Origin of the sequence: Marinilactibacillus kalidii, assembly GCF_017599325.1 — a bacterium.
Lineage (GTDB): Bacteria > Bacillota > Bacilli > Lactobacillales > Carnobacteriaceae_A > Marinilactibacillus > Marinilactibacillus kalidii.
Genome location: NZ_JAGFVM010000043.1, coordinates 1 through 81,786 on the forward strand (window position 1 = coordinate 1; position 81,786 = coordinate 81,786).

The 81,786-nt window shown below is 38.2% G+C and carries 92 protein-coding genes, 1 other RNA gene, 1 riboswitch and 1 other annotated feature; of the genes, 11 read left to right on the forward strand and 82 right to left on the reverse strand.

What is annotated here, in order from left to right; all coding sequences use genetic code 11:
- Window positions 1–864: IS3 family transposase (locus tag J5J05_RS10165; RefSeq protein WP_208559507.1), on the forward strand; the 864-nt coding region annotated here is incomplete at its 5' end.
- A gap of 90 nt (window positions 865–954) precedes the next feature.
- On the opposite strand, the gene J5J05_RS10170 is transcribed toward J5J05_RS10165, so the two are convergent.
- The 10 genes from J5J05_RS10170 to J5J05_RS10215 form a co-directional block, all read right to left on the reverse strand.
- Window positions 955–1,314 (reverse strand): hypothetical protein, encoded by a 360-nt coding sequence (locus J5J05_RS10170; protein ID WP_208560578.1) that lies wholly within the window; start codon window positions 1,312–1,314, stop codon window positions 955–957.
- On the reverse strand, window positions 1,315–1,530 hold the full coding sequence (locus J5J05_RS10175; protein WP_208560579.1) for a Blp family class II bacteriocin: 216 nt from the start codon (window positions 1,528–1,530) through the stop codon (window positions 1,315–1,317).
- A gap of 19 nt (window positions 1,531–1,549) precedes the next feature.
- On the reverse strand, window positions 1,550–1,786 hold the full coding sequence (locus J5J05_RS10180) for a Blp family class II bacteriocin (protein ID WP_208560580.1): 237 nt from the start codon (window positions 1,784–1,786) through the stop codon (window positions 1,550–1,552).
- A 318-nt stretch (window positions 1,787–2,104) separates the two neighbouring features.
- Entirely contained in the window at window positions 2,105–3,499 is a 1,395-nt protein-coding gene (gene sufB / locus J5J05_RS10185) for a Fe-S cluster assembly protein SufB (protein WP_208560581.1), read from the reverse strand.
- 30 nt (window positions 3,500–3,529) lie between these two features.
- Complete coding sequence (gene sufU / locus J5J05_RS10190) at window positions 3,530–4,006, reverse strand: Fe-S cluster assembly sulfur transfer protein SufU (RefSeq protein ID WP_208560582.1); 477 nt, start codon at window positions 4,004–4,006, stop codon at window positions 3,530–3,532.
- Entirely contained in the window at window positions 3,993–5,231 is a 1,239-nt protein-coding gene (locus tag J5J05_RS10195) for a cysteine desulfurase (protein ID WP_208560583.1), read from the reverse strand. Before J5J05_RS10195 ends, sufU begins: the two co-directional genes overlap by 14 nt.
- Window positions 5,228–6,526 carry a Fe-S cluster assembly protein SufD gene (sufD, locus tag J5J05_RS10200; protein ID WP_208560584.1) on the reverse strand — a complete coding sequence of 433 codons (1,299 nt, stop codon included), beginning with the start codon at window positions 6,524–6,526 and terminating at the stop codon, window positions 5,228–5,230. The genes J5J05_RS10195 and sufD overlap by 4 nt, the downstream gene beginning before the upstream one ends.
- Before the next feature lie 19 nt (window positions 6,527–6,545).
- Entirely contained in the window at window positions 6,546–7,322 is a 777-nt protein-coding gene (gene sufC / locus J5J05_RS10205; RefSeq protein WP_208560585.1) for a Fe-S cluster assembly ATPase SufC, read from the reverse strand.
- A 296-nt stretch (window positions 7,323–7,618) separates the two neighbouring features.
- Entirely contained in the window at window positions 7,619–7,900 is a 282-nt protein-coding gene (locus J5J05_RS10210; protein WP_208560586.1) for a hypothetical protein, read from the reverse strand.
- A gap of 27 nt (window positions 7,901–7,927) precedes the next feature.
- Window positions 7,928–8,242 (reverse strand): hypothetical protein, encoded by a 315-nt coding sequence (locus J5J05_RS10215; protein ID WP_208560587.1) that lies wholly within the window; start codon window positions 8,240–8,242, stop codon window positions 7,928–7,930.
- A 121-nt stretch (window positions 8,243–8,363) separates the two neighbouring features.
- Window positions 8,364–8,435, forward strand: a riboswitch (Fluoride riboswitch).
- Between the two features lie 85 nt (window positions 8,436–8,520).
- Between J5J05_RS10215 and J5J05_RS10220 the strand changes: the two genes are divergently transcribed.
- Complete coding sequence (locus J5J05_RS10220) at window positions 8,521–9,708, forward strand: cation:proton antiporter (protein ID WP_208560588.1); 1,188 nt, start codon at window positions 8,521–8,523, stop codon at window positions 9,706–9,708.
- 136 nt (window positions 9,709–9,844) lie between these two features.
- Window positions 9,845–10,585 carry a gamma-glutamyl-gamma-aminobutyrate hydrolase family protein gene (locus J5J05_RS10225; RefSeq protein ID WP_208560589.1) on the forward strand — a complete coding sequence of 247 codons (741 nt, stop codon included), beginning with the start codon at window positions 9,845–9,847 and terminating at the stop codon, window positions 10,583–10,585.
- 46 nt (window positions 10,586–10,631) lie between these two features.
- Here J5J05_RS10225 and J5J05_RS10230 read toward each other — a convergent pair whose 3' ends face one another.
- The 16 genes from J5J05_RS10230 to J5J05_RS10305 all read right to left on the reverse strand — a co-directional run bounded on the left by J5J05_RS10230 (window position 10,632) and on the right by J5J05_RS10305 (window position 24,180).
- On the reverse strand, window positions 10,632–11,414 hold the full coding sequence (locus tag J5J05_RS10230; protein WP_208560590.1) for a GNAT family N-acetyltransferase: 783 nt from the start codon (window positions 11,412–11,414) through the stop codon (window positions 10,632–10,634).
- A gap of 59 nt (window positions 11,415–11,473) precedes the next feature.
- Complete coding sequence (locus tag J5J05_RS10235) at window positions 11,474–12,139, reverse strand: alpha/beta fold hydrolase (RefSeq protein ID WP_208560591.1); 666 nt, start codon at window positions 12,137–12,139, stop codon at window positions 11,474–11,476.
- Between the two features lie 114 nt (window positions 12,140–12,253).
- Complete coding sequence (gene phoU / locus J5J05_RS10240; protein WP_208560592.1) at window positions 12,254–12,931, reverse strand: phosphate signaling complex protein PhoU; 678 nt, start codon at window positions 12,929–12,931, stop codon at window positions 12,254–12,256.
- A 28-nt stretch (window positions 12,932–12,959) separates the two neighbouring features.
- Window positions 12,960–13,724 carry a phosphate ABC transporter ATP-binding protein PstB gene (pstB, locus tag J5J05_RS10245; RefSeq protein ID WP_208560593.1) on the reverse strand — a complete coding sequence of 255 codons (765 nt, stop codon included), beginning with the start codon at window positions 13,722–13,724 and terminating at the stop codon, window positions 12,960–12,962.
- Window positions 13,725–14,543, reverse strand: coding sequence for a phosphate ABC transporter permease PstA (gene pstA, locus J5J05_RS10250; RefSeq protein WP_425270360.1), 819 nt, complete (start codon window positions 14,541–14,543; stop codon window positions 13,725–13,727).
- Window positions 14,543–15,376, reverse strand: a complete 834-nt coding sequence (pstC, locus tag J5J05_RS10255) for a phosphate ABC transporter permease subunit PstC (protein ID WP_244244718.1) — start codon at window positions 15,374–15,376, stop codon at window positions 14,543–14,545. The genes pstA and pstC overlap by 1 nt, the downstream gene beginning before the upstream one ends.
- A 283-nt stretch (window positions 15,377–15,659) precedes the next feature.
- On the reverse strand, window positions 15,660–16,601 hold the full coding sequence (locus J5J05_RS10260) for a substrate-binding domain-containing protein (protein WP_208560595.1): 942 nt from the start codon (window positions 16,599–16,601) through the stop codon (window positions 15,660–15,662).
- A gap of 298 nt (window positions 16,602–16,899) precedes the next feature.
- Complete coding sequence (locus J5J05_RS10265; protein WP_208560596.1) at window positions 16,900–18,321, reverse strand: SLC13 family permease; 1,422 nt, start codon at window positions 18,319–18,321, stop codon at window positions 16,900–16,902.
- A gap of 121 nt (window positions 18,322–18,442) precedes the next feature.
- A complete protein-coding gene (locus J5J05_RS10270; protein ID WP_208560597.1) occupies window positions 18,443–18,622 on the reverse strand; it encodes a 2-hydroxymuconate tautomerase in 180 nt (59 codons plus the stop codon).
- 152 nt (window positions 18,623–18,774) lie between these two features.
- On the reverse strand, window positions 18,775–19,638 hold the full coding sequence (locus J5J05_RS10275; RefSeq protein ID WP_208560598.1) for a MetQ/NlpA family ABC transporter substrate-binding protein: 864 nt from the start codon (window positions 19,636–19,638) through the stop codon (window positions 18,775–18,777).
- A gap of 56 nt (window positions 19,639–19,694) precedes the next feature.
- Entirely contained in the window at window positions 19,695–20,399 is a 705-nt protein-coding gene (locus tag J5J05_RS10280) for a methionine ABC transporter permease (RefSeq protein WP_208560599.1), read from the reverse strand.
- Window positions 20,392–21,423, reverse strand: coding sequence for a methionine ABC transporter ATP-binding protein (locus J5J05_RS10285; RefSeq protein WP_208560600.1), 1,032 nt, complete (start codon window positions 21,421–21,423; stop codon window positions 20,392–20,394). The genes J5J05_RS10280 and J5J05_RS10285 overlap by 8 nt, the downstream gene beginning before the upstream one ends.
- Window positions 21,424–21,532: 109 nt before the next feature.
- Window positions 21,533–21,796, reverse strand: a binding site (T-box leader).
- A gap of 65 nt (window positions 21,797–21,861) precedes the next feature.
- A complete protein-coding gene (locus tag J5J05_RS10290; RefSeq protein ID WP_208560601.1) occupies window positions 21,862–22,221 on the reverse strand; it encodes a glycine cleavage system H family protein in 360 nt (119 codons plus the stop codon).
- Between the two features lie 13 nt (window positions 22,222–22,234).
- On the reverse strand, window positions 22,235–22,588 hold the full coding sequence (locus tag J5J05_RS10295; protein WP_208560602.1) for an arsenate reductase family protein: 354 nt from the start codon (window positions 22,586–22,588) through the stop codon (window positions 22,235–22,237).
- Window positions 22,589–22,701: 113 nt separating this feature from the next.
- Window positions 22,702–23,745, reverse strand: coding sequence for a YihY/virulence factor BrkB family protein (locus J5J05_RS10300; RefSeq protein ID WP_208560603.1), 1,044 nt, complete (start codon window positions 23,743–23,745; stop codon window positions 22,702–22,704).
- Window positions 23,746–23,949: 204 nt separating this feature from the next.
- Window positions 23,950–24,180 carry a DUF2969 family protein gene (locus tag J5J05_RS10305; RefSeq protein WP_208560604.1) on the reverse strand — a complete coding sequence of 77 codons (231 nt, stop codon included), beginning with the start codon at window positions 24,178–24,180 and terminating at the stop codon, window positions 23,950–23,952.
- 181 nt (window positions 24,181–24,361) lie between these two features.
- Between J5J05_RS10305 and J5J05_RS10310 the strand changes: the two genes are divergently transcribed.
- Window positions 24,362–25,255 (forward strand): fumarylacetoacetate hydrolase family protein, encoded by an 894-nt coding sequence (locus J5J05_RS10310; RefSeq protein ID WP_208560605.1) that lies wholly within the window; start codon window positions 24,362–24,364, stop codon window positions 25,253–25,255.
- Between the two features lie 55 nt (window positions 25,256–25,310).
- Here J5J05_RS10310 and J5J05_RS12980 read toward each other — a convergent pair whose 3' ends face one another.
- Window positions 25,311–27,032 (reverse strand): Na/Pi cotransporter family protein, encoded by a 1,722-nt coding sequence (locus tag J5J05_RS12980; protein WP_208560606.1) that lies wholly within the window; start codon window positions 27,030–27,032, stop codon window positions 25,311–25,313.
- A gap of 556 nt (window positions 27,033–27,588) precedes the next feature.
- On the opposite strand from J5J05_RS12980, the gene J5J05_RS10320 reads away from it, so the two are divergent.
- Window positions 27,589–28,851 (forward strand): MFS transporter, encoded by a 1,263-nt coding sequence (locus J5J05_RS10320; RefSeq protein WP_208560666.1) that lies wholly within the window; start codon window positions 27,589–27,591, stop codon window positions 28,849–28,851.
- A gap of 79 nt (window positions 28,852–28,930) precedes the next feature.
- Here J5J05_RS10320 and J5J05_RS10325 read toward each other — a convergent pair whose 3' ends face one another.
- From J5J05_RS10325 to J5J05_RS10360, 8 genes are all read right to left on the reverse strand, one after another.
- Window positions 28,931–30,298, reverse strand: a complete 1,368-nt coding sequence (locus J5J05_RS10325; protein ID WP_208560607.1) for a M20/M25/M40 family metallo-hydrolase — start codon at window positions 30,296–30,298, stop codon at window positions 28,931–28,933.
- Window positions 30,299–30,448: 150 nt separating this feature from the next.
- Window positions 30,449–31,315: an ATP-binding cassette domain-containing protein gene (locus J5J05_RS10330; protein ID WP_425270361.1), complete on the reverse strand. Its 867-nt coding sequence runs from the start codon at window positions 31,313–31,315 to the stop codon at window positions 30,449–30,451.
- A 97-nt stretch (window positions 31,316–31,412) separates the two neighbouring features.
- Window positions 31,413–32,507 (reverse strand): ABC transporter ATP-binding protein, encoded by a 1,095-nt coding sequence (locus J5J05_RS10335; protein WP_208560609.1) that lies wholly within the window; start codon window positions 32,505–32,507, stop codon window positions 31,413–31,415.
- Between the two features lie 91 nt (window positions 32,508–32,598).
- Window positions 32,599–34,275 (reverse strand): ABC transporter substrate-binding protein, encoded by a 1,677-nt coding sequence (locus tag J5J05_RS10340; RefSeq protein WP_208560610.1) that lies wholly within the window; start codon window positions 34,273–34,275, stop codon window positions 32,599–32,601.
- 123 nt (window positions 34,276–34,398) lie between these two features.
- Window positions 34,399–35,355: an oligopeptide ABC transporter permease gene (gene opp4C / locus J5J05_RS10345; protein WP_208560611.1), complete on the reverse strand. Its 957-nt coding sequence runs from the start codon at window positions 35,353–35,355 to the stop codon at window positions 34,399–34,401.
- Between the two features lie 12 nt (window positions 35,356–35,367).
- A complete protein-coding gene (locus J5J05_RS10350) occupies window positions 35,368–36,318 on the reverse strand; it encodes an ABC transporter permease (RefSeq protein WP_208560612.1) in 951 nt (316 codons plus the stop codon).
- 45 nt (window positions 36,319–36,363) lie between these two features.
- On the reverse strand, window positions 36,364–37,548 hold the full coding sequence (locus J5J05_RS10355; protein WP_208560613.1) for a M20 metallopeptidase family protein: 1,185 nt from the start codon (window positions 37,546–37,548) through the stop codon (window positions 36,364–36,366).
- Between the two features lie 36 nt (window positions 37,549–37,584).
- Window positions 37,585–38,808 carry a M20 metallopeptidase family protein gene (locus J5J05_RS10360; protein WP_208560614.1) on the reverse strand — a complete coding sequence of 408 codons (1,224 nt, stop codon included), beginning with the start codon at window positions 38,806–38,808 and terminating at the stop codon, window positions 37,585–37,587.
- 546 nt (window positions 38,809–39,354) lie between these two features.
- Here J5J05_RS10360 and J5J05_RS10365 point away from each other — a divergent pair.
- Window positions 39,355–39,714 carry a hypothetical protein gene (locus tag J5J05_RS10365; protein ID WP_208560615.1) on the forward strand — a complete coding sequence of 120 codons (360 nt, stop codon included), beginning with the start codon at window positions 39,355–39,357 and terminating at the stop codon, window positions 39,712–39,714.
- A gap of 49 nt (window positions 39,715–39,763) precedes the next feature.
- Here the strand turns inward: J5J05_RS10365 and J5J05_RS10370 are convergent, their stop codons facing one another.
- Entirely contained in the window at window positions 39,764–40,501 is a 738-nt protein-coding gene (locus tag J5J05_RS10370) for an NAD-dependent protein deacylase (protein WP_208560616.1), read from the reverse strand.
- Between the two features lie 167 nt (window positions 40,502–40,668).
- On the opposite strand from J5J05_RS10370, the gene ssrA reads away from it, so the two are divergent.
- Window positions 40,669–41,037: a transfer-messenger RNA gene (gene ssrA, locus J5J05_RS10375) on the forward strand.
- Window positions 41,038–41,251: 214 nt separating this feature from the next.
- Window positions 41,252–42,064, forward strand: a complete 813-nt coding sequence (locus J5J05_RS10380) for a hypothetical protein (protein WP_208560617.1) — start codon at window positions 41,252–41,254, stop codon at window positions 42,062–42,064.
- Window positions 42,065–42,137: 73 nt separating this feature from the next.
- Here the strand turns inward: J5J05_RS10380 and J5J05_RS10385 are convergent, their stop codons facing one another.
- The 25 genes from J5J05_RS10385 to J5J05_RS10505 form a co-directional block, all read right to left on the reverse strand.
- Window positions 42,138–42,770 carry a hypothetical protein gene (locus J5J05_RS10385; RefSeq protein WP_208560618.1) on the reverse strand — a complete coding sequence of 211 codons (633 nt, stop codon included), beginning with the start codon at window positions 42,768–42,770 and terminating at the stop codon, window positions 42,138–42,140.
- A 79-nt stretch (window positions 42,771–42,849) separates the two neighbouring features.
- A complete protein-coding gene (locus J5J05_RS10390) occupies window positions 42,850–43,551 on the reverse strand; it encodes a hypothetical protein (protein WP_208560619.1) in 702 nt (233 codons plus the stop codon).
- Complete coding sequence (locus tag J5J05_RS10395; RefSeq protein ID WP_208560620.1) at window positions 43,518–44,123, reverse strand: peptidoglycan recognition protein family protein; 606 nt, start codon at window positions 44,121–44,123, stop codon at window positions 43,518–43,520. The genes J5J05_RS10390 and J5J05_RS10395 overlap by 34 nt, the downstream gene beginning before the upstream one ends.
- A 1-nt stretch (window position 44,124) precedes the next feature.
- Window positions 44,125–44,382: a phage holin family protein gene (locus tag J5J05_RS10400; RefSeq protein WP_208560621.1), complete on the reverse strand. Its 258-nt coding sequence runs from the start codon at window positions 44,380–44,382 to the stop codon at window positions 44,125–44,127.
- Window positions 44,383–44,679, reverse strand: a complete 297-nt coding sequence (locus tag J5J05_RS10405) for a hypothetical protein (protein WP_208560622.1) — start codon at window positions 44,677–44,679, stop codon at window positions 44,383–44,385.
- Entirely contained in the window at window positions 44,676–45,083 is a 408-nt protein-coding gene (locus J5J05_RS10410) for a hypothetical protein (protein WP_208560623.1), read from the reverse strand. Before J5J05_RS10410 ends, J5J05_RS10405 begins: the two co-directional genes overlap by 4 nt.
- 68 nt (window positions 45,084–45,151) lie before the next feature.
- Window positions 45,152–45,385, reverse strand: a complete 234-nt coding sequence (locus J5J05_RS10415) for a hypothetical protein (protein WP_208560624.1) — start codon at window positions 45,383–45,385, stop codon at window positions 45,152–45,154.
- Between the two features lie 363 nt (window positions 45,386–45,748).
- A complete protein-coding gene (locus J5J05_RS10420) occupies window positions 45,749–46,015 on the reverse strand; it encodes a type II toxin-antitoxin system RelE family toxin (RefSeq protein ID WP_208560625.1) in 267 nt (88 codons plus the stop codon).
- 3 nt (window positions 46,016–46,018) lie between these two features.
- On the reverse strand, window positions 46,019–46,240 hold the full coding sequence (relB, locus tag J5J05_RS10425) for a type II toxin-antitoxin system RelB family antitoxin (RefSeq protein WP_208560626.1): 222 nt from the start codon (window positions 46,238–46,240) through the stop codon (window positions 46,019–46,021).
- 432 nt (window positions 46,241–46,672) lie between these two features.
- On the reverse strand, window positions 46,673–46,882 hold the full coding sequence (locus J5J05_RS10430) for a hypothetical protein (protein WP_208560627.1): 210 nt from the start codon (window positions 46,880–46,882) through the stop codon (window positions 46,673–46,675).
- Between the two features lie 149 nt (window positions 46,883–47,031).
- Window positions 47,032–47,223, reverse strand: a complete 192-nt coding sequence (locus J5J05_RS10435; RefSeq protein WP_208560628.1) for a hypothetical protein — start codon at window positions 47,221–47,223, stop codon at window positions 47,032–47,034.
- Between the two features lie 204 nt (window positions 47,224–47,427).
- On the reverse strand, window positions 47,428–47,730 hold the full coding sequence (locus tag J5J05_RS10440) for a hypothetical protein (RefSeq protein ID WP_208560629.1): 303 nt from the start codon (window positions 47,728–47,730) through the stop codon (window positions 47,428–47,430).
- Window positions 47,731–48,138: 408 nt separating this feature from the next.
- Entirely contained in the window at window positions 48,139–49,413 is a 1,275-nt protein-coding gene (locus J5J05_RS10445) for an N-acetylmuramoyl-L-alanine amidase (protein ID WP_208560630.1), read from the reverse strand.
- Window position 49,414: 1 nt separating this feature from the next.
- Window positions 49,415–49,849 (reverse strand): phage holin family protein, encoded by a 435-nt coding sequence (locus J5J05_RS10450; RefSeq protein WP_208560631.1) that lies wholly within the window; start codon window positions 49,847–49,849, stop codon window positions 49,415–49,417.
- Between the two features lie 135 nt (window positions 49,850–49,984).
- Complete coding sequence (locus J5J05_RS10455; protein ID WP_208560632.1) at window positions 49,985–50,239, reverse strand: hypothetical protein; 255 nt, start codon at window positions 50,237–50,239, stop codon at window positions 49,985–49,987.
- Window positions 50,239–50,700, reverse strand: coding sequence for a DUF1617 family protein (locus J5J05_RS10460; protein ID WP_208560633.1), 462 nt, complete (start codon window positions 50,698–50,700; stop codon window positions 50,239–50,241). Before J5J05_RS10460 ends, J5J05_RS10455 begins: the two co-directional genes overlap by 1 nt.
- A complete protein-coding gene (locus J5J05_RS10465; RefSeq protein ID WP_208560634.1) occupies window positions 50,701–54,684 on the reverse strand; it encodes a phage tail spike protein in 3,984 nt (1,327 codons plus the stop codon). It lies immediately after the preceding gene.
- On the reverse strand, window positions 54,681–55,370 hold the full coding sequence (locus J5J05_RS10470; protein WP_208560635.1) for a hypothetical protein: 690 nt from the start codon (window positions 55,368–55,370) through the stop codon (window positions 54,681–54,683). The genes J5J05_RS10465 and J5J05_RS10470 overlap by 4 nt, the downstream gene beginning before the upstream one ends.
- Window positions 55,370–57,775: a phage tail protein gene (locus J5J05_RS10475; protein ID WP_208560636.1), complete on the reverse strand. Its 2,406-nt coding sequence runs from the start codon at window positions 57,773–57,775 to the stop codon at window positions 55,370–55,372. The genes J5J05_RS10470 and J5J05_RS10475 overlap by 1 nt, the downstream gene beginning before the upstream one ends.
- Window positions 57,765–58,028, reverse strand: coding sequence for a hypothetical protein (locus J5J05_RS10480; RefSeq protein ID WP_208560637.1), 264 nt, complete (start codon window positions 58,026–58,028; stop codon window positions 57,765–57,767). Before J5J05_RS10480 ends, J5J05_RS10475 begins: the two co-directional genes overlap by 11 nt.
- A gap of 53 nt (window positions 58,029–58,081) precedes the next feature.
- A complete protein-coding gene (locus J5J05_RS10485) occupies window positions 58,082–58,477 on the reverse strand; it encodes a hypothetical protein (RefSeq protein WP_208560638.1) in 396 nt (131 codons plus the stop codon).
- Window positions 58,478–58,520: 43 nt separating this feature from the next.
- Window positions 58,521–59,126: a hypothetical protein gene (locus tag J5J05_RS10490; RefSeq protein ID WP_208560639.1), complete on the reverse strand. Its 606-nt coding sequence runs from the start codon at window positions 59,124–59,126 to the stop codon at window positions 58,521–58,523.
- Window positions 59,127–59,142: 16 nt separating this feature from the next.
- On the reverse strand, window positions 59,143–59,523 hold the full coding sequence (locus tag J5J05_RS10495; protein WP_208560640.1) for a hypothetical protein: 381 nt from the start codon (window positions 59,521–59,523) through the stop codon (window positions 59,143–59,145).
- Window positions 59,510–59,884, reverse strand: coding sequence for a hypothetical protein (locus J5J05_RS10500; protein ID WP_208560641.1), 375 nt, complete (start codon window positions 59,882–59,884; stop codon window positions 59,510–59,512). Before J5J05_RS10500 ends, J5J05_RS10495 begins: the two co-directional genes overlap by 14 nt.
- A gap of 379 nt (window positions 59,885–60,263) precedes the next feature.
- On the reverse strand, window positions 60,264–60,683 hold the full coding sequence (locus J5J05_RS10505) for a DUF722 domain-containing protein (RefSeq protein WP_208560642.1): 420 nt from the start codon (window positions 60,681–60,683) through the stop codon (window positions 60,264–60,266).
- 289 nt (window positions 60,684–60,972) lie between these two features.
- On the opposite strand from J5J05_RS10505, the gene J5J05_RS10510 reads away from it, so the two are divergent.
- Window positions 60,973–61,590, forward strand: coding sequence for a LexA family protein (locus J5J05_RS10510; protein WP_208560643.1), 618 nt, complete (start codon window positions 60,973–60,975; stop codon window positions 61,588–61,590).
- A gap of 64 nt (window positions 61,591–61,654) precedes the next feature.
- On the opposite strand, the gene J5J05_RS10515 is transcribed toward J5J05_RS10510, so the two are convergent.
- From J5J05_RS10515 to J5J05_RS10550, 8 genes are all read right to left on the reverse strand, one after another.
- Entirely contained in the window at window positions 61,655–62,455 is an 801-nt protein-coding gene (locus tag J5J05_RS10515; RefSeq protein ID WP_208560644.1) for a formate/nitrite transporter family protein, read from the reverse strand.
- Window positions 62,456–62,787: 332 nt separating this feature from the next.
- The gene (locus J5J05_RS10520; protein WP_244244717.1) at window positions 62,788–63,570 is read right to left on the reverse strand and encodes a sunset domain-containing protein; all 783 of its coding nucleotides are present in this window, start codon (window positions 63,568–63,570) and stop codon (window positions 62,788–62,790) included.
- Between the two features lie 117 nt (window positions 63,571–63,687).
- The gene (locus J5J05_RS10525) at window positions 63,688–64,113 is read right to left on the reverse strand and encodes a GNAT family N-acetyltransferase (RefSeq protein WP_208560645.1); all 426 of its coding nucleotides are present in this window, start codon (window positions 64,111–64,113) and stop codon (window positions 63,688–63,690) included.
- A gap of 160 nt (window positions 64,114–64,273) precedes the next feature.
- Window positions 64,274–64,711: a VOC family protein gene (locus J5J05_RS10530; RefSeq protein WP_208560646.1), complete on the reverse strand. Its 438-nt coding sequence runs from the start codon at window positions 64,709–64,711 to the stop codon at window positions 64,274–64,276.
- Between the two features lie 349 nt (window positions 64,712–65,060).
- On the reverse strand, window positions 65,061–66,131 hold the full coding sequence (locus tag J5J05_RS10535) for a WxLIP family cell surface protein (protein WP_208560647.1): 1,071 nt from the start codon (window positions 66,129–66,131) through the stop codon (window positions 65,061–65,063).
- Window positions 66,132–66,215: 84 nt separating this feature from the next.
- Window positions 66,216–67,043: a WxL domain-containing protein gene (locus J5J05_RS10540; protein WP_208560648.1), complete on the reverse strand. Its 828-nt coding sequence runs from the start codon at window positions 67,041–67,043 to the stop codon at window positions 66,216–66,218.
- A 20-nt stretch (window positions 67,044–67,063) separates the two neighbouring features.
- On the reverse strand, window positions 67,064–67,438 hold the full coding sequence (locus J5J05_RS13065) for an EF2685/EF0750 family sortase-dependent surface protein (RefSeq protein ID WP_482809866.1): 375 nt from the start codon (window positions 67,436–67,438) through the stop codon (window positions 67,064–67,066).
- A 349-nt stretch (window positions 67,439–67,787) separates the two neighbouring features.
- A complete protein-coding gene (locus tag J5J05_RS10550) occupies window positions 67,788–67,985 on the reverse strand; it encodes a hypothetical protein (RefSeq protein WP_208560650.1) in 198 nt (65 codons plus the stop codon).
- Between the two features lie 461 nt (window positions 67,986–68,446).
- Here J5J05_RS10550 and J5J05_RS10555 point away from each other — a divergent pair, with 461 nt between their 5' ends.
- Together J5J05_RS10555 and J5J05_RS10560 are read left to right on the forward strand one after the other, a co-directional pair.
- Window positions 68,447–68,854 (forward strand): hypothetical protein, encoded by a 408-nt coding sequence (locus J5J05_RS10555; protein ID WP_208560651.1) that lies wholly within the window; start codon window positions 68,447–68,449, stop codon window positions 68,852–68,854.
- Between the two features lie 112 nt (window positions 68,855–68,966).
- Complete coding sequence (locus J5J05_RS10560) at window positions 68,967–69,485, forward strand: hypothetical protein (protein WP_208560652.1); 519 nt, start codon at window positions 68,967–68,969, stop codon at window positions 69,483–69,485.
- Window positions 69,486–69,545: 60 nt separating this feature from the next.
- Here the strand turns inward: J5J05_RS10560 and J5J05_RS10565 are convergent, their stop codons facing one another.
- From J5J05_RS10565 to J5J05_RS10625, 13 genes are all read right to left on the reverse strand, one after another.
- Complete coding sequence (locus J5J05_RS10565; RefSeq protein ID WP_208560653.1) at window positions 69,546–70,322, reverse strand: Cof-type HAD-IIB family hydrolase; 777 nt, start codon at window positions 70,320–70,322, stop codon at window positions 69,546–69,548.
- 33 nt (window positions 70,323–70,355) lie between these two features.
- Window positions 70,356–71,030, reverse strand: coding sequence for a histidine phosphatase family protein (locus J5J05_RS10570; protein ID WP_208560654.1), 675 nt, complete (start codon window positions 71,028–71,030; stop codon window positions 70,356–70,358).
- Window positions 71,031–71,179: 149 nt separating this feature from the next.
- Window positions 71,180–71,641 carry an SsrA-binding protein SmpB gene (gene smpB / locus J5J05_RS10575; RefSeq protein ID WP_208560655.1) on the reverse strand — a complete coding sequence of 154 codons (462 nt, stop codon included), beginning with the start codon at window positions 71,639–71,641 and terminating at the stop codon, window positions 71,180–71,182.
- Between the two features lie 26 nt (window positions 71,642–71,667).
- Window positions 71,668–74,034 carry a ribonuclease R gene (gene rnr, locus J5J05_RS10580; RefSeq protein ID WP_208560656.1) on the reverse strand — a complete coding sequence of 789 codons (2,367 nt, stop codon included), beginning with the start codon at window positions 74,032–74,034 and terminating at the stop codon, window positions 71,668–71,670.
- Entirely contained in the window at window positions 74,031–74,780 is a 750-nt protein-coding gene (locus J5J05_RS10585; protein WP_208560657.1) for an alpha/beta hydrolase, read from the reverse strand. The genes rnr and J5J05_RS10585 overlap by 4 nt, the downstream gene beginning before the upstream one ends.
- Before the next feature lie 196 nt (window positions 74,781–74,976).
- Window positions 74,977–75,207, reverse strand: coding sequence for a preprotein translocase subunit SecG (secG, locus tag J5J05_RS10590; protein WP_208560658.1), 231 nt, complete (start codon window positions 75,205–75,207; stop codon window positions 74,977–74,979).
- Between the two features lie 115 nt (window positions 75,208–75,322).
- Window positions 75,323–76,144, reverse strand: a complete 822-nt coding sequence (locus J5J05_RS10595; RefSeq protein ID WP_208560668.1) for a ZIP family metal transporter — start codon at window positions 76,142–76,144, stop codon at window positions 75,323–75,325.
- Between the two features lie 109 nt (window positions 76,145–76,253).
- Window positions 76,254–77,735, reverse strand: coding sequence for a TrkH family potassium uptake protein (locus J5J05_RS10600; protein ID WP_208560659.1), 1,482 nt, complete (start codon window positions 77,733–77,735; stop codon window positions 76,254–76,256).
- A gap of 5 nt (window positions 77,736–77,740) precedes the next feature.
- Window positions 77,741–78,403 (reverse strand): potassium channel family protein, encoded by a 663-nt coding sequence (locus J5J05_RS10605; RefSeq protein ID WP_208560660.1) that lies wholly within the window; start codon window positions 78,401–78,403, stop codon window positions 77,741–77,743.
- Complete coding sequence (locus tag J5J05_RS10610) at window positions 78,400–78,858, reverse strand: potassium channel family protein (protein WP_208560661.1); 459 nt, start codon at window positions 78,856–78,858, stop codon at window positions 78,400–78,402. Before J5J05_RS10610 ends, J5J05_RS10605 begins: the two co-directional genes overlap by 4 nt.
- A gap of 18 nt (window positions 78,859–78,876) precedes the next feature.
- A complete protein-coding gene (locus J5J05_RS10615; protein ID WP_208560662.1) occupies window positions 78,877–79,209 on the reverse strand; it encodes a hypothetical protein in 333 nt (110 codons plus the stop codon).
- A gap of 164 nt (window positions 79,210–79,373) precedes the next feature.
- Window positions 79,374–80,072, reverse strand: a complete 699-nt coding sequence (locus J5J05_RS10620) for a response regulator (RefSeq protein ID WP_208560663.1) — start codon at window positions 80,070–80,072, stop codon at window positions 79,374–79,376.
- Window positions 80,056–81,546, reverse strand: a complete 1,491-nt coding sequence (locus J5J05_RS10625) for a DUF4118 domain-containing protein (RefSeq protein ID WP_208560664.1) — start codon at window positions 81,544–81,546, stop codon at window positions 80,056–80,058. The genes J5J05_RS10620 and J5J05_RS10625 overlap by 17 nt, the downstream gene beginning before the upstream one ends.
- Window positions 81,547–81,786 lie beyond the last annotated feature (240 nt).

Genomic DNA, 81,786 nt, shown 5'->3' on the forward strand with positions numbered 1-81,786 from the left:
ATATCAGCGATGTGCCGTGCCCTTGAGATCAGTAGAGGATCTTATTATTACGAAGTAATAAAGAAAGAAAGTGACGCGGAACTTGAACAAGCGATTATTGAAGAGTTTGCCAAAAGCAAAAACAATTATGGCACGCGTAAATTAAAAAAACGATTGAAGAAACGCGCGTTTACTGTGTCCCGTCGGAGAATTGGGCGCATTATGAAGAAGTTTCATCTGGTATCCAAATATGATAAACTGTCATATAAACCGCAACAGAGTGGTGTCAATCAAGCGAAGATTGAAAACACCTTGAACCGTGAGTTCAATCCAGAAGAACCAATGAAAGTGATTGTCACAGACTTGACCTATGTCAAAGTTGCCAACAAGTGGTTTTATGTTTGTTTTATTATAGACCTATTTAACCGTGAGATTATCGGGTATTCCGCAGGACCAAATAAGACAGCTGACTTGGTTCTCCAAGCTCTCGCTACAGTTAAAGGAACTCTATATACGGTCAACGTTTTCCACACTGACCGGGGAAAGGAATTCGACAACCACACCATTGATGAGTTACTGGACTCCTTTGATATTGTGCGTTCGTTAAGTAGAAAAGGGAATCCTTACGACAATGCCGTAGCGGAGTCCACGTATAAATCATTTAAGTTTGAATTTGTCTACGACAACACATTCCATACACTCTATGAACTGCAAGTTCAACTTATGGACTACGTCCATTGGTGGAATCATTTTCGCCCACATGGATCATTGGACTACGAATCTCCTATCGATTATCGAAAAAGTTGGGAACTGGAACAGTCTGAAATTAAAGTCCGCAAGTCCGTTGTCCATCAGCCGGTCAAAACTAGCCTTACATTCAGTTAAAGAGACTCAAGTAAAGTAAAATAAACTCAAACATCATTTACACCTTATAATTTTTGTTCAAAAAAGTGTTGACATACCAGTATTTGAAATTTACTGATTACTTTCTTTCTTCACAGTTCCCATGAACGCACTAATATTGATTGCATTCAGCACGATAAATAGGAATACATTAGGCACCATATAACGATTGATTTCTATCGATGATAACTGGAAATAGAGTCCTGAAATGACGAGTGTACTGAATGTTTCGAGTACAATAGTAGAACTCATCTTTTTTTTATATTTTTCTTTAACTACCATATAAAATAAGAATAAAACACTAAGAAAGTACAATGCAATCCATAAATGACCTGCCATCGTATTTACTTTGGCAGTCATTATCCAAAACGTAGAAAAAAGGATAGACAGTGCAAAAACCATATTATTATATTTTTGACTCTTAATAGCCATTTAATTTAACCATGCTTCCCATGCACCACCTACGACAGCTCCACCAGCTCCACAAATCAATCCAGCTTTAGGCCCTAGTTTGATACATGCCTTTGCGCCAGCTGCAGCCCCTCCTAAAGCACCATTGAAAATATTATTAGCTTTACCTCCACCGACAATATTTTCTAAATCACTATTACAAATAGAATTCACCGTAATTTTTTTATCAAGTGTCATAAAAATCTTCCTCCCTTTATTAATTTGCCAAATCAAAACCAATAGTTGTTAATCCACCAAAAGCACCGTATACTCCACCAACAACAGCACAGCCAGGCCCACAGAAAATCGCTCCTATTCCTGCTCCACCGCCTGCTCCCTTAATACCAGCACCTGCAATTTTTCCCAAAGTTTTTATTTTATCTGCTCGATTTCCGCCAATCACTTTTATTGCTTCGTATTCTTCTAATAATTTATAAGTACTTAATTTTTCCACTATGATCTCTCCACTTATACAATTTTTTTGACTTTCTTATTGCTTGAGTAATGGTAAAACAAGTATCAAACTCCTTTATATTTTTATTAATCATGATTACAACCCTATTTTAAATAATTTCAGCTGCTTTTTCTTAATATTTACTTCAACGTTCTTATATTTTGTGTGAACGTCATGATTCTAATTTTTTTTAGGGCATCTTATTGATAATTTGTAAAATATATTATAGATTGCAAAAGAAAAACACTCGTTAGGCCAGTGAGATTTTCTCATAAGGACTTTTCGAGTGTTTAACTTTTCAACCTACTTTTTTATCGATTACCCAACTGAACCTTCCATCTCATAACTAATCAATCGATTCAACTCGACTGCGTATTCCATTGGCAGTTCTTTGGTGAAGGGTTCTACGAAGCCCATGACGATCATTTCTGTGGCGGTTTCTTCGTTTAAGCCACGGCTCATGAGGTAGTAGAGTTGTTCTTCTGATATTTTAGAAACTTTTGCTTCATGTTCAAGTGCAACATTTGAGTTGTGGATTTCGTTGAATGGAATGGTGTCGGATTTCGACTTATCATCCATAATAATCGTGTCACACTCGATGTGTGAGATCGATCCGCCGGAATCTTTTCCAAAGGTTACTTGTCCACGGTAGTTCACTTCTCCACCGTCTTTAGCGATCGATTTTGAAACGATCGAGCTAGACGTGTTTGGGGCGTTGTGAATCATTTTTGCGCCCGTATCTTGGATTTGACCTTCTCCAGCCATGGCAATTGACATAGTCGTTCCACGTGCGCCACGTCCGTTTAGGTGGATACTTGGGTATTTCATGGTTGTTTTTGCACCAAGGTTACCATCGATCCATTCAACGGTTGCGCCTTCTGCGGCTGTCGCACGTTTAGTCACCAAGTTATACACGTTATCTGACCAGTTTTGGATCGTTGTGTAACGGCAATAAGCATCTTTTTTAACAATAATCTCTACGACCGCTGCGTGTAGTGAGCTTTCTGAGAATGTTGGTGCGGTACAGCCTTCTACATAATGCACACTTGCGCCTTCATCAACGATAATTAACGTACGTTCAAATTGCCCCATCGCTTCGTCATTGATACGGAAGTACATTTGAAGTGGCACGTCACAGCGGACACCTTTTGGTACATAGATAAAGGTTCCACCTGACCAAGTCGCTGAGTTTAAAGCGGCTAGCTTGTTGTCAGTTGGTGGGACGACGGTTCCAAAGTGCTCTTTGAAAAGTTCTGGATACTCTTTTAAGGCTGAATCCGTATCGGTAAAGACGATCCCTAATTTTTCGTACTCTTCTTTCATATTGTGGTAAACCACTTCTGATTCATATTGTGCACCAGAGCCTGCTAAGAATTGACGCTCTGCTTCTGGTACGCCTAGACGTTCAAAGGTTTCTTTGATTTTGTCCGGTACATCATCCCAGCTCCGTTCTGAACGTTCACTGGATTTACGGTAATAGGTGATATTATCAAAATCAACTTCTGATAGATCCGCACCCCATTCAGGCATCGGACGTTTCAAAAAGTGATCATAAGATTTCAAACGGTAATCCAACATCCATTGCGGCTCTTCTTTGCGCGCTGAAATATCTCGAATAATGCCTTCCGTCAAACCTTTACCGGTATCGTAAAGCGACTCGACATCATCGTGGAATCCATATTGGTATTCGCTTTTTTCTGGTACATTGACCATAACTTGGTTCCCCTCTCGTGAGTGTACTGCTTATTCAGTAATGTCTTCGTGTCTCATCTGTCCGTCTACGCCAGTGCCTTGGTTCGTTAAAGCTTTCTCTAGCGCTTTCCATGATAAAGTCGCGCATTTAATTCGAGCTGGAAATTTCGATACGCCTGAGAGCATCATCGCGTCTCCCAAAGCTGTTTGATCAGCTGCTTCATTCCCCTGAACCACTTGTGAGAATGATTCTGACAAGTGAAGGGCTTCTTCGATCGGTTTCCCAATAATCGCATCTGTCATCATACTCGCGCTCGCCATGGAGATGGTGCAGCCACTGCCATCGAATCGGACATCTTTGACGATATCGTCTTCGATATTGAGTTGAACTTGGATCACATCTCCACAGGTTGGGTTTCTTAGTTCGATCTGTGTGGTCGACTCATCCAAGGTCCCACGTCTTCTAGGGGTCTGTGAATGTTCAAGGATCACTGCTCGATACAATTGATCTAATTTAGTTAAAGCCATTCAAGAAAAACTCCTTCGTCGCGAGGATCGCTTCTACAAATTTATCTGCGTCTGCTTTGGTGTTATACAAATAGAAGCTCGCTCGAGCAGTCGCCGCTTGGTTCAGATAAGTCATGAGTGGCTGAGCACAGTGGTGACCGGCTCTGACCGCTACGCCTTCCATATCCATCGCAGTCGCCACATCGTGTGGGTGGACGCCATCGATATTGAAAGAAATCACGCCTGTTCTAAATCGCAGATCTTCTGGACCGAAAAGCGTTAGTCCTTCAATTGCTTCTAATTTCGGCATAACATACTCAACTAATTCACGTTCGTGTTGCACGATAGTTTCCATACCGATAGTGTTCAAGTAGTGCATAGCAGCGGCTAGACCAATTGCGCCAGCTATGTTTGGTGTGCCGGCTTCGAACTTCCATGGTAGTTCCTTCCATGTGCTGTCTTGTTCTTCTACGAAATCGATCATCTCGCCGCCAAATTCTACGGGCTCCATTTGTTCTAGGAGGGCACGTTTGCCATATAAGACACCGATTCCGGTCGGTCCAAGCATTTTATGCCCGCTGAAGGCATAAAAGTCCGCGTTCAGCGCTTGTACATCGACGGGCATATGTGGAACAGCTTGTGCGCCATCCACGACTAGATAGCCATTTTTTTCATGTATCCAGTCTGCAAGTTGCTTGATAGGATTCACAACGCCTAAAACGTTAGAGACATGAGAGATCGAAACGATTTTTGTTTTGTCCGTGATTTTTTGTTTGGCATCGTCCATATCGAGTTGGCCTTGATCGGTCAGTTCAATGTAAACGAGTTTGGCTTGTTTCTTTTTCGCTAGTTGTTGCCAAGGGATGATGTTTGAGTGATGTTCCATGTAGGAAATCAAAATTTCATCGCCCGGTTCGATGACTAATTCGCCAAAGCTTTTCGCGACCCAGTTCAGTGAAGTGGTCGTTCCACGTGTGAATAAGACTTCCGCTGTTTCATTGGCGTTGATGAAATCTTTCACGACTGTTCTTGACCCTTCATACTGACTCGTTGCGCGTTCACCTAAAGTATGCACGCCGCGGTGAACATTGGCATTTGAGGTGTGGTAATAGGTTTCGATTGCTTGTAAGACGGCTAAAGGTTTTTGTGTAGTCGCTGCATTATCCAGATAAACGAGTGGTTCGTCGTTCACGATCTGGTCTAAGATGGGAAAATCTTGTTTCAATTGATCAAAGGAAACGGTCATCTAACAGTCAACTTCCTTTCGATCGTGTCCACTAATTCATCTCTAATGGCTTTCAGCGGAATCGCTGAGATCACTGAGCCTAAAAACCCTCGGATAACCAGTCTCTCTGCTTCACTTTTCGCGATACCACGGCTCATCAGATAGTACATTTCTTCTGGGTCTACCCGACCAACAGAAGCCGCATGTCCAGCGGTCACTTCGTTTTCATCGATCAGTAAGATTGGGTTCGCATCGCCACGCGCTTTGTCTGACAGCATCAAGACACGTGATTCTTGTTGGGCATCTGAGCCTTTTGAGCCTTTGATGATATGACCGATTCCATTGAACGTCAATGTAGCACGGTCTAAAATAACGCCATGTTGGAAGATATTGCCAACAGTATGCAGCCCATAGCTGACCACGTTTGAATCAATGGCTTGCGTTTGTTTACCGCTACTAATGCCTACTGCTTTCAAGTCAGAACTAGAGCCGTCTCCGACAAGATTCGTGTCCAAGTCAGCGATGGTATTGCCGCTATTCATAACGCCGATCGCCCAGTCTATTGACGCGTCTCGGAAAGTGTGACCCGCACGGTTGAAATAGGTCGTTGTATTTTCCCCTAATTGATCGACCGCTGAGAATTTCACTTGCGCGCCTTGTTTAGCAACGACTTCTACTAGGATATTTGCGGCATTCTTCATATCTCCAGCCGTTAGGAATTTTTCCACGTAGTTAAAGCTAGCATTAACGTCCGCATAAATCAGAACGTGCTTGATAAAGCTGTCTGCTACTAAACTATTTTGGATAAACATCGCTTCAAGCGGTTCTTCAACAACGACATTTTTCGGGACGTATAAGAATAGACCTGAATTCATGAACGCTGCATGGAAAGCCGTGATCTTATTTTTATCTGCTTTGACCGCATGTTGCATATAGGCTTCTTTTACGAGTGCTGGATGTTCTTTCAGCGCCGTTTTGATATCCGTAAAAATAACGCCTTTGTCTTTTAGTGACTCGGGTAAGGTTTCAATGACCGTTTCGTTTCCTGCTTGGATAACACGCGCCGCATCTGCTTTGTCTTCCACATACTTCGTGATTTCCACCGCTTTCGCTGCCGGTGCGCCTGTTAGGTTTGGCACTTGAAATAATGGCCAACGGTTATAGCGGACACGTTCGATGATGGGTAAATCTAGTTCCTCGATTTTATTCAGGGATTCTAAACGCAGTTGAAGCATCCATTCCGGTTCACCGAGTCCTGTCGAGAAGGCTGTAAGAGCATCTGCATAGTCTACGTATTGCTTTTGTTTCGTTACCATGTAATTGGCCTCCTCTGTTTTATTCGTGTTCTTCCGGTTTGTATTCGATACCGAGTTCTTCCATCAAGCCTTTGTAGCCTTCTGCTTCTAATTGGTGAGCCAGTTCCGCGCCACCTGTTTTAACGACACGGCCATCCATCATAATATGGACGACATCTGGCGTGATGTAGTTGAGTAGTCTTTGGTAGTGCGTAATGATCAATGAGCCGAAGTTGTCTCCGCGCATTTCGTTGACGCCTTTAGAAACGACTTGTAAGGCATCGATATCCAGTCCTGAATCGATCTCATCTAAAATCGCAAAAGTTGGTTCGATCATCAATAATTGTAAGATTTCATTTCGTTTTTTCTCTCCGCCTGAAAAGCCTTCGTTTAAATAACGTTCAGCCATTTCTTCTGGCATATCCAGTAAAGCCATTTTTTCATCTAGTTTGTTGATGAAGTCCATGACGCCCATTTTATTGTCTTCTTCACGGCGAGAGTTGATGGCAGCACGCATAAACTCTGCGTTGGTGATCCCAGCGATCTCACTCGGGTATTGTACCGCTAAAAAGAGTCCAGCGCGTGCGCGTTCATCTACTTCCATCTCAAGGATATTTTCACCATCTAGTAACACTTCTCCTTCAGTGACTTCATAACTTGGGTGGCCCATAATGGCCGCTGATAAAGTCGATTTACCCGTTCCGTTTGGGCCCATGATGGCATGGATTTCTCCCGTTTGCATTTTTAAATTGACACCTTTTAAAATTTCTTTTTCTTCAATGGATACATGTAGGTTCTTGATTTCTAATACAGCCATTATGTACCTTCCTTTTCTCGGTTATTTTTGTTTGATTTTTTAAGCTACACTTCGTTAAAGAATAAAGCGTATACTCCTCTATTTTAGTCTAATTGAACAGGCATATCAAGGTCGACCAATACCCTAAATCGCGCAAAACTACGCGGATAGTTGTTATACCAAGGTTTCTAGTTTATAAAAATTATTATCTAGTAAAGAATATAAAATCGAACCCTTTTATCTTCTTACTACGCAACATAAAAACGCCTAGTTATCTTGTCGAAACAGGATAACTAGACGCACCAATTACACGAAATTTATTTCACTTTTTTATTACGCGTGCAAAGTACACTGGTCATACCAATGATTAGTAATATGAACGCCAAACCCATGTATCGAATAAGATTGACATTTGTTTCAAGTGCATACGTGTCAAAATCAAATTCACCACCATGCATAACTGGATAAATAATCTTTTGTATCGTAAGGGGGATCAGTACGGCGATAAGGATCAATAGAAAACCTATGTACTGTACAGCCTTATCCAATACCTTTAACTCTTTTCTCACTTTGCTTATGTCTTCTTTGAATTCGCTCATTTATGTCTTCCTCTCTTTTATCTTTTTTTACTTTTTAAATAAACACAGTAAACTGATGACAAAAGAAAATACCGCAAGGGTCAGCCAACGGATAGCATTAATGCCTAATTCAAATTGATCATAGACAGCGTAACCATCAGTTGAGTCTGGTGTAATCAATATTGGTAAAAACAATACGATCAAAATTGCAACGATTAAACAGGCAAAACCCATATTCCAGTTATTTAGACTTCTTCTTGTTTCCTTTTCTTCTGTCTCACTTAAGGCCACTGCTTTTTCTTCATTTGGTTCAGCGCTTTTCTCTTCTTTTTCTATCATTGTTTCCAATTTTTCATCAGCCATTTTTTCACTCCCTTTATTTAGTTAAAATAATACCACTCTTTAACGTAAAGGCTAGCGTTTTTTAAACTATTTTAAATCATCCGTAATCTAGCAATGGCCAAGGACTTATGCTATACTCTAGTTAATAAACGGGAATGAATGTCTCCCGAGGCGTAGCCTGAACTGCTGAAGAGCTGATGACTTCTGTGATGAACTGTTCATCCAGGAGTCTCGGCTTTTTTTATGCGCAGACTACTGATCGACGGTGCATCTTATTCTCTATAAAAAGGACTGGTTTGATGTTAACAAGTATTGCTTTGATTTTTATTACTGGAATTGTTTTAGGAGGAATCTGTAAGCGACTCGGATTACCGAGTCTGATCGGGATGATCCTTGCAGGGATCTTGATTGGACCTTATGCATTTAATCTACTGGATGACTCGCTGCTCAACATTTCCGCTGATATCAGGAGAATGGCGCTCGTCATTATTCTTACACGTGCTGGACTTTCTTTGAATGTTTCGGAGCTGAAAAAAATTGGCTTGCCGGCTATTTTGATGAGTTTTGTTCCAGCTGTTTTGGAAATTACAGCGATCACTTTGCTCGCACCTTTACTCTTTGATTTGACTTATATCGAGTCTGCACTGATGGGGACAGTCGTTGCGGCTGTATCCCCCGCTGTGATCGTGCCATTGATGCTTAAAATCAAAGAAGGTGGTTACGGACAAAAACGAAAGATCCCACAACTCATTCTTGCCGGTGCATCATTGGATGATATTTTTGTGATCGTCTTATTTTATGCTTTCTTATCTCTGGCTTCCGGCGGGGCTTTATCTGCCAGTCATTTCCTAACGATCCCTATTTCCATTGTCTTAGGCATTCTTACAGGTGTCATTGTGGGTCTTGGTATGGGCCAATTATTCAAACGGACGAAGCTTTCAATCATGATGAAAGTCTTGATGTTGTTAAGTGTTTCCTTTCTGTTATTGGGTCTTGAAGATGTGCTTGAAGGAACAGTACCTTTGTCTGGCCTACTCGCCATCATGAGTATGGGTATCGTCTTGAATCAACTGTATCAAGACTTAGCCGCTGCCTTATCTAAAACCTATACGAATTTGTGGAGCGGTGCGGAGATTTTATTATTTGTCTTGGTCGGTACGACCGTTGACTTGAGTTATGTTCAGTCTGCTGGTGTTGCGGCTGTCTTATTGGTCGTCGGTGCCCTTGTTTTCAGAATGTTTGGTGTCTATCTCAGTCTGATTCCTTCTTCCTTGTTGAAAGAAGAAAAATGGTTCACGATGATCGCCTATACACCCAAAGCCACTGTACAAGCCGCAATTGGGAGCATTCCTTTATCTATGGGCTTAGCTAGTGGTCATCTGATCGTAACGGTCGCTGTCTTGTCGATTCTAATTACCGCTCCGATCGGTTCTTTTGCGATTGAACAGACTTATCGTAACTGGCTAGCACATTCAAAACGTGCTTGATCCCTGTCGATTTGTTATAAATTAAGGACGTTTTTTCATAAAAGGGTTTTCGATTTTCCGTGCCCGTTGCTTATGAATAAGTGAATCGGTATACTATACTCACCTATTTAATAAGGTTTTGAGAGGATGAGAATTGATGAAACCTGTTATTGGTATTCTCGGAAATGTTTTAACAAATTTTAGTCCACGATATGAAAGTCTTCCGATTTCGTACACGCCTCATGGTTTTGTGGAAGCCTTACAAGCGGCTGGTGCTTTACCGGTCATATTTCCGATTTCTAGTGAGGAAAATGCTCGTCAATATGTGAAAAGTGTGGATGCGATCCTGCTGGCTGGCGGTCAAGATGTGTCGCCTTTAAGTTACGGGGAAGAACCGCATTTAAAATTACAAGATACCAGTCTTGAGCGTGACCAGTTTGAGATGGCTGTTATCAAGGAAGCGTGGGCCGAAAACAAACCCGTGCTAGCGATCTGCCGCGGTCTACAGATCTTTAATGTAGCGTTCGGTGGTACCTTGTATCAGGATGTGTCCCTTTATCCATCACTTGGTGTGCAGCATGTTCAAGAGTCAACACCTGAAACAGCTGCACATAGTGTGAAGATCAAAGAGGATTCTTGGCTTGGGCAATTGTATGGTACTAGCGCTCATGTGAATTCGTATCATCACCAAGCGATCAAAGAACTTGCGGAAGGTTTACGTCCGGTCGGTTGGTCTAGTGATGGCTTGATTGAAGCTTTCGAGAGCAGCGATGATCAGCATATCACCATCGGCGTGCAGTGGCATCCAGAATTGATGATCCACAACAACAAAGCCGCTCAAGGCTTGTTTGACGCATACGTTAAAACGGTTATTGATTGGAAAAAGAAAACACTCTAGCTGATGCAAAAGGAAACTACGACAACTTTATCGTAGCTTCCTTTTTTTAGTATGCTTTTTTATGGGTGTTCACATAGTAGGTATCATATGGTTCTTTTAAGCTATAGCCTAAAGACTGTGCTAGTTTCGCAGAACCGATATTTTCTGCATCCCAATTAGGATAGCGATTTTGATACAAGCAATCGCGTATTAAAGCGGCTGAGACGATTGCAGCAAGTCCTTGTCTTCTATAACCTTCGTCTGTCCCCACTTCTATTTCGATTCCACCATCATAAATACTAAAACTAGAAGCGCCACTGACCACTTTATCTTCGTGGATAACCACGTAGCCGATGCCTCTATCTAAATAATCTTCCGCTGATTCAAAATTACCAGTGAAATCTGGCGATAAGTGATGCAATGACGGCATCTCGATTACCGCTTTGTCGATTTTTCGAAGGGTGTACGCTGAGGGTAATTGGTCAATGATCGCCTTTAAGTGCTTAGGGTCTAACACTACTTGGCTTTGTTCAAAGCGGTATCTGGAATACTTTTCATAATGACCTGCATGAACGCTTTCCAGCTCCTGCTTCCATTCGTCAGTCTCTACGATGACCAATACATCTTCGGGAACATTTTTAAGTAAGGCTTCCGCAGCTGTTGACCTAGCGTCTCCTGAGAAAAACGTAAAAACGCTCACCGTTATTTGAGCAGCAGTCGGTTGATCGAGATCATCTACCCACGCTTCCCCCATATGTCCTTCCAGATACGTTCGAATCATCGTATCGTCAAATTGTTTAAAGAATGGTTCAACAAGTCGACGCTTTTGTTCCGGTACTTTTTTTATCATGTGACGCCTTCTCTCTTCTTCTAGTCGTTATCCCAGACGAAGAGCTAGTTGATTCTTGATTAGCGAAAGATAAAGTCTTTGACAGTTTGCGCTAGGCCATCATTATCAATGATATAAGAACTATGGTCTTCCCCTTTTAGAATCATCAGTTCTGCGTCTGGAATCTTTTTCTCGATCGTCCGGTACATCGAACGATAAAACAAATCATGTTCTCCAGCTGTCACGAGCGTAGGCACTTGGATATCGGTTAAGCGCGCTGGATCAATATTGGGTTCATTCAACATCATGTAAAAGGCTGGATCTTTTGTTTCTTCGTATTTTTTTTCTAAGTATTTTAAGGGTTTCCGCTTCCAGTCTTTGGGTGAAAGATTTGGGCTCAAGCTGATCAGTTTCATCAAATACTTTTCTTGTCTGATACCCAATAGCAAAGCAATGATACCACCATCGCTGAATCCCAGTATACTGACATTCGTTAAACCCAGTTGTTCAATAAACTGATGAATATCTTCTGTCATATCCTCGTAGGTATAGGCATCCGTCACTTTTGTACTTTTCCCATGGTCTCGACTATCCACCGCATAAACGGTGAATCGATCCGTTAATTTTGTCACGACCTTGTCAAAAATATGGTGGTCTTCTCCATTGCCGTGTAAAAGAATCAGATTCGGTCCCTTTCCAGATACATCATAGTGTACTGTTAGTTGTTTATTAATGGTACATTCCATTGAAAACACCGTCCCTTTCTAAGCTGCCTTTTCTAGTATACCGCAGTTAAAACCAGAAATGCACAAAAAAAGTGCTTTCTCTAAAAATAGAGAAAGCACTTTTTTATATCACTTTTACATTTCATCGTATTTATGATGTGTGTTTAGTTCTTGGATCTCACCCGTTTCAAAGTAGACGATCCACTCTGAAATATTTGTGATGTAATCGCCGATTCTTTCGATATAAGTGCTGGCCATCATGTAATCAGTCGCACCTAAAACGAGTTCTGGATCTTTTTTCATTTCAGAAATACACGCTTCTTTAATATCGTGTGCTAGACTGTCGACAAGATAATCGTATTTCGCGATCTCGACGGCTCTTTCCGTATCGTATTCGATATAAGCAGTCAGTACATCTTCGCCCATTTTCTTGATTTTTTCTCCAGCATCCGAAATCATGCTTTCAATGGCGCTATTTCGTTTCATACCTTTAACTCGAATCGTTGATTTGGAAATACTCACTGCATGGTCACCCATTCGTTCAAGATCGGCAGAAGCTTTCATTACCGTAATAATTTTTCTCAAATCGGTCGTAACGGGTTGTTGTAAGGCAATCAATTCGATACAGGACTGTTCTAGGTCAAGTTCCATCTGGTTGATATGCTTGTCTTCTTCAATCACACCTGTAGCCAACTCTTTATCATGTTTAACGAATGCTTTGATTGATTTGTAGATGGCTTCATTGACCATGCAGCCCATTTGATAGAATTTACGGTGTAATTGTTCTAATTCTTCGTCATACGCTCGTCTCATAATCCATTCCCTCCTAATTTATCCTCGGTTAACCAAATCGTCCAGAAATGTAGTTCTCTGTTTCACTTTGTTCGGGGTTCGTAAAGATTTTACGTGTGTCCCCATGTTCGATGATATGTCCATTCAAGAAGAAGGCCGTTTCGTCTGATACACGAGAAGCTTGTTGCATATTATGTGTGACCATAACGATTGTGTAGTGATTTTTCAATTCTGCAACTAATTCTTCAATTTTCGCTGTTGAAATCGGATCTAATGCACTTGTCGGCTCATCCATCAGTAAGACTTCTGGTCCTACCGCCAAAGCTCTTGCGATACAAATTCTTTGTTGTTGTCCACCGGAAATCGAAAGTGCGTTACGATCCAAGTGATCTTTCACTTCGTCCCAGATCGCCGCTTGCTTCAAACTGCGTTCAACGATTTCATCCAATTCTGATTTATTCTTGATGCCATGTGTCCGTGGTCCATAAGCAATGTTATCATAGATACTTTTTGGAAATGGATTCGGTTGTTGGAAGACCATTCCGACTTGTTTACGTAATTGATTGACATCCGTTTTGTGACTGTAAATATCTCTGCCATCTAACTCGATCGTACCTTCGATTCGACAAGACTCAATTAAATCATTCATTCTATTTAAAGATTTAATAAATGTCGACTTACCACAACCGGAAGGTCCAATAAAAGCCGTAATTTTTTTCTCCGGTATATCTAGATCCAAGCCATGTAATGCTTGAAAGTCTCCATACCATAATTTTAAATCTTTCACTTGAATTTTAGGCGATTCAGTAACCATTTATTTTCCTCCTTTAGATAAGCGTGCACTAACAAACGTAGATAAACCGTTTAATATTAGTACAAAAAGCAATAGAACGACAGCAGTCGCATAGGCTTGATCAACGTGGAAGCCTTCGTTCGATAGCACATACATGTGTAGCGATAACGTTCTTCCTGAATTAAATAGACTTCCTGGAATATTGGTTGCTGATCCTAGCGTATAGAGGAGTGCTGCCGTTTCTCCGATGACACGTCCAGTAGCTAAGATCACACCCGATAAGATTCCCGGCATCGCAACAGGTAAGACTACTGTGAAAATCGTTCTTAATTTCCCAGCACCTAAAGCATAACTAGCTTCTCTAAGCGGACGTCCTGTCGATACTAAAGCTTCCTCCGTTGCACGGATAATTAAAGGTAGAGACATAATAACGGATGTTAATATACCTGCGATCAATGACAATTGGAAACTCAAAAACGTTACAAAAAATAGAAAGCCAAAAAGACCATAAACAATAGAAGGAACAGCTGCTAATGTATCAGTTGCCATACTGACTAATTTCACTATGGGATTTTTACGATTTGCATACTCTACAAGGTAGAACCCTGTAAACACACCAATTGGGGTAGTGATTAGTAACGTTCCTCCAACAACATATAATGTTGTTATGATGGCTGGCATCATCGATACATTGTCAGAATTATAATCCCACGAGAATAGATCGGGTGTTAGAAAACGAACCCCATTGATTAAAATAAAAATAATCACATAGCCCAACATACCAAATGTTATCGCAGCAGATAGATATACGAGCCCTCTTACAAATTTAGTAGCCAACATTATTTCGCCTCCCTATTTTTGAAATAAAGAAAGATTGAATTGATAATTAAGATGAAACCGAATAGAACGACCGCTGTTGCGATCAAGGCTTCTCTGTGTTCTCCAGTTGCATAAGCCATCTCAATCACAATGTTTGTCGTTAACGTTCTAACGCCCGATAAGAGGCTATCCGGTACGATCGCTTGATTCCCTGCGATAAGAACAACAGCCATTGTTTCCCCGATTGCGCGTCCAATACCTAAAATCACACTCGATATGATACCAGACTTCGCTGCTGGTAGTAACACTTTAAAGATACTTCTTTCGTGCGTCGCACCTAGCGCAACACTCCCTGTGTAATACGTTCTAGGAACAGCGCGCAGCGCTGATTCGGAAAGTCCGATCACAGTCGGCAAGATCATGATCCCTAACAACACAGAAGCCGTCATCACACTATAACCGTTACCACCAAACGTATCTCTAATCAGTGGGGTAAAAACACGTAGTGCAAAAAATCCGTATACAATAGAAGGAATCGCCGCCATTAGATTTACCGCCGGTTTCAAGACCTTGTAGAGAATCGGTGGGCAAAATTCAGCCATGAATACCGCTGTCAATACACCAATCGGCACACCTACTACTGCAGCACCTGCCGTTACGTATAATGATCCTATAATCATAGGGAATATGCCGTAGGTAGCGGGCGTATTTGTGGGTGCCCATTCCATACCGAAAATGAATTTGAAAAATCCATATTCAAACATGAACGGCACACCATTAGCGAAAATAAAAATAACGATGAGTAAAAGTGCAATAATAGAGAAGCAAGCTGAAAGAAAAAAGATGCCTTTCATCACTGATTCTTTGGTATTCTTCAAGTTATAACATCCTTTCCAAGGTGACCATAGACCGAGCATTCAATCGGTAATGACTGATTTTTCTAACTTTTTTATTTAAATCATTCGTAAGATAAACACGCAAAAAAGGTATGGAACCGAATTGAACTCAACTCGGTTCCACCCCTTTAACGCTAACTTAAAAGTATTTAGTTGTACTATTTGCTTTTTTAAGATTCATTGTAAGGGGAAACTTACTTTCGGTTTCATTATCTCTTAACCGGTTATCTAGAAGATAACTTTATTCCATTACATCTGCCCAAGTAGTCACTTCACCTGTAAAGATTTGACGAACTTGTTCAAGTGTTAACCCTTCAAGTGCATTGTCATTGTTAACGACTACTGCGATACCATCATTTGCGATTGCTTCAACAGTTAATGATGCAGCTTCTTCTTCTGATAATTCACGTGAAGCCATTCCTAGATCAGCTGTTGCATCTTGTGCAGCAGTGATACCCGCACTTGAACCAGTAGCTGAAATTTCAAACGTTACATCTGGATAGATTTCTTTGAATGCTTCAGAAATCGCTGTTGCAACAGGTTCTACTGAAGTAGATCCAGCAAGACTAATCGTTCCTTCAATGCCTTCTTGTTCTTCGTATGCTTCAGCTTCAGGATCTACAGGAATATAACTTTCTTCTTCAACGATAGCTTGACCTTCTTGACTAAAGATGAAATCCCAGAATTCTTGTGCTTGTGGCGATAAGTCTTCACCGTAAGCCATATTGAATGGACGAGCAATTGGGTAAGTACCGTCAGCTACTGTGTCATGAGTTGGTTCAACGTCATCTACCATTACACCTTTAACTGAATCATTTAAAGAACCTAGTGAGATATAGCCAATGCCATTAACATCGCCAGAAACCGCACTAATGACGCCTTGAGTACCACTTTGGATAATTGCACTTTGAGCAGTATTATCAGTTTCAGTATCGCCATCTTCTACTAATACACCAGTGATTTCATTGAAAGCACCACGGGTACCTGAAGCCGTATCACGAGCTACTACTGTAATTGATGCAGAACTATCAAAGTCACCTGTTGCTGCACCTTCATCAGTTGTACCTGTGCCCGCGTCCGAATCGTCAGAACCTGTATCTGTGTCTGCTGCGTTATCACAAGCTGCTAATAATGCTGTCGCGCTAAGTGCCATAATCCATTTCGATGCGTACTTAAGTTTCATTTTAAATCTCCTTCTGATTGAGTAATGTGATAGACAGTTTATCTTGTCCTCGGTTCCTATACTACAAGTCGAATGTTGATTCATTACGGATATTATGTGTAGTTCATGTAAAGGATTGTAAATTTTGTGTAAATACTAATCAAATCCCAACTAATACATTCTTGTAAATGCCGCTACTAAAGCTTCTTATATTGTCTAACGAATATTAAATGTGGATTTTAAGGTAATAAAAAAGCATGAATCTTTTTACTCACTCGTATGCAAGTAATAGAATTCATACTTCAGGTATAATTTTATTCTAAAAATTCAATAGGATAGGTTGTAGGAAGTAGACTGCTAGTACGATGACTACGATACTGACGACATTCATCCAGAATCCAGCTTTCATCATGTCTTCAATTTTAATCTCGTTCGTACTGAATACTGCTGCATTCGGTGGTGTAGAAATAGGGAGCATGAAGGCACACGAAGAAGCCAAAGCAACAACGGCCATAATTCCGTATGGTGCGACACCAATCCCTGCTGCGAGCCCTACACTGATTGGCATCAACATATTGGAGACTGCCGTGTTCGACATGATTTCAGTCATAAAGAGAATCGTTGTCGTCAAAATAATCAAAATCACAAAGTAATTAAACTGATCTAGATTCGATAGAATATCACCGAACCATGTGGTTAGACCTGAAGATTCAAAAGCAGCTGCGAGTGAAAGGCCACCTCCGAATAATAATAGTAAGCCCCAAGACAAGTGCTTCATATCTATCCAGTCAAGTAAACGTCCACCTTTTGTGCTTGGAATCATAAACAATAAGGTTGCCCCAAAGATCGATATCGTGGTGTCAGACAATTCGAATGGTAAGAAGCCTCCAAATATCCACAGTGATCCAATAGCAATAAAAACAGTCAGTACGAGTTTTTCTTCTACAGACATCGGTCCAAGTTCTTTTAATTGCTGTCTGGCAAAGTCAGAAGAAATCTCCCCACTTTGTTTGACCTTGAATTTGATTTTCGTAATGTAAACATACAGTACGACCATCAATACAATCGTAATCACGATACCAAACAAGAACCAGTCTGAGAAAGTCACTGTTTGTTCGAGCATCGTCGAAGCAATCGCTACGAAAGCTGCATTTGGTACAGATCCGACAATGGTTGCTAAGCCACCAATCGAAGCAGAATAGGCTACCATCAATAGCAGACCTTTTGAAAAATTCTGCATCGAATCATCGTCAAAAAATCCTTTCTCTCGAATCTCTGTAATCAACGCAATGGCGATTGGTAACATCATTAAGGCTGTTGCTGCATTCGAAATCCACATAGATAAAAAAGCTGTCGCGAGTCCTACACCTAAAATAATGCGGTTACTACTTGTTCCTAAGATAGAAATAATCGTCATCGCGATTCTTCTATGTAAATTCCACTTTTCAATCGCGATCGCAATCGTAAAGCCACCCATATACATAAAGACGATCGGGTTTCCATATGCTGTTGTTGCGGTAGCTTGATCTGCCCCACCTGTTAATGGTAGAAGAAAAATCGGTAATAATGATGTTGCCGGTATCGGTAAAGCTTCTGTGATCCACCAAGTAGCTACCCATGCTGTTACACCCAACACAGCTCTCGGTGCGTCTTCTAAACTTGTAATCCCTGGCAAAAAATAAAGTACTGAGAATAGGAATGGTCCAAGAAGCAATCCTACTTTCTTCGCGTTAAATTTCATTTATTTGTCTCCTCTTCTTACACATACTTTAAAAAGTTTATAAAAGAACGAAATAGTGCTCACCCAGTCAAAGTCTCACTGAGCAGCACTATTTTCTAATAATTCGATTTATTTATTGCGATTAACCTTGGTATTGACCTTTAGTAGCAATATTTGATTTCTTGATATCATCAATAATCACAGTAATTGCATCTTTTTGTGCACCGGTATGTGTTTCCACTGCTTTTACAATATCTTCTACTAAGTGTTTTTTCTGTTCATCAGAACGTCCTTCAATCATTTCTACATGTACGATCGGCATAACGATTCACTCCTTATTTCATTATCCTATCTATCATAGCATATTTTTTTGTGAGTGAACGCTTTCGCTTTAGAATATTAAACAAAAAGGTTTACCATCTAATTTAAAATGGCAAACCTTTTGTATGACTTTAGATTATTTTGTTTTATTCTCTATTCAGAAACGGGGATAACCGATCCGCCCCAAGTCTCTAAAATGAAATCTTGTGTTTCTTCGCTGCGCAATTCTTCGACTAAAGCTTTGATCGCTTCATTATCTTTATCTTCTGAACGTACTGCGATGATGTTTGCATATGGTGAATCTTCTATTGTTTGGATCGCGATAGAATCATCTATTGGGCTCAGTCCATTATCCACGGCAAAGTTCGAATTGATGAAGACAACGTCACCTTCGTCATTATCATAAAGTTGAACCATCAATGCTGGGTCATAAGACGTTTCAAATTCAAGGTTACGTTCGTTTTCAACGATATCATCAAATGTTGCTTTTGTGATATCAACATTTTCATCTAATTTGATCAAACCTTCATTTTGAAGAATTTCAAGGATTCGACCATAATCGGGTGCATTTGAGCTGACCAATACTTTTGCACCATCTTCAAGATCCGCTAAGCTATCTACGCGTTGAGAATAAGCGGCGATCGGCTCAATATGAATACCACCAACATTAGCGAAATCATAGCCATTTTGTTCAATTTCTGCGTCGAAATACGGCACAGTTTGGAAGTAGTTTGCATCCAAATCGCCACTATCTAAAGCAGCATTGATCAATGGATAGTCAGTATACGTGACGATATCTAAAGTAATCCCTTCTTCTTCAAGTTTAGGTGCAACAAATTCTAATGTTTCAGCATGTGGTGTATTCGTCGCCCCAATACGAATGGTTGTCTCTTCCGTTTGATTCTCTGAATCAGTAGATCCTTCGTTTGATGCATCGTTCGAATCATTTCCACAAGCACTTAATAGTGCAACGGCTCCAGCTGATAATAATACTTTTTTCCATAATGATTTTGACATTGTCTTTTCCCCCTGAATAAATTGTTTTTTTAAAGTTTGTACACGTTGGAATGGTCTTACCTTTTATCAATTCTCTTCACTGCAAAGTCACCGATAGCTTGAATAATAAAGACGATCAAGACGATCGTGATCGTTGCAACGAGAACTACTGTGTTTCGACCTCTCTGGAAGCCTTCCAGATAAGCCATATTTCCTAGTCCACCCGCACCGATGATGCCGGCGATTGCTGAATACCCAACTAAGGAAATCGCGGTTACTGTAATTCCTGAAACGAGCGATGGTAGACTTTCTGAAATCAATACTTTACCAATAATTTCTAACTTACTGGCCCCCATTGCTTCAGCGGCTTCCACTACACCTTTATCGACATCTCTGAATCCTGATTCAACCAGTCTCGCATAAAAAGGTGCAGCTGATAAGATCAGTGCTGGCAATCCAGCAGTTGGTCCTGTAATCGTCCCTAAGAGTGTTCGAGTAAATGGAATCAATAAGACGATCAAAATGATAAAAGGAATGGAGCGAAATACGTTCACGATCAGTGTTGTAATGTAATATACCGCTTTTGCGAATGTACCCTCTCTTCTACTGGTTTCGTATAAGAGTAACCCTAGCACTAAACCGATAATAAAAACGGCAATCAAGGATACTATTGTCATATAAAGCGTCGCTTGCGTATTCTCCCATAAACTCGCTAAATCTACTTCTTCCCAGTTTGTATATGACTGAAACACTTCTAGCAAACTTTGATTTCGATTACGCATAGTCGATCACCTCGATTTCAATATTGTGTTCCTTGATTTGTTTTATACCCGCTTCGATATCTTCCGTTTTCCCAGTTACTTGTACGTATAAGGAGCCAACTGTATCTTCTTGTGATTCCTGAACATTTCCTTGGATAATATTGATATCCACATTACAAGTACGAGAGATTTTTGAGATAAAGGGGCTTCTAACTGTTTCACCGGCAAAGACAAGTCTAGCGATTTTGCCTTCAGGATATTTTCTAGCTAGTTCATGTAGTATCGTGATCACGTCTTCTGAATCGGCTGTTGTATCCTGACGAATGAATTGTTTTGTGATTTCTTGTTCAGGATTTCTGAATACATTGGAAACTTTTCCTTCTTCTACAACCTCACCTTTGCTCATGACAGCTACCCGATCACAGATTCTTCTGATCACTTGCATCTCATGTGTGATCAAGACGATCGTTAAATTCAGTTTACGGTTGATGTCTAACAGTAACTCTAATACATCTTCAGTCGTTTTAGGATCCAATGCACTTGTTGCTTCATCACATAAGAGAACCGTTGGATCATTAGCCAATGCTCTAGCAATCCCCACTCTTTGTTTTTGTCCACCGGATAATTGTGCTGGGTAGGCTTCTTCCCTGCCTTCTAATCCCACTAAACGAATCAATTCTTTTGCTCTTTCAATGCGTTTTGCTTTCGGAACTTTTGCGATTTCAAGCGGGAATAGGATGTTTTCTAGAACAGTTCTACTCCATAACAAGTTGAAGTGTTGAAAGATCATGCCGATTTTTTGTCTTTCTTTTCTGAGTGTTGCATTTTTCAGGGTGTTCAACGCTTTACCTGCAAGGGAAACTTCACCGGATGTTGGTTTTTCTAGTCCATTCAATAACCGTAGCAACGTACTTTTTCCTGCACCAGAGTAGCCTACGATACCGTATATCTCGCCATCTTGAATGGCTATATTGACGTTATCTAATGCGACGACATCCGTTTGTTTTGTCTTGTAGACTTTATTGATCTGTTTTAATTCAATCACGCTGTTTCCTCCTTAAGCTCATCGTGCTCATCTGCTTGATTCTGTGGTAGGGTCATTCTATTTATACCAATAAAAAAAGCTTTTGTCCTATAGAATCCATTCGTAGATTCCAAAGGACAAAAGCTTTTGCTTTCGTGTTACCACCTTTTTTCGTCTTATACTCGCGTATCAGACCTCATCCAGTACGGAGAATAGTTAGACTATTCCATATACTGTGGCACGTTATCGGGTGCACCCGGATCAGGCTAATGAGAATTCATTCACCTTATCTGCTCAAAGCTCATTTTCCATCCTGCCCGCATTGCTACTTTTCACCAGTTCGCAGCTCTCTTTAAATGTTTCTTGGATGTACTCTACTTATCATCGCATTGATTGTTTTACATAACTTGTTGTATTTAAGTGTTTTTATATTATCAAGCTAGACTCTTCAAGTCAAGCTTAATTTTCATTATTTTGAACTTTATCTGAAAAGCTATTGAATGCTTCGTGGTCTTCACTACTTAGTTCTACGATCCAGTTCTCACTTTTATCTGCGGCATTCAATATTTCTGGCTCATCTTCTACTTCTTCGTGGACGGCCGTCACTGTTCCAGTCATGGGTACTGTCAATTCTGTTACAGCTTTCGCACCTTCTACACCTAGTAGAACGTCACCAGCTTTTAGCATTGCGCCTTCTTCTGGTAATTCGACAAACATGACTTCCCCGATATCATCTTGTCCTTTTTCGGACAAACCAATTCTATACTGGTCTTCCATTTTTTCAATCCATAATCCTGATTCGTGATATTTCACTGACATGTCATTCTCTCCTTTAGTTCGCCCACACTGTTTCATATTCTGCTTCTTTGAAGCCAACGGTGACCTGCTTTTGATCAAAAGCAAGCGGTCGCTTCACAAGCATACCATCTGATGCTAATAATTCCGCTGCTTCTTCAATTGTCATATTAGGTACTTTATCTTTTAATTGCTTTTCTCGATAGACTTGACCGCTTGTATTGAAAAATTGTTTGATTGGACGATCTGACTGTTCGATCAACGCGATCCATTCTTCTTTAGACAACGAGGTTTCTTTTAAATTGATCCAATCATAGGCGACACTTCTCTCATCTAACCACTTCTGTGCTTTTTTGCAAGTTGTACAAGTTGGATGGCAATAAAATTTCATGTAAACAAACTCCTCATTCTCTAAACTTCCTTTTCTATTATAAGGCATTTCACCTAAAAATCAAAAGAGATAAAAAAAGCCAAGCTTTATGCTCGACTTCTTTCTCTCATACTCTAACTATTCATATTCATTTCATCTTTATTTTGCTTGATTTTGTCCAGCTCATCTTCTTTTAATCGGTTTACTTTATAGATGGCTTTTTTCAAAATTACGGTATCTGATTCATCTGGGTAACCAGTCCATTCTGAATCACTGATTTGCTTCTCTCTTCTGAGATCTGATTCGTACTCGGGCACTGATTTGTGATTTTTCCATTCAAAGATGATTGTATTTAATAAGCCCCCTAGCAACATAATGATACTAGATAGATAAAGGAATAACATCAAGGCGATAAATGCACCAAACGTGGCATTTGCGACAGCATCTCCACCGGCAACATTCAAGTAAAGCGAGAAACCTTGTACAAGAATTAACCAGCCAACTGTAGAAAAAATCGCTCCAGGGAATGAATACTTCACTGTAATATTATGATTTGGTACAAATCGGTAAACAATAAAAAATACTACAAATAAAATCGCAATCAAAACAATATATCGAACAATCAAAAAGGTATCAATAAACGGTAATTGTAAGTCAACAAAGTCTTGGATGATCGTTAAGATTTGTTCACCAAACACGAATAAAAATACAACGAGTCCAATCACGATCAAAATCCCTGTCATGACAAACACGGAAATGATACGCGCAATAATAAAGTTGTTCTGCATCGTCGCACCGTATACATCGTTCAATACTTTTCTCAAAATATTGATGACTTTACTCGCTGACCAGATCGCACCCAATAACCCTATTGAGATCACGCCGCCACTACCACTTTCCAAGTAACTGGCGAGTGTCGGTTCCAGTACATTAAAAATATCTTGAGGAATCACTTCTGACATAAAATTCAAAATATCTTCTGTCGCCATCGGTAACAGAGGAATGACATTGGCAATCACCAATAGTATGGGTAGTAAAGATAAGAGCAAGAAATAGGCCATTCCGGCAGCACTTTGATTGATATCTGCACGTTCCCAATTCGACTGAAAAATGTTGATCAATCGAATCAATTTCTTTTTATGAGGAATCTTATCCTCATATTTTTCTACTTTTTCCATTCTCATCACTTCCTAACGCTGTTGAAATACAACAGTTCTTTGTTCCATCATATCACATTCAGCTTCTCTAACCGTATCGAAAGCATTGATTACTTTTTTCGTTCAATCTTAGCGATAGACAAAAAAAGCCTACCCAAGAAACCTGAACTGAAAACTTAGCGCTTCAGCTAGTCATTTCTATAGATAGACTTTTTTCAAATATGTTTATTGATCGTGCAAGTTATACTCAGAGATGATCATTTGAATCCCTTCATCCACTGTCTTCGCTGTCATTTCTTTATCTGATTTGTACCAGATCATCGCTTGTTCGTCCTGCGCTTGACGAACTGTACCGATCACTTTGTTCTTGACCAGCACTTCGATTTCGTTCAACGTGTCTGATTGGTTAGCTGTTTCTCTGATTTCAACTTCAATATTTTTATTGCGGTTAGCCATTTGAATCCTCCGTTTATAAGTCATACGCTTACGTGTTAGTCTCTTAAGAATACTGGAAACTACTCGTTTGAGCAAGAAAATTCAAATCAAAATTCATTATAATTTTATATCTAGGTGCTTTTAGCTATAATTATAAAAATAAAGTTATTCAAATTGATCACTTCCTTAGGAGGAAACAAGTATGAAACTTGTTCACTATTATACCGCTTCACATGGTCAGGCCCAACTAGGGATAGAACTGAGCGACGGTATCTTGAACATTGAAAAAACAAGTCGTTATTTTCAAGATCAAACGACTTACACAATGGAAAAATTAATGAAAGACCCCAAATTATTGAAGCCATTAGCTAAACTAGTTGAACAGTTTAAAGCAACAAAAGGAACGCCCGAAGCACTGCTTGAACAAAGAGATCAGCTTTATTATTTACCAGTTATCCAGCATCCTGAAAAAATCATTTGTGTCGGGATGAATTACTTGGACTATATTAAAGAAGTCGATGGTGAAATCCCTTTAAAACCCGTACTTTACAATAAGTACAATAATGCCCTAGCAGGGCATAATCAAGAAATCCCCCTTCCTTCCGTTGCCAGAAAAGTTGATTATTCGGCAGAGTTGGTCGTAGTGATCGGAAAAGAAGCTTTTAACATTTCAAAAGAACAAGCGCTTGACCATGTTTTTGGCTACACGGTCGGTAATGATCTCTCTGATCGCTCAATTCAAACAAATACATCGCAATGGATGCTTGGAAAAACACTTGATTACTTCGCACCCGTTGGTCCTAGTATCGCCACGAAAGATGAAATTAGTGATCTAAAAAATCTTTCTGTTACTTTAACTGTTAATAACGAAGTGAGACAACAAGGGAACACGAAGGATATGATTTTCGATGTCCCTTACATTATCAGTTTCCTGTCTAGACATCTTACGTTAAAACCAGGTGATTTGATTTTTACTGGTACACCTAAAGGCGTCATCTATAGTCAAGATAAAGTCGATCAACATTGGCTAACACAAAATGATCTACTAGAGGCTTCCATTTCTGGTATAGGCACTCTCATCAATCAAATCAAATAAAAAACATTCTCGCTCTACAGTCATCGACTGAGAACGAGAATGTTTTTTTGTTACTTTAAGGTAATTCGACACCGTCAGTAACTTCTTTCAAGTAACCATGTTTTGGAATTTTGTTTTGTTTTTGGAATGGATAACGCATCCCGAGCGTGTGTTTCGCTATCTTCGTTGAATGATCTGACATTCTTTCAAGATTCGATACAATATCCACAAAAAGGATCCCATCGGAAGGTAACCCGATACCTTTGTTTAAGCGTTCAATAAATTTACTACGAATATCGTCTTCCAATTTATTGACTTCTTTTTCTCGTTTCAAGACTTTACCCGCTAGCGAGTAACTATCTTCTGAGAAGGATTTAACAGCATCTTTGATGTTCTCTTCAACAAGTTCAAATAAATGAACAAGATCCTCATCAAAGAATACCTTATCTCCTTTGTTGTAATTCTTGTTATGTTTTTTATTAGCTTTAACCGCTTCTTGAATATTTTTAATGACATTTTCTGAGTGATCACCGATTCGCTCGAGATACTTCGTTACATCCACTAATTGTGCATGTTCAGCCGAGTTTTGAATAGGTAGATCTTCTACTGAAATCAGCATTAAATATTCTGTTAAGTGAACGTCGATTTTGTTGACGACTTCTTCTAATTGCAGCGTGTTGATCCGACTTTTATCGTCTTGTTTTTTATAATAATTAAACATTGATTTATATTCTTCCGTAACAAATTCACCCATTTGCTGTATTTCTAATTTGGCTTGGTTCAAGGCAATGGATGGTGCTGTTTGAATAATCGAATAATCTAGATTTGAAGAATCGTATTCAATCAATGCATCGTCTCCTGGAACAAGTTTCGTTACGATCGCTGCGATCTGACTAATGAACCACATTTGTATCAGAACGTTGAATACGTTGAACATACCGTGCGCAAAGGCTATTTGCATCGCTGCGTTTAATCCAAATTGCACAGATAAGAAACTGACTAAGCTTGTAAATGGATTTAACAGTAATAACACGATCACTGTTCCTGACAAGTTAAAGATCACGTGTGAAGCAGATGTTCTTCTTGCTGCTACACTTGCGCCGATAGCAGCTAGTATTGCTGTGATCGTTGTACCGATATTGCTTCCGAATAAGATCGGTAATGCCGCTTCAAGTGTCATACTGCCTTGGCTATACAATTCTTGTAATATACCAATCGTTGCAGATGAACTTTGTAGCATGAATGTGAAAAGTGTTCCTGAGATTACTCCTAGGATTGGGTTATGTGATAAAGTAACCATCGCGTCTGTAAAGACTGGCAAGTCTTCTAGCGGTCTCAATCCATCTCCCATTAACTCTAATCCATAGAACAAGGCACCAAAGCCAAATATGACTTGACCCATACTGTTCACGAATGGTCGTTTGAAGAAGAATAAAAGCAAGGCACCAAATGCAAGAATCGGCAGTGCATAAGCACCGATGTCAAAACCAATGATGAATGCTGTGATCGTTGTTCCAATATTGGCACCCATGATGATCCCAATAGCCTGTTTTAATTTCATAAATCCGGCACTTACAAGACCAACTGTTAAAACAGTGGTTCCACTACTACTTTGAATCAATACCGTAACGACGATTCCGGCAAGAACTGCTCGGAAAGGCGTTGATGTAAACTTATTTAAAATATCACGCAAATTATCTCCAGCTGAGCGTTGAAGGCCATCTCCCATATATTTCAAACCAAAAAGGAAAATACCTAGCCCGCCTGCGAACTGAAAAATGATTTGTTGTATATCCACTATTTTTACTCCTCCATATTATGCATTGCGATTTTTGATGATGGATAACTTGATGCTGCGGTATAAACCTGCAACGTTCGAATTCAGAGTTTCCATCTCCATCTTAAATGTTGCTTTACAATAAATGAACAGAAAATTTACAAATTAGAAAATTTTTATTTATTTATTGTTCGAATTCCTACGCAGAGCATAACAGAATTCTTTACGTCTCACGAACGATTCATCTATAAACGAAGACAAACCGACGTCTTTGATTGATCGTTCGGAATAAATTGTTATCTCTCGTTTCGTTTCCGCTTACATTAGATTAATTATCGTTGTTGCGTTCTCTGGTAATTCCCAATAAATTTTACAGGTTGTTCACATAAAGTTAACAATTAACTGGTTTGGTTATTTCTCTATTTGTTTCTCGCTACTTAAGAATCTCACACTTCTAACTATTCATTCGTTATCGTGTAAAATTTAGGAAAAAGATTCGTTAATGCTAACTTTTCTTGCTATCCATTTGCTAAAATGGGTTCATTACATCTTTAAAGGAGTGTTGAGGTAAGTGAAAATGACCTATACGAAAGCAGAACATAGTTGGATGCTTTATGACTGGGGACAATCAGTGTTCTCTATTATTGTCACAACAGCGATTTTTCCAATTTATTATAGTAATGCCGCATCTCAATCTGGTGTTTCAGAGGTCAATGCCACTCCTTATCTCGGCTATACGATCTCAGCCTTTACGCTTATTCTAGCGATTCTAGCTCCCATACTCGGCACGATGGCAGATACCAAAGGATTTAAAAAGAAGTTTTTTATTAGCTTTTTCGTGCTTGGCACACTTGGTACATTCGCTCTAGCTTTTGTACCACTTAACCATTGGCTCTTATTATTGATTGTTTATGCGATCGCTTCTATTGGTATGGCAGGCTCAAATGTATTTTACGATGGTTTTTTAGTCGATATCACGAAACCTGAACGCATGAACCGAATCTCTTCTAGAGGATTCAGCTTAGGCTATATTGGGAGCTGTATTCCATTCGTCATTAGTATTGCGATCATTATGTTAGCGCAAAATGGCTTTCTTCCTTTTTCTGTTACGACTGCGACTCGATTCTCTTTTATACTAGCAGCTACTTGGTGGATCGTCTTTAGTGTCCCCATGTTAAAAAACGTCCATCAATTGTACGGAATCGAGCGAGAACCAAAGTTATTAAAAAGCAGCTTGAAGCGCTTGTTGAATACCTTTAAACAATTAAAACGATATCAAGCAGCTTTTCTATTCCTGATTGCCTATATGTTTTACATTGATGGTGTGGGAACGATCATCGCCATGTCTACAGCTTACGGTACCGACTTAGGCCTGAATCCTACAGACTTATTGATCGTATTGCTGGCTGTTCAAATCGTTGCTGCGCCTTTCGCGATTCTTTACGGGCGACTGGCTGATCGTTTTCCAGGCAAAACGATGATCTATGTTGCGATTATTGTTTATTTATTTGTCTGCATCTACGCTTTTTTTATGGATAACTTAGTTGATTTCTGGATATTGGCTATGCTGATCGCGACTTCTCAAGGAGGAATTCAAGCATTGAGCCGTGCTTATTTCGGAAAAATCATTCCAGCTGATAAAGCCAATGAATTTTTTGGCTTATATGATATCTTTGGCAGATTCGCTTCCATATTTGGACCTAGCTTAGTTGCGATAATTACGCAACTAACAGGGCAATCAAATTACGGGGTTTTCAGTTTGATCATCCTTTTCTTGATTGGTTTTTATGTGCTGACTAAGGTGCCCGAAACAAACACTAGTATGAAGACGACTGCCTAAAACAATGTAAGCTTATCCTAACGATAGACAAAAAGAGGCGACCCTTTTTAAAGGAGTCGCTTCTTTTATTGTGTCCATTTTATTTTCCAAACGCTTGAAGTAAGTACGCCATATGAGCGGATCCTTCAAAAAAGTCTTTCAATCGAACAGATTCATTTGGTGCATGCGCTCTTGAATTTGCCCAGCCACATCCGCTGCTAAGAACAGGCAAGTTCAAATACTTATCGAAATTATACATCGGACCTGTTCCAGCATTATTCGGTGATAAGACGATTTCAGTCTGTTCTCCATAAGCTTTTTGAGCAGAATCAACCACTACATCGACAAAACCATTTGTCAAATCAGAACGGAATGCTTTTTGCCCTTTGATCAAATCAAGTTTTACTTCTTCAAAACCATGTTTATCCAAATGTGCTCGAATCAATTCGTGGATTTTTTCTGGATCTTGTCCTGGAACGATTCGACAATCTAATTTCGCTGAAGCGGCTCTGGGTAATACTGTTTTTGATCCTGGTCCAGTATATCCGGAAATGAATCCACAAATCGTCATTGTCGGATAAAACGCCAGTGCTTCATTCGGTGTCCAGTCTAAATCTTTTGTAATCAATGGATGCTTCAATCCGTATAAGGCTTGTGTTTTTTCAGCATCGAATGGTTTACGTGCGACGACTTCTTTTTCAAAATCAGTCGGTGGTGTAATGTCATCATAGAATCCTTCCACAAGCACTTGGTTATCAGCCGTTCTCATACTCGCTAAGGCTTGTGTCAATCGCCATGCAGCATTGTCCACGACCGCACCGATCGAAGAATGAATATCGACATCTGCACTTTCAACAGATAAGTCGAAATAAGCCATCCCTTTGATGCCTGCCTCGATAACATAGTTTTCTTCTTCATCTTTTCCACCAAACTCCCAGATACAAGCATCACTTTTAAACAAGTCAGCGTATTTTTCTAAATATGCTCCAAGTGACGGACTTCCGTTTTCTTCTTCGCCTTCAATCAGAAATTTCACATTACACGGTAATCCTTCTTCTGAATCTAAGAGCGCTTCGATCGCATTCAGTCGCACCATTAGGTTGGCTTTATTATCTGCCACTCCACGACAATATAAGATACCCTCTCGCACAGTTGGCACAAATGGCTCGCTATCCCACTCATCAATCGGATCTTCCGGTTGAACATCGTAATGATTGTAGAACAAAAGTGTTTTTTCACTATTGCCTTTATCACCTGCCGGGAAATACCCATATACCACTGGATTCCCCCCTAGATCATCCAGTACCTGAACTTCTCCACCAGTCTTTTCAAGCATTTGTTTAACATACTGGACAGTTTCTGGTATTTTTCTGTCTTGAGTAGAAACAGAATCCAGTCTTAAGTAATCGAAAAATTCATCCATTCGTTCATCTATCACATGTTGTAATTTTTCTTCTAGTTTCACCATTTATCTTCTGCCTTCTTTCAACGGATTATCGTACTCTTCGTTTTTCCCAAAATATAAAAGCTGCTTTCAAAAAGGCTACCGGGTTCGCTACTTCACTGAAGTCCGGTAAACACATTTTGAAAACAGCCTCCAATCTTTTAACGTTTTTTATTACGCGTATTTCTGACCTTCTCGTAATAGTCGTTCTCGTTTTTTACGGTAAACTTCAATCTCATTTTCATGACAATAGATATAGTGATCCGGTGCGATTTCATGCAAACTGACTTTATGCATATCTTCGTATTGATGATATTTTGGATCATATTCCGTTCTCACACGATTTCGTTCATTTTCCGGATCGGGCGTCGGAATCGCTGACAAAAGCGACTCGGTATAAGGATGCAAAGGTGCTAGATACAACTCATCTGCATGCGCTACTTCCAACATACGACCACTGTTCATAACCCCAATGCGATCACTGATATATTTCACCATAGACAAATCATGCGCGATAAACAAGTAAGTTAGATTATTTTCTTCTTTTAATTCTTTCAGTAAATTGACTACTTGAGCTTGTATGGAAACATCTAGCGCTGAAATCGCTTCGTCAGCAATTATGAAGTCTGGTTCTACTGCTAATGCTCTAGCAATCCCCACACGCTGGCACTGACCACCTGAAAATTCCTTTGGATAACGATTGGCAAATTCTTTACTCAAACCTACCGCTTCCAACAATTCATAAACACGTTCTGTTCGTTCTTTATTATTTTTATAAAGACCATGAACTTTCAGTGCTCCACCAACGATATCCTTAACGGTGATCCTTGGATTCAATGAAGCGTATGGATCTTGAAAAATCATCTGCATAGATTTTCTAAAATCTAACAGTTTTTTTCGTCCATGAATTTTAGCAATATCTTGTCCTTTATAAAGGATTTGACCATCTGTGAAATCGCCTAGCTTGATCAACGCTCTTCCGGTTGTTGATTTGCCACTACCCGATTCTCCTACTAGCCCGAATGTTTCGCCCTCATAGATAGTGAAGCTGACGTCGTTGACTGCTCTGACTTCTGTTTTCTTTCCTTCATTGAAATATTGCTTGAAACCTGTGATTTCAACGATTGGTTTTTTCTCTTTAACCTCTGCTACCAACTACTTCACCTCCAACGTGGCGCTCATTCTTTTTTTCAGCATACAAGCGTTCATATTTCTGTTTCCGTCTAACAACTTCTGCCGGTGGTGTTACACTTGGTGCTTCTGGATGCAGTAGCCATGTCTTGGCATAATGCGTATCCGTCACTTTGAACATTTCTGGCTCTTTTTCAAAATCGATTGCTAGCGCAAATTCATTTCTTGGTGCAAATGCATCTCCTTCAGGTGGATGTAACAAATTTGGTGGTGAGCCTGGAATATTGTAAAGATCCGTTTGGTGAATATCCAGCGTCGGCATGGAAGCCAACAGCCCCCAAGTATAAGGATGCATCGGATTATAGAAAATCTCATCCGCTGTACCGATCTCAACAATTTGACCTGCATACATAACCGCTACTCGGTCTGCCATTTGTGCAACAACACCTAAGTCGTGCGTAATAAAAATGATCGATGTATCTAAATCTTTTTTCAAATCATTCATTAAATTTAAAATTTGCGCTTGAATCGTTACATCTAGTGCGGTCGTCGGTTCATCTGCAATCAAAATCTTTGGTTCACAAGCAAGGGAAATGGCGATCATACCCCGTTGTCTCATCCCACCTGAAAATTGATGTGGATAATGCTTATGCGTTTGCTGAGGATTTTTGATTCCCACAAGTTTCATTAATTCGATTGCTTTTTGAGTGGATTCTTCTTTTGTTAATCCCTGATGTTTCATCATGGGTTCTGCAATTTGTCTGCCGACTTGCATGGTTGGATTCAAAGAGGTCATTGGATCTTGGAAGATCATGGCAATATCATTTCCACGAATCTTCTGCATTTCTTTATCTGAAATCGTCAGTAGATCCTTGTCTTCGAATAAGATCTGGCCACTTTCGATGATAGAATTCTTTTCAGGGAGTAATCGATTGACAGCTTTCGTAGAAACAGACTTTCCTGATCCAGATTCGCCAACGATTGCGAGTGTTTCCCCTTTTTTTAGTTCAAAATTCACACCTCGAACAGCTTGGACTTTACCTTCAAACGTTTTAAAGGAAATGGCTAAATCCTTTACTTCCAGCACATTCGTGTTATCCATCTTTTACACCTCTATCTTCCTTTTCATACTATCGCTTATGCGCCCGTTTAAACGAGCGCTCAGCGACTTCAACTACTGATCTTTCATTTGATTATTCTGGATTCAATGACCATTCGTGTACATTGTATAGTGATCCTGCCCAGTACTCATTGATCCCACCATCCAAGTAATCGACTTGAACTGAGAATTGAGAGTCAGAGTACAATGGTGCAATGACCGCTTGATCTTGCATATATTGTTGTAGCTCTGTATAAATCGGTAATCTTTCTTCGAAACTTGTTCCTTCATTTCCTTTTTCTAGCAATTCATCGATTTTCGGATCAGCAAGTCCTGAATTATTTGAACTAGCACCTGTTTGTACGTAAGTGGAAACGTTAGGATCTACTGTATGACCATATCCCATCATACCGATATCGTAATCAAGATCTTGCGCTACTTGTAGCCATGTCGGGAAATCATATTGTTGAATCTCTACTTCTACACCAATTTCGCCCAACCATTGTTGGATCAAGTTAGCGTTTTGCTCTCTGACCGCATTACCTGTAGGAACACCTAATCTCAACGTTTGCGTAAAGTCAAAGTCAGCATCTTCTAACATTTCTTTTGCTAATTCCGGATCATATTCAAGTGGTTGAATCTCGTCAGTATTATATGGACTTGCTGACGTATACATACCACCGATTACTTCTCCACGACCTTCAAGTAGATTATCAACAGTCAGTTGACGATCTAGTGCATGGATGAAAGCTTTACGAACTTCTGGATCTGGGAATACCTCGTTATTGATGATCATGTACTGACCATTGAAACTTGGGTTTTCAACTACTTCCAGTCCTTCGATATCTTCAAGCAGTGACACATCTTGAATCGGTACCATACCGATACCTCCACCTGCAGCCATATGAAGATTACCTGCTTGGAATTCTGTTACAAGGGCAGTACCATTCATGATACGACCATAAATGGTTTCAATTTTTGGTGCGCCTCTATAGTAGTCTGGATTTGCTTCTAATTGAACATAGTTATCATTGTCATACTTAACAAATTTATATGGTCCGCTGAATACTGAAGGTTGTGTTGCTGCTTCAGAGTTTGAGATTTCAGAAGGTTCTAGTTCTCCAAAGACATGTTCTGGCGCAATCAGCACATCAAACCCTACAAATTCTTGGATCAATGCCAAATCGACAGGTGATTTCGTTTTCAGTGTTAGAGATTTATCTCCCGTTACTTCAACACCCGATAGTTCTGTCGCGCCTTCTTCAAGGACACCTGAATCATCTGTTCCTTCAATCATGGCAATTCTTGTACCGAGTGATGTTTCAACTTCTGGATTCGCAATCGCGTTCAGTGTAAAAGCAACGTCATTAGCTGTTACAGGTTCGCCATCTGTCCAGTTCGCATCTTCATTGATTTCAATTTCGAATGTCTGATTATCAGAAGTATCAAATTTAGAAGCTAACGCATTGTCCCAAGCATCAGCTTCTGGCATAACCAGCAAACTGTCATACATGAATCGTTGAATCCACTTGCCACTGACACCTGGCGCGTAAAACGGATTAAAACTATCTGGTGCGTTTGTCATACCAATCATTAACGTACTTGTATCGCCCGCTTCAGCTTGTGGTACATCTCCTTCACTTTCACTATCAGCGCCACCTTGTGCCGCATCATCTGGACCAGGTACATCACTATTACCGCAAGCTGCTAGGACTATCGTCGAAGCAAAAATCGTTGCCCCATATTTTAATCTCGTTTTCCAATTTGACATGAAAATCTCCCCTTAACTCTATATGATTTAACTTAAAGCCAACGCGTTACCCCTAACGTTTGTCGTCTGCTTCTATCGAATCTTTTTCATGAAATCCTTTAAGTCCGTAAATAATGCTTTGTGTTAACCTTTATTTTCCCCTTCAATCGCTTCTCTCAAACCTTCACCAATGAAGTTGATCGATAATACGGCAATGAAAATCAAGATGCCGGCTGGAACCCATCTCCACGGCTCAGCTGTTAGTACACGAATCGACTGGGCTTGTGACAAGATATTTCCCCAACTCGGTCTTGGTGGATTTACACCAACACCCAAGAAACTTAGCGACGCTTCCGTCAGGATTGCAGTTGCGATCCCAAAGGTTGCATTAACAAGAATAGGTGACAATACATTCGGTAGAATATGGATAAACAAAATACCTGGTGTAGAATAACCGGTTGCTTCTGCTGCTAAAACGAAATCCTGTTCCTTCAATGTAAGGACTTGTCCTCTGACCAACCGACATAATGGCGGCCAGCTGAGTAAGCCAAGTACGATCGTTACGACCCAGATACCTGATCCAAGTAGCGAAACAAGTGTCAAGATAACCAAGAAAAATGGAAATGACATGAATGCTTCTGTAATTCTCATGATCACTGCATCAATAAAGCCACCAAAGTATCCAGAAACTAAACCAAGTACGGTTCCGATCACGACATAAATGGCCACCGAACAAATCCCAACGGTCATCGACACTTGCGTCCCATGAATCAATCGTGATAAAACATCACGACCGGTATCATCTGTCCCTAAAAAGAAATTATCATAAGGGGCTGCTCGAAAGAGTCCCACTGAACTATCTCTTGGGTAAGGTGCGATTTGCGTAGCGAATATTGCGACAAGAATCATCGTGACAAACACCGCTAGACTAACGACCGCTACTTTATTTTTAAAAAATCGTTTTGCAATTGTTTTGGCGTAGCTATCGCCATCAGTAATCACTTGCTCCGCCGCTACACCGGGGAAATTGGCACGTTCATTGGCATCCACTAAATGAAATAATGAATCTACCTGTTTATTTCTTCCTACATTTTGAGCCATGTCTTTCCCCTCCTAGTTATATTTGATACGTGGATCAACCACTGCGTACGTTATATCAACCAGTAGATTCGCCACGAGCACAACGACTGCTGAAAGCATCGTTACCGCCATCAGAATCGGGTAATCTCTCTGTTGAATCGCTGTAATGGTTAGTCGTCCTAAGCCAGGCCACTGGAAAATCTGTTCCGTAACAATCGCCCCACCAACTAATCTTGGTAAATCCGTCCCAATAATCGTAATAACTGGGATCATCGCATTTCTAAGGCCATGTTTCGTAAGAATCGTCTTAGTAGCAAGACCTTTAGCCGTTGCGGTTCTCATATAATTTTCCCCATACACTTGAATCATTGTTGAACGCATATAACGTGCCATATTGGCAATATAAAACGCAGATAAGACAACAACCGGTAAAACCAGATGCCTTAAGACTTCAAAAAATCCACCATCTCCGCCAAGTTCAGTCATACCTCCAGTAGGGAACCAGCCTAAACGAACAGCAAAGATATAAATCAATCCTAGTCCTAGGAAAAAGTTTGGAATCGAAACACCAATAAATGATCCACTTGTTAACAAATTGTCTACCCAACTACCTTGTTTTCTTGCACTAATAATACCTAATGGAATAGCGACAATATAAGAGAATAATAGCGTTGAGCCCATCAATACGACCGTTGGTACCAATCTAGAAACGAGTATAGGCAGCACTGGATAACGTGTCGAAAATGAATTTCCGAAATCTAATGTTAATGCTCTCCCCAACCACCGAACATATTGAATCGGTACTGGTTGATCCAGTCCTAAAGCTCGCTCTGTTGCTGCGATCTGTTCTGGTGTCGCGTCAGGTGTGACAAATAATTCTGCCGGATTCCCAGGTGTTAGATTGACCATCATGTATGCCGCGATCGAAATCATCAGTAATACTGGTATGGCCGTCAGCAGTCGCTTCAAGATAAATTTTTGCATATTTTTCTCCCCTTTACTTCTAACAGATACCGTTGCGCTGTTTTTCTATCCTAAGTATTCTTCAATAATGGATAAGAAAACTTCCCCCGAACGTAACAGCGAATCTTCGTGAATCTTAAATTTTGGATGATGGTGTGGATAAGGTGCATCATCTTCTGGTACCTTCGCGCCAACTCTGAAAAATGCTCCCGGCTTTTCTTTCAAGAAATAAGCAAAATCTTCTCCACCCATTGATCCACCGATCTCTTCTACTTGATCCTCGCCAAAGGTTTGTGTGAATCGTTGTTTAAGTTTTTCTACCTCTACCGGATCATTTTGAATTGACGGATAACCTCGATCATAATTCAAGTCCAGTGTTGCCTCGAACGCTTCTGCAATATGTGTACTCACTGAATGAAGTTTTTGTTCGATCAAGTCTTGAACATCGTGCTGCATCGTTCGAACGGACCCTTTGATGGTCGCTGTATCCGCGATAATGTTATAGGCTTCTCCACCTGCTTCAAAGCCTGCAATCGTCAGTACCGCTGGTTTCACCGGATCTGTTATTCGACTGACTACTTGCTGTAAGCTTGTGACGATCTGCGTACCAATGGTTAACGCATCATGCGTGTCGTGCGGCGCTGCCCCATGTCCACCTTTTCCTTGAATCGTCAATTTGAACATATCCGAATTGGCTGAACCAAAGCTGTAGTTGTAAAATACTTTCCCGACTTCTTGCAATGAATCTAAATGAATGCCAAATACATAATCAACGTCTTCTAACACACCCGCTTCTACCATCGATTTTGCACCACCCGGTAGTACTTCCTCTGCATTTTGGTGAATCAATACAACGTTCCCATGTAGCTCATCCTTATGTTTGACGATCACTTTCGCTACGCTAAGTAACGAAGCTGTATGTCCATCATGACCGCAAGCATGCATGAAACCGTCATTTTTTGATTTGAACGATACCGCTGCTTCTTCATGAATTCTCAATGCATCAAAGTCAGCACGTAAAGCAATCGTCGGCCCCGGATGTGCCCCAGTAATTTTCGCTACCAATCCGTAGCCATTACCAATATCCGTTTGAATATCTTCAATACCAAAAGAAGTTAATTTTTCTAAAATATAGTGTGCTGTTTCTTTTTCTTCAAAAGACGGTTCTGGATGTTCATGTAAATATCTTCTCCAGCTGACCGTCTCATCAAAATGTTGCTTTAATTCTTCTGCCCATGCCGTGTAAGCCATAATCCAACTCCTTCTTTTGATCGTTAATAGTCGTACCTATTGATTAGACACCGTTTCTTTTATCGTCTTCTTTTGTTTATCGACCAGATAATGATCTACGATAGACAAGAAACACTTCCCGCCCAAGAGCAAGGCCCTTTCGTCAAAATCAAATTTAGGATGATGATGCGGGTAGATGATCCCCTTCTCTTTGTTTCCTGAGTTTACGAAGAAGAAAGAACCCGGTTTTTCCTGTAAATAATAAGCAAAGTCTTCTCCGCCCATTCTTAGCGGTGTTGGTTCAACAGATGCTTCTCCAAATGTTTCAGTGAATAGCTCCGCCAGTAGTTTGGTTTCTTCTTCATGGTTATAAACTGCTGGATAGCCACGTGTATACGTCACTTCACAAGTTGCGCCGTGCGCTTCGCAAATACTTTTCGTCATAGAACTAATTTTTTCTTCTATTAAGTCTCTTAATTCAGGTGCAAAGGTTCGAACGGTTCCTTTTAAGAAAGCCGTGTCTGCAATGACGTTGTAAGCACCGTCTCCCGCTTTTAATGTAGAAAACGTGACGACCCCAGATTTCATCGGATCTTTTTGTCGACTAATGATTGACTGAAGTTGATTGACCACATAGGAGGCCACGAGTACAGAATCAACTGTTGCATCTGGGTGTGCGGCATGTCCGCCTTTCCCTTGAATCTTGATTTCAAAGAAATCGGGTGCTGCCATTGCATATCCTGAACAGTAGGTGACTTTTCCAAATTCCAGTGGTGATCTTAAATGAAGTCCGTAGACATAATCGACATCGTCCAAGACACCAGCTTCGACCATCGACTTTCCACCACCAGGTAACACTTCTTCAGCATGTTGGAAGATGAATTTAACCGTTCCCGATAAAGATTCCTGAAAATCAGCTAATACTTTTGCGACACTAAGCAAGGTTGCAGTATGACCATCATGACCACAAGCGTGCATTACGCCAGGATTCTTAGAAGCAAAAGCTAACCCTGTTGCTTCTTGGATTCTTAATGCGTCAAAGTCTGCTCTGAATCCAATTGTCGGTCCCGCTTTCTTTCCGCGAAGATAAGCGACGATTCCGCCTCCACCAACATTTTCCTGAATTTCACTATAGCCAAAAGACTTTAGCGTCTTAGCGATAAAAGCTCTTGTCTCCCATTCCTCGAAAGAAGGTTCTGGATGCTCGTGTAAATATCTTCTCCACGAAACCGTTGTTTCGTAATTGGCTGTTAACGCCGCTTCCCATTTGCTGTAAGCCATTCACTTATCTCTCCTTCTGTCTAACGAATGTTTTTAAAATGAGTGTTTACACATCTTTATAATGTTTTTCAAATTTTATCTTTAAATAATGAATAAGTCAATATGAATTGTCAGTAAATATAAAATAATTCTCTTATTTAATATAATTTATAATATTCATAGTTGATACATTAGCAATTGAAATCGATTACAATTATCTGTGTCTGTTTTGTGACTAAAATATTCATTACAAACAGCTTATTCATAAGCTTATTTTTTAATGCAATCCTTTTTAAAAAATTTCAGAATTTTTATTCTCCTATTTTTCTTAAATTAGTTTATGCATTTTATTGAATAAAACAGTCTTTTTTATTTCGGTTTTTCATTAAATAATATTGCAAAGATGTCATTGATTTTACTTTTCCTAATAGTTCTCTCATCTTTTATTCTAATTTGTTTACATTCCATGAGCCATAGCATAAACTTGTAAAGTGATTCTTATCGTTTTTAAAGACCATTCATAGTTTTTTAATTATAGAAGCTGTAGAAAATAGAGGATGTAGCACATTGAAAGACAATGAAACGTTTAAAGAGATAATCGCTTATGCGAAAACACTTGGTATGTCCACAGACGAGTACCTCATTTACCTTCACCAGAAGAACCAAGCTGTTAAAACGATTTTACTGAATGATAGTGAAGGCTTCAGACAATTTTTAAAAGAGTTTCACGATGTAATGGATGACTTAACGCTTTATGATAAAGATAGTGTAGAAGAAGTCGTTGCTATCAGAAAAGAGAAGTCGCTTCAAGCCTCCATCGATTTGTTGACCAATGTTAGTTCAGACCCAATGTTATTAGCACAAATGTATGAACATTATCAGTATGATTCAGATGAAGATACAAATACGATTATGAATAAAAAATAAAAGCGCTCTTGCCAGTAGATGATTCTCTCTACCGCAAGGCGCTTTTCGTTTAAATGGTTTCCAGTTTTGCGAGTGTCTCTCCTACTTTTCCTTCTATATAAAGGTCAACATCTAGATTTCCTGTGTCGATTTTTTCATCATTGATTACGACGACCCGTTTTCCTTGGAATTGCTGAATATAATGACGCGCCGGATTCACACTTAAAGATGTTCCCGCTATAATCATCAAATCCGATGCCCTAATCGTTTCTTTGCTTTTTTGCACTACCTCTTTATTAGGATTTTCTCCAAATAAAACCACAGAGGGTCTAACTATTCCTTGATCGATTGGACACCTCGGTATTTGATCCTGATCTTTTTTCACTTCTTCAGGTAAATACTCTCTGCCACATGCCATACAATACCAAGTACGATGATGTCCATGCAGTTCAAGCACAAACCGATGACCCGCTTTTTGATGTAAACCATCAACATTTTGCGTGATTACGCGAACGTCTTTACCCGATTGCTCCATTTCAGCAAGCATGCGGTGCGCATCATTTGGTATAGGTTCTTTTTGGTTTCTTCTAGGCCGATTGAAAAAGGCTTTTGGATGTTCTGTCAGATACTTTCTGCTCATGACTTTTTTAGGATCAAGATCTTGTTCTTCCATTTGAGTGTATCGCCCATCTTTTGAACGGTAGTCTGGCAGCCCACTTTCGGTAGATACGCCTGCGCCTCCGAAGAAAGCGATGATCCTTGCTTCTTCTATATACATCTTTAACTGTTCTATTTCATAATGCTTCATCTATTACACCTCTCTAAATTCACCTTTCATTATATCAAGTTAACGACAAAAAGGCATACAACCGGCTCTTATAAGCAAAGCAACTTTTCAATTGCGCTATTTTGTGCTATACTATGGTTAGAAATGAGGTCATTCGTACTTCATTTTGTTTAGACTTTTTCTATATCGGGGTTGTTACGGATTCGACAGGCATAGATTGAGCTCGAGTTGCGTTCTGCAGGTGACGAGACTGCATACCAACGTCACAGTTAAATATAACTGCAAACAATAATAATAACACATACGCTTTAGCTGCGTAATAGTAGCTTAGCGTGATCCGAACTGGTATCACCCACGTATCACGTTTGGGTCCTATAATTAAGTGGGATACGCTCAAGCTTTCCGTCTGGAAGCTTGAGAAGAGATAATCAGACTAGCGACACATGATGCCTGTTATGCGGCTAATGTAGAGCGAAACCTTAATAGTGTAACTATGATCGTAGATGCTTGAGTGCCAATGTGTCTGGACAGGGGTTCGACTCCCCTCAGCTCCATCAAAACATCCGTATAGGAAGAATAAAGAAGAGGAATGCCGGTAAAATGGCATTCCTCTTCTTTTTGTTTATGTTATGAGAAGGTATAAATCAATGCAAGGGGGTGTCAAAAGGGGAGTCGTTTTTTTAAATAAGTGACTCTTGATCAGATACGGAATGTAGAATTGTTTGATATAATTAAATGAAATAATAATATCAAATAGAAAAGGGAGAGTATATGGAAACAGAAATAAGTATAATTAAGGAAATTTTCTTTTTTCTTATAAGTGAAAGAATGTTTAATTTGTATGGAGCGTTTATAGGATCCTCATTAGCTTTTGCTGGGGCTTATTATATCTTCCAGAAACAGAGAAAAGAAGATAAAGAAATAGAGAATAAGAGGAATCAACCAATCCTTGTAGTCAGTCATAGCGAATTTGAAACTTCTAACTTTAAATTAGGTTATGATCTTGTAGATGCTGACATTCCTCTAAAAAACAATTCAAAATTCAGCTGCATTAAATTACCTTTCATAAATGCCGGAAAAACTCCAGTTTATGATATAAGATACTACTATGAAATAGAAAATTTAAAAGAATTAAATGATGTTTTAAATTCTAAAGCGCCTGCTAAGGCGACGTTTTTATCTAATAGTCATGAAAATGATACTTTCTCTTTTTTTTATGCTGACAAGCAAAATCTTGTTAGACCTCGTTTTTCTATTAAAAAATATTATAAGATGATATCTGTATTAATGCCTAGTGAAGTTAACGAAATTGTTATTCCAACATTTGTAGCGGCTATGTGGAATTATGAACTGTTTATATTTTCAAAACACCCTAGATACAATGATCATGAATCTTTCTCTCCAGTCATATCTCTTACAGTTATATATAGAGATTACAAAAATATAGAAAGAGAGTTAAAATATGATCTAACGATTCAAAACAAACATGCTGCTAACTCAGTGTACGGTTACTTTGTCGATTTCGAAATTGTGACAACAAAAATACATGATATTGAATTAAAAAAAAAGCCCTCATCCAACTAAGGACGAGGGCTTTTTAATGTTTCAAGCGATATCTTCGGTTGCTCATTCAAAATGTACTTTGGAAAAATACACTTTATTGAATCTTGAAATAATGGTATAAAAACGACATCAAGTCTCTTTTTTCTTTTAAATATTTAACTTGCAGGTTCCCATGTAAGTAATCGCCTGTAAAATCATATTCGATAATTTTTCCCTTAACCCTGAATCTTGCTCTAATAAACGGCATAGTTTCTGATGGATATACTTGTACTGCAAAATATTCTCCAGGTAAGATATCCTGAAATTTTTTTTTGATTCTTGTTTTTTTAAACCTAACTTTGGATATACGAGATAAAATAGATACTACCTTTGAAGGTTCACCTCTATATTTTTCAGGAATTACTTTTTCATAAATTCTGATTGCTAATGGTTCCTTATATTCTAAATTATACATTTTAAACTTTAAAAATGGGGCGTCAACTGCTCCCAATAACACTATATAGTTATCATTACTACATTTATAGTAATCTTTAACTGGATGGTCATAATATGATTCTACTTCGATATCAGATCTTTGAATTTCAACTACTTCAATATTACTATATTGAGATTTGTCGTATATAAAGACAATTATCTTTGCAATGGATATAAAAATAGATATGAGACCAATAATAACTAATATATTTTCTAAAGATTGAAAAAAATTTAATTTTGTATTTATTATCATCTTAAAACCTCTTTATATAATTCATTTAATTCCTATTAGTATTCTAACATATGTAAAGTGCCATAAAAGGCACTTATTTCTATTTCAATAATTGATTAATTCTTTTTTGCACTTCATCAGGATTATAACCGGCTGCACGTAATTTCTGAGCACGTCCAGGATTAACACCCCAGCTATGCTTCTCGAAAGCAATTTCACGCGCTACCGCATCTACTGATCTGTTTTTCGTAGTCGGTACAGAACCGTTACCTAAATCAGTTAATCGAGCGAACCCGATATAGACTCCGTTGTTATTGATCAAACGAACTGAGTTTCTCCAGTTATTGTTGATTGATTCAACTTTGGCGGTTAACTGTGCGTTCTTGACTGGACTTACTGCGTTACCTTGCGCATACAACTTACCTCCCGGAATCGTAACAGTCTGCCCTTTACTTACAGTACCGCTTGGTTTAACCACTTCCGTACTGGGTGCTTTCGCGCCGTCTCGGATAATGCCAAGGAGTTGTAAGTTCTGTGCTGCTGTACCCTTATAACCTTTGATACCATACTTAGCAGCTAACTTCGCACGGTTGTCATAGGTACCGTCTTCTCCAATTGATTCCAAATATTTCTGGATAGAGTTACCATGATAAGCAACGTCTTTCTTCTCTTCTGGAGTCGCTTTATTGCCTTTTGAAGGTAGCGTGATGATTTGGCCAATCTTCAACTCTTTAGGATTGACTCCTGGATTCGCATGTTCTAAATCGACTACCTCAAAGTCTTTACCCTTCGCAATGCCCAAAACGTATCGCCCTCTTGAATCGTGTATTTACCACCTTCAATTGGTTTAACTGGAGTTGGGTTCGCAATCGCTGCTTCAAGAATTTGTTTGTAGTTGAATACACAACAAGCTTTCCATGAATAACCTGGGAACTCATGGTGTGACTTAACCGTCTTCACTTGTTTTTGATCTTTTTTGATGCGATCCACTAACAATCTTAGTGATACTTTCTGAGCTTCGGTCACTTTATCTGTTCTAAAGTCACCAGATAGCACGATACCAATCGCTTGATTGTTTGAATTACCTACGTGATAAGTTCTCCAGTTGATTGGGTTACAGAATTTAATCGTTCCGTCTGGTTCGATAACGTACGAATAACCAATACCTGGCCAACCTAGTGTATTTACATGGTAACGAGAATACCCGAGCGCATTTGAGCCAGATTGACCGATTTTGGTCAATGAATGATGAATTGCAATCATTGTCTTTCCCGACATTGGTAATACTGGAAACCGCTTCGTTGGATGTTTCGCTACTTGGTTTCGATAGTCAACAAATTTCGGTAGATCTGTATAGAGTCCGTATACTGTCATTTTATTTTCCACCTTTCGAATATTGCTTTGCTAATTGATCGCCTAGTACGGCTGCTCCCGTAACGAGAATACCCTGTATAATATTAGCTGCTGTAAATCCTCCGATTAATAGTGGTGTCAAAATCAAACTGATAAATAACAAGATAAAAGGAATCGTCCAATCCGGTAATTGTTTAGAATCCTTCATAAACATCCCCAACACATATAATGTGGGCACCATGATAAACCCTTCTTCAAAAATATATTTCATAATCTCCATCTATTCTTCCTCCATACTCTTTTTTAATTGATCTAATTCATTTCTTGTATCCGCAAGTTGTCTTTCTGCTTCGTCTAATTGATTGCGTAAATCTCGTTTGTCTCCTTCAAGTTCTTCAATACTCGTTCTTAGCGTCCTAACTATGGCATCCAATCGCTCGATTTCTTTATATAGCCTATCTAGCATCTTGATTTCGTTCTCTTCCTTGGAAGTCCTACGAGTAAAATAGACTGATATAATCGTTCCGACTATACCGCTTGAAAAGGCTACTAATAATATTTGATAGATTTGATTCACTCCCTGTAGTCCCCTTTAAACGATACGACTAAACAAATGACCAATGCCAACGCATTAAAACCATACGTTGCATGTGGATAGCCTGTCCCGAATGAGAATGTTAGAGCCAATACAAAAAGGCCACTCCACATTCCTGTGAGGGCCCATATACCTATTTTTCTGGCTAGCGTGTTATTGAAGAGGATACCTATCATTTTCAATGTACTAAAAGCAACTAAACTATAAGCTAGTATGTCGACTGAGACGATTCTCTGTAGATACGGTTCGATTCGACTCAACAAGTAGGTGCCGTTTAAGATATTAAATATACCGTACCCGATGCTAAAAATTGAGATGATGTATCCCCACACGTTGGTAGGCTTGCGACAGCGTAATTCTTCAATGTCTTCTTTGAGTTTATTCATTCGATTCTTCTTTCTGATTTTCTGTAAAGAAAAAGAGCAGCCGCTGTTGGCTACTCTTGAATGTTGTATTATACTTGATCCATTAATTCTGCTGTATATACAATTAAGAGGGTCAGTCCAATATCGTGAATCAATCCTTCATACCCATCATTGTCGTAAAAATTCCATATATATTTGAGTGAACTGTTAATTTCTTTACGCCCCTCTTGGTCTATGTGACTTAACATCATTCGGCTGTATTTTCCACATTGTTCTTCTTCTAACCAATCAATGACGTCTCCATGTTCGATATGCTGTTCCACTTCATCAATCGAGTAGAATATCCTGATCTATCATGATGGATACTTGTTGTATAAAACTAATAAAGGGTGCTGGCCGTACAATCGTTAATCCCTCCTAATTATTTTAATAAAAAGTTATCACATTCTAATAATTAAAGGAAGTATAACACTATTTATATTCCACTTTTTTAAATAAACTAACCTTACTGACTACTCTTTTTAAATATATTTTTCAATTCTTTTATTCCTACTATCAACTCTTTTCGAGCCTCTATATGAAATACACGAACACAGTACCCTGAAGGAATATCTTCAGCTCCGTCAAAACATCCGTATAGGAAGAATAAAGAAGAGGAATGCCAGTATAAAGGCATTCCTCTTCTTTTATCTATAGATATCTTTTCTGTGACCAATTTTTAAAATCAAGATAGTTATTTCTTCATTAGATATGTCCGTTAATATTCGGTAATCACCAACTCTATATCTCCAAATCCCACTCTTATCAGCTGTTAATCCTTTACCATGTTGGAAAGGATTTTCGCAGTCAACTAGATTTTTTTCTATCCAATTGATAATTATTTTCGCTTGAAATTTATCCATTTTTTTTAAAGCTTTTTGAGCTTCTTTTTCATATCTTACCTTAAATGTCATAAATCAAAAACCAAGCTCTTTCAACATTTGCTCGTGGGATATGCTTTCGTCTTTCTTATTATGCTCTTCCATGAGTTTATGATAAGTATTATAATCTATACGATCCTCAGCAGCATTTAGTGCTTGTTGACGAACAAAATCGGATAAGGAAACATTTTCAAATTGAGCAATCTTTTCTAAATAGTTTTTCTCTTCTTCTGAAACTCGAAAAGTAATCGTAGACACGCTTAACCCCTCCTTGATACATTTATTCTATCTCATAAATATTGTAATACATTTGTAAGACGCCTGCAAGTGTAAATAGCTATTGTATTTTCTAATTTAGTCAGCTCTACAGTACTTAAAATTGGATAGGTTACACTCTCTATATATTTGATTTTTTTAGTAAAAATTGATTAAAGTCAAATATAAGTTAGTTCTATAGACAATAAAAAAGACCCCCACCGACGTGAGGGCCAAACATATATCCTGATTATTTTCCAAATCGGAATACATGCAGTTTATTATATTAAGAACAAATATTCAGTTTTTTTATTTAAACTGGTCGATTTCGACCAGTTTGGATTAGGCTTTTCTATTAACGATACTCTTAACTTGATCATATTGCGAACCAGTTAGTCCAAAGTGCAGTTGTCTATTGCTGTGACCGGTAGGAACTTAATTACCTTTTGAATCGATTCCTCTAAGGATTTGATCAGCGATAGCATTCGTATTTAATGAACTAGTCTTCGAAACCACACCTAAATCAGATAGTCTAGCGAATCCTACATAAGGACCGTTGCTGTTGATCAATCTAACCGATAGTAAGTGACCTATGAAGAACTTAAGATAGAAAATAAAAATTGGCTGGTCTAAGTCCAGTAGCATACCGACCTCAGACCAACCAAAGGGCTGTATAATAGTAATCTTTAATTTTAAGGAACCATTAGATTTTTAGAGCTAAACTAAATGTGATCTCTTTTTGATCTCATTAGTTCAGCGATGATAGCGACTGTTATTAAATATCCTTTAGAGGGTTATAGGAATCTAATACTCATATCATTACTTTGATTCTGGTCTAATAAATGTATGGGTATCTCAACCTCTATATTGTGCATCATATTGGCTTGAAAATAAGCTTTCAATCCTTTAGTGTTTCCACCTATCAGTTCAAGTAATCCTTCTCTAGACATATATAACTTGACTATGATTTCGTTGGTCTCTCTCATATTAGTCCACTCCTATAAATATAATTAAATAAAAGTATACCATTCTTTGTGATGGAAAACACAATGACGTTATGATTTTTCAAAAAGAAGTCAACGTTTTGTCACTCGTTTTTAATTCTTTTAATTTTAAAAAAATGGTTACCCCTTAGTGTATTAATCCTCAGAAGTTAAAATAGATTATCAAGCTTTGTTGAGGTATGCACACTACTGGCTACTCTTTTTAAAAATACTTTTCAATTCTTCTACTCCAACATTTAATTCTTTCTCAACCTCTATGTGGAACACCTTAATACAGTAACCTGCCGGTATTTCCTCAAAATCTTCAACTCGGACCATACGATGTTTCAAATCCTTAAATCTTTCTTGTGGAGATTCTAACATAAATTGATCTCCTCGTTTAATTTCATATTGCTTGCTGTCATACTCTCCTATAACAGAGACCTTTATACTCGAAACATTGTCAGCGCCATCCTTAATGATTCTAGCGTTAGTTACTGTTTGAACCACTTTAAAGCCTCCCTTACCTAACTTAATCTATTGAGTTATATTAACCATACTACAAAAGGATACATATAGAGGTATGTAACACTTATAAAAGATTTGACGATTAGTTACTCTTTTTTACTTCCATCTTCATTCGACAAATTCAAGAAAATCTACAGATTCTTTAATAGCTACCTAACATAACTCACTCTGAGAATATAAATGACTCTTCCACGCAAATCGAATCACAGAAGAATGTTTCTGTGAATCATAACCATCTATCAGATCAAAATCTAGTGTATAGGATACTATTTTTATGTAAAACAACTCCTAATAAAGTAGCAGAATTATTTGATTTCTAGTATCTACTTTATTAGGAACTATCTGATTGCTGAAGTGTTAAATGTAACTTTGATATTGATTGTCTTAAGTTTACTTCAGTAATTGATTGATATTTTTTTGTACTTCATTCGGGTCGTATCCTGCCTTTCGTAATTTTTCAGCTCGTTCAGGATTATTTCCCCAGTTATGTTTTCCAAATGCAATTTCACGCGCCACTGCTAACGTTGATTGATTGGTCGTTGCTGATATCGATCCGTATTCTAAGTCAGTCAATTGAACAAATCCTACATATACACCGTTCTCATTAATCAACCTTACTGAGTTTCTCCAATTAGTATTAATTGAATCAACCTTAGCCGTTAACTGTTCATTCTTAACTGGCTTCGTCGCGTTACCTTGTGCGTACAACTTACCAGCTGGGACAATGATTGCCTGACCCTTGTTGATCGTATTATTTTCCTTGATAACAACTGTACTCGGCGCTTTCGCTCCATCTCGAATAATGCTGAGTAGCTGTAAGTTCTGTTCTGCGTTACCCTTATAATCTTTGATACCATACTTGTCAGCAAGTCGTACACGATTATCATAAGAGCCCTCTTCTCCAATTGATTCCAAATATTTCTGGATAGAGTTACCATGATAAGAAACACTTTGTTTTTCTTCCGAAGTAGCTTTATTCACATCAGATGGCAACGTAATGATTTGACCGATTTTCAGTCCTTTTGGATCAACACCTGGATTCGCATGTTCTAAATCGACAACTTCAAAATCTTTACCTTTTGCAATTCCCCAGAATGTATCCCCTTCTTGAATGATATACTTTCCACCATTCGTTGCTTTAATGGGTTCTGGATTCGCAATCGCCGCTTCAAGTATTTGTTTATAGTTGAAAACACAACAAGCTTTCCAAGAATATCCCGGAAATTCGTGATGTGATTTTACAGTCTGCACTTGTTTCTGGTCTTTCTTGATGCGATCTACTAGTAACCTTAATGATGATTTTTGTGCTTCAGTCACTTTATCTGTTCTAAAGTCACCTGTTAGTACAATACCAATTGCCTGATTGTTAGCATTTCCAACATGGTAAGTTCTCCAGTTGATTGGGTTGCAGAATTTGATGACTCCGTCTGGCTCTATAACGTATGAATAACCAATACCTGGCCATCCTAAAGTATTCACATGATAGCTCGAATACCCCCGAGCATTAGATCCCGATAAACCAATTCTAGTTAATGAATGGTGGATGGCAATCACTGTCTTGCTTGAGACAGAAAGAATCGGAAAACTTTTAATAGGGTGCTTCACTACTTTGTCTCTGTAGTCGACAAATTTTGGTAAATCTAAATACAGTCCGTATACTGTCATGTTATTTCTCCTCCTTTTTTTGTTCTTTCTCTTCGATTTTTAAAACATCTGCATCTATATGAATACTTTTCTCTGTAGTCTTTTTCAATTTTATTAATGAGCTACTCACTACCTCCGGAAGTGGTAAACCAAGTTGTCCCCAGTTCTCCGTTAAACTAATCAAATAAGTAATGATCATCCAGAGTGTAAATCCTTGGGCATATATAGCAAACCCAAACAGGGGTAAATAAACATTCAGCACGAATATCAATAGTACGACTAAAGCGTGTTTTGCGATCCCGAATAGACTGACTGTTGAGCTGGTCTCTCCTTTTTTAAATGATTTTAAAATTCCGGTGAGGATATCAAAAAACACACACCAGAATAGCGCATGTATGAGTCCACTTTTATAAATTTGTATGATTTGTCCTGTAATTTCTGAATATTCTATTATCATTTCTTCCTCTTTTCTGTAGTTTTTTATAGAAAAAGAGCAGTCCAGTTGGACTACTCTCTTCAATAAAATAGATAATTATTCTTCTTAAACAGTTATTCTGTCTACTGCTTTGAGAATTGGATTATTACGTCTAGTTTATTCTACTTCACTTTTAGAGAATGAAGCGTTATCAGGAACGACTTCTTCTGTATCCGTGAACCATCTGGTCATTTCACTTTTACCAGCCTGTACAATTTCTTTTCTAGTCATATCATCAAGATCATTATCTTTTAAGATAACGCGAGTGTTTAGGTTACCCACTTCCATCTCACGACCTTGGAAACCGACCTCAATTGAAGTAGTCACACCATTTTCAATTTTATACTCAATACTCGTTACTGTAATGTCCATTATGCAGTCTCCTCTTCATTATTGTTTTCAAATACTTCTTCTAATTGATCCATCAACGTGTCGAAAGCAATATCACTGAACTGTTTCCCTTTTTCTGTCGTGAACTCGTCCTCGTTTAGCTTATCGTAAAAAGCTTTTAGTTTAGTGTCGTAAGTTAATACATCTAGCTTTAACTCTTCGTCTAGTAATTCCTGAATCTTATCTGTTCCTTCCTTTTCATTTTTTCCTTCTTTGGCTAACCATCCGCCTTTCTCATCTTTCACAATACTGCCTTGTTCATCCACTTCAAAGTACTCTTCGCGGATCTCTTTCAAATTATCTTGGTATTCTTTATCTGCTTCAATCAAAGATTTTTGAAGCTTCCCTTTCCCACGTCTAGCTTTGCCTTGTTCAATAATTGTCGCATCTAGCGTGTTAAAGATACTTTGAATTTGATTATTCTGAAATGTTAATGTTTTCATCTATACTACTCCTTTGAGTTCCTTGATTTGTTGTTCTAAGTCCGTTACTTTGGCTTCTAATTGGTAAATTTTCGAATCGTAATTGAATATTTTGTTTTCTATATTCTTTTCAAATTCTTCTTGGAGATTACTTAGTTCTTGGATAGCTTTCGTGTTGTAACTTAGCAACCGATAAGTGTCGATACTTTCTCCATCCTTAGAAGCAACAATCAAACTATCCTCTGCTATCAATCCAATTTGACGGTTATCCACACCAATTTCCAGATCACTTTTTAAATTATATTCAACAATTGTTAAAGTATTTAAAATATCTAACGCATTTTGAGATGTTTCTTCAATTTGCGTCTTCAATTTCCGACTAGAAGAATTCAAAAAAGTTGATGCTCTAATGTTATAAAAATTTTTCATGTTTTGATCTGATATGGATACAATACCTGTCCCATTTGGCTTCAAGTAGATGTTTCTAGCGCGGCCATCTCCAGGTACTTCTATTCTATCTGCTACCATCTTTAACCAATTACCCGAAGAATGATGGGATTCATAACTATAAGCTTTCATGTCTGCAAAAGCTTCACCATATGCCCGCACTTCAAAGCGACCTCCAGGGTGAACTTGTACAGACATCTTATCACCTACTGCTTCTAACCGTTGTTGACGTCCGCTTGTTCCTCCTTCAGAAAATTGTAAATACTGATAAGAACCAACACCACCGCCTTCTAATCGAAGCATAGAGTTATTGTTAGTACCAGAATTAGATGTGTACGGTTTGCTAATCAATCCCTCTTCGTGATACAACAGATTCCGACCTTGGGTTCCATTGTTAAAAGAAATACGACCTTGAACTAGTGTTAATTTATTCTGAGTTAAAGGGTCTCGAAGTTCAATACTACTGTTGTTCAAATTGATGCCCATATTTCCACCACGTAATGTACCCGATGTAATACTTTCTGCATCCATATTGATAACGGAAATTTTTCCAGCATCAAGGCGTCCTGTATTTATTTTATCCGCTGAAATATTTGAAATTGCTGCATCTGGGATAAAGGCTTTACCTGTTATATTAACTGTATTAGCATCTAAAATAAGTTGATTACTTTCAATCAATGTTTTTTTTGCTTCTATATTTATTTGAGAAATCATATCCCCTTTAGTAACTCGAAGATTTATCTGATCTTTCAGAACCGAGATTTGGGAACCCACGTACTCTCTATCAGCGATTTGTACCCAAGCCAACCAAGTTGAACCACTTGAATTTCCTTTACGTTGAAAAGTCCCATCCGATGAATGAAAAGTTTGAACGATTACTCCACCTGAATAACCGTCCCATGGAACGACTGTCGTTAATTGCCCAAAGGTTGATGAACCTGGGACCCCAATAACTGATCGAAGCTTAAACTCTTCAACAGTTTGTTTAGGTTTATTCGCAAAGTACCACTTCGGAAGTTGATTATCGTTGCGAGTATCTGCAATCGTTTTATCATCCAAGATAGCTTTAGTCACATCACTGGAAGAAACTTTTAAACTAATAGCATTATTTAATTGAGTAAACTGAGAAGTTAACCCACTTGGACCTGAAACTGTATTTTGTAAACCTTCTACCGTTTGTTCAGTTTTGGTTAACCTACCAGTTTTCTCATCAATTAGGGATTTGGTAAATCTATCTAAAGTTTGTTCTTGATTGCTAACTCTTCCGTTAAGGTCTGAAACAGTAGACTTTATATTTTCTGCTGTTTGTTTGATCTCTGACTCCACAAATGATGCTGTAGCCATATCTTCTGGGGCAGCTGACCAGTCAAAAGAGGTTTTAGTTCCTTTTACTACTTTTACCCACTCAACTTCCATTGTTGCGCTGTTATTAGGAAATTGAAAAAGCTGTAGCATCGTCGTAGACTGGCTTGTTCGTAATACACCACGCCAAACATCCGTTTTGGTATCATAAACTAAAGAACCTAATGTAAATGTACCGCCGTTTGCGTAAGCACCTATATGACTCTTCGTAGTAGAAGCTGAAGCTTTCATAATCATATAGTAATCTACACCAGCTTCCCAAGGCGTTGACATGATATATTGAGCGAAATTATACTGATTAGTCTTTTTCTTTTCTCCAGACTTTAATACTAAGTTTCTTTCACCAATTTCCAAGTTGCCAATGGCACCATTAACTTCAGCCATACTAACCTTAGACTTTACCATATCTGCCTGTATAATCAGTTCAGAATCTAATTTCGTGACTCTTCCTGATAAAGCATTGACAGAAGTCTGATCAGCTTTCAGTTTCAAGCCTTGCGCATTAATCGATATGTCTAGATCATGCTGCTTTACTTTTCCAGTCATCGTGTTCAAATCTGTTTGACTAGCTTTGAGTGCTACTGTTCCTGTTAATTCATCAATATCATATTTAATCGAGCTGATATTACTTTCTATATTTGTTAAAGCTGATAAACTTTGTTTAGCAGCTGTGAAGGCATCTGTAGCTGTTGTTTGAAACTTTTGTACATTTGCTTGTGTCTTTTGCGAGATAGCATTTAAATCACTAATCGTATCATCTAAAGAAGTAAAAGTACTCCCAATCGTTGTATTGAGGTCTACTAATGAAGTGTCAATATCATTTTTGTATTCCTCTAAACCATTTTGAGTTTCTTCTACTTCTTTTTTAACTGAATCTAAATTTTCCGTATCACTAACTAAAGTCCAGTAAGTTTCACCGTTGACTTCCGTATAACGATACATTTGTTTGCGCTCTCCAAATTCTCTAAAGTACAAATCACCTACACTAGCATCTAACGCTAGTTGTTTGGGATCTTCGGAGCCAAAGAAGTTTCGATTACGCCCGTTAGCCGCTAAACTAGCAATGACTGCTGTCCTTTCGGCTTCTTCTACGCGTTGTCTTAAATCGTTGACGTTTGGTTCGCTTGTTGTAAAGTCATATACATGATTACCTAGTGTTGTCTTCGTATATTGATTTTCTTTCAACAAACTAAATTCGAACGCTATCAGTCTACTGGTTATATTGAAGTGATGATCGTGGGCTGAAACAGTAACCGTGTCACCTGCCCTTACTTCTTGTAGATCAGCAAAATGTTGGTACTGCTCAGTGTTGTGCAAAGCTACGAAATCAACTTCAATAACTGTCTCCGGTTCATCAATATGGCGATTTTTGAATTCAGCTTTCGCTGCTTCTCTGAGCATATTGTAAGCTTGCTCGATTGGAACGGCATCTTTATCCTCTTTAAGTTCTCCATCAGCAGCTTTAATATCTTGGTAGGAGACTTCTGCAATAATCGGATGGTCCGGATCTATTCTCGGACTATCGACATATCGTTCTGGCAGCATTAATCCACCAGCACCAACAGGTTGAATCCTTGTGACGATTGTTGAGACATCAATCGTGGCATTGTAGCCTAATAAATCTTTTTTGTGCTCGATTTTGACGCCTCTGTCCACCCCCATCCGTTTAAGCATTTCGATTCTAAAGTTATTTCTAACTAACTCTCCTCCCCAACGGCTAAGAAAAGTATGATCTTTTCCATCGTCTAGAAGTGCTTCAATAGGATTGACACGCGCAAATTCTGTGGAAGCGATTGTATCGATATTAGAGCTTGCAATAAATTTGTGAGTATACTGTGTTTTGCTCAGTAATTGTTGAATGGCTGTATTTCCTGCTTGATTAACAATCTTTGTATCTTCAATCCAATTGTCCAAAAGATCATAAAAGATATGTCGCGCTTCTACATGGATAGAATCCAATGTTTTTTCTATACGATAGATCCGAAACAATTGTCTTTCCGTAAACGGGACTGGCGCTTGTACGATGTTTCTTTCTTTGATATGTTCAGCAAGTTCCGTCAATGCCGGTATTTCAAAAGAAATTTTGAATTGATCATTCAATTCCCAAATACCTTGTTGATTAAAAATGAGATTATCTAACAGACCCAATCCATTTTTTTGAAAGTCAGTTTCGTTTTTATCATGCAGTGTGATCAACGCCAACACCACCTTTTGCTTACTTCAATTTTTGTCGTTTGGCCATCGATTGAAATTTTATTTTCTCCACTTTTCAATACTGGATATCGACCTTGCATATCGTTATCTTTACTGCTCATTAATTTATGCGCTTTTTTGATCATTCCATCTACAACGACATACTCTTTGACATCTTTGAAAATCATTTGATTGTCATTCAAGAGTACTCGACAGGTTCCTTCTCCATATACTTTTATACTCGTCTCTGCGTCTACTTTCGAGGGATTATCAATAATCGCTTCGCTCGTAACTTCTTCGATACCGGCATCTTCATATTCAAATGGATCCGTGATAATTTCCAGTTCAAAGTCGCACCATTCTTTTATATCATTATTTGCTGCATTAACAGTAAGAACGGATTGTGTGATGTTTCTATACATCTCAGTATCCGACAAACGAACCTTTTTCTTCCCAATTAACCAGTTATTCATTTCTCGAAAAGTTGCTCTTACATCATCATCAATAAAGTTAAAGTGTAAGGTTAGTGGAACATTATCATAACCGTCAAATACAGTTAAGTTTCCATTTCTACCAGGAACTTCATAAACGAGATAACGCTCTTTCGCAACTGTCAGTTCAGGACGTTCCGCAAGTGTAATATTAAACTTTTTATTGATACTTTCTTCGTCAAATAATACTTCTAACATTATCTACGCCCCTTTGACTGCATTTTGTCTTTATATTTTTTACCAAATTCTCTATCCAATGGGTCTCGCATCACTTTAGCAATCGTATAGCCATCTACTTGGATATTGATTTCTTGCGATTGATTTTTTAGTTCTTGTATTGTTGCTAAAAGATTACCCATAATCGCTTCTAGCCCATTGCTTTGTGTTTTTCCTGCATCATCTTGGGTGCCCACCATTGAAGGTGTCAAGATTTGATTTCGAGCAATATCTGGTGAGAATCTCAGTCCAGCTGCAGCATAGTCTAATGATTTCTGCATCTCATCTGCATCCTGATCGATCCCAACCGCGATACCTTGAGGAATAAATTTACCGACTTCATCACGGAAGACTCTTGAAGGAGAATGAATGCCAAAGAATCCTAAGACATTGTCTTTAAAACTACCTAATAAAGATTTTGCAGTATTCCAGAGTGCTCCACCAGCGTTTTTAAGTCCTCTACCAATACCGTCTATAATATTCTTTCCTACAGAAAGCCAATCAACGGCTTTGAACACTCTTGTAATCCCGTTCCAAACAGCGGGTAGTAGTGCCAATAAAGCTGGAATGGCTTGGATGATACCTGTTCCTAATCTGCCTAATAGTTCTATCCCTTTTTGAAGGATACTGGGGAGGTTTGCAGCGATTGCTTGAATCAGTGATACAAATACTGTAGCAATCATACCGGGGATCATAGGTAAGAGTGCAATTGCACCATCAATCAAAGCACCCAGTATTCTAGTCCCTCCTTCAATGATTTTCGGAAGATTAGAGAAAATCGCATTTACCAATACTGAAAATAATGTTAATGCTAATGGAATCAATTGCGGTAATGCCTGAACGATTCCATTAATCAAAGATACAAGAATACTGATTCCTTTTTCGATGATTATTGGTAAATTTTCTTGAATCACCTGAGATAGTGTGGTGATTACTTGGGTAATCGTATCAACGATCAAACCCATATTAGAAAAAATACCATTTATCAAACCTTGGAGTAATGAGAGACCGGCTTCAAGTAGCATCGGTAATGCTAGAATAATACCTTGTAGTAACGCCCCCACTATCGGAATCATGGCTTCCATAATTCTTGGTAGACTTGCGGCCACGCCTTCAAGTAGCATACTGATTATGTCCATTCCACCTTGTAAGAGTAACGGTAGGTTGACGGCGATTGCCTCAAGCAAACTGACAAGTAAATTTGTTCCTAAAAGCATAAACTGTGGAAGCATTTCCTCTGCACCAGTAATCAATTGTTGTATGATTTGAGGCCCTTTTTCCGTAACAAGTACTAATAATTGATCTAAAGTTTCACCATACGTCGCTTGGAGTAGACCCAATCCCAAAATAATACCTGCCAAAAGGACTCCTGGGCCTATCAAGCTCAGCGCTACTCCCATGACACTCATCAATCCTTGGATTGTTTGCCCTACTACTCCAGAAACAACTGAGGTTCCTTGAGACAATATTGTCTGTGCGCCCGTTCCGATTTTTTCAAAAGAAGGTAATAGACCTTTTAGTTTTTCAGAAGATTTACCAATCATTCCAAAAAAGCCTTCTCCGTTTATACTTCCTAACTTTGATTGAAAAGTAGTTATACCTGTTGAAATTGATTCAAGTGGTCCACTCATCTTCTCTTTTAAAGAAGTTCCAAATTCTTGAAATCGGCCTTTAGCGTTGTCAAGCACTCCTGTTATTCCTTGAACGGGTCCACTCATTTTTTCTTTTATAGACGTTCCGAATTCTTGAAACCGAGCTTTAGTGCTATCAAGCACTGCTGTGATCCGTTTCTTTGCTGATTCTGGGATTAAGCCGGCGAAGATTTCTCCACTACCTTGCGTTATATTTTTCAATCCCCCAGTGAGCTTTTTAAATTCATTGATCGAACCCGTTGTTAACCCAGCGATACTTTTAGAAGCCTTATCGGAAAAGGTCTTAAAATCATTGGGTATATCAGAAAGTTTGTTGCTTAAGTTCGCTGAACCTTGTACTACTTTTTCAAAAAAGCTAGATATACCTGAAGTTTTTTCAGCCAATGCTCCAATGGTATTGCCGAATTCACTAATTTTACCCATATGTTGTGTCAAGGTATTTATCGTACTGCTTGCTTCGCTTGATTCTGAATTGATTGAAGACACGAAGGCCTCAAATCCTTCTCCAGCTGCCGAGCTGTTGATCAAGGCTTCTGAAAAAGCTAACACTGAATTCACTGTTTCTCCACTAAGTGCGTTGCTAAAATTTGTAGCTGCTTTTCCTATATTACTTAAGCTTTTAGAAATGGTATTGTCTGCTTCAACGAATGCCTTTTTCATTTTTTCGGTAGATTTAGAAGCAGATTGTTCATCTGCTCCTAACTTATCCAGCCATCCTAATATATTAACTGCCAAAATGTTCACCTCCATCTATTTTTTTTAGTTTTTCTAAAGCTCTATTTTTTGCTAATTGAGCTTCACTTTCCAGTTGTTCTTTTGTTTTAGATTTTTCAATTGATTTTGCCATAATTTGTTCCTTGAATTCTTCAAAGTTACCTTCCCTTAGGGGATTACTCATCCAAATTTCCAATAATTCATCATTATTTGTATTTTCAACCAAATCGACTATGAAAGATGGAAGCTCTTTAAATCTTAAAGAATGTAACAAGTAGCCGACATCGTTGTACCTTTTGAACAAGAGATCTCTAAACTTGTTAAGTCCTATGCGATCAATTCCGATAGCGACTTGTATAATTCCTTCAAGTCGGGATGTTTGAAAAAATCTTTTAATAGACCTACATATCTTTTAAGTGGTAATGTCTCAATTTCTTCTACCGTAGTCCCTGTCAGTTCGGCTAAAAATACATTGATATCTTTTTTAGCCTTTGGAATTCTTTTAATAGCGAGTTTTGAAATTTCTAATAGAATTTCAAATCCTACTTCTCTATTTTCAACTTTGTCTTCTCCATTTGACTTCAATGAGTCTAAAATTTCTTGCTTTTTTTGCCCCGATAATAGGCTTTGAACAGGATCGATAAGATCCAATTTATTGACCAATTCGAGTACGACAAAAACGTCGTCCCCTCTTAATTCTCTAAGTGTTAAAGTAGCTTCCATTTACATTCATTCTCCTTTTTAATCGTTAATTGTATTTTTCTATTTAAATTTCGTTGGTTTGAGGTAATAAGATACGAACAGGTAATAATGATTCGCCTACTTTTTCAGGATTAGTTCGAGCAGAAAATGTCATCGTCATCGTATTATCGTTATTATCTTGTGGTTCAAATTCTAGACCTGAAGTACAGATAGCATAATCAAAGATAACAATGATTGGTAATTCAGATTTCCCATACGTACCAATATACGCAAGGTTTTTAATATAAGCACTCTCTTCAATTCTTGCATTAGGTCTGATTACGTCATATCCAACTGGGAATTCTAACCCGTCTGATGCTTCGTAGCTGGCCATTAGTGCAGCTTGAATATTTCCTCTCGTAAATTCAAGAATATTTAATTCAATCGTTCCTTCAGTTGCTTCGATAACGTCACCACCTACAACTGGTGTAGCCGTTACACCATCAATTTCCATATGTCTTAATGTGTTGACCAAAGATAAACTTGATCCACCACTGGATGCGCCGAATTCTTCGTATGTCCATTCGTTTTCAGCGTCCCACTCTAAGTTTCTTACTACTGCACCTGCATTTAAAAGAAAATGGTTATTTGATTTGTCAGTATATCCGTTTTTTGGTAATTTGCTTGTCATTTTTATTAGCTCCCTTTTAGTTGATTCTTCCTTTTATTTTGACTGATTTTTTTCTAAAGTCTGTTTGTGTTCTTTTTTCATGTTCTAAGATAATTGAATCCAGTTGGACTAGTGTCGTTGATTTTTCTAGTTCCAAGGTTCTATCATCTATCAATTTGATTAACTTACTTGTAATCAATTCACTTCTCTCATAACCAAGTTTCTTATCATCAAACACTTCTACATCTATTTCTATATTCTTTTTATAGATTTGATCAGAGTAAATGGCATAAGAGAAAACTAAATACGGATAGATTTCTTCTGTTCTAGTATTCTCAAGATAAAATACTTCTGAAATTGCTTCTTGAAATAATGTGTTCAATGAATGGATCAGGTCCACTGTATTAAGTGTTATCATAAATTGTTCTAACCACCTCAATAATGTTTCTCTCAGGTTGATTTAATCGACTCTCGCTAAATTGTTCGGGATAGGCTGTTTTAAAAGCAGCTATTTCTTTATCCCATTCACTAGCTTTTTCTTCTTTGAAAGTACGTGTGTTTCTCAATTTGTACAGTACGTATTCACTATCTCTTACACCTGCTTGAGAAAGTTTTTTTAATAAGCCATTCTCATTTTGTATTGCTTTTACTCTCTTTGATAATGCATTGTACTTTTCTTTGGGTACTGCATGACTAGGATAGGTCTTCTTGATTTCTTCTAGTATTAAATCAATATTTGATACGTTATAATCAGTTAAGATTTCTTCAATCCATTTCATCCGCTTACTCCTTTTACCTTTAATCGTTCACCTTATAAGGTCGGTTCCTATTTACGATCCCTCTTATACTTAGGGCTAAGTACGGTATCCTTTTATCGTCTTGATCCAGGACTAAACAAATAGTGTTTTGTAACTTGTAAACCAAGTCTAACATTTATTCACTTTTAAAAAGTAAGGTTAAAGTAGTGGGTTCTTATTTTATGATTCCACCGAAACTGTAACTATTCAAACTTCCCCCACATCACTCAAATGTCATCTTAAATACCACAATATAATATTAACATGGTTTTTTCGTTCAAAAGTAAGGTGTTAGTAATGTGTTAATTTAAAACTTAATAGTTGCGCTTCATTTTCATGCTTTACAACGCCTTCTTTCTATTCAAGTACGAATATCTACCATCCACGCTAACCGATTAGCTAATTCTTCTAACAGTTGTTTTCTAATAGCCATACACCATTTTTCGTGATAGCCAATTTCTTCAGAAATTTCTAACCAACTTGCTCTTTCCTTTTTCAAATATCGAAGTTCAATCAATTTATAATGAATCGGTTCTTGTTCTTCTAAAAAAAAGCCAATAGTCGCTTTTTGTCTTTTCATACGAATGAGTTCTCTATCGGTTTCCCACTTGATTACGAGATTCTCGGTTTGACTTTCTCTTTTTTTACTACTTTGTACTTTCTCTGTTCCGTACGCATATTGAGAAGAATATTCTAATGCAAGTTTTCTTTCTTCAATTTGGTGATCTATGCTGGCGTACTCTTGCAGTTTTTGTTCTACCCAACCATATATACCTTTCATTCAACTTTTTCTCCTTTCATCAACCAGCAATTGCTCGGATCAAACTTAACTTGATAGTAATTTGAATAATCATCAATACGTTTTACCGATTAAACCGGTATTCAGTTTAAATTTTTTTCTCTTTTCATTTTTCTATATCAGTTTCAAAACAACCTTACGAGATTAAACACATGATATACCGTTTATTCCGGTTAGTCAAATATATTTACTAATTTTTTTGATTATTTATTTTATTTTTTACGTTTTTTCCGGTATTATATACTTAACCTACACTTAAGGAGTACTTTCTATGGATATCAAAATAATCTTTTCAAAAAATCTAAATATGCTTATCAATAAAAAAAAGGTATCCGTAGCGGATGTGGCTAGGGATACTGGCATTGCTTATCAGACTGTCAGTGATTGGAGAAATGGAAAGTCTATGGCACGTAGCGGTGGTTTGCAGAAGCTTGCTGAATATTTTTCGGTTAATGTCTCAGATCTTACTTCTGATAAACCTAGTAATATCGTACCTGTTACTGAACTTGTCAAAATTCCTATCTTAGGGATCATTGCTTGTGGTGATCCTATTACTGCGATAGAAAATATTGCAGAATACCGTTCAGTGCCCAAAGAAAATCTTCCTTCAGGAGACCTCTTCTTTTTAGAAGCTGCTGGAGATAGTATGGAACCTAAAATCCCCAATGGTGCTTATGTCCTTTGTCGTAAACAAGAAGAAGTTGAAAATGGTGAAATTGCTGCCGTTTTGGTAAATGGCGAAGAAGAAACCACATTGAAGAAAGTGATCAAACAAGGAGAAACTGTCTTACTTCAGGCCATCAACGAGAAGTATGCTCCCTATGTCGTTACAAAAGAAAATCCAGCAAGAATCGTTGGGAAAGCAATCAAAGTAGAAATTGAATTATAACGACTCCAAAAACTAAAAAGCATCAATCCCAATAAGTGGATTGATGCTTTTTGTTGTTTCATCATTAATCTAGGTAAACATGATCGCCTTTGTTCAACCATGAATAGGCAAGGCCGATGACTAGACCGCCACCTACAAAGTTTCCTAATGCTGCAAACAGTAAGTTGATTTCAACAGCTGTTGCTGTCATTCCTTCAATTGCTCCGCCAGATGCAAAGAAAGCTAATGGGAATGATGAAAAGTTCGCGATAACGTGCTCAAAGCCTAAGAAAGCAAAAATAAAGATAATGAATATCATTGCTATCACTTTTCCTGCATCGTCTTTCATACGTATCGTACAGTACACAGCAGTATTAACTATAACATTCGCAAAGATTCCTTCAGTAAAAATTTGTAGTGGTGTTTTAGCAAGCTTCCCTTCAATCGCTGTAAAAAGAAAATGGTCTGAAGGTAAATTTTGAAAAGTAGAAGTCAATGATACTAAGTAGCTTGCAAGAACGCCACCAATCAAATTAAACAATAAGCAGGCAAACAAGATCGTTAATGCTTTTTTAATTGTCAGCATTTTACGATGCACACCTACTGTTGCATACATCATATTCGAGGTTCCTAATTCTGCATTCATGTAAATGATCATCACTAGTGACCAACTGAACATAAATGAATAAAGAAATTTACCAGATCCATGTGCTATTTTTTCTGCGTACTGCCCTGTAATCACAGCAATCGCTGTTCCTAAAGTTAAAAATAGCGTGGCTAACATAGCTCTGACTAAATAACGTGTTGTACTTTTTTCAAATAATTGCTTTTTCTTTTCGATACTTGATTCTATCGAATAAAATAATCCATGATAATTGGCATCCATTGTATCCCATCCCCTTGTTAACTATTTCACTATGCGATTATTCTACCACCAATGAAAGGATTTGAAAATGGCTTTTTCATTCATTTTCAAAAGAATACGTTTCCATTTAATAAATATCATACTTTTGACTTATATTCCTTTTTTGAACTTAAATGCACACCTTTTTTTACTTTTACTCTTTTACTAATGAAGGATCAACATTAAAAAGCGGATCGTTCACACTATCACGAAACATTTTCAAATCACATTCAGATGATTCTTGCAATAAAAAACAGAAGCTAGTAGTTTTACTCTAACTTCTGTGGTCGATCATATGCGGCTTTTACTTTCGATTATTTCGCTGGTCTATATCCAGCTTTTAAGGCTTGAGCTTCTGTTGTAAACATCGCTTTTGGTTTAGTCGTTGATTTGTAATATTGGCTATTTGGTATATGATAGATTTTATTGCTCGAACCTTTGATCAAACCTTTACCTTTACGATCAACATATTTTTTATTTCCATCTCTAAACACATTGTTCACTGTACCCGGCGCTTTACTTCCTTTTTTCACTAGTTTCATTTCAATGCCCTCTAACCTAAAATTCAGGCCTAAAGTGCCAGCAGGTTCACCATTTTTAGCCCAACCTTGCCATCCGAATGTTTCTGAATAAACACGGTAGTATACGTCATACTTTTTCTCCATTTGTCCAGTTAACTTGACCTTGATTGCTTCTAGTCGCTTAGATTCACCTTGTGTTCCGCTTAATTGGCCATTGGACTTCCAACCCATCCATCCTTTAGATTGTACGTAAGTTTGATAGGTAATGCCTCCCGTAACTGCTGGATTCGTTAGGTCAATTTTTATTGCTTCTACTCTTTTGCCCTTACCAAGCATTCCAGAAGTCTTACCATTATTTACTTTTGACTGCCAGCCCTTTGACTGCATTAAAGTTGAATAGTTGATTTTCATCGGTTCTTTTACTTTTGTACTCGTAGCTGTTTGTTTTACTTTAGCTGTAGTAGGTTTTGTTGTTACGGTTGTTGCTGCTTGTACGTCCATCGGGCTACTTATATATCCGTTTAACCCAAAGGATAATAATAAAGCAGTCATGACACTGATCATTCGTTTTTTCATTCGCTATCCTCTTTTCTTCTTTAAGAAGAGCATAGCATATGGAATCGTTTTATCCACTCCAAATTGTGAACGAAAATTGTTTTATCTAATTGATTTCAATCTACTTCAAGGATTTTCTTATGTTAAACGTTTATTGAAATAATATTTTGTGACACCTTTCATCGGCATATCTTCTAAAGTAGCATAGACTTTGAAACCAGCTTTCTTATAGAAATCAACAGCTTGGTAACTTCTAGTCGTCAACGTCAGCTGAATGATAGCCATTTCTCTAGCTATTCGTTCCACCTCTTCTAGTAACTGACTACCAATAGATTGCCCTCTATAAGTGCTTTTAACTGCCAGTAAGGACACATGCATATTTTGGTATTCTATCTTTGCTACAATACCGCCAGTAATTTCATCTCTTTCATCGTATGCACCGATAGCAATTTCCTCGGACGTAAACTCAGGTGATTTTTCAAAATAGTACTGATTTTGTTCTGAAAAGATTGAATCAATCGTTTCTTTTATTTCCGCTAATTCAACTTTTTTTAAACTAACCATCCCTATATCTCCTTTATATACATTATCGTTATACTGCTTATAACACAAAAAAGAGTACCCTAGGCACTCAATCTTGTTTTTATTTGACTGTTCTAAATCAAAGTCATAAGAGTTGGATAAGCGATTAACCGTAATCTTTCAATAGAGACTTCTAGGAATATCATGACTGAATCATTAGCATATCTTGATCATCAAATTCCCAAGAATCAGCATAAGCTACTTCCCAGTAGTAACCGTCTAAATCTTTAAAGTAGCCACTATAACCTCCCCAGAAAACTGTCTCCGGTTTTTTAACGATTTCACCGCCCAATGATTCCGCCAGCAACATCAGCTCATCAACTTCATGCTTTTCTTTTGTATTCATTGCAAAAGTGATACCGTTAAAGACTGATCTATCCGTTTTTAGCGATTCATTTTTATCAATATCTTTTACTAGTTCATCTAGGGGAAATAATTCTAATTTAGTTCCTTCGTTATCGAAAAAAATAATTGGTGGATTCGCTGTGTCGTCATAACACTTAAACCCTAATCCTTTATAAAAAGCTCTAGATTTAACAATATCTGTGACACCTAGTGTGATTAAATTGATTCGATTCATGCTAGTCTCCATTCTGTCGTAGTTTTAATAATGACTGCTGCTTTTCCCTTTACTCCACTTCTTATTATCTATATTTGAAGTATATCAGTCTATCTCATAATCGCTACGATTCACACTTAAGGATAAATACAGCAATTTCCAAATGCACTAAAGTAAAAAAGGTAAGTTATATAATCCTACCTAACTTTCTCTGGAGCTTTTATAAGTATTATTTTTCAGTTTACCTCTATCATCGGCACCCCTCTAGTCAAAACTATTTCAAGAACTGAACTCAACTACTTCTTAGCATAGTTAGTTTCTTCTGAATATATTACTTATTTCTGCTACTAATCATCATATTTTCTATTTTTTATTTAGTTTCTTTTCTGGATTTGTTTTTTTGATAGACCAGATAGATAATAATTGCAATTAAAATAACCATTAGACTAATCGACCCTATCATCCACCAATTGATACTCGTATCGATGGTTACATCTTCTCGGTTAAATGTCTGCGCCTCATCTGCTTTAATCATGAAGTTTCGTTCCCAACTCCATTCGTCTTCTCCAGATATTGCTTTTAACTTCAAAACATAATCACCTGCTTGAAAACGATCTCCTTCTAGTGAGATTGGGAAGTTAAAATGTGAATTTGGAGCCATCTGCATCTGTTCTTCACTAGCTTCATATAAAACTTCCTCTTCTCCAACTCGTTGTACCGTCGCCTCAACTGCTAAACGGTTTACGAATGTGGGTGTAAAGTTTTGAATCGTTGCACTGATTACATTGCGATAGTTTAGTTGATCCGCAAACACGTCTATTAAATCAAGATCTCCTTGAACGTAATCTCGACTATTGCTGACAACAACACCAATCACATAAGCAAATTCGTTATTGATTGAGACACCCTCTTGGCTTTCCGTTTCTTTTTCTTGTTCCTCTTTTACTTCCGCAATTCTTAAGCCACCTGCTAGAATCCCTTCAATGGTTTCACTAGGCATCTTCAATTCCAAGGTAACTGTTTTAGCTTCATCCCCAGCTAACTCAATCACTTCAGATGGTTCAATCAATGTATCCAACGAGTAAGTTAAAGTAGTCTCTGATTCGATCGCATCTTTACCGTACTCAACAACTCCATGAACATTTGTAAAAGCTGTATGTGGTGTTACTTGCAATTTGACGAGCTCGCTACTAGCATTTTGGACTTTCACAGAAAGGGTTTCTGTCTCGCCAGGATTAAGGTTTAAGTCAAAATACCCATTCGAGTTTTCTAGCTGACTTTCAGGCAAATTGGGTGTGACATGAAATTTCAGCATATCTCCTTCTGCTTGGCTACTGCTTGAAAATAGGAGGATGGAAAAAACCGCAATAATTACTGGAAAAAGCAACCATTGCTTAAAAATTCTTATACCATCTAATAAATAGTGCTGTTTTACATTCATCTTATTACTCCTTTAAGTTGAAAAAGGTAACGCTACAGTTTCCTTAGCGCTACCCTTTTTAACTAACATTTATTAATCGTTTTATTAATCTGGTAGTACTTCTCCATTTTCGTCTACAGTTGTGACTAATTCCCAAGAAAGCGTTGAAGTATAGGTTGCAGCATCTTTCGCTGTAGATCCCGGAACAGATACTTGAATTGCTTTATTTTCTACAGTATCGATACTTGCATCTTCAAACTGTCTACCTAAATCTGCTTGATCTCCCCATACGACTGAAGAAACACCGGCACCTTTACCTGTTTCTGCTTCCATAATTTTAACTGATCCAGCACCTGGAATTAATTCTATTGTGCCAATTTTTGTATTAGGCGCATTTTCTTGGTTATTTCCTTCATATTGAATACGTCCGTCATTCAGCGTTACTTGCGCACCATTCAGTACACCATTTTGTGTTCCTGATGTAAAATTAGTTAAACTCACTTTCAAATTCCATCCTGCATTATTTCCTCGTGTATCTGACACTTGTGCAAAACTGACATAAGGGATCTCCGTTGTACCATCTGGTCTAGCTTCCATTAATTCAGCCATTTCCGCAATCATGTTATACGTTTGATCTTCATTGGAGATGACTTGTGAACCGAAATCCATCGTCACTGCTTTTATAATTGATAACGGTCCTGTCGTTCCTGTAACTTCAGGGTTAATCACGATATCTTCTGGTCCAGGTTGTCCAGGCTCACCCGGCTCGCCTGGTTCTGGTGGTGTAACGATTAATTCTTCATCTGTTCCCGGAACAAATTCAATTTGTCCATCCGTTTCTACTTCTCTTACTTCTTGAGCAGATGCGTTTATGCCACTTAGTAGCATTGTTGAAGATAATGCTGTAATAGCTGCTAGTTTGATATAATTCATTATAATAATACTCTCCTTTTCTAAATTCGCCTATTTTTAGTGCCCATTCTGTCTTCTTTGAAGCTTCTATACAATATTACTAATGAAAAAATGACCAAGATCATACCAATCCATATCCAATATTTATAGTCACTGGAACTTGTTTGTGGCAATTTACCACTTGGTATATTCGCGGGGGTAAAAGATGTTGGAGGTAATGGTATAGCGCCTGTTGGTGGCGCTGGATTCGGATCATTCACTGATACATATGGACCACCAGTGAATGTAATGGATCCTTCTGTTTCTGTCGACCTTAATTCTGCTCCTTCTGTTTGGTAAATAGGTATGTATATGAGACCTATGACAGTAAGCAGTTGCAGAAAAACTAAAAAAATTTTTATTCTTTTCCCATATATTACTCCCTCCTTTTTGTTTCATTCCTAGGAAGTGAATAAAGTTGATCGTTTATCAAGAGGCACACTTTAACGCATTATTTATGATTAGCTGAAGATGATCGTAATATCAGTTTGCCTTTCGATAGCGATGATATCACTAAAATATATTTTTCTCTCACATACCTAAGACATACTATATCAAAGGAAAAAAAATTTAAATAATCACTTTTTTCTCTTCTTAATGACAGGACACTCTTAATATCCAAAGATACTGACTAGCAAAAATTAGTCATCCAATAAAAAAAGCGAAAACAGTACTGTGTTTAACAGGACTATTTCCACCTTTTTAAAAGATATTCATTAAATTCAATTATTCTGCGCCTACTTTTTTCGCATACTGTATTAGTTTTTTAGAAATTTTGTCATCAATTTCATTCAATCCTGACAAACCTTGTTTCAAGGTTATCAAAGTATTTTGATCAATTGCAGTATTTGAAGCGATTTCTAAAAGTGAGAGGCCACTTTGTTCTAGTAACCATCTAACCAAAATACCATCCGATTTTCTCAATTACTTGAACTCCTTTATCTCATTCTACCGAAATAACTATAGGATATTTTAATATAAAATGCAATCTTATTTTTTGAATCATTTTTATTTTACTTTCATCCTCTTTGGGCATTGCTTTTTCTTTTACTTATTAAGTATAATGTCAATAAAATAGCTTCTTTGATTGTAGTCTACTTTTTTTGAGAATCATCCACTGGGCGCTACAATCAAGTATGGAGCTATTAAAAAAATGTTTCAAAGAAATAAGACCAACCGAAAGAGGAGAATTAATATGGGGATGACTATATTCGTTTTTTTTGCCAGTGGTATCAGCTATTATCTTGTTAAAAAATACAATAATTCTTAATGATTAGCTAGAGGATAATTCCTCTAGCTTTTTTTTCGATGATTACAACTTGACTTATCGAACGAATGTTCTTATTATATAATCAAGAACATACATTCGGAAAAGGTGATTAAATATGGTTGAAGAAGTACGAATTTTAAATCCAGACAAATTAGGTTATAAAGATCGTGGAAAAATGAAATGGCTAGGAATGATGCTTTCAGATCACACCGAGGCGTTAAAAAAAATTAAAGCAGAGGAACAACAACAAGATATCCAGCCTAAAGCAGAAATGACGATAGAAGAAATCTCTGCAATATTATACGAAGCTTACCTTACTAAATCGCCTGTATCTATACAGGCAAATGTACTAAGAAATGGTCAGTTTTATCCCGATGTCCACTGCTTAGTGTTGGGCTATTTAGGAGAAAAAATCATCTTACAATTAAAAGATGAGCGCATCAAAAGAATAGAAATCACTTTAATTCGACATATCGAGATGTATAACAAACTAAAATGGCATAATAAAAGGATTACCGCTTAACTAGTCAATAAGCGTTCTCAGTCCTTCATGTGCAAGTCTTTGTCTCACCTGGGTTTGGTGTGCGTTACTGATAGGTTAATGCTATAATGAAAGCGAAAAGGAGGTGCGATAAATGAATTTTGATCAAATGCGCATATTGGATAGTTTATTAAAGGAATTCAATACGTTGATTGATGAAGATCCTGAACTAAAAGATAGTGATGTCAAAAAATACAAATTACTTTTCGAAATGGATCGTGAGCTCTATTCAGCTGACTTTATTATCTATGATCGAGAAAGTGACTCATTCAAATTGAGATATATGACACCGACGAGTCTTCGTTTCGTTTCAGCACTACGACCGGATAACGATTTTACTGAAGAATTCTTCAAAAGTTACCGCCTCAGCAAAGAAGATTTTAGAAACTTACTTAAAACACCTGATATGCTATTACTAGCCTTAATTGATGTTGTTAAAAAATTACATCCTTCACTTTTCCGTAAAGATAGGCTACAGAATGGTGAAAACATCGTGTATAATTTGCAAGGATTTCATAACGATTTTGCACTAGATTTTCTATTATGTACGAGTAAAGAATTTTTCCCTGTTTCTCTTGTAGAAGAAGATGAAGAACCCACTCCAATGAACTAAAAAATGCACAGTCCATTTTCGCTGATTGATCTAATCAGCAAAATAGACTGTGCATTTTTATTAAATGAGATTAAAGTGCTTCAATCCGTCAACAATACCGCCATTTGTATTACTTTTAGCGACATAATCGGCTAATGCTTTAACCTCTTTGGTTCCATTTTCCATCGCTACGCTAAAATCAGCTGCTTTAAGCATCTCGATATCATTTGGTCCATCTCCAAATGCATAAGTGGGTACACCTTCAAAGCCCATTTTTTCGACGATTTTCTGGATTCCCATTGCTTTAGAGTTTTCTTTCAGAATCGTATCGATCGAATAGGGAGAATTTCGGTATAAAGAGAGCTCTGGGAATTTCTCAAGAAAGACATCATCTACGCTCGTATTTTGTGTAAACAACAGCACCATTAAGATATCTTTTTCTTCATAATAAGATTCATCTACTTCAGGTGCATCTGTATGAATAAAGCGATAGGCTTCAACCGCATTTTCATCTTTTCTCGTTAACTTAAAGCCTTCTTTGCTGTAGTACGCAACGGTTATGTCTTGCGCTTCTACTTCTGTCTGGATGCGATCAAGAAGGTCTTGGTCAAAGATGCCTTCATAAATTTCTTGGCATTCGAACTGGATGTAATGACCATTTAAAGAAATAAAAGAATCAATCGCCGTCTCTTCTAATACATGCTCGACTTGTAGGTGACTACGACCAGTAGCGATAAATGGTATACCGCCATTATCTTTAAGTTTAGCCAGCGCATCGATCACATCTTGGTCTAATTGTGATTGTTCATTTAATAGTGTTCCATCTAAATCAAAAAACACAAGTGACTTTGGTTTCAAACATTCCGCCTCAAATCTTCAGTTTTGTTGTGATTAGTCTTTAAAATGTGATACATCATTGTAGCGATCCAAATGATATTTACCTTCATGGTAACTGGCTACAGAAACACTTGCATTCAATAAAGACTTCGTGTCTGTCAAATCAGGAATCAGATTCTGTAAGATATAACGAATCGTCCCACCGTGTGCAACTAACAAAATTCTTTCACCAGTGTCACGGTGTTTATCAATTAATTTTAATAGACCTTGTTCAACACGTGTCCAAAACATCATGAAATCTTCAGCATCGTGATAAGGGTCAACCTCTCTAAATGCATTCATTCGCTCAGGAATATCTGTATGCAAGAACATGTCACGAGAAGTTTCATAGCCCATATGTTTAGCAACATTCCCCCAAGCCTCAGAACCAAACATGCCTTCATAAGAACCGAAAAAGACTTCTCTAAATTCTGGCATCTTGACCATGTCTAATTTATCTGCTTGACCATTCTCTTCAAGAATAATCCCCGCAGTATCTTGAGTACGTGTTAAATCGCTCGTATAGACTGCATCAAATTTCACTTCGCTTAATCCGCGTCCACAGCGACGAACATCCACTATCCCATTATCAGTCAGTGGTGCATTACTCCATCCTTGCATGCGTCCATAATGGTTTAAATATGTTTCTCCATGACGAACAAAATAGATCTCAACGCCTTTAGTAGCCATCTGTTTATATTGCCCCTTCCAAAATAATCTCTTCTTCTTTATTGTAACAGACTTACAATATCGATGCGAAGAGAATGAAAACAAACTTATGTCTTGTCCCCAATAAAGAGAACACCTCACCTGAGTAACATTCAAGTGAGGTGTTCGGATTAACGATACTCTTTCATTGCACGGTCAACTTGTCGTTTTTGATCCTTGCGTTTAATCGATTCTCGTTTATCGTATTGTTTCTTCCCTTTTGCTAATCCGATCAATACTTTAGCGTATCCATTACGAATATAGACTTTCAAAGGAACGATCGTAACGCCGCCTTGTTTAATATCTCCAACGAACTGATCGATTTGTTTTTTCTTCAATAATAACTTACGCGTTCTAACAGGGTCATGGTTAAACTGGTTCCCTTGTTCAAATGGCGCGATATGGACATTGTAAAGCCACATTTCACCATTACGAATACCAGCATAACCATCTTTTAAATTGATTCTACCCGCACGGATAGACTTGATTTCCGTACCGTTCAAGACGATGCCGGCTTCTACCGTATCGAGTATACTATATTCATATCTTGCTTTCCTATTTTGAGCAATCAGCTTGCCTTCACCTTTAGGCACCTGTATCACCCTCCTTTTGTTTACGACTAACCTTTACGTTTTCCACTTCGTTTTTTCTTAGTCGTTCTTTTCTGTGACGATTGCTTATTGCGATCCGTTTGTTGGCTTCGTTTAGTCGATCGATTTCGACCGTTACCATTACTTTTTTGATTCCCTTTATTTCCATGGTTACGCTTCGCTTGTTTCAGCTTTTCACCTTCAGGTAAATCAGCCAATTCAAAGTCGATTTGGTATCCCTCTAAATTAGCGGCTGTTAATTTAACTTTGACTGGTTCACCAATCTTGAATATTCTACCAGTACGACGGCCAACTAGAATCAAACCACGTTCATTGAATTCATAGTAATCATCGTCCATTTTTGAGATATGGACAAGTCCTTCTACAGTATTCTCTAATTGAACAAACATCCCAAAATTCGTCACTGACGTCACGATACCTTCGAATTCTTCTCCAATTTTTCCAGCCATAAATTCTGTTTTCTTCAATTCATCTGTTTCACGCTCTGCATCGACTGCACGACGCTCTGTTTTAGAACTGTGTTCAGCGATTTCTGGCAATCGTTTTTCCCAGCGTTTACGTGCTTTTTGATCTTTACCTACTTCGTCATAAAAATGAATCAGACGGTGAAGGATTAAATCAGGATAACGGCGAATAGGAGAAGTAAAGTGAGAATAATATTCTGCAGCTAATCCATAATGTCCAATAGGATCTACGTCATATTTTGCTTGTTGCATAGATCTTAACATCAACATACTGACAACTGTTTCCTCTGGCTTACCTTTTACTTCATTCATGACTGCTTGAAGGTCTAAAGGCGATACGCTATCTTTTGTTCCTTTAACATTTATCCCAAAGCTTGAAACGAATTCCAAGAAACGTTGCATTTTTGCTTCATCTGGACGTGCATGGATTCTGTAAAGGATCGGTAAGGATTGTTTTGCGTAATATTCTGAGACCGTTTCATTAGCTGCGAGCATGAATGATTCAATCAAGCGCTCCCCAACACCACGTTCACGGACCAAAATATCGACAGGCATACCTTCAGGATCAACTTCGATTTTTGCTTCTCTTGTGTCAAAGTCGATTGAACCACGGTTTTCTCTCTTTTTCTCTAAGATATGGTGTAATTCACCCATCTTCTCGAATAGATCAACCAAGTCTGCATGTTCTTCCAACGTTTCAGGATTTTTATCTGTCAAAATCTCATTCACTGCCGTATAGGTCATTCTACGGAATGAGCGAATCACACTTGGGAAAACATCATAACTGACAACATCTCCAGATTGATCGATTTCCATCTCACAACTTAATGTCAAACGGTCAACGTTTGGATGTAAGGAACAAATACCGTTAGATAGACGCTGTGGCAACATCGGAATCACGCGGTCTGTCAGATAGACGCTTGTACCGCGTTCGAAAGCTTCTTGATCCATTGGGCTATCTTCTTTTACGTAATGAGAAACATCTGCGATATGCACACCTAGATGGAAGTTTCCATTAGGTAGTTTTTTCACAACGACTGCATCATCCAAATCTTTGGCGTCGGCGCCATCGATCGTTATAATGACTTCATCCCGTAAATCTTTTCGGCCTTTTAGATCTTCTGGTGCAATTTGATCAGGGACAGCTTCCGCTTCTTTGATAACTTCATCAGGAAATTCTGATGGAATATCGTACTTGTTGACGATCGTTAAGATCTCAATGCCTGGTTCATCTTTGTGTCCAATCGTGCGTATGATAAATCCAACCATATCTTCTTCGCTACTTCTTGGATATTTTAAGATTTCTGCTTGAACGATGCTACCTTCGACAGGACGGATGCCTTTGTCTGTGATTTGCATCTTCATGCTTGGAATTTTTTTGCTTTGTGTTTTGATATATCCGAACAAGCCGCTATTTGCCACTTCATCATCTGTATAGGCATGAAACTCTCCTATTAGTGTTGTCGTTGCACGTTCAACAACTTCAAGCACTTTCCCTACGGGGCCTTTGCCTTTCCAAGGAATAGCTTCTTTTGTGACCTCGATCGTTACCAGATCGCCATTCAATGCAGAATTTGTTTCACTTGGTGGAATAAAGATATCTTCTTCAAATTCTTCTAGAGGAACGAATCCAAATCCTCTGTCTGTTCCACTGAAAACCCCTTGCATGACCGGTTCAGCATCTCTCAACTTGAATTTTCCATCTTGGGTTAAGACGATTCGGCCTTCTCTTTCTAATTCAGCGATCGCATTGATCATTTTTTTAAATGCTTTTGAGCCTGTGCTATCTAGTCCTTGACTGATGTCACTGACCTCGACACTTGGTTTTTCTTGTTCTCCTACAAACTGAAGAATACGGTCTTTCAGTTGTTCTAATGCTTCTTTTTGTTCTTCACTTAATTCTTTACTCATGTATTCCCTCCATCCCATTCTAATGTGGATAAGAATGTTAATAAATCGATTTGTAACTGTTTTCCATATTGCCCTGTGGTGATCACGTGTGGGGCATCTTCGTACCAATGAAAGTCCACTGTTGCATTAGTTAAGATATCTCTATATTCACCAGACTGATGTGGATTGATCATCTCATCTGCCCCTCCTTGGGCGATAAAGATCATTCCCGTTTGACTTGGATAGTGTGGCACCATCGTTTTAACGAAGGCATTCAATCCATTCAAAATATTTTCTAGTTTCGGTTCAGCCGCTGTTTTCAGTCCTGCAATCTGTTCTCTTGAAAATCCAGCAGCTGTTTTTACTTGTTCATACCAAATCATAAAATTATCGGGTACTTTATTTTTACCGTTATCCATTACTGGTGATGAAAAAGTACCTGCTGCTTTTACATTTTTTGTCAGCATCAAATGTGTCGCCACGATTCCGCCCAATGATAAGCCGAAAGTTGCGATTTCATCATAGCCTTTATTTTTTAAGAACGCATAAGCTGCTTCGCCATCTTTTTTCCAATCTTCGATACCGTAGTTGAAAATATCATCTGGATCTTCTGTACCATGTCCAGATAAGGTAGGCGCGTAGACTGTATAGTCTGCTCTCTCCAAAGCTCGCGCTAAACTTCTCATATCATTCGGGGTACTCGTAAACGCGTGAAATAAAATCACTGCGCGCGGTCCCTTCTCAAAAAAAAACGTTCTATCTCTCATTTCGTTCACTCCTTAACTCTATACCTACATTTTACCTTACTTCGAGAGAATTTAATACCGAAATAGACCTGCGGTACTCAACGCCTCATTCTTTTAAAGGACAATAAAAAGGAGCATTCCATTTGTACATCCCACAAGCCGAGACTTCAGCTGGGGTACTCTTGGATCTGCTCCTTGATCAGTTTTATTATATACATTAAAAGAATCGTGTTATTGCTAATGCAAGAATGAAGAATAATGCGATACAAACAATTGTTGTCTTGATCAGAACCGCTTCGAATCCTCTTGCTTTTTGTTTCCCAAACAATTGGCTTGCGCCACCTAGGAATGCATTGGAAGCACTTTGTGTTTTAGTTGGCTGCATTGCCACTACGATTATAATAAATATTGATAATACGAGCATAAATCCTACTAAAAAATCATACATCTCGGAATTGACCTCCCATTTATAAGTCTCTCACCAATTAATATAGCACAAACATGCCAATATTGCCAGTGCTGATTAGGAAGGATTCCCCGTTTTAAAACTCGTATGATCAATGCTACCCTAGTGCCACATCTAGTATCATCATGATGACAAAACCTACCATCAATGCTAATGTCGCACTGTCATTGTTCCCATTTGTTTGTGATTCTGGAATCAGTTCTTCTACAACAACAAATATCATCGCCCCTGCTGCAAAAGCAAGTGCATACGGTAAAATCGCTGAAATAGAAATAACTGCGATCGCACCAATGACTGCTGCGATCGGTTCAACGATGGCAGATAATTGACCGATATTAAAGGCTCTTAATCGACTACTCCCCGCTGCTCGAATCGGCATGGATAAAGCTGATCCTTCTGGAATATTTTGAATCCCGATACCCAATGCAAGTCCAACTGCACTAAGAAAGGCGTCTCCATTTGCTACACCTGCTACGGTTGCACCAAATGCTACACCAACAGATAATCCTTCTGGAATATTGTGGATCGTGATCGCTAAGAAAAGTAATAGATTTTTAGAAGCCTTTGTTTTTGGTCCTTCTTTATTTTCTTCTGGCTGATTTAAATGTAAATGTGGGATCACAACATCGATCAGTCGTAAGAAAAATCCACCTACCATAAATCCGACGGCGGCTGGAAAGAATGACCAAACACCATAGCCACTTTCTTCTGCATTCGTGATGGCTGGTGCTAAGAGTGACCAAAAGGATGCAGCAATCATTACACCTGCAGCAAATCCATTCATAATATCTAAAAATTTTCGGTTGATATCTTTAAAAAGAAAGACAAAGGCTGATCCAAATATCGTACAGCTCCATGTAAATAAACCAGCAATAAGTGCTTGTAAGACGGGATGAAAGGTACTAAATGTTTCTAAAATATTAATGTCCCCTTTTTACTCTAAAATAGAAAGAACTCTATTAAAAAGTATAACGGATGTTTCAATAAAAGCAACTATTCTACATTCATCTCATCGCCTTTGTGATCCGTCAATCGTGAAGCTTAGCAGCAGCAAGTTTATTCTTGATGTGATTGAATCCTGAATACATACCGATTAGGACTATAAAGATTTCTAGCCTTCCTAAAATCATGCCAATCATTTGTACGATCAATGTGCCATTATTCGTTTGTGGTCCTGTTAGCCCGATAGATAAGCCTACGGTGCCTAAGGATGAAGCAAATTCAAATAATGAATCTGTCAGTGATGCGCCTGAAGTCAGGGTGATGAGTAAGCCACCTGTTAACAGAATGAGTCCGTAAAGCGTCATAAAACCTGCTGTGTCTGTTACGATATCGTGATCAATTTCTTGTTTTCCTTGAGCCGTTTCATAGTAGGCAGTATCCACTCTTCTTGTAGATGACACGCGCTTTTTGATATTCATCCCTAAAATACGAAACATCAAATAGACTCTAGTTAACTTGAGTCCTCCAGCGGTAGATCCTAAGCCACCACCAATGACCATCACCAAAATCATGATACCCACTCCAGCTGCTGGCCACTGGTCATAAGTCGTCGTAGAAAATCCTGACGTCGAGAGCGCTGATACTAAGTTGAAAATTGCTTGTCTAGCACTTTCTCCTACACTTTGATAGACGTTCATCATCAAAACACCGGTTAATACTGGTAGAGAAAATAGTAAAAGTACGAGTAAAAATCTGATTTCGCTCACTTTAAATACTCGACCAATCTTTCCTCTTGTCAGTAGTAAAAGAACAGCAAAGTTGGTTGTGCCAATGATCATCAGCAAGATCGTGATTGCTTCTATTTCTATGCTATCGTATGCACCGATACTATTTACCTCAGTTGAAAATCCACCTGTTGATAAAGCAGACATCGCATGAAGTAGACTATCTAATATCGGCATCCCAAAGGCGATATAAAGACTGGTCCCAATCACTAAAAATAAACTGTACATTTTAAAAATGACTTGGGCTGTCGTTTTGATATTGGGCATCAACCGATCCGTATGGCCTTCAGCGTGGTATAAACTCATCGATTCTTTTCCTTGTATCAAAAGGATCATCATCAACATGAACCCCAGTCCACCACAAAACTGCATGAAACTTCTATAAAACAAAAAAATCGCTGGTGTGATACTAACATCCATCACAGATAACCCTGTCGTTGTCCATCCACTGATAGACTCATACACACCTTGTATGAAGGTCAGTTGACCAGAAAGTACAAACGGTATTGCGCCGATCAGAAAACCATAAGCCCAAGCGAATAGCACCGTTAAACTACCTTGTTGCGCAGTGTACTGAAAATCCGTTATACGATCGTATGACTGCATCCGTTTCCCAACCATTCCACCAAAAAAAATCGAAAGTAGTCCCGGAATGAAGAATGATATGCTATACATCATCTCTTGCGGATAAAAAGGTAGTACAACCAATGGTATAAGGAGTAAGCCTCCAATAATCATCATCAGTTTTCCAATTGTATGATACTGCTTAAATACTTTCTGCATACCCTTTACGCCCCTGTCAATTCTTTTATTGCTTTTTCTTTTTTATCAGAAGAAATCAAAATCAGCTCATCTCCAGACTGAATTTTTGTCTGTCCATCTGGAACCATGCTTTCTTCATTTCTTAAAATACACCCTATAATGACTTCTTTTGGTAGATTGATATCTTGTAATCTTTTCCCCACCGTTTTAGCCATTTTAGGAATTTTGATTTCTGCAATACTAATTCTTCCTTGACCTACTGGGATAATTGTCGTAATTTCGTTGATCAACGCTTGCTGTTCGACAATACTTGTGATCGCATTAATTGCTGATACAACTGAATCTACACCCATCGAATAGAAAAAGTTTATTTTTTTCGGATCATCAATCAAAGATACTGTTTTTTCAACACCAAATTTTTTCTTACAAAGTTCGCAAATCACTAAATTGGTTTCATCTTTTTGGGTTAACGCAATAGCTATGTCTACGGTGTGTATCTGTGCCTCTTCCAAGACAAATGGCTTTGTGCCATCTCCAAAGATGACATTCAATTTAGGTATCTCGGCTAACTTCTTGCAATGCTCATAATGATGATTGATTGCTGTTACTTCGTACCCTTTTTTTATTAGAGATTGACTGAGTGAGATGACTTTATTATATCCACCGACTAGCAGTATGTGCTTTTTCAATGTATTTCAGCCCCTATCTGTTTTTGTGTTGCTAACATTCTGGTAATCTCATTGACCGATAAGATAGCGGGGTATATCAGCTGGATGTCGAAGTCTTCATAGACAGACTTTCTTTCAGGATCGTAGAGTCTTGAGATAACTTGTTTTTTATTGAAAAGTACTTTTGCTAGTTGAGAAATCATAATATTAGTATTATCTTCATCAGTCACCACAATGACGACCGCAGCTTTTTCTATTTGCGCTTCAGTCAATACACTCAAATTTGTTGCATCTCCAGTGATCGTCATCCCTCCAAACGAAGGGGCTAACTTTCTAAATGCTGATTTCGTTTTATCGATGATCACAACGTCTTCTCCTCTTTCGGACAAATCGTTGGCCAGATTAGCACCTAATCGTCCTGCTCCGATAACTAAATATTGTCGCTGTTTTTCATCTGTTGTACTAAATAGTTTCATCGTCATTCTCCTCAATCATTAGTCTAATTCGGTACAATCTTCTTCAAAATAGGCTGGTTTTTTCGATGAGCTGAACTCACCATATCGGTAAAGATTATACCTTACCGGTTTATAGGTTGATTCAAGCGCATTGCCTGCACGGTAGTGACACATGGCACCATGCTTATTTCCTTCTTTTTCCAACAAAATGCCGTATAGGTTGTGTGGATGTGGTGCGTGTGGATACAACATCATTGCATTTCTGATAAGTGATTCTGCTTCCTCAAACGCTTGATGCTCGAGGTTGTCTTTCACTTGTTGGCTTAACATGTCTAGTTCCAAGCGTTCGTTTATCGTTAATAGTTGCTTCATGTGCGTTTCCTCCTGTTACACTTCAGCTCTTGTATGTTACTTAGTTTAGCGTATTCGCTGTGAGCATGGTGTGAGGAAGCGACTTCTACCGTGAGGATACTGTGAGTCAAAAAAACCACTGAAGATTAGAGGGGTCCCTAACTTCAGTGGTCTATCATTTAACTTTATTTTTCAATCATCCGGTAGCCTACGCCAATCTCAGTAATAATATACTCAGGCTGAGCAGGATTCTTTTCTATTTTCCTTCTAAGTCCAGCCATCATCGTTCTCAATGCTTGCGTGTCAGAGCCATATCCCTTGCCCCATATTTCATTTATAATGGTATTTGTTGTGAGTACTTTGCCGATATTCTTAAAAAATAATGCAAGTAAATCATACTCCATAGGGGTAATATGTATAGGTTCTTCAGCCAAATAAACTAATCTTTTGACATAATCAATTTTCAAATCACCTATTTTGCTTTCAGTCTGTATCTTTACAGAACTTGCTCGATAATAATGCCTAAAACCAACTCGGATGCGTGCAAGTAGTTCAGTAGCAGAAAAAGGTTTGGTTAAATAATCATCCGCTCCGGCATCTAACACTTCCGCTTTTCCTTTATCCTCGCTCCTAGCAGAAACTACAATGATCGGGACTTCTGACCATTCTCTTAACCTTTTGATGATCTCTACCCCATCTACATCTGGCAAGCCTAAATCAAGAATGACCATATCGACCGTTTCCGAGACGAGTAGATTCATGGCTTCCTGACCATTTTCCGCTACTACATATCCAATTTTTTCATTGTCTAAAATATAACGTAAGAAGTTGCGGATCTGTGCATCATCTTCCACAATCAAAATGGTTTCATTCAGATAACTCATTGCTAATCTCCTTTAAAGGTAAAGTAAAAATAAACGCTGCGCCCGTTTGTTGTTTTCGGTTGTGAGCAGCAATCGTGCCGCCATGTATGACAATGGCCGTTTCACAAATCGTCAATCCCAAGCCTATTCTATTTTTGGAGTCGATTGGTTTATCGCCAATGGTATGGAAAGGTTTAAAAATAGTTTCCAATTCAGCTGTTGGGATACCTTTTCCATTGTCGGCGATTGTAATCTGTACAAAATCTTCATTGATCAGTTTCACATCGATTTCTATTACTAACTGATCAGTTGCATGTTTAATGGCATTCTCCAATAAATTGATGAAGACTTGTAAGATCAACTTCACATCTACAACGACAACGATCAGCTTTTCAGGCATTGACACTTGAATGGTCGTTTCTGGAAAGCGTTTGGTCGTGATTCGAATGGCTTCTTCAAGAATTTCTTCTAAGGCTTGTTGTTCAAACGTTAATGACAGTCTACCATTCTGTAACCGAGTTAAACTCAATACATTTTCAACCAGTGAATGCAGCCAGAGAATATCTTCTTGAATCGTTTTAATCATCTTATATCTAGAATCATCGATCGGTGTCGCGTTGATCAGCATCTCAGAAGTTGCACGCATTCCTGATAAGGGCGTTCTTAAATCGTGAGATATGCCTCTCAGCAAATGACTTCGCTGACGCTCTAACTTTGTTTCTTTATTTGATTCCTCTTTTTGATAAGCAAATAAAATTCTTTCCATTGCGAGTGCTGTATTCTCGATCATAGATATGATTGTTCGTTTCTGCAATTCAGATAAACGATCGACCTCATCACTTTCAATGATGACTTGACCAAGTATCTCTTCTCTTCCTTTGATCGTCCAAAAGGTATGTGCATCTTTTACTTGGTAAAAATCATCTATTGATTCATTAGTGGCTTGAAAGCGTTGATTCTCAAAATCTTTGCTCATTACCTTGGTTCCAAGAAGGTTTCGATGTTCATCAAAATAAAGACAGTAAGCATCCATATGAAAGGCTTCTTGGATTGCTTCCTCTAAAACAACTGCTACCTTAGAGAGTTCAATTGTATTCGTCAGGCGGCTAGTTAGTCTGTATAGTGTCTGCGTTTCTCGCTCCTTTTCTTGAGCTCTCAAGGTATTTTGTTGAATACTTGAAGTCAACGTACTCGTAATGATCGCTGTTGCTGTCATAGTGATAAAGGTGAGGATGTAACTCGAATTATCGACAGCTAGGGTATAATAAGGCTTTGTAAATAAATAGTTAAACAACAACGTTGATATAATACTCGCGCTGATTCCATAGGTATATCCTGATGTTATACGGGAGATGATCACAACGGAAAGTAAATAAATGATCACAATATTCGTTTCTGGAAAACCAAACCGCTCGAATAGTATACCAAGACAAGAGGTTAAAACTAAGATGAAAAAGACAGTGATCAATGGTGTAACAGGTGCTTTTCTTTTCATTTTATTCAGCTGTTCCTTCCCGTTGCCGTTCTGTTCTAGTCAGACATATTTTATATCATGTAAGTAGTGATTGCACTCTTTTTTTGAAAGGTTACTGATTAAAAAAGGTTCTATAATATATGACGTTGGTAAGAAATCACTAGTATCTTTTTTCTATGATTAAATTAGAAAACAAGTGAGTTCTCCTGTAGAATGATAGTCGCCTAAAACCAAACATTCATAGGGGGAACTCACTTGCTT

Excerpts from the sequence above, each read along its gene's own strand:
- J5J05_RS10170 (WP_208560578.1), bottom strand. The coding sequence starts at position 1,314 with ATGGCTATTAAGAGTCAAAAATATAATAATATGGTTTTTGCACTGTCT.
- J5J05_RS10175 (WP_208560579.1), bottom strand. The coding sequence starts at position 1,530 with ATGACACTTGATAAAAAAATTACGGTGAATTCTATTTGTAATAGTGAT.
- sufB (WP_208560581.1), bottom strand. The coding sequence starts at position 3,499 with ATGGTCAATGTACCAGAAAAAAGCGAATACCAATATGGATTCCACGAT.
- sufU (WP_208560582.1), bottom strand. The coding sequence starts at position 4,006 with ATGGCTTTAACTAAATTAGATCAATTGTATCGAGCAGTGATCCTTGAA.
- J5J05_RS10195 (WP_208560583.1), bottom strand. The coding sequence starts at position 5,231 with ATGACCGTTTCCTTTGATCAATTGAAACAAGATTTTCCCATCTTAGAC.
- sufD (WP_208560584.1), bottom strand. The coding sequence starts at position 6,526 with ATGGTAACGAAACAAAAGCAATACGTAGACTATGCAGATGCTCTTACA.
- sufC (WP_208560585.1), bottom strand. The coding sequence starts at position 7,322 with ATGGCTGTATTAGAAATCAAGAACCTACATGTATCCATTGAAGAAAAA.
- J5J05_RS10210 (WP_208560586.1), bottom strand. The coding sequence starts at position 7,900 with ATGAGCGAATTCAAAGAAGACATAAGCAAAGTGAGAAAAGAGTTAAAG.
- J5J05_RS10215 (WP_208560587.1), bottom strand. The coding sequence starts at position 8,242 with ATGGCTGATGAAAAATTGGAAACAATGATAGAAAAAGAAGAGAAAAGC.
- J5J05_RS10220 (WP_208560588.1), top strand. The coding sequence starts at position 8,521 with ATGTTAACAAGTATTGCTTTGATTTTTATTACTGGAATTGTTTTAGGA.
- J5J05_RS10225 (WP_208560589.1), top strand. The coding sequence starts at position 9,845 with ATGAAACCTGTTATTGGTATTCTCGGAAATGTTTTAACAAATTTTAGT.
- J5J05_RS10230 (WP_208560590.1), bottom strand. The coding sequence starts at position 11,414 with ATGATAAAAAAAGTACCGGAACAAAAGCGTCGACTTGTTGAACCATTC.
- J5J05_RS10235 (WP_208560591.1), bottom strand. The coding sequence starts at position 12,139 with ATGGAATGTACCATTAATAAACAACTAACAGTACACTATGATGTATCT.
- phoU (WP_208560592.1), bottom strand. The coding sequence starts at position 12,931 with ATGAGACGAGCGTATGACGAAGAATTAGAACAATTACACCGTAAATTC.
- pstB (WP_208560593.1), bottom strand. The coding sequence starts at position 13,724 with ATGGTTACTGAATCGCCTAAAATTCAAGTGAAAGATTTAAAATTATGG.
- pstA (WP_425270360.1), bottom strand. The coding sequence starts at position 14,543 with ATGTTGGCTACTAAATTTGTAAGAGGGCTCGTATATCTATCTGCTGCG.
- pstC (WP_244244718.1), bottom strand. The coding sequence starts at position 15,376 with ATGAAAGGCATCTTTTTTCTTTCAGCTTGCTTCTCTATTATTGCACTT.
- J5J05_RS10260 (WP_208560595.1), bottom strand. The coding sequence starts at position 16,601 with ATGAAACTTAAGTACGCATCGAAATGGATTATGGCACTTAGCGCGACA.
- J5J05_RS10265 (WP_208560596.1), bottom strand. The coding sequence starts at position 18,321 with ATGAAATTTAACGCGAAGAAAGTAGGATTGCTTCTTGGACCATTCCTA.
- J5J05_RS10270 (WP_208560597.1), bottom strand. The coding sequence starts at position 18,622 with ATGCCGATCGTACATGTAGAAATGATTGAAGGACGTTCTGATGAACAG.
- J5J05_RS10275 (WP_208560598.1), bottom strand. The coding sequence starts at position 19,638 with ATGTCAAAATCATTATGGAAAAAAGTATTATTATCAGCTGGAGCCGTT.
- J5J05_RS10280 (WP_208560599.1), bottom strand. The coding sequence starts at position 20,399 with ATGCGTAATCGAAATCAAAGTTTGCTAGAAGTGTTTCAGTCATATACA.
- J5J05_RS10290 (WP_208560601.1), bottom strand. The coding sequence starts at position 22,221 with ATGTCAGTGAAATATCACGAATCAGGATTATGGATTGAAAAAATGGAA.
- J5J05_RS10295 (WP_208560602.1), bottom strand. The coding sequence starts at position 22,588 with ATGAAATTTTATTGCCATCCAACTTGTACAACTTGCAAAAAAGCACAG.
- J5J05_RS10300 (WP_208560603.1), bottom strand. The coding sequence starts at position 23,745 with ATGGAAAAAGTAGAAAAATATGAGGATAAGATTCCTCATAAAAAGAAA.
- J5J05_RS10305 (WP_208560604.1), bottom strand. The coding sequence starts at position 24,180 with ATGGCTAACCGCAATAAAAATATTGAAGTTGAAATCAGAGAAACAGCT.
- J5J05_RS10310 (WP_208560605.1), top strand. The coding sequence starts at position 24,362 with ATGAAACTTGTTCACTATTATACCGCTTCACATGGTCAGGCCCAACTA.
- J5J05_RS10320 (WP_208560666.1), top strand. The coding sequence starts at position 27,589 with ATGACCTATACGAAAGCAGAACATAGTTGGATGCTTTATGACTGGGGA.
- J5J05_RS10325 (WP_208560607.1), bottom strand. The coding sequence starts at position 30,298 with ATGGTGAAACTAGAAGAAAAATTACAACATGTGATAGATGAACGAATG.
- J5J05_RS10335 (WP_208560609.1), bottom strand. The coding sequence starts at position 32,507 with ATGGATAACACGAATGTGCTGGAAGTAAAGGATTTAGCCATTTCCTTT.
- J5J05_RS10340 (WP_208560610.1), bottom strand. The coding sequence starts at position 34,275 with ATGTCAAATTGGAAAACGAGATTAAAATATGGGGCAACGATTTTTGCT.
- opp4C (WP_208560611.1), bottom strand. The coding sequence starts at position 35,355 with ATGGCTCAAAATGTAGGAAGAAATAAACAGGTAGATTCATTATTTCAT.
- J5J05_RS10350 (WP_208560612.1), bottom strand. The coding sequence starts at position 36,318 with ATGCAAAAATTTATCTTGAAGCGACTGCTGACGGCCATACCAGTATTA.
- J5J05_RS10355 (WP_208560613.1), bottom strand. The coding sequence starts at position 37,548 with ATGGCTTACACGGCATGGGCAGAAGAATTAAAGCAACATTTTGATGAG.
- J5J05_RS10360 (WP_208560614.1), bottom strand. The coding sequence starts at position 38,808 with ATGGCTTACAGCAAATGGGAAGCGGCGTTAACAGCCAATTACGAAACA.
- J5J05_RS10370 (WP_208560616.1), bottom strand. The coding sequence starts at position 40,501 with ATGAAGCATTATGAAATAGAACAGTTAAAGATGTATATAGAAGAAGCA.
- J5J05_RS10380 (WP_208560617.1), top strand. The coding sequence starts at position 41,252 with ATGGAAACAGAAATAAGTATAATTAAGGAAATTTTCTTTTTTCTTATA.
- J5J05_RS10385 (WP_208560618.1), bottom strand. The coding sequence starts at position 42,770 with ATGATAATAAATACAAAATTAAATTTTTTTCAATCTTTAGAAAATATA.
- J5J05_RS10395 (WP_208560620.1), bottom strand. The coding sequence starts at position 44,123 with ATGACAGTATACGGACTCTATACAGATCTACCGAAATTTGTTGACTAT.
- J5J05_RS10400 (WP_208560621.1), bottom strand. The coding sequence starts at position 44,382 with ATGGAGATTATGAAATATATTTTTGAAGAAGGGTTTATCATGGTGCCC.
- J5J05_RS10410 (WP_208560623.1), bottom strand. The coding sequence starts at position 45,083 with ATGAATAAACTCAAAGAAGACATTGAAGAATTACGCTGTCGCAAGCCT.
- J5J05_RS10420 (WP_208560625.1), bottom strand. The coding sequence starts at position 46,015 with ATGACATTTAAGGTAAGATATGAAAAAGAAGCTCAAAAAGCTTTAAAA.
- J5J05_RS10430 (WP_208560627.1), bottom strand. The coding sequence starts at position 46,882 with ATGCTACTGGACTTAGACCAGCCAATTTTTATTTTCTATCTTAAGTTC.
- J5J05_RS10435 (WP_208560628.1), bottom strand. The coding sequence starts at position 47,223 with ATGAGAGAGACCAACGAAATCATAGTCAAGTTATATATGTCTAGAGAA.
- J5J05_RS10445 (WP_208560630.1), bottom strand. The coding sequence starts at position 49,413 with ATGACAGTATACGGACTGTATTTAGATTTACCAAAATTTGTCGACTAC.
- J5J05_RS10450 (WP_208560631.1), bottom strand. The coding sequence starts at position 49,849 with ATGATAATAGAATATTCAGAAATTACAGGACAAATCATACAAATTTAT.
- J5J05_RS10455 (WP_208560632.1), bottom strand. The coding sequence starts at position 50,239 with ATGGACATTACAGTAACGAGTATTGAGTATAAAATTGAAAATGGTGTG.
- J5J05_RS10460 (WP_208560633.1), bottom strand. The coding sequence starts at position 50,700 with ATGAAAACATTAACATTTCAGAATAATCAAATTCAAAGTATCTTTAAC.
- J5J05_RS10470 (WP_208560635.1), bottom strand. The coding sequence starts at position 55,370 with ATGTTAGAAGTATTATTTGACGAAGAAAGTATCAATAAAAAGTTTAAT.
- J5J05_RS10485 (WP_208560638.1), bottom strand. The coding sequence starts at position 58,477 with ATGGAAGCTACTTTAACACTTAGAGAATTAAGAGGGGACGACGTTTTT.
- J5J05_RS10490 (WP_208560639.1), bottom strand. The coding sequence starts at position 59,126 with ATGACAAGCAAATTACCAAAAAACGGATATACTGACAAATCAAATAAC.
- J5J05_RS10495 (WP_208560640.1), bottom strand. The coding sequence starts at position 59,523 with ATGATAACACTTAATACAGTGGACCTGATCCATTCATTGAACACATTA.
- J5J05_RS10500 (WP_208560641.1), bottom strand. The coding sequence starts at position 59,884 with ATGAAATGGATTGAAGAAATCTTAACTGATTATAACGTATCAAATATT.
- J5J05_RS10505 (WP_208560642.1), bottom strand. The coding sequence starts at position 60,683 with ATGAAAGGTATATATGGTTGGGTAGAACAAAAACTGCAAGAGTACGCC.
- J5J05_RS10510 (WP_208560643.1), top strand. The coding sequence starts at position 60,973 with ATGGATATCAAAATAATCTTTTCAAAAAATCTAAATATGCTTATCAAT.
- J5J05_RS10515 (WP_208560644.1), bottom strand. The coding sequence starts at position 62,455 with ATGGATGCCAATTATCATGGATTATTTTATTCGATAGAATCAAGTATC.
- J5J05_RS10520 (WP_244244717.1), bottom strand. The coding sequence starts at position 63,570 with ATGAAAAAACGAATGATCAGTGTCATGACTGCTTTATTATTATCCTTT.
- J5J05_RS10525 (WP_208560645.1), bottom strand. The coding sequence starts at position 64,113 with ATGGTTAGTTTAAAAAAAGTTGAATTAGCGGAAATAAAAGAAACGATT.
- J5J05_RS10530 (WP_208560646.1), bottom strand. The coding sequence starts at position 64,711 with ATGAATCGAATCAATTTAATCACACTAGGTGTCACAGATATTGTTAAA.
- J5J05_RS10535 (WP_208560647.1), bottom strand. The coding sequence starts at position 66,131 with ATGAATGTAAAACAGCACTATTTATTAGATGGTATAAGAATTTTTAAG.
- J5J05_RS10540 (WP_208560648.1), bottom strand. The coding sequence starts at position 67,043 with ATGAATTATATCAAACTAGCAGCTATTACAGCATTATCTTCAACAATG.
- J5J05_RS10555 (WP_208560651.1), top strand. The coding sequence starts at position 68,447 with ATGGTTGAAGAAGTACGAATTTTAAATCCAGACAAATTAGGTTATAAA.
- J5J05_RS10560 (WP_208560652.1), top strand. The coding sequence starts at position 68,967 with ATGAATTTTGATCAAATGCGCATATTGGATAGTTTATTAAAGGAATTC.
- J5J05_RS10570 (WP_208560654.1), bottom strand. The coding sequence starts at position 71,030 with ATGGCTACTAAAGGCGTTGAGATCTATTTTGTTCGTCATGGAGAAACA.
- rnr (WP_208560656.1), bottom strand. The coding sequence starts at position 74,034 with ATGAGTAAAGAATTAAGTGAAGAACAAAAAGAAGCATTAGAACAACTG.
- J5J05_RS10585 (WP_208560657.1), bottom strand. The coding sequence starts at position 74,780 with ATGAGAGATAGAACGTTTTTTTTTGAGAAGGGACCGCGCGCAGTGATT.
- secG (WP_208560658.1), bottom strand. The coding sequence starts at position 75,207 with ATGTATGATTTTTTAGTAGGATTTATGCTCGTATTATCAATATTTATT.
- J5J05_RS10600 (WP_208560659.1), bottom strand. The coding sequence starts at position 77,735 with ATGCAGAAAGTATTTAAGCAGTATCATACAATTGGAAAACTGATGATG.
- J5J05_RS10610 (WP_208560661.1), bottom strand. The coding sequence starts at position 78,858 with ATGAAACTATTTAGTACAACAGATGAAAAACAGCGACAATATTTAGTT.
- J5J05_RS10615 (WP_208560662.1), bottom strand. The coding sequence starts at position 79,209 with ATGAAGCAACTATTAACGATAAACGAACGCTTGGAACTAGACATGTTA.
- J5J05_RS10620 (WP_208560663.1), bottom strand. The coding sequence starts at position 80,072 with ATGAGTTATCTGAATGAAACCATTTTGATTGTGGAAGATGATGCACAG.
- J5J05_RS10625 (WP_208560664.1), bottom strand. The coding sequence starts at position 81,546 with ATGAAAAGAAAAGCACCTGTTACACCATTGATCACTGTCTTTTTCATC.